Annotated in this window: 80 protein-coding genes and 1 tRNA gene; 56 read left to right on the top strand and 25 right to left on the bottom strand. The window is 44.1% G+C overall.

The annotated features are described in order from the left end of the window. The first annotated feature begins 534 nt into the window (after positions 1-534). Positions 535-1,836: an O-acetylhomoserine aminocarboxypropyltransferase/cysteine synthase family protein gene (locus FHS86_RS16120; protein WP_429416045.1), complete on the top strand. Its 1,302-nt coding sequence runs from the start codon at positions 535-537 to the stop codon at positions 1,834-1,836. A gap of 86 nt (positions 1,837-1,922) precedes the next feature. Beyond that, positions 1,923-2,840: a homoserine O-acetyltransferase MetA gene (metA, locus tag FHS86_RS16125; protein WP_429416048.1), complete on the top strand. Its 918-nt coding sequence runs from the start codon at positions 1,923-1,925 to the stop codon at positions 2,838-2,840. A gap of 73 nt (positions 2,841-2,913) precedes the next feature. Here metA and FHS86_RS16130 read toward each other — a convergent pair whose 3' ends face one another. Further along, entirely contained in the window at positions 2,914-3,762 is an 849-nt protein-coding gene (locus FHS86_RS16130) for a DUF2202 domain-containing protein (protein ID WP_429416051.1), read from the bottom strand. A gap of 102 nt (positions 3,763-3,864) precedes the next feature. Between FHS86_RS16130 and FHS86_RS16135 the strand changes: the two genes are divergently transcribed. The 3 genes from FHS86_RS16135 (at position 3,865) to arsC (ending at position 5,923) form a co-directional block, all read left to right on the top strand. Further along, positions 3,865-4,326: a regulatory protein RecX gene (locus tag FHS86_RS16135; RefSeq protein ID WP_429416054.1), complete on the top strand. Its 462-nt coding sequence runs from the start codon at positions 3,865-3,867 to the stop codon at positions 4,324-4,326. Between the two features lie 136 nt (positions 4,327-4,462). After that, positions 4,463-5,555, top strand: a protein-coding gene (prfB, locus tag FHS86_RS16140) for a peptide chain release factor 2 (RefSeq protein WP_429416057.1) whose coding sequence is annotated in 2 segments (ribosomal slippage) — positions 4,463-4,519 and positions 4,521-5,555 — 1,092 coding nt in all. Because the reading frame shifts where the segments join, the coding sequence is not laid out codon by codon here. Positions 5,556-5,581: 26 nt separating this feature from the next. Continuing rightward, on the top strand, positions 5,582-5,923 hold the full coding sequence (gene arsC, locus FHS86_RS16145) for an arsenate reductase (glutaredoxin) (RefSeq protein ID WP_429416060.1): 342 nt from the start codon (positions 5,582-5,584) through the stop codon (positions 5,921-5,923). 10 nt (positions 5,924-5,933) lie between these two features. Here the strand turns inward: arsC and FHS86_RS16150 are convergent, their stop codons facing one another. Beyond that, entirely contained in the window at positions 5,934-6,740 is an 807-nt protein-coding gene (locus tag FHS86_RS16150; RefSeq protein WP_429416063.1) for a hypothetical protein, read from the bottom strand. A gap of 139 nt (positions 6,741-6,879) precedes the next feature. Here FHS86_RS16150 and FHS86_RS16155 point away from each other — a divergent pair, with 139 nt between their 5' ends. From FHS86_RS16155 to upp, 13 genes are all read left to right on the top strand, one after another. Further along, entirely contained in the window at positions 6,880-7,395 is a 516-nt protein-coding gene (locus FHS86_RS16155; RefSeq protein ID WP_429416065.1) for a TrmH family RNA methyltransferase, read from the top strand. Positions 7,396-7,594: 199 nt separating this feature from the next. After that, positions 7,595-7,666: transfer RNA gene (locus tag FHS86_RS16160), tRNA-Glu, on the top strand. Positions 7,667-7,688: 22 nt separating this feature from the next. Continuing rightward, positions 7,689-7,940, top strand: coding sequence for a 30S ribosomal protein S20 (gene rpsT, locus FHS86_RS16165; protein ID WP_429416066.1), 252 nt, complete (start codon positions 7,689-7,691; stop codon positions 7,938-7,940). 126 nt (positions 7,941-8,066) lie between these two features. Next, positions 8,067-8,762 (top strand): RadC family protein, encoded by a 696-nt coding sequence (gene radC, locus FHS86_RS16170; protein ID WP_429416069.1) that lies wholly within the window; start codon positions 8,067-8,069, stop codon positions 8,760-8,762. Between the two features lie 34 nt (positions 8,763-8,796). Further along, positions 8,797-10,131 carry a polysaccharide deacetylase family protein gene (locus FHS86_RS16175; protein WP_429416072.1) on the top strand — a complete coding sequence of 445 codons (1,335 nt, stop codon included), beginning with the start codon at positions 8,797-8,799 and terminating at the stop codon, positions 10,129-10,131. Between the two features lie 27 nt (positions 10,132-10,158). Then, complete coding sequence (locus FHS86_RS16180) at positions 10,159-11,076, top strand: hypothetical protein (protein WP_429416075.1); 918 nt, start codon at positions 10,159-10,161, stop codon at positions 11,074-11,076. A gap of 13 nt (positions 11,077-11,089) precedes the next feature. Then, positions 11,090-12,022 (top strand): polysaccharide deacetylase family protein, encoded by a 933-nt coding sequence (locus tag FHS86_RS16185; RefSeq protein WP_429416078.1) that lies wholly within the window; start codon positions 11,090-11,092, stop codon positions 12,020-12,022. A 40-nt stretch (positions 12,023-12,062) separates the two neighbouring features. After that, positions 12,063-13,541, top strand: a complete 1,479-nt coding sequence (locus FHS86_RS16190; protein ID WP_429416081.1) for an amino acid adenylation domain-containing protein — start codon at positions 12,063-12,065, stop codon at positions 13,539-13,541. Next, positions 13,534-14,283 (top strand): GNAT family N-acetyltransferase, encoded by a 750-nt coding sequence (locus tag FHS86_RS16195; protein WP_429416084.1) that lies wholly within the window; start codon positions 13,534-13,536, stop codon positions 14,281-14,283. The genes FHS86_RS16190 and FHS86_RS16195 overlap by 8 nt, the downstream gene beginning before the upstream one ends. Before the next feature lie 57 nt (positions 14,284-14,340). Next, positions 14,341-14,586 carry an acyl carrier protein gene (locus tag FHS86_RS16200; RefSeq protein ID WP_429416086.1) on the top strand — a complete coding sequence of 82 codons (246 nt, stop codon included), beginning with the start codon at positions 14,341-14,343 and terminating at the stop codon, positions 14,584-14,586. Between the two features lies 1 nt (position 14,587). Then, positions 14,588-15,676: a hypothetical protein gene (locus FHS86_RS16205; protein ID WP_429416089.1), complete on the top strand. Its 1,089-nt coding sequence runs from the start codon at positions 14,588-14,590 to the stop codon at positions 15,674-15,676. 506 nt (positions 15,677-16,182) lie between these two features. Next, the gene (locus tag FHS86_RS16210; RefSeq protein ID WP_429416092.1) at positions 16,183-16,635 is read left to right on the top strand and encodes a methyltransferase domain-containing protein; all 453 of its coding nucleotides are present in this window, start codon (positions 16,183-16,185) and stop codon (positions 16,633-16,635) included. A 13-nt stretch (positions 16,636-16,648) separates the two neighbouring features. Further along, entirely contained in the window at positions 16,649-17,311 is a 663-nt protein-coding gene (upp, locus tag FHS86_RS16215; protein ID WP_429416095.1) for a uracil phosphoribosyltransferase, read from the top strand. A 3-nt stretch (positions 17,312-17,314) separates the two neighbouring features. Here upp and FHS86_RS16220 read toward each other — a convergent pair whose 3' ends face one another. The 4 genes from FHS86_RS16220 to FHS86_RS16235 all read right to left on the bottom strand — a co-directional run bounded on the left by FHS86_RS16220 (position 17,315) and on the right by FHS86_RS16235 (position 19,743). Beyond that, entirely contained in the window at positions 17,315-18,085 is a 771-nt protein-coding gene (locus FHS86_RS16220; protein ID WP_429416098.1) for a carboxypeptidase-like regulatory domain-containing protein, read from the bottom strand. 125 nt (positions 18,086-18,210) lie between these two features. Next, the gene (locus tag FHS86_RS16225; RefSeq protein WP_429416101.1) at positions 18,211-18,603 is read right to left on the bottom strand and encodes an HIT family protein; all 393 of its coding nucleotides are present in this window, start codon (positions 18,601-18,603) and stop codon (positions 18,211-18,213) included. A gap of 11 nt (positions 18,604-18,614) precedes the next feature. Further along, positions 18,615-19,088 (bottom strand): transcription elongation factor GreA, encoded by a 474-nt coding sequence (greA, locus tag FHS86_RS16230; protein ID WP_429416104.1) that lies wholly within the window; start codon positions 19,086-19,088, stop codon positions 18,615-18,617. A gap of 154 nt (positions 19,089-19,242) precedes the next feature. After that, positions 19,243-19,743 carry a hypothetical protein gene (locus FHS86_RS16235; protein WP_429416106.1) on the bottom strand — a complete coding sequence of 167 codons (501 nt, stop codon included), beginning with the start codon at positions 19,741-19,743 and terminating at the stop codon, positions 19,243-19,245. A gap of 53 nt (positions 19,744-19,796) precedes the next feature. Here FHS86_RS16235 and FHS86_RS16240 point away from each other — a divergent pair, with 53 nt between their 5' ends. Beyond that, positions 19,797-20,249: a hypothetical protein gene (locus tag FHS86_RS16240; protein ID WP_429416108.1), complete on the top strand. Its 453-nt coding sequence runs from the start codon at positions 19,797-19,799 to the stop codon at positions 20,247-20,249. Between the two features lie 9 nt (positions 20,250-20,258). Here FHS86_RS16240 and FHS86_RS16245 read toward each other — a convergent pair whose 3' ends face one another. From FHS86_RS16245 to FHS86_RS16255, 3 genes are all read right to left on the bottom strand, one after another. Continuing rightward, positions 20,259-20,792 carry a lipocalin family protein gene (locus tag FHS86_RS16245; protein ID WP_429416111.1) on the bottom strand — a complete coding sequence of 178 codons (534 nt, stop codon included), beginning with the start codon at positions 20,790-20,792 and terminating at the stop codon, positions 20,259-20,261. Positions 20,793-20,884: 92 nt separating this feature from the next. Then, entirely contained in the window at positions 20,885-22,279 is a 1,395-nt protein-coding gene (gene ahcY / locus FHS86_RS16250) for an adenosylhomocysteinase (protein WP_429416318.1), read from the bottom strand. 109 nt (positions 22,280-22,388) lie between these two features. Continuing rightward, positions 22,389-23,330, bottom strand: coding sequence for a bifunctional riboflavin kinase/FAD synthetase (locus FHS86_RS16255; RefSeq protein ID WP_429416114.1), 942 nt, complete (start codon positions 23,328-23,330; stop codon positions 22,389-22,391). A 200-nt stretch (positions 23,331-23,530) separates the two neighbouring features. Here FHS86_RS16255 and FHS86_RS16260 point away from each other — a divergent pair, with 200 nt between their 5' ends. The 3 genes from FHS86_RS16260 to FHS86_RS16270 all read left to right on the top strand — a co-directional run bounded on the left by FHS86_RS16260 (position 23,531) and on the right by FHS86_RS16270 (position 26,645). Further along, entirely contained in the window at positions 23,531-24,673 is a 1,143-nt protein-coding gene (locus FHS86_RS16260; protein WP_429416117.1) for a thioredoxin-like domain-containing protein, read from the top strand. A gap of 117 nt (positions 24,674-24,790) precedes the next feature. Then, a complete protein-coding gene (locus FHS86_RS16265; protein WP_429416119.1) occupies positions 24,791-25,549 on the top strand; it encodes a UDP-2,3-diacylglucosamine diphosphatase in 759 nt (252 codons plus the stop codon). Between the two features lie 10 nt (positions 25,550-25,559). After that, positions 25,560-26,645 (top strand): 3-oxoacyl-ACP synthase III family protein, encoded by a 1,086-nt coding sequence (locus tag FHS86_RS16270; RefSeq protein ID WP_429416122.1) that lies wholly within the window; start codon positions 25,560-25,562, stop codon positions 26,643-26,645. 68 nt (positions 26,646-26,713) lie between these two features. On the opposite strand, the gene FHS86_RS16275 is transcribed toward FHS86_RS16270, so the two are convergent. Further along, entirely contained in the window at positions 26,714-27,988 is a 1,275-nt protein-coding gene (locus tag FHS86_RS16275; RefSeq protein WP_429416125.1) for an aspartate kinase, read from the bottom strand. Between the two features lie 235 nt (positions 27,989-28,223). Here FHS86_RS16275 and FHS86_RS16280 point away from each other — a divergent pair, with 235 nt between their 5' ends. The 32 genes from FHS86_RS16280 (at position 28,224) to FHS86_RS16435 (ending at position 79,286) form a co-directional block, all read left to right on the top strand. Then, the gene (locus FHS86_RS16280) at positions 28,224-28,763 is read left to right on the top strand and encodes a ribosome maturation factor RimM (protein ID WP_429416127.1); all 540 of its coding nucleotides are present in this window, start codon (positions 28,224-28,226) and stop codon (positions 28,761-28,763) included. Positions 28,764-28,831: 68 nt separating this feature from the next. Continuing rightward, positions 28,832-29,536, top strand: coding sequence for a head GIN domain-containing protein (locus FHS86_RS16285; protein WP_429416130.1), 705 nt, complete (start codon positions 28,832-28,834; stop codon positions 29,534-29,536). Positions 29,537-29,567: 31 nt separating this feature from the next. Beyond that, positions 29,568-30,365 (top strand): head GIN domain-containing protein, encoded by a 798-nt coding sequence (locus tag FHS86_RS16290; protein ID WP_429416132.1) that lies wholly within the window; start codon positions 29,568-29,570, stop codon positions 30,363-30,365. Positions 30,366-30,739: 374 nt separating this feature from the next. Next, the gene (locus FHS86_RS16295; protein ID WP_429416135.1) at positions 30,740-33,106 is read left to right on the top strand and encodes a glycoside hydrolase family 127 protein; all 2,367 of its coding nucleotides are present in this window, start codon (positions 30,740-30,742) and stop codon (positions 33,104-33,106) included. 60 nt (positions 33,107-33,166) lie between these two features. After that, a complete protein-coding gene (locus FHS86_RS16300; RefSeq protein WP_429416138.1) occupies positions 33,167-35,293 on the top strand; it encodes a family 43 glycosylhydrolase in 2,127 nt (708 codons plus the stop codon). Positions 35,294-35,309: 16 nt separating this feature from the next. Then, a complete protein-coding gene (locus FHS86_RS16305; RefSeq protein WP_429416140.1) occupies positions 35,310-37,769 on the top strand; it encodes a glycoside hydrolase family 127 protein in 2,460 nt (819 codons plus the stop codon). A gap of 404 nt (positions 37,770-38,173) precedes the next feature. Next, entirely contained in the window at positions 38,174-39,310 is a 1,137-nt protein-coding gene (locus FHS86_RS16310) for an ATP-binding protein (RefSeq protein ID WP_429416143.1), read from the top strand. 212 nt (positions 39,311-39,522) lie between these two features. Continuing rightward, positions 39,523-40,914 carry a DUF6055 domain-containing protein gene (locus FHS86_RS16315; RefSeq protein WP_429416145.1) on the top strand — a complete coding sequence of 464 codons (1,392 nt, stop codon included), beginning with the start codon at positions 39,523-39,525 and terminating at the stop codon, positions 40,912-40,914. A 192-nt stretch (positions 40,915-41,106) separates the two neighbouring features. Further along, positions 41,107-43,848, top strand: coding sequence for a DUF5695 domain-containing protein (locus FHS86_RS16320; protein ID WP_429416148.1), 2,742 nt, complete (start codon positions 41,107-41,109; stop codon positions 43,846-43,848). 12 nt (positions 43,849-43,860) lie between these two features. Further along, complete coding sequence (locus tag FHS86_RS16325) at positions 43,861-46,269, top strand: glycoside hydrolase family 127 protein (RefSeq protein ID WP_429416151.1); 2,409 nt, start codon at positions 43,861-43,863, stop codon at positions 46,267-46,269. A gap of 40 nt (positions 46,270-46,309) precedes the next feature. Then, positions 46,310-46,540, top strand: coding sequence for a hypothetical protein (locus FHS86_RS16330; RefSeq protein ID WP_429416154.1), 231 nt, complete (start codon positions 46,310-46,312; stop codon positions 46,538-46,540). Positions 46,541-46,544: 4 nt separating this feature from the next. After that, complete coding sequence (locus FHS86_RS16335) at positions 46,545-48,794, top strand: S9 family peptidase (protein ID WP_429416157.1); 2,250 nt, start codon at positions 46,545-46,547, stop codon at positions 48,792-48,794. A 177-nt stretch (positions 48,795-48,971) separates the two neighbouring features. After that, positions 48,972-49,781, top strand: coding sequence for a hypothetical protein (locus FHS86_RS16340; protein WP_429416159.1), 810 nt, complete (start codon positions 48,972-48,974; stop codon positions 49,779-49,781). Positions 49,782-49,909: 128 nt separating this feature from the next. Continuing rightward, complete coding sequence (locus FHS86_RS16345; RefSeq protein ID WP_429416161.1) at positions 49,910-53,938, top strand: hybrid sensor histidine kinase/response regulator transcription factor; 4,029 nt, start codon at positions 49,910-49,912, stop codon at positions 53,936-53,938. A 276-nt stretch (positions 53,939-54,214) separates the two neighbouring features. Further along, positions 54,215-57,238 carry a SusC/RagA family TonB-linked outer membrane protein gene (locus FHS86_RS16350; protein WP_429416164.1) on the top strand — a complete coding sequence of 1,008 codons (3,024 nt, stop codon included), beginning with the start codon at positions 54,215-54,217 and terminating at the stop codon, positions 57,236-57,238. An 11-nt stretch (positions 57,239-57,249) separates the two neighbouring features. Continuing rightward, positions 57,250-58,941, top strand: coding sequence for a RagB/SusD family nutrient uptake outer membrane protein (locus FHS86_RS16355; protein WP_429416167.1), 1,692 nt, complete (start codon positions 57,250-57,252; stop codon positions 58,939-58,941). 67 nt (positions 58,942-59,008) lie between these two features. Next, entirely contained in the window at positions 59,009-60,511 is a 1,503-nt protein-coding gene (locus FHS86_RS16360) for a DUF4859 domain-containing protein (protein WP_429416170.1), read from the top strand. Between the two features lie 111 nt (positions 60,512-60,622). Continuing rightward, positions 60,623-62,635, top strand: a complete 2,013-nt coding sequence (locus FHS86_RS16365; RefSeq protein WP_429416173.1) for a DUF4859 domain-containing protein — start codon at positions 60,623-60,625, stop codon at positions 62,633-62,635. Positions 62,636-62,715: 80 nt separating this feature from the next. Further along, entirely contained in the window at positions 62,716-65,592 is a 2,877-nt protein-coding gene (locus FHS86_RS16370) for a CotH kinase family protein (protein WP_429416175.1), read from the top strand. 32 nt (positions 65,593-65,624) lie between these two features. Continuing rightward, a complete protein-coding gene (locus FHS86_RS16375) occupies positions 65,625-65,834 on the top strand; it encodes a hypothetical protein (RefSeq protein WP_429416178.1) in 210 nt (69 codons plus the stop codon). Positions 65,835-66,028: 194 nt separating this feature from the next. After that, positions 66,029-66,820, top strand: coding sequence for a glycyl-radical enzyme activating protein (locus tag FHS86_RS16380; RefSeq protein WP_429416180.1), 792 nt, complete (start codon positions 66,029-66,031; stop codon positions 66,818-66,820). Between the two features lie 22 nt (positions 66,821-66,842). Next, positions 66,843-69,206, top strand: a complete 2,364-nt coding sequence (hypD, locus tag FHS86_RS16385; RefSeq protein ID WP_429416183.1) for a trans-4-hydroxy-L-proline dehydratase — start codon at positions 66,843-66,845, stop codon at positions 69,204-69,206. 101 nt (positions 69,207-69,307) lie between these two features. Further along, positions 69,308-69,535, top strand: coding sequence for a UPF0175 family protein (locus tag FHS86_RS16390; protein ID WP_429416186.1), 228 nt, complete (start codon positions 69,308-69,310; stop codon positions 69,533-69,535). A gap of 130 nt (positions 69,536-69,665) precedes the next feature. After that, positions 69,666-70,511, top strand: coding sequence for a sialate O-acetylesterase (locus tag FHS86_RS16395; RefSeq protein ID WP_429416188.1), 846 nt, complete (start codon positions 69,666-69,668; stop codon positions 70,509-70,511). Positions 70,512-71,240: 729 nt separating this feature from the next. Further along, positions 71,241-71,444 carry a hypothetical protein gene (locus FHS86_RS16400; RefSeq protein WP_429416191.1) on the top strand — a complete coding sequence of 68 codons (204 nt, stop codon included), beginning with the start codon at positions 71,241-71,243 and terminating at the stop codon, positions 71,442-71,444. Positions 71,445-71,561: 117 nt separating this feature from the next. Continuing rightward, the gene (locus FHS86_RS16405; protein WP_429416194.1) at positions 71,562-72,065 is read left to right on the top strand and encodes a hypothetical protein; all 504 of its coding nucleotides are present in this window, start codon (positions 71,562-71,564) and stop codon (positions 72,063-72,065) included. 7 nt (positions 72,066-72,072) lie between these two features. Next, positions 72,073-72,966 carry a DUF4249 domain-containing protein gene (locus FHS86_RS16410; RefSeq protein WP_429416197.1) on the top strand — a complete coding sequence of 298 codons (894 nt, stop codon included), beginning with the start codon at positions 72,073-72,075 and terminating at the stop codon, positions 72,964-72,966. A gap of 70 nt (positions 72,967-73,036) precedes the next feature. Further along, the gene (locus FHS86_RS16415; RefSeq protein ID WP_429416199.1) at positions 73,037-73,810 is read left to right on the top strand and encodes a TonB-dependent receptor; all 774 of its coding nucleotides are present in this window, start codon (positions 73,037-73,039) and stop codon (positions 73,808-73,810) included. Positions 73,811-73,814: 4 nt separating this feature from the next. Further along, the gene (locus FHS86_RS16420; RefSeq protein ID WP_429416201.1) at positions 73,815-75,329 is read left to right on the top strand and encodes a TonB-dependent receptor plug domain-containing protein; all 1,515 of its coding nucleotides are present in this window, start codon (positions 73,815-73,817) and stop codon (positions 75,327-75,329) included. A 213-nt stretch (positions 75,330-75,542) separates the two neighbouring features. Beyond that, a complete protein-coding gene (locus FHS86_RS16425) occupies positions 75,543-77,852 on the top strand; it encodes a TonB-dependent receptor (protein ID WP_429416204.1) in 2,310 nt (769 codons plus the stop codon). 5 nt (positions 77,853-77,857) lie between these two features. Continuing rightward, entirely contained in the window at positions 77,858-78,652 is a 795-nt protein-coding gene (locus FHS86_RS16430) for a DUF4249 family protein (RefSeq protein ID WP_429416207.1), read from the top strand. A gap of 1 nt (position 78,653) precedes the next feature. Continuing rightward, positions 78,654-79,286, top strand: coding sequence for a hypothetical protein (locus FHS86_RS16435; RefSeq protein ID WP_429416210.1), 633 nt, complete (start codon positions 78,654-78,656; stop codon positions 79,284-79,286). A 108-nt stretch (positions 79,287-79,394) separates the two neighbouring features. On the opposite strand, the gene FHS86_RS16440 is transcribed toward FHS86_RS16435, so the two are convergent. After that, positions 79,395-79,967, bottom strand: a complete 573-nt coding sequence (locus tag FHS86_RS16440) for an L-threonylcarbamoyladenylate synthase (protein ID WP_429416213.1) — start codon at positions 79,965-79,967, stop codon at positions 79,395-79,397. Positions 79,968-79,969: 2 nt separating this feature from the next. Further along, complete coding sequence (locus tag FHS86_RS16445; RefSeq protein ID WP_429416216.1) at positions 79,970-81,232, bottom strand: diaminopimelate decarboxylase family protein; 1,263 nt, start codon at positions 81,230-81,232, stop codon at positions 79,970-79,972. Positions 81,233-81,492: 260 nt separating this feature from the next. Here FHS86_RS16445 and FHS86_RS16450 point away from each other — a divergent pair, with 260 nt between their 5' ends. Continuing rightward, positions 81,493-82,719 (top strand): LL-diaminopimelate aminotransferase, encoded by a 1,227-nt coding sequence (locus tag FHS86_RS16450; protein ID WP_429416219.1) that lies wholly within the window; start codon positions 81,493-81,495, stop codon positions 82,717-82,719. A 180-nt stretch (positions 82,720-82,899) separates the two neighbouring features. On the opposite strand, the gene ruvC is transcribed toward FHS86_RS16450, so the two are convergent. The 8 genes from ruvC to FHS86_RS16490 all read right to left on the bottom strand — a co-directional run bounded on the left by ruvC (position 82,900) and on the right by FHS86_RS16490 (position 91,954). Beyond that, a complete protein-coding gene (gene ruvC, locus FHS86_RS16455; protein WP_429416222.1) occupies positions 82,900-83,457 on the bottom strand; it encodes a crossover junction endodeoxyribonuclease RuvC in 558 nt (185 codons plus the stop codon). Then, positions 83,451-84,749, bottom strand: coding sequence for a S41 family peptidase (locus FHS86_RS16460; protein ID WP_429416225.1), 1,299 nt, complete (start codon positions 84,747-84,749; stop codon positions 83,451-83,453). The genes ruvC and FHS86_RS16460 overlap by 7 nt, the downstream gene beginning before the upstream one ends. Before the next feature lie 58 nt (positions 84,750-84,807). After that, positions 84,808-85,749 carry a DMT family transporter gene (locus tag FHS86_RS16465; RefSeq protein WP_429416227.1) on the bottom strand — a complete coding sequence of 314 codons (942 nt, stop codon included), beginning with the start codon at positions 85,747-85,749 and terminating at the stop codon, positions 84,808-84,810. Then, positions 85,724-87,595: a tetratricopeptide repeat protein gene (locus FHS86_RS16470; protein ID WP_429416230.1), complete on the bottom strand. Its 1,872-nt coding sequence runs from the start codon at positions 87,593-87,595 to the stop codon at positions 85,724-85,726. Before FHS86_RS16470 ends, FHS86_RS16465 begins: the two co-directional genes overlap by 26 nt. 229 nt (positions 87,596-87,824) lie before the next feature. Continuing rightward, positions 87,825-88,442, bottom strand: coding sequence for a hypothetical protein (locus FHS86_RS16475; protein WP_429416233.1), 618 nt, complete (start codon positions 88,440-88,442; stop codon positions 87,825-87,827). Between the two features lie 79 nt (positions 88,443-88,521). Continuing rightward, positions 88,522-90,162, bottom strand: a complete 1,641-nt coding sequence (locus FHS86_RS16480; protein ID WP_429416236.1) for an AMP-binding protein — start codon at positions 90,160-90,162, stop codon at positions 88,522-88,524. Between the two features lie 165 nt (positions 90,163-90,327). Next, positions 90,328-91,260, bottom strand: a complete 933-nt coding sequence (locus tag FHS86_RS16485; protein ID WP_429416239.1) for a mechanosensitive ion channel family protein — start codon at positions 91,258-91,260, stop codon at positions 90,328-90,330. A 109-nt stretch (positions 91,261-91,369) separates the two neighbouring features. After that, positions 91,370-91,954, bottom strand: coding sequence for a hypothetical protein (locus tag FHS86_RS16490; RefSeq protein ID WP_429416242.1), 585 nt, complete (start codon positions 91,952-91,954; stop codon positions 91,370-91,372). Positions 91,955-92,110: 156 nt separating this feature from the next. Here FHS86_RS16490 and FHS86_RS16495 point away from each other — a divergent pair, with 156 nt between their 5' ends. Further along, a complete protein-coding gene (locus tag FHS86_RS16495; RefSeq protein WP_429416245.1) occupies positions 92,111-93,406 on the top strand; it encodes an LVIVD repeat-containing protein in 1,296 nt (431 codons plus the stop codon). Between the two features lie 97 nt (positions 93,407-93,503). Here the strand turns inward: FHS86_RS16495 and FHS86_RS16500 are convergent, their stop codons facing one another. The 5 genes from FHS86_RS16500 to FHS86_RS16520 form a co-directional block, all read right to left on the bottom strand. Further along, positions 93,504-93,815 carry a metal-sulfur cluster assembly factor gene (locus tag FHS86_RS16500; protein ID WP_429416248.1) on the bottom strand — a complete coding sequence of 104 codons (312 nt, stop codon included), beginning with the start codon at positions 93,813-93,815 and terminating at the stop codon, positions 93,504-93,506. 117 nt (positions 93,816-93,932) lie between these two features. Further along, entirely contained in the window at positions 93,933-94,364 is a 432-nt protein-coding gene (locus FHS86_RS16505) for a SufE family protein (RefSeq protein ID WP_429416251.1), read from the bottom strand. A gap of 138 nt (positions 94,365-94,502) precedes the next feature. Further along, positions 94,503-95,099: a DUF502 domain-containing protein gene (locus tag FHS86_RS16510; protein ID WP_429416254.1), complete on the bottom strand. Its 597-nt coding sequence runs from the start codon at positions 95,097-95,099 to the stop codon at positions 94,503-94,505. Between the two features lie 2 nt (positions 95,100-95,101). Continuing rightward, positions 95,102-96,301: an ATP-binding protein gene (locus FHS86_RS16515; protein WP_429416256.1), complete on the bottom strand. Its 1,200-nt coding sequence runs from the start codon at positions 96,299-96,301 to the stop codon at positions 95,102-95,104. Positions 96,302-96,342: 41 nt separating this feature from the next. Next, positions 96,343-97,668, bottom strand: a complete 1,326-nt coding sequence (locus FHS86_RS16520) for a sensor histidine kinase (RefSeq protein ID WP_429416259.1) — start codon at positions 97,666-97,668, stop codon at positions 96,343-96,345. Positions 97,669-97,826: the final 158 nt, after the last annotated feature.

Below are 97,826 nucleotides of genomic sequence, written 5' to 3' on the forward strand. Positions count from 1 at the left end.
CTTGTTGCTGGATGCTCGTTGCTGGTTGCTTGTTGGTGTGCGGAAAGTGGAATCGTAATTTGCTTCGCAATGGCTTCCTTATGAACTTATGCACTTATGCACTCAGGAACTTATTCATTTCTGCACTTGTTATCGCTGCCCCTTGCTGCTTATTTCACTGGTTATTCAGAATAAAATACAAACTAGTCTGTATTTTAATTAATTGTTAAACGATGAAAAATGTCATGTTTTTCGCACCATGATTCCGAAAGTATTCCTATGTTTGTTCCACCTGAAAAATGGAAATAATTCAACAATGAGCAAACGCATCGAAAATAGTACCACTTCTTACATCAACTGCTGCGGCATGATGATGATGCGAATGCTTATGCGCATGAGCAAATAGCTTGTTGTGTTTGTGTACATGCGCTTTCCCGCTTTATTCTGAAATTTATTCAACAAACAATTCATGTAAACGTTTCATCTTCTGAGCAGATTGAAACGTGATGCATTGATTGATTCAATCAAAGTCAAATCAAATAAAATAAAAGAGTTATGTCATCAAACTACCGTTATGAAACACTGCAGTTGCATGCAGGACACACCCCCGACGAAACCACCCTTTCGCGTGCCGTACCACTTTATCAAACCACTTCGTATGTATTTAAAAATTCGGAGCATGGAGCCAACTTGTTTGGACTGAAGGAATTTGGTAATATCTATACCCGCCTGATGAACCCAACCACCGACGTTTTTGAGCAGCGTTTGGCAGCACTCGAAGGCGGAGTTGCAGCAGTAGCCACGGCTTCGGGACATTCAGCCCAGTTTCTGGCATTGACCAATATATTGCAGGCCGGCGATAACTTTGTCACTTCGCCGTTTTTGTATGGCGGAACATTCAACCAGTTCAAGGTTTCGTTCAAACGCCTTGGAATTGAAGCCCGCTTTGCCAAAGATGATACAGCCGAAGAAATTGAGAAACTGATCGACGAGGGCACCAAAGCCATTTATGTTGAAAACCTTGGAAATCCGAATTTCAATATTCCCGATTGGGACAAGGTGGCCGCTTTGGCTAAGCAATACGACCTGCCGCTTGTGGTCGATAACACCTTTGGCGCAGGAGGATACCTGTTCCGGCCCATTGAGCACGGCGCCAATGTGGTGGTAGAATCGGCCACCAAATGGATTGGCGGACATGGTACCAGCATTGGCGGTATCGTAATCGATGCTGGAAACTACAATTGGGGAAATGGTAAGTACCCACAATTTTCTGAACCTTCGGAAGGCTATCATGGTTTGGTTTTTTGGGATATCTTTGGCGAGGGAGGTCCTTTTGGAAACATTGCCTTTGCCATTCGCTTAAGGGTTGAGGGCCTGCGTGATTTTGGTCCGGCCATTAGCCCGTTTAACTCGTGGCAGCTGCTTCAGGGTATCGAAACCCTGTCGTTGCGTGTGCAACGTACAGTCGATAACGCACTCGAAATAGCACGCTGGCTTGAGCAGCATCCTCAGGTTGAGGCAGTCAACTATGCCGGACTCGAAAGCAGCAAATACCACGAGCTGGCAAAAAAATACCTGCGCAATGGTTTCGGTGGAGTGCTTTCGTTCAGATTAAAAGCCGGAAAAGAAGCCGCTTCGAAATTGGTCGACGCTGTGAAGTTGATCAGCCATTTGGCCAATGTTGGTGATGCCAAAACACTCATTATTCATCCGGCATCAACCACCCATAGTCAGTTAAATGCCGAAGAGCAACTGGCTGCCGGTGTATTGCCCGACCAGTTGCGTTTGTCGGTAGGAATTGAACACATTGAAGATATCAAAGCCGATTTACAACAGGCTTTCGATCAGCTGGGCTAAGGTAGCCGGGGCTGAATATACAAATAACAAGTTATACCTGACAGGCAGTTTGCCTGTCGGGTTTTACGCATTGAAACACATAGCTTATGCCAGTAAATATTCCCGATCAATTGCCAGCCATTGAAGCGCTGAAGAAGGAAAATATATTCGTGATTGACAATACCAGGGCTCAGCATCAGGACATCCGGCCCCTGCGCATTGCGGTATTGAACCTGATGCCGGTGAAGGTGACCACCGAAACCGATTTGATCAGGGTCTTGTCGAATACTCCCTTGCAGCTGGAGCTCGATCTGGTAAAAATTATGGCCCACACGCCACGCAATACCCCGGTCGAACACATGCAGGCCTTTTATGCCGATTTCGATTTGATCAAACACCGTAAATACGACGGACTGATCGTTACCGGAGCTCCGGTTGAACAGCTCGAATATGAAGATGTATCGTACTGGGATGAAATGAAGACCATACTCGACTGGGCCGAACACAATGTACAGTCGTCGCTTTTTATTTGCTGGGCTTCGATGGCAGCTATGTTTCATTATTATGGTGTGCCCAAATATCCGCTTGAGAAGAAAATGTTCGGGGTATTTCACCATACATCGGTCGATTTGAAAGTTCCTTTATTGCGGGGGTTCGACGATGAGTTTCATATGCCTCATTCACGACATACCGAAATCAGGGTTGAAGACATTGAAAAAGTGCCTGAACTTGAATTGGTGTCGATGTCGGACGAGGCAGGAACCGCCATTGTTCAGGAGCGAAGTGGCAGGAAAATATTTGTTACCGGGCATTTCGAATATTCCAATTATAATCTGGATGAGGAATATCGGCGCGATATTGAAAAGGGACTTGACATGGATGTGCCCAGACATTATTATAAAAAGAACGATCCCTCGCGCGGGCCGGTTGTTCGCTGGCGCAGTCATGCGAATTTGTTCTTCCAGAACTGGCTCAATTATTACGTATATCAACAAACTCCGTTTGATATCAATGCTATTCGGTAGTATTTACTGAAGAAGAAATAAAAAAAGAGGAAACATCGGGTTCCTCTTTTTTTATTATGGGTGAAAATATTTTTTAGCCATTGGTACAGGTTCCGCTTCCGTCACCATTGCCATTTCCTCCCTGTCCATTAGCTCCGTTAGTCCCGCCATTCGAACCCTGGTTGCCAGAGTTGCCATTTCTGTAGCCATTTCCTCCCTGTCCATTTTTTTCTCCCTGGCCTTTATTACCCTGTGCATTTCCGTTTCCCTGTTTGTTAGCGCTGGCTGTTGCCAGTATTGCCTCAAGGTCCTCGGCACTTAATACCTGCGCTTCATATTCGAGTTCGTAGCGCTTTAGTGTGTTTACAAAGGCCCTTAGGTGATTGTACGAACCGTTGAGCAGATTGGTGTACACTTTGAGCAGATCGGCATTCGAGGTCGCTTCAATTAACTGGCGCAGATCGGCAATGTCGGTTTCTTCGATAAGTGCCCCTGCTTTCAGCGCTTCAACGGCCGACTCGCTTCCTGCAGCAGTGAGTTCGTTGTAAAGGGCCTGTAGCGTTTCATTGCTGAAGGAGCCGGCTTCGTCGAGTGTAGGGTCGACCAGTTCGAAATGATTGATCAGCTGAAGCATTTTCAGGGCATGCTGGCTTTCGCTTTGAGCAATGCGGGTGAAGATGCTCAGTTCGTGTTGTTCAAAAAACAGCATGTACACATCATGAGCAAGCTTTTCCTCTTCACGCATTAAAAGAATGCCAGCAATGTCTTCGTCGTTCAGGTCGTCAATGGTGGTGCTGAAAGTGCTGTCACATTCTTCGGTTCCGTCAATGGCGGCACTTTTAATGCTTCCAGGTTCAATGTCCGAAATGGCTGATCCTTCGTTACAGGCTGTAAAGGCAAACAAGGTGCTTATGAGCATTGAGACTAAAATAAGTGTTTTCATGATTTTGAATTTTTAAGTTTTTAAATACATTAGCTATCCGGTTGAAACAGCTTCGACCCTACCTCGAAACAAAAAAAAATATCAATATTTCAATTTTTTATGATGAAGGAAGAAACAAAAAGAGCTTTGGCCAAATGTATGTCCTTGTGCAGCAAGGCGGAAAAATGTGTTTCCGACATCAGAAAGAAACTCGATCAGATGCAAGTTCCCCGTGATGAAGCAAGCTTGATAATTAATGAACTGATCGATCAGCGCTTTATTGATGAAGAAAGATATGCTGCCTTTTATGTTCGCGATAAATTCCGTTTTAACCAGTGGGGCAGGGTGAAGATTTCTTATATGCTGAAGGGAAAAGGAATCGCATCTGATTTAATTGAACGTGCCTTTGAACAGCTTTCCGAAGAGGAGTACCTGAATACGGTAACTGAGCTGCTGAGTCAAAAGAACAGGTCGGTAAAGGCAGCTTCGGAATTTGAACGCCGGGCAAAACTGATGCGCTTCGGACAGGCCCGTGGTTTTGAGATGGATCTGTTGGCGAAAGTTGTCGACCGTTTGCTTGTTTAGTCCGATACCCGTATTGTCTTCTCGTTTTTACTGAAGCGATACTGCCAGCATGCCATTTCTCTTTTAAAGCGGGAAGGGCTTGCTCCCTTGCCTGAACAGTGTTACTTTTGTGCTTGATCAATTAAAAAAGAAAACAATGAGTATACAAAGTGACCAGATAAAAGATTTGGTTGAGCGCCGGGATGCGCTGAGGGGGTATCTTTGACATCGATGACAAAAGGATACGCATACAGGAAGAAGAACTGAAAACCCAGGATCCCACATTCTGGGATCAACCCAAAGAGGCCGAAGCCCAGATGAGGCTCATCAGGGAAATCAAACAATGGACCGATGCATACGACGAAGCAGATCAGGCCCTCGAAGACCTGCTCGTAATCTACGAATTTATGCAGGCAGGCGAGGCCGACGATGCCGAAGTAGAAACGCATTTTGCCCGTACACTTGAGCTGATTGAGAACCTCGAAGCCAAAAACATGCTCCGCAAGGAAGAAGACAAGCTGGGAGCTGTTTTGCGGATCAATGCAGGTGCAGGCGGAACTGAGAGTAACGACTGGGCCAACATGCTTTTCAGGATGTACAATCGCTGGGCCGAGGCGCATGGTTACAGCTTCAAAGTAATGGAATTCCTTCAGGGCGAAGATGTCGGTCTTAAAAATTGCACCGTGCAAATTGAAGGTGACTTTGCCTATGGTAACCTGAAAAGTGAAAACGGGGTGCATCGTCTGGTCAGGCTTTCGCCCTTTAACGCACAAAATAAGCGGCAAACATCGTTTACTTCGGTCTTTGTTGCCCCGCTGGTCGACGATACCATTGAAATCGAAATCAATCCTGCCGATTTTAGCTTCGAAACCATGCGCTCGAGTGGTGCGGGCGGGCAAAACGTGAACAAGGTTGAAACGGCAGTTCGTCTCCGACATTTTCCTACCGGCATTGTCATCGAAAACTCCGAAAGCCGTTCACAATTACAAAACAAGGAAAATGCCATGCGCCTGCTGAAGTCGCAACTTTACGAAATTGAGCTGAATAAGCGACGGGAAGAATCGATGAAAGTTGAAGCGGGCAAGAAAAAAATAGAGTGGGGTTCGCAAATCCGCTCCTATGTAATGCAGCCCTATAAACTGGTAAAAGATGTCAGAACCGCTTATGAAACCAGCAATGTACAGGCGGTAATGGATGGCGACATCGATGGTTTTATTAAAGCCTACCTCATGGAATTTGGCGGAGATTAACCCAGATTTTAAAAAACGTGACCGTGATGATTACAATTTACCATAATACAAGATGTAGTAAAAGTCGTGCCGGCCTTGCTTATCTCGATGAAAAAGGCGTTGATTACAAGGTACGCGAGTATTTAAAGGAACCTTTTTCGTTTGATGAACTAAAAAGGCTGATTCGAAAAACCGGACTCAAGGCAAGTGATGTGATCCGCAAGGAAGAAGCCTTTTATAAGGAACAGATTAAAGGGAAAACGCTGAGTGAAGACGAGCTGATTGAAGCCATGGTAAAAGAACCACGTCTAATACAGCGACCCCTTGTTGAAAAGGAAGAAAAGGCTGTTTTGGCCCGGCCTGCAGAAAATATCGACCTCCTGTTTTAATGGACTTGTTTTAGTTGTCCGCCCGGTATTTTTTTCGCTGTTGCGTGTAGCTGTTGATTTCGTCGTGAAGTTGTTTTCTGGTTTTGATGGCCTCTGACAGTTGAAGCGCCTCCGAAACGGCCGCGATGTCGAAGTCTTCAAGCAGAATGTAGTAATACCTTTTGCCCAGAAAAACACACTTCAGATCGAGTTTCGGATGCGTGGCGATGAATTGTATGACTGAATCGGCCTTGCCATTCATGTACGATACCTTTTCCCATTTGTAGTCGAGAAAATCGCTGCGATGGTTGAGGGGATCTTCAATGGGTATTTTTTCCGATTTGGCCTGTAGTTCACCATCGTAAACCCTGATGCCGGTATGCTCGAGCCATTCGTCGCCCATGTAGTTGCTCGAAAGGTATATTTCGCCCCGTTCATCGAGGTGAACCTGCAAAAACGAACGATCCCACGAGCGGCTTAAACTCTGGCGTTTGTGTCGGTATTGTGTGTACTTGTCAAATTCAGTTTTTTCTTTGATGAAATCACTTTCGAGTTCAATGATCAAACTGTCCTTTCTTATAAGCTGAAGTTGTCGCTTATCGATCATTTGCTGATATAAGTCGGCAATCAGCTTACGCGAAACGCTGTGCTGCACTTCGGCTTTTGGGTACATTTGCCTCACTGAATCGAGTAAGCCGATGGCGCCCAGTGTGTCGCCCTGTTCAAGCATCATTTGCGACTGGCTGATTTGCCTTACGGCCATTTCGCGTTGCGATGGTCCGCACGAGAACAGGAGTAGTAATGATAGTAAAACAGGTACAAATGCTGTATTTTTCATGGTCGATTTGCTTGTTGGTCCGTACTGCTTATGGCTTCAAATGTAATAATTGTTGAACAGCATTAATAATTTTCAGGCAAACAAGTAAGCAAATGTCGCCTGTGAAAGCGGCAATTAATGGTAAAAAAAACAAAGATATATGGAAACCAGTTCGGTAATGCATTTTAAAAATCGGGTGTATGAACTACCAGCTCAACTTGAAAAGCCCATTTTGCTCGCCTGGAAATTAAACAGCCCCGGGAATTATGGAAATCTGATCAGATTGGCAGCAAGCATCGGCTGCCGTAAACTTTATTTTGTGAAGGGAGAAACAGTGCCATCGGAGCGAAAAATCAGAAAGACGGCAGGTGATAACTACAATAAAACCGATCATGAATTAATTGATGAAGAAAGTATTTTCGATATGATTCCCAAAGATTATACCTGGGTGGCTCTCGAAACGGTAAGCGGGTCTGAAAATATCTATGAAAGCAAACTACCCGCCAATATGGTATTGGTGGTGGGCAATGAAAAACACGGTATTGAAGCATCGGCTCTGGCTCGTTGCGAAATGCTGGTTCATATCCCCTTAACAGGCTCCTGTACTTCGTTGAATGTTTCTCATGCAGCAGCCATTGGGCTCTTTGAGTGGTTACGGCAAAGAATGCAGTTTTGAAAAATACTGATTGTCAGAATCGACTGATTTTTTTGCTATTTTTTTTTGCAATTGTTTGGTCATGTAAAAAAGTTCAGCTTTATTTGCACCGCCTTTAAGGAAATGAGGCGAAGGTTCTAAGGAGAAAAAAAGTTGCAAATTTTTTTGGAAGTTTTTAAAAGCTTTTTACCTTTGCAAACCGATTTTGAAAAAATTGAACGGCCCGTTCGTCTAGGGGTTAGGACGCCAGGTTTTCATCCTGGTAGCAGGGGTTCGAATCCCCTACGGGCTACATTTAAAATTTACTGAAAAAAATGGCAAATCATAAATCAGCAAAAAAAAGGATTAAGCAAAACGCGCAGCGGAAGCTTAGCAATAAGTACTATGCAAAGACCATGCGTAACGCAGTTAAAAATTTGCGTTCGATAACTGAAAAGGCCGATGCAGAAACTTTGTATCCTAAAGTAACTTCTTTGATTGATCGTTTGGCTAATAAGAACGTGATTCACAAGAACAAAGCAGCGAACCTGAAATCGAAGTTGGCTGTTCATGTAGCGAAGCTATAAATTGATCTTAAGATAGGAAGAGCCTCTCCTGAAAAGGAGCGGCTTTTTTGTGCTCAAAATCAGGGGGCTGGTCAAACAGATTGGCTGCTTTTTGCACCTTGTGGTGTAAAGCCGTAATTTAGCCCGATGGCTGATTATGAGAAACTTTCAATACGCAATTGGGCAGTCGAAGACCGGCCGCGCGAAAAAATGCTGAAGCATGGCTTTGCTGCACTCAGTAACGCCGAGTTACTTGCCATACTCATTGGTTCGGGTAATCGTCAGGAGTCGGCAGTAGAACTTTGCCGGCGCATCCTTTCCGATTTCAACAACGACATCAATCAGTTGGCCCGCGTTTCAGCCGACAAGCTGAAGACTTACAAGGGCATGGGTGAGGCCAAAAGTGTCAATGTACTGGCTGCGCTTGAACTGGGTCGCAGACGACAACTTGCTTCAAAAAACAATTTCCAGCGTATAACTACCAGTACCGATGTTTATGAAGTAATGGCCATCGACCTGGTTGATCTGACTCACGAAGAATTCTGGGTGCTCTACCTCGACAGGGCCAATCATGTAATCGATAAAAGCAGAATCAGTCAGGGCGGTGTTTCAGGTACCATCATCGATGTACGGATCATTCTCAAACAGGCAATCGACAAGCTGGCATCGGGACTCATACTGGTTCATAATCATCCCAGCGGAAATCATACCCCAAGCCGGGCCGATATCGAAATAACCCGTAAAACAAGCGACGCAGCCCGTCTGCTTGATATGAACGTGCTCGATCATCTGATTATTTGCGGCACTCAATTTACCAGTTTTGCCGATGAGGGCCTATTGTAATATTTCTTACATTTGATTTCTGAAAATACTGCTTATGATTCAGGTTTATTGTTCCGCGCTTACTTCGCGAACCAAATATGCTTTTCAGCTTATTTTTGAAACCCTACTGAAAAGCAGGGTTACTTTTTATTCGCAGCTCCGGCTTTTTGAACAAAGCAGGGGAGTGAAGATCAATTACTCGGACGAGCACATTTCGGGAGCACTGAATCTGAGGCCTGAGGGCTTGCTTAATGAGGATTTTCTGCGCAAAGAAAAACCTGAAGTAACAAGCTGGGACAATGAGTTTGCACTTTTTCCGGTGACTGATTCTTTCCTGCCATTCGACCTTTTTGCAGCCTCGTTTTACCTTGTGACCCGTTATGAAGAATACAGGAGTGCTAATCTTGATCATCACCAGCGTTACAGGGCCGGTAATTCGATATTAAGCAAAAACGGGGTGCTCGAAATTCCTGTTGTAAACCGCTGGGCGTTGAAGCTGGCCCTGCTGCTTGAACAACAGTTTCCCGAATATCACCATGTGCCTGCTTCGTTCAACTATCTTCCGAGCATCGATATTGATAATGCCTGGGCATTCAAACACAAGCATTGGGGGCGTTTGTTGCTTTCGTCGGGCCGTGATTTGTTGAAAAACCATCGTCGTGTACTGGTGAAGCGCTTGCGTGTTGTGACCGGAATCGATGCCGATCCTTACGACAATTATGAGTATTTGCAAAAGCTGCTTCAGCAACATGAGCTGCCGGCTCTGTTTTTTATTCTGTTGAATAACAAGGGAAAATACGACAGGGCGCTTTCTCCCCGCAACCGGCACCTTCAAAAATTGATTCAACAGTTGAATTCCTGGGCTACGGTGGCGATTCACCCTTCGTACATGTCAAATACGAAGAAAGGACAGCTTGAGCGTGAAATAAAACTGCTTGAGGGTATTACCGGAAAGCCGGTGCAGCAAAGCCGTCAACATTTTCTGAAACTTCGCTGGCCCGATACTTATCGTTCACTCATTCAGTCGGGTATTCGAAGCGAGTATTCAATGGGTTATGCTTCACATCCTGGCTTCAGAGCCGGAATAGCAAGTCCTTATCCATTTTACGATTTGGAGGATGAGTCAGAAAAACCACTGATGATTTATCCCTTTGCAGTAATGGATGTAACCTTGCGCCAGTATCGAAAGATGAGTCCCCGTGAAGCCGGGCTGAAAATTGAAAAGCTGATGCAGGAAACTGCTGCAGTTGGCGGAACTTTTATTAGCTTGTGGCACAACGAATCGTTGGGAGATGAAGGCTATTGGGACGGCTGGCGTGTTGTGTATGAAAGGATGACGCAATTAGCCATCAGTCTGCTTAAAGCACCAGCTTCCAAATTGATGTCATAATGCAGCTCGAATTAAAATTTAGATTGAATGAGCAGGGAAATTAAAATTCGCTTATTGCATAACCATGAGGTCGATCTCGATCAATGGGATCAGGCTGTAACTGCAGCACCCAATTGCCGGGTGTATGCCGAAAGCTGGTACCTCGATATTGTTGAACCCGACTGGCTGGGGCTTGTTGTTGGCAACTACGATTATGTGATGCCGGTACTGAGTAAGCAGAAGCTGGGAATAAAATATGCCTATCAGGCTCCTTTTGCACAGCAGTTGGGGATTTATCCGCCGGCAACCCCGGAGGTGAGCCGGCAGATTATTCACTTTTTAAAAGCCAATTTTTTGCTGATCGAAATGTCGCTGAACGCTTTAAATGTTTCGGTTGAAAAACAGATTGATGTTGAAGTGAGAAAGAATCATTTGTTAGGGCTGAAAAACAGCTATGATGAATTGTTTCAGAACTACGACCGGCATACCCGACGATATGTTCGCAAAGCCAGGTCATACTGTGAGCTGAGTGATGGTTTGGGCTTTGAAGAGTTCATGGCTTTTAAGAAGCAACATGCGCAAAAAAGTTTTAAAGCACTGCACCAAAGAATACTGCAGTTGATTGTTTTTAAAACGATGGATAAGCACAAAGCGCTTATTTATGGTGCTTATACTCCTCAAAATGAGTTGTGTGCTGCTGCCTTTTTTCTGAAGGAGAAAAAACGTTATACCTACCTCAATGCAGTTTCATCGCCCGAAGGGAAAGAAAAAAGGGCAATGTTTGCCATCATCGACCGTTTTATACACGATCATGCAGGGAAGTCGATGATGCTCGATTTTGAAGGATCGCAGATAGAGGGCATTGCCCGTTTTTTTGAAGGTTTCGGTGCACGTCCCGAAAACTATCAGTTTATCAGATACAATCACCTGCCCTGGTATATCAAATGGCTGAAGAAAGCACGATAGAAAATGTAAACGAATGAAAGCATTGTTTCGGACTACAATGGCTGCGACAGCCCGTTTGCTTCCCCTGTCATGGCTGATGAAAGGGAAGCGTTTTCCTCATGTTCTGCCATTCTACCATGTGGTGAGCAATACCGATTTGCCTTACATCGACAGCTATCGGGTCAGGACGCCGGAGCAGTTTGAAAAGGAACTCGATTTTTTTTGCCGTTATTTTCAAGCTGTAAGTCTTGAAGAGCTCATTGAACGTCCCGGCAACAACAAGATGCATCTTTCATTCGACGATGGTTTGAAAGAGTGTCATTCGCTGATCGCTCCCATTCTGAAACGGAGGGGGATACCGGCTACCTTTTTTGTGTCGCCTTATTTTGTTGATAACAGGGAATTGTTTCATGGATTTAAACGGGCCATTCTGGAGTCGAAAGGGGTGGTACTCCCCGTCAAGCCTGTTTTCAGTGATTCATTGAAACTTGATCAGCTGGCCGCAGCCAACAATATTCGTTTTGCCGATTACCAGCCTTATATGACTTTTGATCAGATTAATGATCTTCATCGTCAGGGTTTTCTGATTGGAGCCCATAGCCTGAATCATCCCGAAATGTGGTTACTTGATGAAGATGAACAATACCGGCAGGTTGTCGAAAGCATGCAGTGGGTGAATAAAAATTTTCATCCTGAACGTAGCGCTTTTTCCTTTCCTTATACCGATGACGGTTTGAGCCGGACATTATTTGATCGCATCGCACAAAGTGGAGAAGTGGATTATACCCTGGGAACCGCCGGATTGAAATATGATGAATTAAATGGACATTTCCAACGCATTCCGGTAGAAAACAGGTTTAATTACACTGCCCGCAATGTCGTCCGCTTTGAATATTTGTATTATTTTGTACGTTCGTTTTTCGGTCAGAATGTGGTGAGGCATGCTGAGACTGACATTAATAAGTGAAGGCTTCCTGCAAACTATTAAGGTTTAAACAGATAGCAAAATGAAATTTTTCCTCGAGCAGTTGTGCGATAATTTTGAGACCTATGCCGGGCATGCAGCCTTTCATATCGAAGGTTCTTTTTATACCTATGCTGAGCTTGGAGCCAGAGTTAGCGCAGTACAGCAGCTTCTGTTTGGCTTTCCCGACGAACAATATTTTGGGGTGGTAACACGCAATCGTATCGATACCTATGCCACCATTTTCGCTCTTTGGTTAACGGGAAAAACATCGGTTCCAATAAGTCCGAAAAATCCGGTTTCACGCAACGCAGGAATCCTGAAGGAAATGGAGATTGCTACCCTTTTCGACAGTAGTCACGACGAAGTACTGCAATTCGATGGTATCAAAAGTATAGCTACTTCTCACTTAAAGTCGGAACGAAATGAGCCGGTTGTGATCGATGTTCCTCTAAGTAGCGATTTGTATGTGCTTTTTACCAGCGGGAGTACAGGACAGCCCAAGGGGGTGTGTATCAGCAGGGCTAATCTCGACGCTTTTCTGAAGGGCTTTTTTGCCTGTGGTTATGAGTTTACTCCGGCCGATCGGTGCATACAGGTGTACGAACTTACCTTTGATGCATCGGTGCAGTGTTATACCTTTCCCCTGTTGGTCGGGGCTACGGTTTATACCATTCCCGATCAGGGCGTCAGGTTCCTGTCCATCATGAAAGTACTTCAGTCGTACCAGATTACCTTTGTGAAAATGACTCCCTCGGTAATTTATTATCTTGAACCTTATTTTAGGCAGATTAGTTTGCCGCACCTTCGCTACTGTCTTTTTGGTGCAGAAGCTTTTCCGGCCGATTTGGTAACAAAATGGGAAAAGTGCATTCCCAATGCCGAAATTCATAATGTTTACGGACCAACCGAAGCAAGCATCAATTGCTCGTGGTACAAATGGCAGAGGGGAAGAACGAACAAAGTAATGAACGGAATTGCTTCCATTGGTAGTGCTTTCCAAAACCTGAAGCTCATGGTGATTGATGATAAGCTGAAGCCTGTACCTGCCGGAACCAAAGGAGAATTGTGTGTGGCAGGTCCTCAGGTAACACGGGGATACTGGAAGCGGCCGGAGATCGATGCTCAGGCTTTCTTTGAATACAATCATCTTCGTTTTTACCGAACCGGTGACCTGGTTATGGAAGATGAAGACGGGGATTTGCTCTTTATCGGTCGGATCGACGATCAGGTGCAAATCGACGGCCATCGTATCGAACCGGGTGAAATTGCCTGGCATGCCATTCAGCAAACGGGTGTAAAATGTGTGGCCATGGTTACTCAACGTGGAGCCTTAAAGGGTAGCATCGTGTTGTTTGTTGAAGATGAAAAAGTTGAAACTGACAAGTTACAGCAGTCACTTGCTAAGGTACTTCCACCCTACATGGTGCCTGGAAAAATAATTGTGATGGAGCAGCTTCCTTTGCTTTCCAGCGGGAAAACCGACAGGGTTCAATTGGAAAAAATGATGGAAGATGCATAAGGATATACTTGGCAACCTGACAGATTTTTATCGTGATGCAGCCAGTTTTCAGGAACTGGAGCTGCAGCAACTGTTTGAAATGCATTTTGTTTATAACATAAATGCACATTGGCCCAATGCCCTCATAGGGAACTGCAATGCAGAACAGGCAGCTGAGGTACTTGAACGAATGAGCAAAAGACTTGTTCCGCCCTTTTGGATCATGGATACTACTCATTCTGAAGTCGATCAGGAATGGCTGGCTAAAAAAGGCTGTCGTGAAGTGCAACGCTGGGAAGGAATGTGGTGCGATAAGGCGCATTTTACAAAAGTACCACTGTTGACGGGTGAAGCGGTAAGCATGAGGCCCGTCAATGCAAAGAATGCGTTGCAGCAATGGGGTAGCCTTGTTCGGAAGGTGATGATGCCCAATAAGGTACTTAACCTTAGCTTGCTTGAGGGTTGGCTGAATAGCAGTCAGCATCGTTTAATGCTGATTTTTGAAAATGACAGGCCTGTTGCTGGCGGTTTGATGTACCTGAAAGAACAAACGGCCGGCATTTACTTTATCGCGACACTTCCTGAATACCAGCGCAAAGGCTACGGTTCGGCCATGGTTTCCTCACTGGTGGATGAGGCATTCACTGCTGGTGCCGACCGCGTAGTTTTACATGCATCGGCTGCCGGACTGAAAATGTACCTTAAATTGGGCTTTGTTCCCGAAGGCCCAATCAGTACTTACTGGAAAATTGGTATTTTTTAAAGTACCCGCTTATCTTTGCAAGGCTAAGTCACTTAACAGGATTACTTAATTTTACACATGAACGATCGAGAAATATTTGATGGTGTTTGCCAAACAATACAAACAGTTTTAAAACTCAACACCAAAAAACTGGATGCAGATTCAGGAGCTGGTGATATTGAAGGTTGGGACTCTCTTCATCACATGATGATCATTACCGGGGTAGAAGAACATTTTTCAGTTCGTTTTGACTTCATGGAAGTACTTGAGATGAAAACAATCGGCGATATCTGTACCGGAGTTAAAAAGCAAAAAACAGCCTGAAGTGGATTTCAAAAACTATACCCTTGAGGCACTTGATCAGTTATGCCGCCACAAAGGATTTCTGGCAGGCAATGTGGCTGTGATTAGTCCTGCAAGACTCGCCTCTCAATTAAAGAACCCGTCAGTGCTTCCCGATGATGTGGTACTCACGGTTGCTTACGATGAGCACCAGCGGGTGGCAGGGTTCATTGGTGCCCTGCCCGCTGTAATTCATGGAGAACGTTGTGCATGGAATTCCTGCTGGTGGGTTAGAGAAGAAACTGCTGCCAATGTTTCGATGCAACTTTTGGCCCTGTTTATACAGAACTGGAAACAAAAAGTACTGTTTTCGGAAATGACCCCTCTCACCATGCGAATTATCAAACAACTGGGATTTTGTAATCACACCGAACTGGTTGGTTTCAGAGGCTATTACCGTATGGCACTTGCCAAGGTGTTGCCATCGAAATACCGGTTTTTTAGCAACTTTTCAGGGCTGTTACGTTTTACTGATTCCTTGTTGAATAACCTGCTGGAAATCAGAAGTGTGTGGATTAATGCCGGAAAGGTGGAACCCCTGCACTGCAAGGTGATCAACGCCCTTGATGATACTGACCGTGAGGTGCTTGAACGCTTCAGACAGCAGAACCCTGCACAACGTTCGGTGGATGATTTTAACTGGATTATTAAAAATCCATGGCTCGCCGAACACGATAAGGCCGATTCAATCATCGACCGTTCCTATCCCTTTTCGTATGCGGTAAAACGGTTTAAAAGCCGCTGGTTGCGCTTTTATGATGAGCACACAGTGCTTGCCCTGGTCAACTTCACTGTAAGAGACAATGAATTAAAACTTCCCTATGTTTTTTGTCAACCCGGTACGGAGCATGCCATTGCAGCCTATTTTACCAATTATTTGATTAGTGATGTAAAACTGGCTACGATTACTACTTTCCATCAGGGCTTAATTGAAGCCTTCAATCAAAAGAAGTGCTTTCTTTTTCGTGCCAGGCCGCTGAAGTATTCAGCCATCGCCAAGGCAGTTCCCGGCCTGATTGAAAATGCCCAACCTGAACTTCAAATGGGCGATGGTGATGCCGTTTTTACCTGATTTGAGCCCTGCCAATTTTTCTTTCTTTTTTAAGTGTGCATGAATTAACTGTTTAAAAGGAATATTTTTTACCTTTCACAAGGCAAATCAGGTTTTGCAATTGTCGGAAGTGCATCAGCCTAAAGCAGCACAGACATGTATGTGCCATATTTTAGGTGATGGCCGGGTAAATCAGAGCATAAAAACTTGCAGTTTTCCTGATCATATTATTAAAAAGAATGACGGCAACCTTTCATTATCAATATCAAAGCAAGCATTTACTGCGCCCTGTTCGCGGATTAATGAAGCATTGGTACCGGGGAAGCCAGTTTCGATGTAATATTTGTGGCAATCATTTTCGGCGATTTATCATTCTGGGGGAAAAGCATGGAAGGTCCTTGTGTCCTGCTTGTGGATCGGTTGAATCGAGTCGTTTGATTTGGCTGTATCTTACCAATGAAGTGTTGGGGAAAAAGAATAAAAAGAAGTTTCTGCTCTGTTCACCCGAGCCGGTTTTGCTTAAAAAAATGAAAAAACATGACATTGATCTTGCGATAGTTCAGCGCGATGATCTTATTTCGCCCCAGCCAAAAAACAGCCGCCAATTAACAGGCGGAGTTTTCGATGTTATACTATTTTTGCACCAGTTGGAATACCTCGATGAAAGTGAAGAAGTTTTACCTGTGTTAAAACGTTTGCTTCGTCCCGGTGGCTTTGTGCTGATACAAACCCTTGTTAACCAGGCAATGGATCGAAAATATGACAAAATTGTATCGGACGAGGACCGCGATCGACTGAAAGAGTTTATGAAGCCCGGCGTAAAACGTGTATTCGGTTCCGATTTACAAAAAACATTGAGTAAAGCCGGTTTTATGGTCGAAACGATCGATTACGGAAGCAGGCTGGGAAGCGCCGCTGTTCAGTATTATCAACTGGGTAAGGGGCAGCATGAGTTGATTTATAAGTGTAAGAAACCATAAAACAGATTTAGTGATGCAAGTGATCAATCTTGGTAGTCAGAATTCAATATTTAACCAGTTCATTGCCGAAATCAGAGATGTAAATGTACAGACCGATCCGCTGCGTTTTCGGAAAAACATTGAGCGCATAGGAGAGATATTCGCCTATGAAATTAGTAAGCAACTCGATTATGAACCCCGCGAGGTGCAGACTCCGCTGGGAGTAGCCAATATGGAAACGCCCGATGCCTTCCCGATTCTTGCAACCATTCTAAGGGCCGGCTTACCGCTTCATCAGGGCTTGCTCAACTATTTCGATTTAAGCGGGAATGCTTTTATCTCGGCTTTTCGCAAATACATCGATAAGAAAGAATTTGTAATTGAATTTGAGTACCTGGCTTCTCCTTCGCTCGAAGACAAGGTGGTGGTGCTTTCGGATCCGATGCTGGCCACCGGTTCATCGCTCGAAATCAGTTATCATGCACTGCATCAGCGCGGACGCCCCCGTCATGTACACCTGGTGGCCATTATCGCCAGTCAGGCCGGAGTCGACTATGTGGTGAAGAATCTGCCTTCCGATCATTGTACCCTGTGGGTGGGAGCCATCGATCCTGAATTGAATGAAAAGGCATACATTGTTCCCGGTCTGGGCGATGCAGGCGATTTGGCCTACGGTGAAAAGCTCGACAGTGAATAGCCATCAGGGCGCACTTTGAAGCGAATCGGCCCGGGCCTGCTTTTCCCTTCGGAACTTAAAATACAGATCCATGATCTGAAATTCTATTTCCATTTGGCTGGCAAACCAGGGCAAGCGGTTGTTAAGGTTACAGTAAAACATGAAACGGTCGGCCTCAGCGCCCGTGAGGCCGGTAAGCCGTTTGATGTTTTCAAGATTATGGTATTTTGAAAACTGCAGCCATTCTTCGTTGTTGTTGATTATCTGAAGTGTTTCGCGCTTCTGTTTTTCCTTTTTGCTGGTGTAGTATTGCAAAAACGAGATGGGCGTTAAAAGTGCAGCGAACCAGGGCGGCTTTTCATTGAAGGCATCTCCCCGCAACTGAATGGGAATGTCGAGTGGATCGGGATCGGGCAAACCCAGCCGCCCCCGCATATCAAGGTCTTCGGTAACCGTTACTTCGCCAATTAAAAAACGAACAGGTTTCATTACAATCTCGTACAGGTTCTCGGGAGGAAAACTTTCGATGGTAAGCTGCTGGTCAACAAATCCTACTGCTCTTATGATCAGCGTGTCTTCGGTTAGCATGCTCATGCTGAACATGCCATCGGCATTGCTGGTGGTGCCTCCGTGCGAACGGGGATTAATAATGTGCGCATAGGGAATGGGTTCACCGCTTTCAATATCACTCACCTTTCCTCTGATGGTAACCAGATAAAGATCGGATGTTTGTGCAAACAAGCTCCAGGCCTGCATCATCACTAAAAATAATATGCCCCATTTTACTGCTTTCATAGCATGCACCAAATGTAAAATATTTGTTCTGTTAAATAGGGTGTCTAACAAATATTAACGCTTGCTTTAACACTGTTTTAGAAATTCGATTGGCTAATGGAAAAAAAAAGCGGCAAAAGCCGCTTTTATAATTTGTTGGCAATTGATTGCCTGACTGTTTCAAGTTCTTCGGATGAAGGCTGTAGTTTTGGTCGCGAGAAATTGATATCCTGCTCACTGTTAAGTGGTACAAGATGAATGTGGGCATGGGGTACTTCAAGTCCCAGCACCGCTACGCCTACTTTTTTACAGGGTATTGCTTTTTTGAGTGCAAGTGCCACCTTGCGTGCAAAAGCCTGCAATCCGAGATAATTCATCTCATCAAGGTCGAAAAGATAGTCCACTTCCTTTTTCGGTATTACCAGCGTATGCCCCTTGGCCAGCGGATTAATATCGAGGAAAGCCAGATAATGATCATCTTCGGCCACCTTGTATGCAGGAATTTCTCCGTTGACAATTTTGGTGAAAATGGATGTCATGAGCTTTACTTTTAAAGTGAAATATCGATGATTTCAAAAGGAATAATTCCCGAGGGAACCTGAATGTCGACCGTGTCGCCTACTTTTTTACCTAAAAGGCCTTTGGCAATCGGAGTTTTGATCGATATTTTACCCGCTTTCAGGTCGGCTTCGGTTTCCGATACGATGGTGTATTTCATCACGGCGTTGGTTTTTTTATTCTTAATGGTTACCACGTTCATGATTTGAACTGCCGAGGTATCGATTTTCGATTCGTCGATGATGCGTGCATTGGCAATCTGCCCCTGTATTTGTGCAATACGCGCTTCGAGCATGCCCTGGGCATCCTTGGCTGCATCGTATTCTGCATTTTCTGAGATGTCGCCTTTTTCGATGGCTTCACCAATTTGTTTTGAAATTAATGGTCTCTCAACTTTTACAAGTTTCTCAAGCTCCTGTTTAAGCTTGTTCAGACCTGCTTCGGTCATATAATTTATTCCAGACATAGCTCAAATTCTTTGGGTTATGGATAAAAAAAATTAGAATCCCGGTTACCAGAACCGAAACTCCAATAGTGATACAAAAATAATGAATTTTTTTAATTATTGGCTCGGGTGGTAATTTGTAGTCCTGTTTGCTTCGTGTTGCTCAACATCTTTCCTAAACGTATTTTCGGTTTAATATTTCAGAATAGATCACTGCTTTTCTTGCGTCAAAAAGTTCGTCTTCACGCAGTACTTCATCGTTGTAAGCCGACTTTTCGGCAGTTAAGTCACCGGCAAATGCCGTTCGCTTGATGCTGCTGATTCCTTCCTGATTAACCAGTTTTTCTTTTTCCTCAGGAGTTATAAAACCTGTGTGCTTGGCATAGGCATTCTTAATCTGTTCGGTCATGGTTTCGACTGGTACTGCCACTGGCTTTTCAGCCTTTGCGGCCACTTCCTCTTCAACCTCGGCATATGCTTTCTGGTTGCTGTATGGAATTGACTGTTCATCTTCATCGACGGCCAGCCGTTCGAGCCAGCCAAACAAGTTGTCATCTTGTTTTTGATGTGGCGAAGAAACACTTTCTCCATCGAAAATGCGTTTTTTCTTTTTACGCCCCAGTGATCCGATGATCGAGATGGCAATAATTATTAAAATTGGAATCAGGTCTTCCATAACTATGGGATTAAAATCTCTATTTTTACAACAAGTTTCTAAAATTAATAAAAATGAAGGTCAAACCACATCTTTCCCGAATTATTTCGATGACAGCATTGCTGACACTGCTTTTCCTTCATGGATGTAACGATGACCAGGATTATATTCCTTATGTCCCCGTTAATTTTACGGTTGACCTCACCATTATGAATGAACTTACCACCACGGGTTATTCCCGTTTGTTTGCAAACGAGGGCTATGGAGGAGTGATTGTTTTTTGCGAGTTTTACGATGTTGTTACTCCATCGGCCTCGATCTATCACGCCTACGATGCCACTTGTACCAACGAAATCAGCAAGGACTGCACCCTGAGCAGCGAAAGCAACAATGTGACGGCCATTTGTTCCTGTTGTTCTTCGGAATATTCATTGTTCGATGGTTATCCTTACAAGGGCGATGCCAGCATGGCACTTAAAACCTACAATGTATCGATTGTGAGCAACAAGCTGCAAATTTATAACTAAAATACCTGCTTAATTGTTGTGTTCAACCCATAACAAATCAGCGGTGTTGTAGCCGGCGTCTTCTGCAATTTTCAGGTATTTATTTTTGATTTCGTCAGGGACACTTTTTTCGCGTGCCAAAATCCATAAATACTTGAAGCTTTCTCCTGCAACCAGCGCAAAGTTGTATTCTTCGTCGATAGCTATTACGTTGTATCCCGAATAAAAGGGGCCAAAGAAGGAGACTTTTAGCTTTGCAACATTCTTTTCTCCAACGAATTTTGCTTTTCCAATGGCGCTTCGCCATTCTTTGTTGATGGTATGGTAGCCCTGGTTTTTTACTTTAATGCTTCCATCATCATTTAACGAATACTCAGCGGTGGTATTATTTAAGTTCCGCTCAAACCTGAAATCAATTCTGGCAATTTCGTACCATTTTCCCAGATATTTGTTTGCATCGAAAGGTTGAACTGCAGTAGTTCCGGCGGGTATGGTGGCGCAGGAATAAAATGCTGGCAGCACAACACTGATGAGCAAAAGATAAACTAACTTTTTTGTTTTCATCTCATTTTTATTAGTGATTAAGTTGATTTTTTTCAACATAAAAAATGCCGGTAAAAATTTACCGGCATTTTGAATAGCGTATATTCAGTTTTTTAGTACCGGTAATGATCTGGTTTGTATGGACCGTCGACTTTTACGCCAAGGTATTTGGCCTGCTCTTCGGTCAATTTGGTCAGCTTAACACCTATTTGCTCAAGATGCAGCCGTGCTACTTCTTCGTCGAGGTGTTTAGGCAAACGGTAAACACCGAGCTCGAAGTTGTTTTTAAATAACTCGATTTGGGCCAGTGTTTGGTTGGTGAATGAATTGCTCATGACAAACGAAGGATGACCCGTGGCACATCCAAGGTTTACCAGTCTTCCTTCGGCCAGCAGGTAGATGGCATGTCCGTCGGGGTATTCAAATTTATCAACCTGTGGTTTGATGTTTATTTTTTTGATACCCGGCCATTTTTCGAGTTGGCTTACCTGGATCTCGTTGTCGAAGTGTCCGATGTTACAAACAATGGCCTGATCCTTCATTTTGGCCATGTGCTGGGCGGTAATAATGTCTTTGTTTCCCGTGGTGGTAACAAAAATATTGCCTTCCTCCAATGCTTCTTCCATGGTTTTTACCTCGAAGCCTTCCATGGCGGCCTGCAGGGCGCAAATGGGATCGATTTCGGTAACAATTACACGGGCTCCATATCCGCGCATCGATTTGGCCGAACCTTTGCCTACGTCGCCATAGCCTGCTACAACCACAACCTTGCCGGCAATCATTACGTCGGTTGCGCGTTTGATGCCATCGGCCAGACTCTCGCGACATCCATACAGGTTATCGAATTTCGATTTGGTGACCGAATCGTTGACATTAATGGCAGGGAAAAGGAGCGTTCTTTCTTCCTTCATCTGATAGAGGCGGTGAACACCGGTGGTGGTTTCTTCCGAAACTCCCTTGATATCTTTTGCAATGCGGTGCCAGCGATCTTTGTCAGCTTCCATCACACTTTTCAGGGCCTTTAAGAGTTCTTTTTCATCAAGGGCTTCAACTTCCTGATCGAGAATCGACGGATCGTTTTCGGCCTGAAATCCGAGATGGATCATCATGGTGGCATCTCCTCCATCGTCAACAATGAGTTGAGGACCCAGTCCATTGCCAAAATCAAGTGCACGTTCGGTACACCACCAGTATTCCTCGAGGGTTTCACCTTTCCAGGCAAAAACAGGAACACCTGATGCAGCAATGGCTGCGGCTGCGTGATCCTGGGTTGAAAAAATATTGCAACTGGCCCAGCGCACCTGTGCACCCAATTCAACCAGGGTTTCTATAAGAACGGCTGTTTGAATGGTCATATGAAGCGAACCCATAATACGGGCTCCCTGAAGCGGTTTCGATGTACCGTATTTCTGGCGCAGTGACATCAGTCCGGGCATTTCCTTCTCGGCAATTTCTATCTCCTTTCGTCCAAAACCGGCCAGTTGCATGTCGGCAACTTTGAAATCCATTTTTTGATCTGTTAAAACTGTCATATTTTCAATATTTTAAAGTGCAAAGATAATACAAGTGAGGAGCTAAAAAAAACAATAATGAACAGGAAAGGTTTGCAGTGTATACTTATAGTTTTCTGGCTGCCAATTGTTGTTTGACGATCTTTTGGTCGTTAATCAGTTGTTTTTTTAACGCTTCGATCGAAGCAAAGCGTTTTTCATCGCGTACCCTGAAGTGAAAAAATATACTGACTTCCTTTTTGTAAATATCCTGATTGAAATCAAAAATGTGGGCCTCGATGGTACGGTTGTCGGCATTGGTGTTCACCGTCGGACGAGAGCCGATATTCAGCATCGCCTTGTGTTCTTTGCCGTCAAGCAGTAGGGTAATGCCATAGACTCCCTGTGCCGGAATGAGTTTATGTTGATCGGTAGCTTCGATATTGGCCGTTGGAAATCCGATACTGCGACCCAGCTGGTTTCCTTCAGCCACCGTGCCGTGAATCGAAAAAGTATAGCCCAGAAATTTGCGGGCTCTTTCTACATCGCCCTCCTGCAGTGCTTTTCTTATTTTTGATGAGCTGATTCCGATTTCATCAATCAAAAAAGTGTCAATCTTTTCAACACCAAAGTGATGCTTCTCCGAAAGTTTTACAATGTTTTCATAACTGCCTTCGCGGTTTTTTCCAAGCCGGTGGTCGTGCCCGACAACCAGGGTGTTTAAATTCATTTTGCCAATGAGCAAATCGATGATGAACTCCTTATATGTGAGCGATGCAAATTCTTTTGTAAATGGATAGACTACCAGATGATCGACACCTGCCCGTTTCAACTGCTCAATTTTTTCATCGAGTGTTGTAATCAGGCGGAGGTTTTTTTCATTCTCGAACAGAATGAGCCGGGGATGAGGATAAAAAGTGAACAGCACACTTTCTCCCTGAACTGCTGCGGCAATCTGATTCAGCTGGTCGATTACTTTACGGTGTCCCAGGTGCACCCCATCAAAGGTTCCAATGGTAACAACCGGATTTATACCCTGAAAATTTTCAATGTTATGATGAATGATCAAATCTTCCAGTTTATTATTGACCGGCAAAATTAAATAATTTGAATTACTTTTTGATGATTTATCAATAATGATAAAAATGATCAGGCATTTAGGATGAAGGAAGCGTGCAATACATGGCTCCGAAATCTTAAAAATTGTTAGAGCGGTGCACGCTTGTGCTTAATTTGTTATTTTAGCCTCAAATTGTAAATCGAACAACTGTGAATAAACTCATTTGGATTTTTCTGGCAGCAACTGTGCTGCTTTCATGTTCCGACGACAACTTCACCATAGAAGGTAAAATTACAAACAGCCAGGCTTCAATGATTTACCTTGAGAAGCTTGAGATCAACGGGTCAACACCTGTCGATTCGGCAAAAATTGACAGTAAGGGAATGTTCAGGCTCAACGGAGCGGTTGGCTATCCAACTTTCTTTTTATTGAAGCTGAGCGATCAAAAAATCATTACACTCCTGGTCGATTCGCTTGAGGAAGTTTCGATTGCTGCAGATTATCTTAATTTTTCAAAGGATTATAAAGTGGAAGGATCATTGGGTTCACAAAAGGTGAAACAACTCAACGATCATCTTACGCAAACCAATACTTCGATCGATTCGTTGAAATCGCTCATTACCCTGTCGGTAAACGAGCGGGATTATGCCCAAAAAAGAGAGCAGTGGATCAGGGAGATCGAAACAGTGTATGAAAAGCAGGAAGAATTTTCGAAAAACTTTATTGCAGAAAATCCTTTTTCGATGGCCTCGGTACTTGCCATTTACCAGAAATTCAATGATAATAACTATGTTGTGCAGGATTTACAGTCACTTAAAATGGCTGCATCGGCCCTGCATTCAATGTATCCCAAATCAGTTCATGCCCAAACACTATACAAAAATGTGGAAGGCCTGATGAAAGACATCAAGGCGCAGGAAATGAGGGAATTTATCAATCAGTATGGTCAAAACTCACCCGAAGTGGTTTTGCCCGATCCAAAAGGAAATGATGTGGCACTTTCTTCCCTGCAGGGTAAGTACGTGCTGGTTCATTTTTGGGCTTCGTTCGACCGCAGCAGCAGAGTGATGAACGGTGTTCTGGCCGAAAATTATCGGGAGTTCAAAAACAAAGGCTTTGAAATTTACCAGATTTCGGTTGACAGCTCCAGAACTGAATGGACAAAGGCCATCGCCGACGACCAGTTGCGCTGGATTAATGTAGGCGATATGCGGGGTAGCAACGATGCAGTGAATAATTATAACATTACACAAATTCCGGCCAACTACCTCCTTGACAAGGAAGGCGCAATTGTGGCGAAAGACCTTAAGGGGCCTGCTCTGAATCGCACACTCAACGAACTTTTAAACTAATTGTTAGTAATATTCGATACTTTGCCGACTCTTTCCCTGCTATGTATGTTTTTTTTGTGTGCCTTATTCCTTTTTTTCTAAATTGCACCCGTTTTTAAAAAAATGTAAGCTTTTACATTGCCTGACAAGAAAACATATTTTGTTTCAGATGTCCACCTGGGAGCTCCGGCATTAAACAATAATCGCCAACGCGAGAAACTGTTTGTAAAATGGCTCGATGAAGCTGCTTCCGATGCCGAAGCGTTTTACTTACTGGGGGACATTTTTGATTTTTGGTACGAATACCGAAAAGTGGCTCCGCGCGGCTTTGTTCGTACCCTGGGGAAAATTGCCGAGATCACCGATAGTGGGATTCCTGTACATTATTTCACCGGAAATCATGACGTGTGGATTTACGATTACTTGCCTGACGAAATAGGGATCAAGCTGCATCGTGAGCCAGTTGTGAAAGATATTGGAGGAAAGACCTTTTTTCTTGGACATGGAGACGGACTCGATCCCAACGAAACGGGTTACCTCTTGCTGAAGAAACTGTTTACCAGTAAAACTGCCCAGTTTCTTTTTTCAAGACTGCATCCCAATCTGGCTTTTCATGCAGGTCATCTTTGGGCCAGGCAAAGCAGGTTGTCGAAAGGTACAGGACCCGAAATAAGCAAGGGGCCCGAATTTGAATCAACAGTAGCTTTTGCTAAGAAATATGTCAGGGATCATGAAGTAGATTTTTTTGTTTTCGGGCATCGCCATATTTTAATGGACGAAAGTATTCAACCCGGCACCAGGTTATTGATCCTTGGTGAATGGATCAATCATTTTTCGTATGCCGAATTTGACGGAGAAGAATTAACATTAAAGAAGTTCAATCATAACAGTTTGTGATTTACATATTATGAGTAAGAAAATTTATACGACCATCGTAGGATCGGGAAGCTATATACCCGAAGTGTTGGTAAAGAATGAAGATTTCAGGAATCACGATTTTTACGATCCCAAAAACAATAAAAAGTTTGATAAATCGAACGATGAGATCATTGAAAAATTTAAGGAAATCACCAATATTGATGAACGCCGCTGGGCCAGACCCGATCAGGTGACTTCCGATTTGGGTGCACTGGCTGCGCTCGATGCACTGAAAACAGCAGGTATTGAAGCCGATTCGCTTGACTTCATTATTGTAGGGCATAACTTTGGTGACATGGAGTCGGATACCAACCGCTCGATGCTGATTCCCAACATCGCAGCACGCGTGAAACAAAGAATGAATTTCAAGAAATCATCGGTGGTGGCTTTCGATGTGCTGGCTGGTTGTCCGGGATGGGTACAGGCCATGATTGTTGCCGATTCAATGATCAAATCGGGGAATTACAAACGGGGCCTTGTTGTGGGTGCCGATGTCAATTCACGAGTAGGCGATCCCTACGATCGCGATTGTATGATTTTTGCCGATGGAGCAGGTGCTGTAATTGTTGAGGGGCTTGAAAGTGAAACTCCCATCGGAATACTATCATTTGCCGAACGCACCGATGCGGTCGACTGGGCTGAACTTTTGGTTCAGGGGCCCTCGCTGAACAAAGATTTCGATCAGTCGCAACGCTTTATCAGAATGCAGGGACAGAAAGTATATGTTTATGCTTTGCAAAATGTACCTGGTGTGGCCCGTGAAGCACTAGAAAAAGCAGGACTTGTACTGTCAGATATTAAAAAAGTTCTGATTCATCAGGCCAACGAAAAAATGGACGAAGCCATTTGTCAGCGACTGATGAAACTTTATAAAATGAAAGGTTCTACCAAAGACATTATGCCGATGACAATTAATGAACTGGGAAATACCTCGGCAGCTACCATCCCAACCATGTACGACCTGATCAAAAAAGGCAAGATGAACGGCCACCAAATAGCAAGTGGCGATAACATTATTTTTACTTCAGTGGGAGCAGGCATGAATATCAATGCCATTATTTACCGCGAACCTTAATTGATCTTTATAAATAAAGAAAAGAGCCTGTTAGCTGGTAATAACCATGCTGACAGGCTCTTTTGGTATTATCCTTTTTTGCTATTTACAACAAGGAAGCGGGCTATGCGACGTGTTTTCTGTTCAACATACACGGTGCGATGAGCTATTTCCTGTTCGATTGCTTCTGCTGTGTAATGCCTTATGGTAATCAGCTCCAGCCCGTCGTTATAACGCACTTCGAACTGTTCGGCCAGGCGCTCAATAAGTTCCATCACACCATGCTCGGGCTGATCGATCGAAACCGATAACTTGAGCGCCGAATGCTGAAGCAGGTTGATTTTCATATCGAGATCGGAAAAAATACCAATGACCCACGACATGCTCTCTTCATCCATGAACGAAAAGTCGGGCTGCGATACGGTAATCAGTACCTGTTTGGTTTTCATGATATAAACAGGAAGCTTCTTCTTTTTTTGATCTTCTTCCCGATCGGGGCCAATAATGGTTCCTTCGGCTGCAGGCTTGATGAAGGAGCGCACATGCATTGGAATTTGATTGTTCTCGAGCGGTTTGATGGTTTTTGGGTGAATTACTTTCGCTCCGAAGAAGGTTAGTTCAACGGCTTCGCGATAGCTCATGTAGTCGATCTTCTTTGGATTTTTGAAATACTGCGGGTCGGCATTCAGTATGCCAGGCACATCTTTCCATATTTCTACTTTTTCGGCACCCAACACACTGGCAATAATGGCAGCTGTGTAGTCTGATCCTTCACGCCCAAGGGTGGTGGTAAGATCGGCAACTGTGGCACCTAAAAATCCCTGGGTTACATAAATGTTTTCATTTTTAAAATGAAATGCTTCGTTCATCAGTTGGCCGGTAAGTTCCCATTCGACTGCTGCATCGCGCCATTTGTTGTTGGTTTTCAGCAGAAAGCGAATGTCTTTCCAGGTATTTTGAATGCCCTGTTTATTGAGGTAGGCACTAATAATTAAGGTTGAAAGGAGCTCACCATAGCCAATGAGCTGGTCGTATTCAAAATCGTAGTCGATCGAGGGGGTGCGATCAAGTCGGTCTTCTATTTTAAACAGAAGCGCATCGATCTGTGAAAAAATTTCATCCTCTTTGCCAAACAACTCTTCAACAATCTGCATGTGATAGTTGCGGATAGTGGCAAGGTGTTCCCACTTTTGCTCCTCTTTTTTGTAGTAAGCACGTACCAGCTCTTCGAGCGCATTGGTCATTTTCCCCATCGCCGAAACAACAACAACCAGCCTGCCTTCCGATTGAGCTACAATCGAAGCAAGGTTTTTAACTCCTTTGGCATCTTTTACCGATGCTCCACCAAATTTGAAAACGCGCATAAGTATTATTTTTAAATAACACTGCAATATAGCGACTTCATTTCGAAAAAAATTGACAAAGATCATACATTGAAGATTATTCTCAGGGTGAGAAGAATGCAAAACTACATTCGTATCTTTGTCAACCGAAGACAGTAGGCGGGCACTTAAAAGTTGTGTTTAAGCCAAAAGCAGCTAATAATTAAAGCTACTCAATAAGGACGTCCTATGGGTTAAGTGTATAAATGACAATGTTATGACAGCAAGGAAAAGGATCAAAAGAGAGGAATGTGTTAAAATAGGTTTTACCAAGAAAAGTCACGGAGTTGAAGGAAAATTGCTCGCCATGATCGATAAGGGTTATGAAGAGACCATTGAGGCAGTTGATTATCTTTTTCTCGAGATCGAGGGCTTGCTGGTTCCTTATTTCATCGAAGCATTGGAATGGCGGGGCGACGATTCAGTGGCACTTCAGCTGGCTTTTATTCAATCGAAAGAAGAAGCCCGGCAATTCAGTGCCTTAAGCATTTTTGTTCATCAAAGCGATGTACAGATGCAGGATGATGATTTCGGGGTGCATCAGTTGAAAGGATACACCATTATCGACAGGCAGCTGGGTGAAATTGGTGTGATAGCAGCCATCGACGACTATGGCGGTAACCTGGTAATGACGGTTAACTATCAGGGAAAGGAACAGCTTGTTCCTTTTAACGAAGCGCTCGTAGTAGCTGTGCAGCCCGAAAATTCAACACTGATCATGAATTTCCCCGAAGGCTTGCTGAATTTAAACAGTTAATTTTTTTTCGCTTGCAACGCTTGTTGTTTTTGTTTGTCTTTTTTAACAGAAATAGAAAACACAAACACATGAAATCAATTCGAACCCTCCTTATTGTCGTCTTCATTCTGCTTCTTAACTGGCAGGCTCAAGCCGAACGTGGCCGTTCGATCGCCCGTTTCGACGAAATATCACTTCGTGTGGCAGCCAACCTCTATCTGGAGCAAGGCAACGAACGTTCACTGGAAATCACTGCCAACGACGCAACACTCGATAAGTTAATTGTCGAAGTACTTGGTGGAAAGCTAATTATCAGACTCAGTGTTGAAGACTGGCTTTTTGGAAGCTTTAAACCAGGTAAGATCGATATCAGACTGGTTGCCGATGAACCCATAAGCGCATTGAACATTCAGGGCTCGGGGAATATTATTGCCACCTCGGCCATTACTACTCCTTTTATTAAGCTGAATATTGCAGGCAGTGGCGATATTAAAATGAGTCAGCTCGAAACCAAACAGCTCGATGTGAATATCACCGGCAGTGGTGATGTAGTAGTTTCGGGGACTGAAATGCTCGACGAGATGCATGTTAATATAGCTGGCAGTGGCGATGTGATGGCTTATCAGCTGCAGGCACGTGAGGCTTTTGTCCGCATTGCCGGCAGTGGCGACTGCGATTTGTATGTAAGTGAACTGCTCGATGCAAAAATACTCGGATCGGGCGATGTAAATTACCGCGGTGAGCCTGCCCTTAGAACCAGCATCTCGGGCTCCGGAAGAGTGAAAAGTAAATAAAATAGTAAGTAATGATATTAAAATTATAGCCATGAAGTACAAAAACAAACTAATCATATTCAGCTTTTTGATGGCAGGAATGCTATCGTCGTGCGTCGACTTCTATCTGGGAAACGAAGGCTGCATTAAAGGAAGCGGTTCGATCGTTTCTGAAGAATTCTTTCTGTCTGACTTTAGCAAAGTAAGCAGTGAAACGGTAGTTGATGTGGAAATAGTCCAGGGCGATGAACAGAAAGTGATCGTGGAAGGACACGAAAACATGATCGATCAGATTGAACTGACAGTATTAAATGGTGAGCTGCAAATCGATTTGCGCAATCACTGTTATTCCACTTTTCAGTTAAAGGTTTTTATCACCCTACCACAGCTCGATGCAGTAAGTATTGAAAGTACGGGAAACATTACTTTGGGCGATTTTGCAAATGTTGCTTCATTCGATGTAAGTGTAAAAAGTACAGGCAATTTGAAAGGAAACGGTTTGTTGCAGGTTGCCGGATTGGTGGTGATCGAAAGTGAGTCGACCGGAAAAGTTGATCTTGAACTGTTGTGCGACGAACTGGAAGTTTTCATGAGCAGTACCGGAAATGTAAGTTTGTCGGGAAGCTGTGCATCCCAGTGGGTCGAGATGGATGGCACCGGGCATTATCGCAGTTATGAGCTCGATTCCGACTACTGCGAAGTGCTTTCCGATGGGGTGGGTGATGCCCAGCTTCAGGTCAACGAACAACTCGATGTTTATATCAACAGTGTCGGAAGTGTATACTATAAAGGAGACCCCGTTGTTAGTGTTAACGACAAAGGCACTGGCAGCCTTGTTAAGGTAGACTGAAAATGTAGCCAAAATAGGTCAAAATCCGTCCCGGAACCAACAGGTGTTCCGGGACGGATTTTTTGTGCCATACGGTTACCTCCGAGATGTTATGATTTAGTTTCTATCAAGATAAGCTTCAGTTTTCTTTGAATGAATTAGAGGTTTTGTTTAACGCTGTTTTCTTGTGTTTTTGTGTAAATACTTCATTTTAAGAAAGTAATTTTGGAAAGTAGGATGAAGGATGCTTCAGAAGCAAACACAATAGTGCAAACTTTTTGAACATTTGGTACTGCCTTGTTATTGAAAAAATGGCTATTTCACAGGGGTCGAAATGAACGACAACATGGTGTTTGAGATGAGCCTTGATAAACCGATAAACAAAAATACTTACTATGCTATTACAAAAATCAATAATTGCCTGCCTTTCAATGTTCGTATTGACAGGTTTTTTTTCATGTTCTCAGCACAGCGAGACTTCAATACATAAAGATGGAAGGGAAACGGTTGAATTCAAAGTAATTCCTTTTGAATTGAAAGATGTAAGTCTGCTTGAGGGGCCCTTTCATCATGCCACTGAATTGAACGAAGCCATCTTGCTGGCTTATGAGCCCGATCGTTTCCTTGCCAAATTCAGGATGGAAGCAGGCCTAGAACCCAAAGCCGGGCATTATCATGGATGGGAAGACAACACCATTGCCGGTCATAGCCTGGGACACTACCTGTCGGCCATTTCGATGATGTACGAAAGTACCGGCAACGAGGAATTGGCCAGGCGGGCAAATTATATAAGCGATGAATTGTACGAGTGCCAGCAGGCCGACGGTGAAGGATACCTGGGTGCCTTTCCCGACGGGAAAAGAATATTGGAGGATGAAGTGGCCAAAGGAGACATCAGGGCGCAGGGTTTTAACCTGAACGGGATATGGGTTCCTTATTATACCCAGCATAAAATCATGGACGGGCTGTTTCATGTATACCAGACTTTTGGTAATAAAAAGGCCCTGGAAATCAATCAGAAATTTGCCGACTGGCTGACTACCATTGTCGATGACCTTACTGACGACCAGCTTGAAACCATGCTTCATTGTGAGTATGGTGGAATTAACGAAACATTGGCTGAGTTGTACAATTTTACCGGCGATGAAAAATACCTACAGCTTTCACGGACTTTTCAGGATACTTTTGTGGTAGAGCAAATTATCAAGGGAATTGATGTAATGCCCGGAAAACATGCCAATACCAACATCCCAAAATTTGTTGGCCTGGCCCGTCGCTATGAACTTACCGGTGATGAAGCCGACAAACAGGGAGCCATGAATTTCTGGGATTTTATTGTCCATGATCATTCTTATGTGACCGGAGGAAACGGAAACCATGAGTACCTTGGTGAACCTGGGAAACTTAACGACCGCTTAAGCCATAATACCACCGAAACCTGCAATGTTTACAACATGCTTAAGTTATCGCGCCATTTGTTCGAATGGAGTGGCTCGGCCGAAGTGATGGACTTTTACGAAAGGGCTTTGTTTAACCACATCCTGTCGTCGCAACACAACGAAACAGGCCATGTTATTTACAACCTGTCCATCGACATGGGGGGACACAAGGTGTATCAGGATCCGTACTGGTTTACCTGCTGTGTGGGAAGTGGTATGGAAAACCATTCGAAATACGGAAAGAATATTTTCTATCATAATAACGAAGCACTGTATGTGGCTCAGTTTATTGCAGCTGAGCTCAATTGGGCAGAAAAGGGCTTGAAAGTCAGGCAGACTACTCAATTTCCCGAAGAGGAGGCAAGCAGGCTCGAGTTTGAATGTGAGCAGCCCGTCGATCTGTTGTTAAAGGTGCGTTATCCGCATTGGGCACAGAATGGAATGCAGATCAAGGTAAACGGAAAAACACGAAAGGTAAAGGGCGAACCCGGCAGCTTTGTGGAACTGGGCGATCGCTGGGAAAACGGCGATGTGGTGGAAATCACCTTTCCCTTCAGTTTGCGCATTGAAACGATGCCCGACAATCCGAACAGAATCGCTGTATTTAATGGACCTGTTGTACTGGCTGGTGAGTTGGGGCCCGTTCCCGATTCAAATGCCAACGACCCCATGTATGTTCCTGTGCTAATGACTAAAGACGTCAATCCGGCCAACTGGCTCGAAGCGGTAGAGGGCCAAACGAATACCTTCATTACCCGTGAAGTTGGCTTTCCGCGCGATGTGATGTTAAAGCCTTTCTACCGCACCCACGACCGTCATTACACGATTTTCTGGGATACCTATAACGATGAGGAATGGGATCAGTTTCAGGAAGAATACCAGTCAGAAATGAAAAGAAAAAAAGAACTGGAACAGAATACCATCGATCACTTCCGCATTGGTGAAATGCAGCCCGAGCGCGACCATCATTTTAAAGATTCCCTGTCATGGGTTGGAGAGTACAAATCGAAAAAATTCAGGGAGGCCGATCGCGATGGCTGGTTCTCATTCGAAATGAAGGTGAACGATGAGCATCAGCTTGCACTGGTTTGCGAATACTGGGGCGGTTATTCGGGATCCAAAACGTTCGATATTTATGTCGGGGATGAATTATTGGCAAGTGAGAATATTTCCAATAAGGCTCCCGGAAAATTTATCGATGTGGCCTATGATCTTCCTTCAGAGTTAATTGAAGGCAGGGATAAAATCACAGTCAAATTTGTACCTCATAAAGGACATCGTGCAGGGCCTGTATTTACTGTTAGAACGATCAAAATTAATTAGGTTAATATTTCCTGTACCAGGTTTTCTTTTACCCGGTACAGGATTTTTTTTACAAGTGCTATGAGAAACAGTATACTGTATGCATCCTTTTTTGTTTTCTGCCTGATGTTAACTCACCATGCCAGGGCTGCTAATGATTATAGTGAAGAAGGAAATCAAAATCCTTTACTACCGGGTTATTTTGCCGATCCAACCATTAAAAAGTTTGGTGATACCTATTATCTATATGTCACTACCGATGGCGTAAAACTGGCATCGGGAGAACCAACCGTTTGGTTGAGCAAGGACTTTAAAAACTGGTATTGTCAGGAAATGGACATCGATTTGCCCGAAGGTTTGACCAATTGCTGGGCACCCGATGTCGTTGAGCAAAATGGGAAATATTACTACTACATGGGCAATTGTCAGTTCGGCTGTAACATTTACGCTTACGTGTCCGACAATCCGGTGGGGCCATGGAAAGCCATCAAAAAAGGAGAGCCGGTAATTCCCGTTGGTACCGGGAAAGAACACCTCCCCGCCTTGGATGCACAGTTTTTTACCGATGACGACGGCACATTGTATTCTCATTTTGGAACATGGTGTACCTCGTTTGGCGGTGTAGGCTGGGCCGAAATTGATGCAAACGATATGACCACCATTGTTGAAAGTGGCTTAATTCCTATTGAGCAGCTTCCGCATGCTTTCGAAGCCAGTTATATGATCAAGCGCAATGGTAAATACATTTTGATGTACTCATCGGGCGATTGCAAAATTGAAAGCTATGCAGTGCATTACGCCTGGGCCGACTCGCCCACAGGGCCATTCCACTATGGGGCAAACAACCCCATATTGTCAACCAATGCCGATGCATCTATCGATGGCCCCGGGCACCACAGCATATTGAAAGAGGACGACGACTATTACATGCTTTATCACCGGCACGATAATCCGCACAGCACCGGTGGCATGTTTCGCCAAACCTGTGCCGATAAAATGGAATTTCTGAACGATACCACTATTGCGACAATGAACCCAACACACAACGGGGTAGGGGCCTTGGTCGATTTACCGCACTTTGAAAATCTGGCACTTGGTGCCAAAGCCGGAGCTACTTCTGAATACCATTTGCAGGCGCCGGTCAGTCGTTATAACAAGAAGGGGGTCGATCATTTGTACAAAGCGGCTTATGCCTCCGATGATAACAACGGCACACTTTGGAAAGCTGCCAGTGCCCAAATGCCGCAGTCGCTGGTAATCGACCTGGGACAGGTTCACGATGTACAGCGGGTGATGATTCAGTTTGAATATGCAAGCTATTATTATCAATACAAAATTGAAAGCGCTACCGATGAAAGCAACTGGGTACTTTTTGCCGATCAAACGGCCAACCGGACCAGCGCATCACCAACCATTGACGACCATGCACAAGCTGCGCGTTATTTGAAAATTACAATCACAGGAACAGAGAAAACCGGGATGTACCCTGCTATTTGGAATGTTAAAGTATACGATGAACTGTTTCCTGTAATTGAGGTTGAAAACAAAGCCGTAGCAACAGCCCCAGCCATTATTGGTAAAGGAGCATTGTTGGTCGATTTTGATACCGAAAAACTCAAAACCGGTAAGTTAGAAAAGCCGATTATAAACAAGGGAAAGCTCAAAGGCAGCTTCAATGCCATTGGTTCTCCTGAAATTACCCAAAAAGAAGGGCAAAGCGCCATGCGTTTAGATGGGAAAAGCTATCTTGAACTTGACAGACAAGCCCCTGAAACACTGAACTGGAATGCCCCCTTTACTGTGGCTGCAACATTTTTTGCCGAAGAGATACCCGATGGAAAGTGCATCGTGGCGTGGAATGCACGTGCCAACATGTTGCAGGCTTCGTATGCCGCATTAATGTATGGCAAAGCGAATTATGGTGCCATGGCACACGGTGATGGCGCTGTTGACCTGCCTTTTAAAAGCATCCCCGAAGCAGGCAAGTGGCATACCATGGTCGTTTCTTTCGACGGAATGAATGAGAAAGTATATGTTGATGGTCAGCTAAATACACAAATGCCATTGATGCTCTTTGTTGAAGCCGGTAAAATTCGCATCGGCGCATCGGGAATGCCCACAGAAAATTTTGAAGGCTACATCGGAAAAGTAAAAATATACGATGGGGCTTTGAGCGAGGATAAAATTGTCAATTTGTTTACTAAATAAAATGAAACCAATCGTAATGAATAGAATTAAAATAAAAGTTATTATATCAGCTGTTGCATCTTTTATGCTTCTTTCAGCAGCGCTGTCTCTGCCCTTTGTTTCGTGCAGGAATTCTGCATCAGAAGGCAAAAATTCGGAAGTTAAGACCATCGAGTCGGTTTCGTTCACTTCGGTTGAATTAAGCGACAATTTCTGGGCTCCCAGAATTAAAACCAATCATGAGGTAACCATCCCCATTGCCATTGAGCAGTCTGAAATTTCAGGACGCATTAAAAATTTCGATATTGCCGCTGGTTTGGAATCAGGGCAATTTTGTTCTGAACTACCCTTCGACGATTCAGATATTTATAAAATTATTGAAGCCGCCAGCTATTCAATGCAAACCCGCCCCGATGAACAGATGGATGCGGTGATTGATTCACTGATTTCTAAAATTCAACTGGCACAGGAAGCAGATGGATACCTTTATACCAATTTGACCATTGCCCAAAAAAATAATGACGAAGCACACCCCTGGGTTGGAGAAGGCAGGTGGGACAAAGTACATGAACTTAGCCACGAACTTTATAATCTGGGACATCTGTTCGAAGCCGCTGTAGCGCACTATCAGTCAGCCGGAAAGAGAAATTTTCTCGATGTTGCAATTAAAGCCGCCGACATGATCGACCGTGAATTTGGATGGGGTAAACGCGAGAATTTTCCCGGGCACCAGGAAGTGGAACTGGGACTCATCAAGTTGTATCATGTTACAGGAGAAAAACGCTACCTCGATCTGGCCAAATTTTTCCTCGACGTGCGTGGTAAAGTACCGGGCGGGAATGAATACAACCAGTCGCACCTGCCCGTAGTAGATCAAAGCGAAGCAGTTGGTCATGCCGTCAGGGCTACCTACATGTACTCAGCCATGGCCGACATCGCTGCTATTTTGAAGGATGAATCATACAACCATGCCAATCGTGCCATCTGGAACGACATTGTGGGGACCAAAATTTATGTAACCGGTGGAATTGGTGCTTCAGGCGGAAACGAAGGTTTTAACGGGCCTTACAACCTGCCCAACATGTCGGCCTATTGCGAAACCTGTGCCTCGGTAGGTATGATCATGTGGAACCACCGCTTGTTTCTGGCTGATGGCGATGCCAAATATTACGACGTGCTTGAACGAACGCTTTATAATGCCTTCCTTTCGGGCGTATCGCTTAGTGGCGACCGCTTTTTTTATCCCAATGTGTTGGAATCGATGGGGCAGCACAAACGCGGTAAGTGGTTTGGTTGCGCCTGTTGTCCGCCCAACGTGGCACGGCTCTTACCTTCGTTGCCCGGGTACCTGTATGCCAAATCGGAAAATTCGGTTTACGTAAACCTGTTTGCCGATAACCATGCAAAGTTTGATTTCAAGGGTCAGCAGGTCGAATTGATCCAGAAAACGCAATATCCCTGGAAGGGCGAAGTTGAAATTCAGGTAAGTCCTGAAAAGAAGGACCAATTCAGCCTGAGGGTGCGTATACCCGGATGGGCCGAAGAAAGTGCAATTCCTGAAAACCTCTATACATTCAGCAATACCGCATCAGAGAAAGTGAAGATCAAAGTAAATGGAAGGAAAATCAGGGCAAAGCGCGATAAAGGATATGCAGTAATCACCAGGAAGTGGAGTAAAGGCGATGTGGTAAAAATTGCTTTTCCAATGGAAGTGCGTTATGTTAAAGCCGATAAAAGGGTGGAAGCCGATATCGAGCGCATGGCCTTGCAGCGTGGCCCCATTGTTTTCTGCGCCGAATGGCCCGACAATAATGATGGAAACGTGCTTAGCCTGATGTTCGACAAAGTACCTGAAACAACAACTTCGTTTAATCCTGAATTGCTTAACGGGGTTGAGGTCATTCAAACTTCGGCCAGAGAAGTAGCGCGGAACATCGATTCTACCTTTAATTATTCAGAAGCTGTTCCGGTAACCCTTATTCCTTATTACTCATGGAACAACCGAGGGCCGGGCGAAATGATGGTGTGGTTGCCCGTCAGCGAGAAAAGCGTTTATCCGCAACCTGCACCAACCATAGCCAACAAAAGTACGGTTTCGGCCAGTGTGCCGTCGCCTGCGCTCAAAGTAGCCCTCACCGACCAGTACGAGCCGTTGCACGCCAACGACCATACGCGCCCATATTATCACTGGTGGCCTAAAAACAACTCGTGGGAATGGGTTCAGTACAATTTTGAAAAAGAAGAGACCATTTCTTCATCAAAGGTTTATTGGTTCGACGATGGCCCATGGGGCGGTTGCCGCATTCCGGCTGCCTGGGAGCTTGAATACCTTTCGGGGGGAGAATGGCTTCCTGTAAAAGCTGGTTCGGCATATAAAGTCAGGAAAAATGCCTGGGATGAAATTCATTTTGAGCCGGTGGTGACCAGTGCCATTCGTATGAAGGTGAAATTGCCCGAATCGCATTCAACCGGCATTCATGAATGGATTGTTCAGTAATATTGTTGATGGATAAAGAGAAGGAAAGCTTTGGTCATATTTTTGGCTGAAGCTTTTTTGTTTATTTACATTGTTGAAAATACAAGCTCATTTTACCATTATTGCCTGGTGTTTAGGGAACAATATTTTCTTTTTTTGCTGTTCATTTCATAAATGTTGAATATTATCAAGAATAATAGTGTAAATGATGAAAATAAACAACATTGGGTATGTTCTTACCTTTTTTGAAGTTGCCGGGCAAAATACTTCCGAAAACTTTATCAATCCTTGAATTTGACTCAATTTATAGATTTGACTCCCTGAATTTATTAAAATACAAGGAGCACTCTCCCTGAATTTCAGTTAATTTGAGGAATTACAATGTTTTTTGTTAACTTTGATCCTGGTTTTAAAAATATTAGTCTATGAATATCAGGAATCTACCCCGATCGATGGAGAGAAGTGTTTTGGAAGCACTAAAGCCGGGGCATGTTGTAGGTCTTTTGGGGGCCAGACGGGTTGGAAAAACGTTTTTAATGGAACAGGTTAAGACTTACCTGTCCGATAGGAAAATTCTCACCGTACAAGGTGATAATCTTGATGTGGCCGAAATATTATCAAGTAGCCGCCTAAGCTTGCTTGAGCGTTTTGTAAAGGGTTATGATACATTGTTTATTGACGAAGCGCAAATGATTCCTGATATTGGTGCAAACCTGAAGCTTTTAGTGGATGTGCATCCCGAAATTGTTGTTTTTGTTACAGGATCATCGGCATTTGACCTTAAAACCAAAACCGGAGAACCATTAACCGGACGGAGCACTTTTTTCAATCTGTATCCATTTGCACAAATGGAACTAAGCGAAGATTTTTTGAAAGTTAAGGGTACACTTGAACAAAAATTGATTTTCGGCATGTATCCACAAGTATATCTGTCAAATAATGTTGATGAGAAAATAGATTACCTGGAGAGTATTCGCGAAGGATATTTACTAAAAGATTTGCTTCTGATAGATAATATGAAGAGTGCCCTTTTTGTACTGAACTTGTTGAGGTTAATTGCTTTTCAGATTGGCAATGAAGTTTCTTTTAGTGAATTAGGGAGGGCATTAAATGCTGATAATAAAACTGTTCAACGTTATCTCGAACTACTGGAAAAAATGTACGTCATTTTTTCTCTTAACGGTTTTAGTCGTAACCTAAGAAAAGAATATACCAAGTCGCCACGATATTATTTTTGGGATAACGGGATAAGGAATGCATTGATATCAAATTATAACCAATTTGCTCAACGCGATGATGTAGGAAAATTGTGGGAAAATTATTGCATTTCAGAACGGATGAAACGCAACCATTATTCACGTAACCGTGTGAATAGCTATTTCTGGAGAACGTACGATCAAAAGGAAATTGATTATGTAGAAGAAAGTGGTGGCAAGTTGTTTGGATACGAAATGAAATGGGGAAAGTCGCGTTCGTCTGGTGAAAAATTATTTTCGGCTACATATGCAAATGCAACAGTTGCGACCATTAACCCCGAAAATCATCTTGATTTTATACTTTGAGCTGAAATACTACTGCTACCCTTTCTGTGTTGCTCACAAAAAAGCGTAACCAATTATGTGGGGGCAATGATTATGTTTGCTTGAAAGCAAAATGCCTCGTTTGAACATTTGTGCAGCAAACAAAAACATACCTCCGATTAATACCTCAGGGAATATATGCTGTTCATCCTGATAAATGAATAGCTTGCAGGCATCTTTTTAATATAATGCTTATGTATTTCAACAACAGTTTCAATCGCTTAAAAGCTTTGGTGCCGGCTTTAATGGCACTTTTTTGTGTCAGTTGTGGCCCTAAGGGGCATCAGTCTGCGGAAGATGTAACTGCTCTCAAAGTGTTATATATTCCCGATACAGTTTACATGGTTCCGGCGGATAACAATTATAGTGCTGATACATCGGAATATAGCTATGCCCGCATGAAAGAGAGCCCGAGTTTTGCTTTGTTCTGGGCAAAGGAGTATGGCGATGATCCAATGGCCAACCCTGACACCATTAAAAGGTTCAATCCCGATGAATTGCTGGAGGAGAGCGAACGTATCTATAATTATTATGTTGACGAACTGAAATTTGTTGAGAAAGGAAATTCAATAACCGACAAGTATAAAATGCTGATTTATATTTTTGGCGGTGATGGGGGAACTGCGTTTGGCGGGGGAGAGGACGATAAAGTTGGCGTATTTTGGGCTCCGGCCATTCGAATGAACAAGCCCCCCTATGGTGCATTGGCGCACGAAATGGGACATTTGTTTCAGTATTTGTCTGATATCGATAAAGCAATGAACGACACCCTGGCAAGCGGAAGGGGCGCCGGCAGTTATTCGTTTGTCGAAATGACATCGCAATACATGTTGTGGCAGGTTTATCCCGAATGGATGACCTTCGAAAATTACCATCTGGAGGGTTTTATGAAACAAACCCATCTGGCGTTTCTGCATGAAAAGAATATGTACCACTCACCTTATGTCCTTGAATACTGGTCGAACAAGCACGGAAAAGATTTCATTGGCCGTATTTGGCGTGAAAACCGAAAAGGGGAAGATCCGGTGATGACGTATAAAAGGATTACCGGAATCGATCAGCAGGCTTTTAACGACGAAATATTTGATGCTGCCAGTCGGTTCATTACCTGGGACATGGAGCGTGTTGAAAAATTAGCAGGCCGCTATGCGAATCAGCACAGCTGTAAAATGATTGATCAGGGCAACGGATGGTACCAGATTGATGAAAGCCGGTGCCCGCAGAATTATGGATACAATGGCATTCGATTGGATGTTCCGTTAGCCGGAACCCAAATCATGTTTGTATTTAAAGGAATTGCCGGGGCCGAAGGTTACAGGGCTGTAGATGTTGAATCAGCCGGTTGGCGTTATGGCTTTTTAGCTGTTAGTAACGATGGGGAACGGTTTTATAGCGAAGCGCTTTCTGAGCCACATGGCGCAGCATCATTTGTTGTGCCCGACGAAACCGCTTATTTGTGGTTTGTTGTAACAGGTGCCCCAGAGGAACACACCATTCATTTAATTGACGGGAAAGATGAAAACGACGAACAATGGCCATACCGGATCAGGATGGCAGGAACAGCGGTGCATTATTCAGCATTGTAATGTAGATTGATCTGCCTAGGCTTTGTTCAATTGTCACTTTTTGTGGTATTTAAGTCTCTATTGCTTCGTGCCGTATTTAAACTGAAACCAGGATAGCTATACATACGTGCAGGTTAATTGAACATTCTTTATTATTATTTTGCAGCTTTTTAGGCTTCTTTGCCACATCAAACCTTCGATAAACATAGAATGATGAAACAAATGAACGGTCAGATGCTTAAAGCAGCCATTGCTTCTCTTATCTTTTTAATTTTTACAGGAAGTGTGTGTAAGCCATCGCAAGCACAAGGACGTGTTAATGATGCACCGGCTACCCTGGGAATCGATGGCGGGTTTACCGACCATCATACACCTACAATCAATTTGAAGCTGGTAAAAGCTTCAGGTACGGTTGCCGGTTTAGAAACCACTGAAAGTAATTTTGATTATACTCCTTCAGATCGTCTTGAAAACCGTGCAGCCAATGGCTACTATCATTTGGGCGATGTGAACCTGCGACTGAAAAAAGATGGTGAAAATGAATGGAAGGATTATTCTACTGCAAGAGAACGACAGCCGGTTGAGGTACTCAATACCGATAATGAAAACGTACTTTCTGCTGCCAATCTGGCCAATACACTTCCTGATGATTTTCCGTTGGAATTAGAACGTTTTTGGCAAAAAGAAGGCGACCACCTGGCCTTAAAATTCGCTTTGACCAACAATACAGATACACCAATTGAAATAGGCGCTCTGGGCATTCCTCTGATATTCAACAACAACATCGACCGTAAGTCGCTCGACGAGGCACATACCGAAAACGTGTTTTTCGACCCCTACATCGGGGGCGATGCCGGTTACCTGCAAGTGGCGCGGCTCAATGGCGAAGACGAAGTGCTGCTGGTTCTGCCGTGGAAAAAATCGCCCTTTGAAGCTTACCGACCACTGCTCGACGATCCAACACGCCGGGGTATAACCTTCGAAGGCTTCCACGAGTGGATGATTCATTCAAAAGCTTATGCCGATAATGAGTGGAAAGAATCGGAACAATGGAACGAGCCTACATCGAAAATTCTGGCACCGGGCGAAAGCTATGAAGTAGGACTGGAGTTTGTGCTGGCGCCCGGAATCAGGAGTATTGAAGAAACCCTGCTGCAACATCAGCGTCCGGTTGCTGTGGGCGTACCGGGCTACATTCTTCCGATGGATGTTGATGGCAAGCTTTTTATAAAACACCACAGCGAAGTGAAAAGCATAAGCGTTGAGCCATCAGGAGCATTAAAAGTGAGGGCTGTAAATACTACGCCAAATGCGTGGACCGAATATGCTGTGAGCGCAAAAAAGTGGGGTCGGGCACGGGTCGATATTGAGTATACCGACGGCAAAAAGCAAAGCATAAACTATAAAGTTATTAAACCCGAAAGTGAAGTGGTGGCCGACAATGGCAACTTCCTCACCACCGAACAATGGTACGAGAACGACGATGACTTATTTGGCCGCAGCCCGTCGGTTATTACTTACGATTACGATGTAAAACGAAAAGTGTTGGAAGACTCACGCGCATGGATTTGCGGGCTGAGCGATGAAGGGGGTGCCGGTGCATGGCTTAATGCCGTTATGAAACAGTTTGTACAGCCCAATCCTGATCAGGTAGAACAGCTTGAGCGTTTTGTTAACAATACTCTGTGGGGCGGCATTCAGTACAGCGAAGGCGAAAACAAGTATGGCGTGCGCAAAAGCATGTTTTACTACGAACCCGATTCAGTGCCGGCCGGAACATACAGCGACTCGATCAACTACAACACCTGGGCTGCCTGGTCGAAAAAAGATGCCGAATCGGTTGTGCGTTCGTACAACTATCCGCACGTAGCTGCGGCACACTGGGTAATGTACCGACTGGGGCGCAACTACAATGGGCTCGTTAAACAACGTAGCTGGCAGTGGTACCTCGAACATGCCTGCCATACCGCCATGGCCATGGTGGAGCAGGCACCGCATTATGCACAGTTCGGACAAATGGAAGGAAGCATCTTTTTGTTGGTGTTAAACGATTTGAAAGCCGAAGGAATGGACGAGATGGCCAAGCAACTCGAAACAGCCATGAAAGTTCGTGCAAGTCATTGGGCTTCGCTCAACTATCCCTTTGGCAGCGAAATGCCCTGGGATTCAACCGGGCAGGAAGAGGTTTACATGTGGTCGCGCTACTTTGGATTCGACCAAAAAGCGCTGGTTACGCTCAATGCCATACTGGCCTATATGCCAACCGTACCGCACTGGGCTTACAACGGTAATGCCCGCCGTTACTGGGATTTTCTGTATGGTGGTAAATATTCGCGCATTGAGCGGATGATTCATCATTATGGTTCGGCCTTAAATGCCATTCCGGTTTTGCACGAATACAAGCTACAACCCGACGATTTCTATCTGCTGCGTGTAGGCTACGGCGGTATGATGGGCGCTTTGTCGAACATCACTCAGGATGGTTTTGCACCCTGTGCTTCGCATTCCTTCCCCTCGTCGTTATGGAACGATGGCATTTCGGGCGATTATGGCCCCGGCTATTTTGGCTATGCGGTTAATTCATCGTCGTATTTAATCAAACACGATGAGTTTGGCTGGCTGTCGTTTGGTGCAAATAGCAGCGAAAAGAAAGGCCTCGTAAGAATGGAAATCACCAGTGCCTCCAAATCGCGCGTGTTTATTGCTCCCGAAAAACTTTGGCTTACCCTCGATGCCGGCTCAATTCGTTCACTTAGCTACAATCCCCAAAATGGCGAGGTGCAGGTAACGCTTGAAAAAGGCAACTCGTTTACGCCGAAAGCCTTTGTTCATGTTGAAAATTTTGGCAGTGATGCTACGAACTTTGAGGTGAAGAACTTAACCATAAACGAACGTGGTGCTTACGAGGCCGAACTGGATGATAAGCCGGTAACATTCACAATTACAAGAAAATAAATCAGAAAAGAGATGTTGAATCGTATTAAGAAATATTTTGCCATAAGTCTGTTGGGGGGCGCTATGCTTGCCTGCTCCACAGGCGAGACCGACGAGCCGTTGACCCAGGTGCCGTTTACTCAGGTTCACCTGAATGATGTGTTTTGGGCGCCCAAAATTGAAGTGAACCGAACGGTTTCCATTCCTTCGGCTTTTCAAAAGTCGGAAGAAACAGGCCGCATGGATAACTTTGCACTGGCAGGCCATATTATCGAGGGAGAGCATCAGGGTGATTTCCCCTTCGACGATACTGATGTGTATAAAATTCTGGAGGGGGCCTCCTACACCCTGGCCGTACAATACAATGCCGAACTGGACAATTATCTCGATAGTTTGATTTACCTGATTGGCATTGCACAGGAAGACGATGGCTATCTCTACACCAGCATCACCAACCAATGCGAGCGTTTGAGCGGCTGGTACGGCAAAGGCCGCTGGGACAGGCTGAACAGTCATGAGTTGTACAACTGCGGACACTTATACGAAGCTGCTGTGGCACATTATCAGGCCACCGGCAAACGTTCGCTGCTCGATATTGCATTGAAAAATGCCGATTTGGTAAATGAAGAATTTGGTCCCGAACCCGGCAAGAAAAAAGTACCTTCGGGGCACCCGATTATCGAAATGGCACTGGTGAAACTGTATCATGTTACCAACGATGAAAAATACCTGAACCTGGCGCGTTTCTTTATCGACGAAACAGGTAAAGCGACCGACGGGCATGAGTTGAGCGAGTACAGTCAGGATCACCAACCCATTGTTGAGCAGGACGAAGCCGCGGGTCATGCCGTGCGACTGGGCTATCTGTACTCGGGTGTAACCGATGTGGCAGCCATTCAGCACAACAAAGCCTTAATGGATGCCAGCAAACGGGTTTGGAAAAATGTGGTATCGAAAAAACTGTACATTACCGGAGGTATTGGGCAACGTGCCCAGGGCGAAGGTTTTGGCGAAAATTACGAACTACCCAACATGACCAGCTATTGCGAAACCTGTGCTTCTATTTCAAATGTTTACTGGAATTACCGGCTGTTTTTGAATGAAAAAGACGCCAAATATTTTGATGTACTTGAGCGAACACTTTATAACGGACTGATTTCGGGGGTATCGTTAAGTGGCGACCTTTTCTTTTACGACAATCCGCTCGAATCGGTTCATAATCACGACCGTGCCCCGTGGTTCGGCTGTGCCTGCTGCCCGGGCAATGTAACCCGCTTTATGGCTTCCGTACCTGGTTATGCTTATTCTGTAAGCAACAAGTATATATATGTTAATCTTTTTGCCCAGGGCATTGCTGAAATTCCCTTTATGAACGATACAATTGAAATTAGTCAGCAAACTCGTTATCCCTGGGAGGGAAATATAAAAATGACGTTGAACCAGAGAACGCTTAGCGAAGCTGTGGGCCTGAAAATTCGGATTCCCGGCTGGGTTCAGAACGAAGCCGTGCCGTCCGATTTGTATCATTTTGTCGATGATTATCCAAGCGCTTATTCTTTCTCGATTAATGGCGAAATGGTTGATGTTGAGGTAGAGAAAGGCTATGCCCTGATTGAATATCAATGGCAGCCCGACGATGTGTTGGAAATCAATTTTCCGATGCCGGTTAAAAAAATTGTTGCCCATAACCAAATAAGCAACAACCACAACAAACTGGCTTATCAGCGCGGCCCGGTGGTGTATTGTTTCGAAGATAAAGACAACGACAATGCGTGGTTGTTCGACCATTTTGTGCCGGCCAATACCGAAGTTTCGGCACAGTACGAGTCGGCCTTACTGGGCGGCGTTACAACGCTAAGTATGGCCGGTCGTATGGTTAAAACCATTAATGGCGAGCAGGTAACGAAACCGGTTCAGTTGAAGGCGATTCCCTATTACACGTGGAATAACCGGGGTACAGCCAACATGTTGCTGTGGATGCCCGAAAATGCGGAGGCATGTGTCGAAAAGCCTTCAGGATCTCCTGCTTTGTCTGCTCAATGCGAAGGCTCAACCGGATGGGTGTCGGGCTTCAACGATGGTTTTACCCCTTCATCATCGGCCGATTACGACAAATCATACTTTTACTGGTGGCTGAAAGAAGGCACCGAAGAATGGGTGCAGTACAGTTTTGAGCAGGAACAAACTCTTAGTAGCTCGTCGGTTTACTGGCTCGACATGACCCATTACGACGGCGACTTTCGTGCTCCTGAATGGTGGAATCTCGAATACAAAAATGCTGATGGCGAATGGTTACCGGTGAAAACAACCGACGATTACAGCCTGGAATACGATAAATACAATGTGGTAAATTTTGAACCCGTAAATACTCAGTCGTTGCGGCTTAACGTGAAACTGGGCGAAGGCGTTTCGGGCGGCATTCACGAATGGAAAGTTGATTGATATAACCTCTATCTATTATTAACTTAATTGAGTCCGTGTTGTGCAGCATCGTTTTTATAAAGCCATTGAAAGCGATGGAAAACAGTTGAAAACAATTGCTTTCTATAGTCTTCAATTGCATTCAATTGTTTTCAAATGGCATCGCCGATTTGTGTATAAAGTTTACGATCTTTGGCAGCATCAGGTAATAGGAAAAACCAATGAGCAGTTACGAGTTGAAATACCCGCGCATGGTGTGTTTATGGTTCGCTTGTCTGAAATAGAAAAATAAAATGATGATGAAGTTTCTTACCTTTTTTTCGTGTTTGATTATCCTTGCCACATCTGGCAGGGCGCAAGTTACCGCCGACGATTACCGTCGTGCCGATTCGGTTTCAACCTTCAGTAATCTGGTTTATAACGCCAATGTCGATGTCAACTGGATGGATGAAACTTCTACATTTTGGTACAAAGTGAAAACACGCCGGGGCACAGAATACAAACTGGCCGATGCCGAAAATTCAAGCCTAAAACCGGCTTTCGACCACGAAAAACTGTGTGAGAAACTCAATGAATTATCAAAAAAGAAAGACTACAAACCCTACGAACTAAATTTACGCAAGCTTGAATATTCCGAAAACGGCAAGGTGCTTACCTTCGAAATGGCAAAGTACAAGTGGGAGTACAACCTTTCGAAAAACAAACTCGAAGAGAAAGGGAAAGTAAAAGAAAGACCTTCGCGCGATGGCTATTGGGGCAGTACCGAAGGCCGTTATGAACGTGGTCCGGTAACTTCGCCCGACAGCAGCAGCGAGGCCTTTGTTAAGGAATACAATCTTTGGGTGAAAAACATCGAAAGCGGTGAAGAGACCCAGTTGAGTTTCGATGGTTCCGAAGGTGAATTCTATTCGGGACACATACAGTGGTCGCCCGATTCAAAAAAAATTGCTGTAAACAAAGTACGTCGGCATACGCCAAAACACATACAGTTTGTTGAGTCGTCGCCCGAGGGGCAGCTACAGCCTAAACTGCACCAACGAGAATACCTCAAACCCGGCGATGCCCTGCCTATTGAAAAACCAAGCCTTTTCGATGTTGAAAATAGAGAAAAAATTGAAATCGACACCCGGCCTTTCGAACATCAGTATTCGCTCAGCAACCTAAAGTGGTGGCCCGATGGCGAGGCTTTTACCTTTGAGTTTAACCAGCGTGGGCATCAGCTTTACCAGCTAGCTGAGGTGGATGGCAATACCGGCGAAGTACGCATCCTGATTGACGAAAGCAGCGAAACCTTTATCGACTACAGTGGTAAGCGGTTTCGGCACGACATCGATTCTACGAAAGAAATAATCTGGGCTTCGGAGCGCGATGGCTGGAATCATCTTTACCTGTACGATGCCCGTGACGGGAAGGTGAAAAACCAAATCACCAAAGGTGAATGGGTGGTGCGCGGTGTGGAACATGTAGACGAAGAGAATCGCCGTATTATTTTTAAGGCGAGCGGAATGAATGCCGGCGAAGATCCGTATTTCATTCATTATTATTCGGTGGATTTCGATGGTTCAAACCTGAAGGAGCTTACTCCTGAGGCAATGAATCATCAGGCTGTTTTTTCCCACGACCATCGCTATTTTGTCGATACTTATTCAGCAGTTACCCATGCTCCGGTAAGTGTGTTGCGCCGTAGCTCCGACGGAAAGGTGCTGATGGAACTCGAGAAAGCCGATATCTCAGAACTCCTGGAAGCGGGATGGAAGTATCCCGAAGTATTTGTGGCCAAGGCCCGCGATGATCAAACCGATATTTGGGGTAACATTTACTACCCAACCAATTTCGACAGTACCAGAAGTTATCCTGTCATCGAATACATTTATGCCGGTCCGCATAGTTCGTTTGCTCAAAAAAGTTTCAGCGCCTATCACTATGCCTATTCAGGGCTGGCCGAACTGGGTTTCATCGTGGTACAAATGGATGGCATGGGCACCTCGAACCGATCGAAAGCCTTTCACGATGTGTGTTACAAAAACCTGAAAGATGCCGGTTTCCCCGATCGCATCAAATGGATCAAAGCAGCTGCCGAAACGCGGCCATTTATGGACACCACACGGGTGGGCATTTTTGGAGGCTCGGCAGGCGGACAAAGCTCCATGGGAGCACTTTTATTTCATCCTGAATTCTACTATGTAGCCGTTTCGGCATGTGGATGCCACGATAACCGCATGGACAAAATATGGTGGAACGAACAGTGGATGGGCTTTCCCATTGGTAAACATTACGAAGAAAGTTCGAATGTATGTAATGCCCACAGGCTGCAAGGAAACTTAATGCTGATTGTTGGCGAAATGGACGACAATGTTGATCCGGCTTCGACCATGCAGGTAGCCGATGCTTTAATCAAGGCCCAAAAAGATTTCGAACTGGTCGTATTACCCGGGGTAAACCACACACTTGGCGGCGAATATGGCGAACGCAAACGTCGCGACTTTTTTGTAAAACACCTGCTGGGAGCGCAAACACCTCGATGGAATCGGATTGAGGTGGATTGATGGGAGATTGAAAAGATTGATTTATTGCAACTATTTATCCTTTGTGCTCTTGGTGGGCTTTGTGGGATATAGGTTGAGAAAGATTGAATGCAGTGATGGGAGATTGAAAAAGATTGATAAGATACCTCAGCGAACGCTGTGAAAACTCAGTGTTCGCTGCAGTGAAAAAATTAAGATATGAGAACGTTAAAATTCATTGTTACTGCAACATTCATCATGTTTGCTGTTGCGGCTTTTTCGCAAGAAAGTGAAGAGCCAAAGGTAACGCCACCGCCGGCAAAGCTGGAACTCGATTCGTTTTACAAAAAATACCTCAATGCCAATGGAATACCAATTATCAGCTCGTGGCGGGTACCCGATTCGGCCCTGGTGCAGGCCTGGCGCATTGTAACTTTTATGACAAACGATTTGCCTCAACCCGTTCTGAAACAAATGCAGGATGTTGGTCTGCGGGTAGGAGTAATGGCTCGTTATGAAGGTACAACCGATGTACCCGAACATGCTCACCTGGTAAACGATACTACCATTAACTGGGACCTTCGTGCCCGCGGACTGGGGGGCGATCTGGAACTGCCCTTGACGACCTGTGCCGAAGAGAATTTGCTCTGTTACCAGATTGATAAGTACCATGCCGAAGATATTTTGATTCACGAGTTTGCTCATTCGATTCATCTGACAGGCATTGCACCTATCTACCCATCATTTAACGATACCTTGCAGACGCTGCTCGATAAGGCCATTGCCAACGGGCTGTATAATAACACTTACGCACAAACCAACTTGTATGAATACTGGGCCGAAGGGGTACAAAACTGGTTCAATGTGAATGCCGAAGTAGAAATGCCCGACGGAAAACACAACCAGCTAAACACTCGCGAAGAGTTGAAAGCATACGACAAGCCTTTGTACAAGCTCTTAAGCAACTATTTTTCCGAATTTGACGAAAGTCCCTCGTGCCATTCAGCTGAAAACAGGTATCACCCATAAGTAAGCAGTGACTCGATAAAAAACGGGATAATTCAATATTTGACCTGACAGAAAAGATGGACCCGAATTTCAACATATACCGTAAGTTTTCGCGTAAAGCGCTGAACCGATATAAAAAATCGCTTTGGGTGCTTCTTTTTTTATGCTTACTGCCCGGTGTTAATTCGGCCCGTGAGAATGTGTTCAATTTTCACCATTATACCAACGAAGACGGATTGCCATCGTCGTATGTTAAAAGTATGGTTCAGGACAACCTGGGTTTTATGTGGATGGCAACGCGTGTGTCGGTGGTACGTTTCGATGGAAGCCGCTTTGTAGAATTTCCTGCCTACAACGAGTTTGGCGAAGCAAGCGACCTGTTTTGTAACAAGGTTTTTATGTTCAACGATACGCTTTTGGTTGCCCGTACCAACCGCGGGCGTTATTATTATTTCGATCAGGACAACGAAACCTTTCATTCCTGCATAAAGCTGAATAATCTGGGTCAAACGCAATCGTTAATGCCTGCTGGCAATGGATACTGGATGTGCCGTAACAATGACCTTTTATATTTTGATTTTGCCACAGGACGAATTTCGGGAATCAATGAGAAACTGGAATTTTGTAAGCTGCCCGACAAGCATCTGTTCCTTCAGCATTACAACACCAACGATAAAATAGTAGCCCTTACCGATAACGGAATTCTGTTCTGGATCGACATTGAAAACAGCGAAGTAAAAAGTTTCAATGTCCGCGAACAAATGAATCCTTTGATTGCTCGTTTATATTTTATCGATTACGATTCGAATGTCTGGCTGGGAGAAGAAAGCAACGGGCTGTTCAGACTCAATACCCAGACGGGTAATATTACACGGTATTCAAAAGATGAAACCGGGAACAAGTACCTGGCCCACAATATGGTACATTGCTTTACCGAAGACGCCAACCAACGCATATGGATTGGAACAGAAGCCGGTTTGTCAATAATCGACGACAAGGAAAACAGCATCGAATACTGCCGCTACGATCCGGCCAATCCTAACGGCCTGAATACCGATCCGATTTATGATGCTTTTTGCGATAAAGACGGGAATGTTTGGCTGGGCACTTATTTTGGCGGTATTAACTTCTGGAATGGGAAAAAAAGTTTCTTTCATACCTGGCAGTCGGGGGTTGGAAACTGGAGTTTGGGAGGGAATGTAGTAAGTTGCCTTTCTGAAGATATCGATGGAAATATTTGGGTAGGCCTCGAAGACATGGGGCTGAACATGATTAACCTGGAAAACGGAAAGCTTAGCAGATATACAAGCGAGAACAGCGGCCTATCATACAATAATATTCACGACCTGCATTTCATCGATGATCAAACATTATGGATTGCCACCTATACCGGTGGTATCAATATTCTTGACATTAAAAGCCAAACATTCTCGTACCTGAATATGAAAAATGCTCCCAACCTGCATTCCGATAATATTTATTCCTTTATGCAGCTTGGCGATTCATTGTTTGTAAGTACTTCGGCCGGCATTAATTTGTATCATCTGAAAGAAAAAACTTTTCAGGCATTTTTTCCCGAGATTCTGAATGGTTACCAATTCGAATCGATGGCCCGTAATGGAAATACCTTGTGGTTTTCGTCGGCTTTAACAGTTTACTATTACGACATCAGCAGCGGCAAGTTACACGAGTTTGATAAAGCCCCCGAAATGGCCGATATCAATTTTGTGCGCACCGATTCGAAACAGCGGGTATGGATTGGCGATTGTTACGACGGCCTGTGTTGTTACAATCCTGCCGACGAAAGTGTGAAGTTCTTCAACCCCCAAACAGGTTTTCCCGGATCGTGGATGTTCAGTTTGCAGGAGGCCGACAATGGCTGGTTTTGGGCAAGCTGCAACAGTGGTTTAATTAAGTTTCATCCCGAAAGTGATATCTTCACCCTCTTCGATACCAACTCCGGCATACCTTTTAACCAGTTTAACTACCGGGCATCATTTACCGACAGCAAAGAAAATATCTATTTTGGGGGCAACAATGGCATGGTTTCCTTTAATAACAATGATTTGCAGCAGGCTGAAAACCATAAGGATATCCGCTTTACAGGTTTTCAGTTATTTAACAAATATGTACAGCCGGGGGGTAAAGGATCGCCGCTCGACAAGTCGTTAAACCGCTCTGACAAAATTGTGCTTAACCACAATCAAACCATCTTTACCCTCGAATTTACCTCGTTTAGCTATGCCTCGCTGGGGCGTTGCCTGTATGCCTATTATCTCGAAGGTTTTGAAGAAGACTGGAACCATGTAGGCAACCGTAATTATGCCACCTATACCAACTTAAGTCCCGGAAAATATATTTTTCATGTGAAGGGTTATCAAAACGATATGGATGCCACTAGTAATGGGCGTACCTTGCAAATAATAGTGAAACCGCCTTTCTGGCTTTCTCCCTGGGCTTTTCTTGTTTACTTTATTCTGGCATGGGTGTTCTCCATTGTGATTTACATGGTAGGGCGAAACCTTGAGAAATCGAAGGCACTGGTTGAAATCGAACGCCGTGATAAAGAGCATTCCGAAGAAATAAATAAAGTGAAACTTGAATTCTTCACCAATATATCGCATGAGCTGAAAACCCCGCTAACATTGATCATGGGACCGCTTGAGAAAGTATTGGGAGAAGAAAGGCTCAGCCCGATATCACGCAAACGACTCACCGGTATTGAACGGAATGCCCAAAGGTTGTTCAATCTCATTAACCAGTTACTTGAATTTCGAAAAGTAGAAACCGGTCGTGAGGTACTCAAAATTGAAAAAATTGATATTGCAGAATACATAGGGGAGATTGCCCGCTCGTTCGAATCGCTGGTCGAGGCAAGCGACATTCAATTTAAAGTAAGCACTCCAAAAGCAGGAACTGAAGTATGGATTGACCCCGGAAAGGTGGAACGTATAATTTTTAACCTCCTGATTAATGCTTTCAAATACACCAGTGTGAGTGGAGAAGTTGATTTAAGGGTAACACTGGCAGGTAAAGAAACTAAAAAGAAAGGCGGATACGAACTCCTTATTTCTGTTAGCGACAGTGGAAAAGGAATCGCTCCCGAGATGCAGGAGAAAGTCTTCGATCGCTTTTTTCATTCCGATGATGGAAACAAGCAAATTAAAAGCTCCGGAATTGGCCTGGCTTATGTGAAAAGTCTGGTACAGCTACACAAAGGAAAAATTAGTGTGGAAAGCAGGCATGAAGGTTCATCGGGCAGTACCGGAACCATTTTCATCGTCAAGCTTCCCATAAGCAAAGATGCTTACGCCACGGACGAAATTGTACATGACGCTCCTCAATATATTCACGAATTGCCGGCGATGGCAGTGCTTTACGACGATGATTGCCGACAGCTCTCATCAGCAAGTAATGCAGGTCTCCGATATAAAACGATTTTACTGGTTGAAGACAACCACGAACTGATCGATTTTATGCGCGAAACACTCGAAGAAAATTACAAGGTTTATGTGGCCTTCGATGGGATAGAGGCGCTTGAGCTGGTAAAAACGATAAAGCCCGATCTGATTGTAAGTGATGTCATGATGCCCCGGATGGATGGCCTCGAACTAACCCGTATACTGAAAAGTGATTTGACAACATCGCATATTCCCATCATTCTGCTTACTGCCAAAAGTGGTGCCGAAAACCGACTGGCGGGACTGGGAACCGGTGCCGATTTTTACATCGAAAAACCTTTTTACCCTCAAGAGCTGGAGCAAAATATTCTGAATATCCTCAATACCCGCAAGGCACTGATTGATATGTTTAAGAATGATGCTTTTGTGCCCGTGGCAAATATTGCTCAATCGGAATCGGATAAGCTTTTTATCGAAAAGGTGACCGAAGTAATCAAGAAAAATATGAACAATACTTCGTTCGATGTTTCGGAACTGGTAAAGGAATTAGGATTGAGCCGTTCGTTGCTACACATGAAGCTCAAAAGTATTGCCAATTGCTCTACCACCGAATACATCCGCACGATAAAATTAAAGGAAGCCGTCAAATTGATCTCCAGCGGAAAATGCAACATTTCGGAAGCCGCTTACGAAGCAGGCTTCTCAAGCCCTACCTATTTTACCCGACGCTTTAAGGAACACTACGGAAAGTCTCCCCGCGAATATTTTAACTTATAAGTCGCTTACGAAGTACAAGCATCTCAACAGGCTTTCATCAAAAGTGGGTGTAATTGCTTAATTTTTTTGGTGTATTTGCGTAGTGGACAGCAGATCAGTATTGTAGCTTGTGTGTGTTTGTACATTTATACAAGTATTTTAAACATTTTTGACGGTTTTAAGCAGCAATTAATCCTTCCTTTATCTTATCACAGATGGATTTGTACAATCCGTCAAATTAGTCAATGTTCAAATCTAACTCTTTATTGTTAAACTAATCATTAATAAATGAGATCTATGCTTAAACTACAAAAACCTTTATTATTGGTATTTTTTCTCTTTGTATTAATTCCGGCAGGATTAATGGCACAGGGCAGAAATATAACTGGTGTGGTTTCTGATCAAAACGGGAACATCCTGCCAGGTGTATCTGTAATTGTAAAAGGAACGATACAGGGAACCATAAGCGATGCCGATGGGAAATATCAGGTAACGCTGCCCGAAAATGCAAATACCCTTGTGTTTTCCTTTATTGGGATGCAAAATCACGAAGTTGAAGTGGGTAACAGTTCTGTTATTAATGTCGTACTTCAGGAAGATATGATTGGCCTCGATGAAGTAGTGGCCATCGGATACGGAACGCAACGAAAAGGCGATGTAACCAGTGCTGTTTCGAGTGTTAAAGCCGAAGATTTCTCGGTAGGAAAAATTGGCGATGCTGCCGAGCTCATAAAAGGGAAAGTAGCTGGTTTGAGTATCACAAAATCATCGGGCGACCCCAATGCTGCATCAAGCATCATGCTTCGAGGGATAACAACCATCAAGGGCAGTGTACAACCGCTGGTTCTGGTCGATGGGATCGAGGGCTCGCTAACCACGGTTGCTCCCGAAAACATTGCAGCCATCGATGTGCTAAAAGATGCTTCAGCTGCTGCAATTTACGGTACCAGAGGGGCCAACGGGGTAATCATTATCACAACAAAATCAGGACGACGAAACACCGGGGCAAAAGCCAGTTATGCCGGATATGTTTCGCTTTCGGAATGGTACAAAACAGCCGACTTTATGGATGTGAATGACATTATTTATGCCCGGACTAACTTCGAATACGAAGGATATGACACCGACTGGCTTAAAGTTGTAACACGAAAAGCCGGCTACACCCAAAATCATTCGCTGAATCTTGAAGGAGGAACGGAACAATCGACCTATGCAGCCAATATTACTTTCTCCGATGAAGAAGGAATGATGCGCAACAGCGATCGAAACGACATCAAAGCACAGCTTGATTTTAGTCAGTATGCCATGAACGACATGCTTAAATTTAATGTGAACATGCTCTATTCGACACATAAGCATACTAATAACAATAATGCTTATGTATACAGGCAGGCACTGATTCGTAATCCTTCTTCCCCCGTTTACAACGAAGACGGTACTTATTACGAGGAATTTAGTCGCTTCCAGTATTATAATCCTGTAGCCATTCAAAATGAATTAATTGGCGATACCCGATCGAAATTTGCCCGAATTACAGGTAACGTAACATTTGAACCAATACGCGGATGGCAAACCAACCTGATGTTGTCGCGCAAGGAAAATAGCGGAACCTCGCAAAATTATTATACCAGCAGTTATTACAGTCAGGCTACCGGCCAGGTACGTGGATCGGCGTCAAAATCATCATCCAATGGCCAAAGCGATAATCTTGAACTGACTTCAAAATACGACTTTGAAATTGGGGACAGCCGGATAAGTGCACTGGCTGGATACAGCTATTTGTATAATGTTTACGATGGCTTCAATGCCGGTAACTCCGAGTTTCCTTCTGAGTCGTATCTCTACAATAATCTGGGACAGGGACTCTATCTCACCGACGAAGATCATACTGCTAGTATGGGCTCATACAAAAACGACAACAAGTTAATTGGCTTCTTTGGTCGGGTGAGTTATGGCTATGAAAATCGTTACAATGCCATGTTAAGCGTTCGTCGTGAAGGCTCATCCAAGTTTGGTCAGAACAATAAATGGGGTACTTTCCCTTCTGCCTCACTGGGTTGGACCATCAGCAATGAAAGCTTTATGGAGAATGTTACCTTAGTTAACAACCTGAAGCTTCGTGCCGGATATGGTGTGACAGGAGTAATTCCCGGCAGCTCATACATGTCGCTTACTACTTTCGATTATGATACATGGGGCAAACACCTGAGCATGAATGGAGAGTGGACCCCTTCGCTAATTGTAGCTCAAAATCCCAATCCAAACTTAAAATGGGAAACAACCAGCGAAGTGAACATTGGCCTTGATTGGGCCTTGCTCAATTCAAGATTAAGTGGTGCTGTCGATGTTTATTCGAAGAAAACCGTTGATTTATTGTATGATTATGCTGTTCCTGTACCACCGAATATGTATGGTTGGACCACAGCCAATGTGGGCGAGATGCAAAACCGGGGAATTGAACTCATGGTTTCAGCCATCCCGGTCAAAGCAGGCGATTTCGAATGGAACACAACACTCACTTTATCTCATAATCAGAATAAACTGCTTAGCCTTTCCAACGAGTTGTACGAAACGGATAATTTCATGGAAGTAGGTGGTGTTAGCGACCCCATATCTGTCCCAACGCATGCAATGGAAATTGGTCATCGTTTAGGCGATTTCTGGGGGCTCCGATCAGTTGGTGTAAGTAAAGACGGTTTTGTACTGGTTGAAGTAGCCGATGGCGAAGGAGGATGGACCGTCAAAGAATTCGATACCAAGTATAACATCGAAAGCAATCGCCAGCGCCTGGGCAACGGTCTTCCACAGGTTTATGCCGGATGGAACAATTCCTTCCAATATAAAGGTTTCGACCTTAACCTGCAATTCACAGGTCAATTTGGCTACGAAATACTGAATGTACAACGTAGCTTCTATGAAAATAACTCGATCGCCTACAATCGTTTAAAAACAGCAGCCAACCTTCATCCCGCCATCGATGCTTCAGGCGCAGCAGTGATCGACCCCGTAAGTGGCGAACAGCTCAAAGTAATGCTTTCTCCAGCAATGTCGCAGGGGGTGTGGAGCGATCAGATTGAAAAAGGTGACTTTGTGAAATTAACGCATGCAGCACTGGGCTACACTTTCCCTCTTTCAGGTACTGTACGCCAATACATGCAAAATCTGAGGGTGTATGTATCGGGCCAGAACCTGTTCTGTATTACTGCCTATTCAGGCCTCGATCCGGAAGTTTCAAATTACTTCCTGGCACCTGGAATCGACGATCGGGACAAATATCCCACCATTCGTTCCTATACTTTTGGTCTTACTGTAAACTTTTAAATCTCTGAACTATGAAATATTTCAAATACCTGATAAAAAGCTTCATCGTAAGTCTTCTGTTTTTTGCAGGCTCCTGCACTAACCTCGACGAGACCGTGTATGACCAGCTTACCGATGAAAGCATCGATGTGACCGATCCTGAAATTGTAGGTTATATGATGGGTGAAGTGTATGCCCAGTTTCGTTTTCTCTATTGGGGGTGGAATGGCTATTTCGACCTCAATGAAGAGTGCAGCGATACGTATATGACTCCCAAACGCATTGGAGTTGGCTGGGGCGACCTTTACATCAACATGCACAAACATACCTGGAATGAAACGCAGGGACATATCGATCCCTTATGGCATTATGCTTATGTTGGTATTGGATATGCAAACAAAACGCTCGATGTATTACCCGACAGTGGCCAGGCTCAGGCACAAATGCGTTTTATGAGAGCTTTGAACTATTATGTACTGCTTGATGCTTTCCGTAATGTTCCATTGGAAACTACTCAGGAACTCGAAGCTGGCTACCTTCCGCAGCAAGCCTCTGCACAAACCATCTTCGACTTTTGTGTAAGTGAACTCGATGCCATTAAGAATGAGCTGGGTAGTGAAAAGGTTTTTGGCTATCCCAATCGCTATGCCGCCAATATGGTGTTGGCAAAACTCTACCTTAATTACAATGCTTATTTTAACACCAATGATAATAGTTATTACGAAAAAGCACTTGCCGAGGTAGATGAAATAATTACTGAAGGAGGCTATGAGTTGGCCCCTCATTACCTCGATAATTTTAAAGCCAGCATAGCAGCTTCACCTGAAGTGATTTTTGCCTTGCCGCTCGATAAAAAGAATGCAAGTCATAATTACCTGGTAAATAAATGTCTGGTGGGTGCCGGAGCAGCAGCCTATGGTTATACCGGTTCGCCCTGGAACGGCAGTTGTGCTGTACCACAGTTTATTGAAAGTTACCGTGATGGCGACCTTCGCCTGGCTTATACCTGGACCGGCGGCGAACAACGACTGGCAACAACCGATGCACAGGGGAATACCGTGCCTCAGTCGGGCGAGTTAATTGCATTTACAACCGACGACTGGGCTGGAAACGGCGTGCTGAATTATTCGGTAAGGGTGCACTCAATTGATAATCCCGGAGCCTACCAGCAGGAAGGTTATCGCTATGTGAAAAGTGAAATTGTTGCCGGCGATGGCGGAACTTATGGAAACGATGTTGCTTTCTTCCGCCTGGCCGATGCCATGTTTATAAAAGCTGAATGTTTGCTTAGGCTCCAACGCGATGAGCAGGTGGCTGCCGACCTGATTACTGAAGTACGCCGTCGTTCATTCGATTCGGCTGATAAAGCAGTCCGTACTGTCGAGGATTTGAAAGGCGGAAGCGTATACGATTACGGACACCGCGAATATACCAGCGAAGGCTTTACCAATTTCAATCCTGCATCGTTTATTGCTACCTACGAAGGGGGCGATGACATTGAGCTGGGTGGCTTGCTCGACGACCTGGCCTGGGAATTTGTTGGAGAACATCATCGCCGACAGGATCTGATCCGTTTTAAAATGGCCGATGGCCGCAACGTATTTAACGGAAAATCGTGGTTCTGTAAAGATGCAAGCGACGAAAGTCACTGGGATTACTTCCCGATTCCGAAAGCTGCACTCGATGCCAATATTTCTTTAAATCAGAATGAGGGTTATAATTAACATTTTATCCTGTTATTCCTTTTAAACAGAATAATGTTGATCCAATTCACTTAAAATTGAAATGAAAATGAAAAGTATTTTATCATACATTTTTATGGCCATGCTGATCATGGGAATGATTGCATGCGGGGAAAATGAAGATTTCAGCAACCCCCACCAGCTAACAGCCGAACAACAGGCAGAGCTGGATCGCCAGGATTCGATAGAGGAAGCACAGCGCAACAGAATTGATGCCGACCTTGTGCTACGCTATGAAGCCCAGATCACAATTAGTCAAACCGTCTACGATGGTACTTCGGTGACGATCGAAACAGACAAGATTGCTGAACTTTTTGGTATTTCAGAAGCAGATTTACTTTTGGGTATAGCCGGCGAAAGTGGTGCGCCCGAAGTGAAAGGTTTTGCCATCGAAGGCTCAACACGTGCCGACGTGGGCAGTGCAACCAACACCAACTCCCCTTGGGGACACTGGTGGGATATCAATGGTGATATCACAGTCTGGGGCGACGATGCCATGGTGTTTGCCGAATTCAATACGGAAACCGGTGTGTTTGCTGTTGGTCAGTATCCCGGGCACCTTGTTGAAAACGATACAATTACCTTTATCGAAGCACTAAAGTACAATGACTTGCGTGCGGCCGTGGTAATTAGTGTGATTACTCAGGCCCCCGGTGCCTTTGTCGATCCTGAAACTCCCCCGGCAGGCGATCCCGAAGATGTAACCATCGACGTTCAGCTTAGTAAGGAGTTAACTAGCGATTATGCATCAGTTACTTTCGATGTCAGGGAGCACCTTCGCAATGCGTTTAAAATGACCACCTATCAAATTCATAATGCAATACTTGATGGTACTTTGAAACTGTATGTGGGTGAAGTGAGTGCCGACGATCCGGCTTATTCGGCCGATGTTCCCGGATACTGGCTCAATAGCGACGGCTCAGCCGGACAATGGGCCGAAGGCTGGGTTTGGATCAGTATCGGGCATAGCGAAGATGAACTCTATCTTTTCGGAGGCAACCATCCTGATAATGCTCAGGCCGGTAACACCATCAATACAACTTATATAGCTACCTGTAACGGTGGTTCGCTTACGCTCAATATCAGCTTTGAATTGAAAGCCGATGAATATGTCGACCCGGAAACTGCACCAGCAGGCGATCCTGAAGCGCTTACCCTTGATGTTACACTGAGCAAGGCTTACAGCAATGATTATGCCTCGGTAACAGCCGATGTTAAGGAAACCTTGCGCAATGCATTCAAAATGACTACCTATCAGATTGATCAGGCCATTGCAGCAGGCGATCTTAAATTGTATCAGGGTGAAGTCACTGATTCCGACCCGGTATACACTGCCGATGCACCTGGTTTCTGGTTAAAAGCTGACGGAACAGCAGGGGAATGGGCCGAAGGCGTTGTTTGGTGCAGCCTCGGACATAATAAAGAAGAACTGTTCCTGTATGGAGGTAATCATCCCGATAATGCTACTGCAGGCATGTCGCTTGTTTCTGTATTAACTGCAACATGCAACGGTGGATCTGTGACAATTAATCTTACTTTTAATGTAGAATAAATCACACAGCCGAAGAACTGACCATCTTTATTACTTTTCCTGATGGTTGGTTCTTCGGGTTGTTGTAAACAAGTTCCAGATGGTTTAAATATATTGATTAAGACAACAAACATGATTTTAGTAACTATCAGCAAGCAGAAGGTAAAGCAGGGAATGGTGAGTTTTTCGAGCATTCATCGCTTTATGCTTTTGTTCTTTTTTCTGCTCACATTGACTTTTTTGACGGCTTGTGGCGACGATGTGATAGATCCGCCTGATCCTAAACCGAACCCCGTTGATACCACATCGACCTCAGAACCTGATACCATTCCCGAAGTAATTGTACTTGAAGCCTCGGAAGTTCAGGATTTCAATAAATTTTATAAACCGGCCGAACACCGCAATGTCGATTTTCTGAGAGGCGACAGCAAATGGACTTTCGTACGAAGCAGGCAGTCGGAGCATTTCGTTGTGTTTTGGGAAGAAGGCTTTGGCGAAGACCCCAATGCAGCAACTGTTCCTCAGGCCTTGCGGGTCGATATCGATGACATGCTTGAAAAAGCAGAGCTGTTTTATGATTTGAATGTCAACGAATTGAAATTTGCAGAAGAGGGCAAGTCAAATCTCGATTTGTACAAAATGCAAATCTACCTTTTCTATACCGAAGAATGGATGGCTTACGGTTCGGGCTACGATGATGTAATTGGTGCATTGTGGGTGAATCCGGGAACTTGTAAACCGGTGGGATCGACCATTGCGCACGAAATTGGACACAGTTTCCAATATCAGGTATTTTGCGATTTGGGAGAGGGAGCCGGGTTTCGCTATGGCTTTGGAGGCAACGGAGGAAATACCTACTGGGAACAATGTGCCCAGTGGCAGGCCTATCAAAGCTATCCGATGCAGGCCTTCGACTCGCATCACTTTACAGTGTATTCCGAAAATTACTTTCGGCATGTTTGCCACGAGTGGCATCGCTATGCCAGCTATTGGATGAACTATTACTGGGCCGATAAACACGGCATCGACATCATCGGAAAAATATGGCGTGAAGCTAAAGAACCCGAAGATCCTTTTGAAGCCTACATGCGAATCAACAATTTGTCGGTCGAAGATTTCAATGCCGAGATGTACGATGCTGCAACGAAATTGACAACATGGGATTTAGATGCCATTCGCGATCGTGGCAGCAACTACATCGGGAAATATGCCTATAAGCTGTATAAAACAGAAGACGGATCGTACCAGGTTGCTTACAGCCATTGCCCCGGCACTACCGGTTACAACGTAATTCCGCTCAATGTTCCCGATGCCGGAACGATTGTTACAACACATTTCGAGGCTTTGTCGCCTGGCTCGGCACTGGCACCCGACGACCCCGGTAAATACACCGACGACGGAAGCGTAGGTTCAACCCGTCAATACAACAAATCGTCGATGACCCGCGCGGGATGGCGCTATGGCTATGTAGCTTTGCTCGACAATGGACAGCGTGTTTATGGTGAGATGAACCGAAAAACCAACAACGATGTTTCGTTTACCATTCCCGATGGCTGCAACCGTCTTTGGTTGGTAATTACAGGTGCTCCTACAAGTTACAAGGCACATGCCTGGGACGAACTCGAAAGCAACGACGATCAGTGGCCATACAAGGTGAAATTCGAAAATACTGATTTGCTGGGTAGTATCTCATTCGATGGTTCTGAAGAAGAGTCGGACCTGACTTTAAGCTACGATGTGAGCTTTCCTTTTAGTGCGGAGACCTATCCGGGAGCTGCTGTTTCTATTGAGAGTGATTTGGATAAATTGTCGAAAGCCTTTGTATTACAACCAGGCGAAATCAACAGTCTGATGGACAGCAAAATCAAATTTTATGCTGTTGAAAGTAATGGCAATTTGAATGAAACTACCACCGCCAACGGATACGGACACTGGTTCGATGCTGCAGGGAACGTGATTAACTGGGGCGACAATGCCATGGTCTACTCCGAATACGATGCAGCCAACTTTACCTTTGCCATTGGTCAATATCCAGGCCATTGTGCCCCGGGCGACCAATTCACTATTAAGCAGGCCCTGGTTTACGAATATGAAAGTGGTAAAACCGTTCAGGCAACCTTTGTTTTTAATATTTCAATAAAATAAACATCGAAGATGATGGATACCAACCTGTTGTTTGGCTGAAAAAAGTTGGCTAAGCAGCAGGTTTTTTTAATCTTAACTTTATGCACTTTGTTCCGTTTTTTATCAGCTTCATTCTATTTCAGCTAACATGTGCCGGGAGTTTCAATCCTGAAAATCAGCCCGGCAATGTGCAAGAGAACATGGTGTTTAGCCACGAATCAGGATTCTATACTACTCCGTTCGCCCTCCAAATTACCACTTCGCTTACTGATGGCGCTATCTTTTATACCATCGATGGAAGCGATCCTTCTTCTTCGGATAGTGCAAAAAAAGGTGGAAAGAAGGTTTCAATCGAAATCAACCCTGATATTACTGCCGGACGGGGTCGCACCCCGGCATTCATTGTCCGGGCAGTGCTCAAAGCGGGCAATACTATAATTGCACCATCTTTAACCAAAAGCTACATTTTTGCCAATAAGGTGAAGCAACAAAAGAGCCCGGGGTACAACTGGCCGTCAAAAAAAGTGAATGCGCAGCTGATCGACTATGAAATGGCCGATGATGTATTGGACAACAGTCAATATTCAATTCAATTACCACACGCACTCAGTCAAATCCCAACCATATCGCTTGTTACCGATATGGCGCATTTGTTCGATCCTGAAACTGGTATTTATGTCAATGCCGAAAAAAAGGGAAAAGAATGGGAACGGCCTTGTTCTGTCGAACTGATCAACCCCAATGACGGTGCAGGTTTTCAGGTGAATGCCGGCTTGCGCATCAGGGGCGGAAACAGTGCAAAAAACAAGAACAATCCCAAACATGCTTTCAGGCTTTTCTTCAGGGAGGAGTACGGAGCAAAAAAACTGAACTTCCCTTTGTTTGATAACGAAGGTGCCGAAGCGTTCGATTGTATTGATCTGCGTTGCGAACAAAACTATTCGTGGAGCATGGATGGCAGTTCACACAATACCATGGTGAAGGATATCTTTTGCCGCGATTTGCAGCGCGAGATGGGGCAGCCGTATAAGCGCGGACGTTATTATCACCTGTACCTGAATGGAATGTACTGGGGAATTTATCAGAGCGACGAACGGGCCGAGGCAAGCTTTGCGGAATCGTATTTTGAAGGTGACAAGGAGGATTTTGATGTGGTAAAGGTGAATACGCAGCCCTGGCCTTATTATGTCGAAGCCACCGATGGCAACCTCGACGCGTGGGAAGCGCTTTGGAATTTGTGTAAAAGCGGTTTCAAAGCAAATGAAAACTATTTTGCACTTGAAGGGAAGGACGAAAACGGCAAAAAAGTTCCGAACGGAAAGGTTCTGGTCGAACTCGATAACCTGATCGATTATATGCTGGTCATCTTTTATTCAGGCAACTTCGATGCCCCCGTTTCGGGCTGGTACAGCAACGACATGCCCAATAATTTTTATGCCATCTACAACCGGGAAGATCAAAGTAAAGGCTTCAGATTTCTGGTTCACGATTCGGAACACAGCATGTTTGTCGACCGGGTTTACGGTTTTTCCGGCATCAACGAAAACAGGGTGAATCTGGGATCTTCCTGTGCTATGAATATAACAAATGCAGGTGATTTTAATCCGCAATGGCTGCACCACAAACTGACAGCCAACGCTGAATATCGTTTGCGTTTTGCCGATCGTGCCTGGCATTGTTTTTCAAAGGGAGGAGTACTTAGCCCCGAAAAAACGGAAGCCTTGTTTCGCAGCAGGGTCCAGGAAATCGACAGGGCAATTGTTGCAGAATCGGCCCGCTGGGGCGATGCGCAAAGTACGTCATCGCTGACCATGAATGATCATTGGCTTCCTGAGATCAATAAAATGTACAGCGATTTCTTCCCCAAACGTTCTTCAATTGTTATTCTGCAACTAAAAAATGAAAAGCTGTGGATAAATGGCGAGTGTCCTCTTATTTTAGTCGATGGAGCTGAAATCAGCCAGTCACTTGTTACCTTTGATGAACCTGTTGAAGTTGATATTTCAAATAACGGCTCAGGTGGCACAATTTATTACACACTCAACAATACCGATCCCCGGCAGCCGGGTGGGGCACTTTCGGCAGGGGCGAAAGCGGGGGGGACTCAGGTACAACTCAGTTTTAGCGACACCGAAGTTTTATGGACCAGGATTAAATACAGCGATGGCTGGGGGCCTTCATTAAAAACGGTTTTCCGAAACAGTAAGCGTAATTTTGATGGATTTAAAGTGACGGAGTTGCATTATCATCCGTCGGATGTGATTGAAGGAAGTGATACGATCGCGGGAAAAGATTTTGAGTTTATTGAATTCCGTAACATTGGTGCTTCCAACATCGATTTATCAGGTGCAGTATTTGAAAGTGGTATAGAATATATCTTTCCAAACGGGACCATCCTTGAACCCCGACAGTTTTATGTGCTGGCCTCAAAACCAAACAGGTTTTTTGAGCGCTATGGGATCCATCCCTCAGGTAACTATAAAAAGAATCTTAGTAATAGCGGTGAGTTGATCCAACTGCTTGATGGTAGCGCTAATGAAATTCTTTCGTTTGAATACAGTGACAAAGCGCCATGGCCCGAAGAAGCCGATGGGGATGGTTACTCACTCACGTCGCTTGATTCTTTACCACAGGGTAACCCGGGCCTGGCATCCTACTGGAAAGCATCCGCCAAAACAGACGGCTCTCCTTTTGCCAACGACGACTATAAGATGTTACTCGATCCTATCGATGAACCGCTATTTAGGATGTACCCAAATCCGACATCACAATTGGTGCGGGTACTGGCAGGAGAAGGACGTCAGTCGATACACTTAAGCTGTTTCGATTTAACAGGATCACTGGTGTTTAAAGTTGAAGTGAGTGATGGAGCAATCATTGATCTGGCAAGCTATCAGCTAAAGCCTGGAATGTATTTAATGAAAGCAGAAAATGACAGACAGGTGCACTGCCAGCGATTAATGTTTCGTGCAGATTAGTTTTTTTGAATAACATAAACATGAATGTGCAAATGAATTTAAGAGAGCAAAAGTATCAGCCCTTATATCTGGTAAAATTTTGTCCGGCATGTGGTTTAGAGGTGAGTCGTGGGGAATGGGGCGATTATGGAATGCATCTGCGATGTACCGAATACTATCAGGCAAAGAAGCAACGCAGTGAACAATATCATCTATTTGAAGAAACAGAAAGTCATAATTTCTTTTTAGATAGGGTGGGGTAAAGACATTTTCTTAACTGGAACGGTATTTTAAATAGCTTCTTTTTGTAATTTAGAGCCATGATCTGTTCAAAAGGCCATATCAACTTTTATCATCCATCGGGCAAAGGCCTGTATGAATGCTGGATTTGTTAATACCGACCCCATCTTCCATGCTTATCAATTCCTTTTTCTGTTAAAATCCAAAATTAATCAACATGAATGGTATCGTTTTCGATATCAAGCGTTTTGCGGTACACGACGGCCCCGGCATTCGCAGCACGGTGCATCTTAAAGGTTGTCCTTTGAGCTGTTGCTGGTGTCATAACCCCGAAGGAATCGACCCCTTACTGCAGGAAATGGACAGGGAAGTTCGCATAGGCGACAGAATAAGCCTGAAAAACGAAACAGTTGGAAGCTCCTTTTCTGCTTCTGAACTGATCGATGAGTTAATGAAAGATCGTTTGTTCTGGGAAGAATCGGGCGGGGGAGTTACCGTCTCGGGTGGCGAACCGCTGATGCAGTTTGCATTTTTGAAAGAGCTGCTGCTTGGACTGAAACATTTACACATCCATACAGCCATCGACACTTCCTGTTTTACATCTTTAACCCGGCTGCAGGAGTTGGCACCGTTATGCAGCCTGTTTCTGGTCGATCTGAAAGGCATCGACGATCACGATCATCAGCAGTTTACTGGTGTGTCGAACCAACTTATTTTGGCGAACATCGAATGGCTCAGCCAAAACAAGCATCCCATGAGAATAAGGATACCGGTGATTCCGGGAAAGAATTTTAGCGAACGGGAACTTAGTGCCCTGCTGCACTTTTTAAGTGATAAGCATTTTCAGGGGGTCGATCTGCTTCCTTTTCATGCCATCGCCTCGGCAAAGTACCGGCGCTTTGGAATGAAGAACGAAATGGAAGGAAGTCCTTCACTTCGGCCCGAAGCCCTGAAAGAATGGAAAAAGCAGTTTGAACAACAAGGAATCAATGTTACTATTGGAGGTTAAACACTTCCCTAAAAAGACAAAGATGAACGAAAGAATACAAAAATTACGCGAGCAGAGCCTTCAGGCCGTGAATCGTATATCGGCCGAGCGGGGGCTTTTGGTGACCCGTTTTTATCAGGATAAGTCGGTTAATGCATTGTCGGTTCCCATGCAGCGGGCCCAATGTTTCAGGTACATCCTGATGAACAAGGAGCTTTGCATCAACGCAGGAGAACTGATTGTGGGAGAGCGCGGGCCTGCGCCCAAGGCAACGCCTACTTATCCCGAAATTACGGTTCACAGCCTGCAGGATCTCGACATCCTGAATGCCCGTGAAAAGGTGTCGTTCAAAGTCGATGAGGCAACACGCAAAGCTTACGAAGAAAGCATTATTCCCTTCTGGGAAGGCCGCTCAAACCGCGACCGTCTGATGAAGCAGATGAAACCCGAATGGTTGGCGGCCTATAGTGCCGGTATTTTTACCGAGTTCCAGGAGCAAAGAGCTCCCGGTCATACGGTGGCGGGCAGGCAGGTGTTCGAAAAGGGCATGAACGATTTTATTGCCGAGGTGGACGAAGCGCTTTCCCGGCTTGATTTTTTCAACGACCGGCAGGCATTGGCCAAGCAGGAAGAACTTGAAGCCATGAAGCTGAGTGCCGAAGCCCTGATTGCCTGGGCCGGGCGTCATGCCGAAAAATTGGAAGTGCTGGCTGCCAATGAAAAGAATAAGCTTCGCCGTGACGAATTGCTTAAACAGGCTGCTATTTGTCGCCGCGTACCGGCTCATGCGCCGCAAACCTTTCACGAAGCCCTGCAACACTACTGGTTCATTCATTTGGGCGTGGTAACCGAACTCAATCCCTGGGACTCGTTCAACCCGGGCCGGCTCGACCGGCATCTTTTCCCGTTCTATCAAAGGGAGCTGGCAGCCGGAACGCTTTCACCCGAAAGGGCCAAAGAGCTGTTGCAGTCTTTCTGGATTAAATTCAACAACCATCCTTCGCCACCCAAGATTGGCGTTACCGCGCAGGAAAGCAATACTTACACCGACTTTGCACTCATCAATCTGGGCGGCCTGCATGCCGATGGCAGTGATGCGGTAAACGAACTGACCTTCGTGATACTCGATGTGATTGAAGAAATGCGTCTGCTGCAGCCCAGTTCAATGATTCAGGTCAGTAAAAAGAATCCCGACCGTTTCATTCACCGTACCCTCGAAATACTGAAAACCGGTTTTGGACAGCCTTCCATTTTTAATACCGATGCCATTATCCAGGAACTGACCCGCCAGGGCAAGTCGATTGTTGACGCGAGAAATGGCGGCGCCAGCGGTTGTGTCGAAAGTGGCGCCTTTGGTACCGAAGCCTATTTTCTTACTGGTTATTTCAATATTCCCAAGGTGCTCGAACTGACCCTGAACAATGGCCTTGATCCCCGAAGCGGCCAACAACTGGGCCCACAAACGGGAAAGGCCGAAACACTCGACCGCTATGAAAAGCTGCTTGAAGCCTTTAAGCAACAGCTGAATTATTTCATCGATATCAAAATTGAAGGGAATAACCGCATTGAACAGCTATTTACCCAATTCATGCCGGTGCCTTTCCTGTCACTTATTACCGACGACTGCATTAAAACCGGTACCGATTATGTGGCCGGTGGGGCCCGGTACAACAGTTCGTACATTCAGGGAGTGGGTGTGGGCACTGTTAGCGACTGCCTGGCTGCACTAAAGTGGAAAGTTTATGACCGGAAGGACATTTCTCTGCCTGCTTTTCTTGCGCATTTGAACAGCAATTTCAAGGAGGAGGACTTCCGTTTTGACTTACTTTACAATGCACCGAAATACGGCAACGACGACGATGAAGCCGATGATCGTTTAAAAGAAGTTTTTGATCTCTATTTTGAAGCCATCGACGGGCGGCCCAATTCGCGGGGTGGTGTGCACAGGGTGAACCTGTTGCCAACTACCTGTCATGTTTACTTTGGAAGCGTGACCGGTGCCACACCCGACGGACGGCTTGCAGGAAAACCGGTTTCGGAAGGCGTATCGCCTGTGCAGGGCGCCGACCGCAAAGGTCCAACGGCGGTGATTAAGTCGGTGGCTAAAATCGATCATCTGAAAACGGGCGGAACCTTGCTGAATCAGAAATTTGCCCCGGCCTTCTTTGAAGATCAGGCGGCCATTGTAAAGCTCACTGCTTTGATACGAAGTTATTTCCGCCTCGACGGTCATCATATTCAATTCAATGTGGTGAATGCCGAAACCTTACGAAAGGCACAGAAAAATCCGGAGAATTACCGCGATCTGATAGTAAGGGTGGCAGGCTATAGCGATTATTTTAACGATTTGGGGATCGATCTACAGAACGAGATCATTGAACGAACAGCCCACGAAGAGATGGGATAAAGCGATTTAATTCATATGTTCAAAAGTAGTGGCAAGCAAAAAAACATCGTAACATTACGGATTGATATTTTGATTTCTTATTTTTGAATAAATAAATGATTATGAGAACGATTCAGCTAAAAATACCAGATAGTGTTGATTTGAAAGATTACGATTTTTCAATGATAGTTGCTGCAAAATTATATGAAGATGCTAAACTTTCGGCTGGACAAGCAGCTGAGATTGTTGGATTATCAAAAAGAGCATTTATTGAGATGTTAGGAAAATATGGAGTTTCTGTTTTTAGTTCATCGATTTCAGATTTACATTCTGATATAGCAAATGCCTAAGATTGTTATTTCAGATACTAGCACTTTGATCGTTTTTCACAAGATTGGAGAGTTTAATCTTTTGCAAAAAGTGTATGGAGAATGTTTTATTTAATTCACAACTACCTTTTATTGACACAAAATTGAGTAGGTGAAAATAGTTTCTCTTGAATTTATGAAAGCAAGCCTTTTACTTATTTTCTTATTGATGGCAGGAAGCAGTTTATCCGCTCAGGACAGCAATTTCCACATCTACCTGTGTTTTGGTCAGTCGAACATGGAAGGACAGGGTGTGATCGAGGAACAGGACCGACAGGAAAACGAACGGTTTCAGGTATTTCAGGCACTCGATTGCCCGAATCTTGGAAGGGAAAAGGGGCAATGGTATACCGCCACACCCCCTGTTTGTCAGTGTCACTCCAATTTATCGCCGGCAGATTATTTTGGCCGTACCATGATAGAGTACCTTCCTGACAGCATCCGTATCGGGATCATCAATGTGGCCATCGGAGGCTGCGACATTCGCATCTTCGACAAGGATATTTATCAGGAACATACTTCGACCTATACCGAAGACTGGTTTACTTCGAAGGTAGAAGCCTATGAAGGAAATCCCTACCGCTATTTAACGGATCTGGCTCTTGCGGCGCAAAAAGATGGTGTGATTCATGGCATTCTTTTGCATCAGGGCGAAACCAATACCGGCGACGAGCAATGGCCCCGGTATGTAAAAAAGGTATATAACGACCTGCTCAACGAGCTTTCGTTGAATGCTGCTTCGGTGCCTTTGCTGGCAGGCGAAGTACTCGATGTTGAAGGCAGTTGTTGTGCGGAAATGAACGAAATTATCAACACACTTCCCGAGCATGTGCCTACGGCCCGCATTGTTTCGTCTGAAGGGTGCAAGGGCATGGACAATGCGCATTTCGATTCGGAAGGCTACCGCATTCTCGGGCGCCGTTATGCTGAAAAAATGCTTTCGTTGCAGCGCCGTTAATTTGCTTCAGTACAGCAGAATGTCACTGCTAAATTTACTCTCTGATGATTTTAACTAAGCCGGAGCGTCCAGGTGTGATAATGGAAGCAGGAAGAGCTGGCGTGTCATCATTTTACCGGTACCTTAGCATATAGTCAGCTTGTTTTTAATATGGGAAGTTATACGGTTAGATGAAGGATGTGCCTCAAGTTATTGCATTCCTGCAGGTACCTTTCTCGTATTCTGTGCAGTCGTTTAGTTGTGCCGTCGTTAGGTCTTCAACTTTTCCTCAACCTTAGCCTTCTGCGACGAAGGAGCAGTCCGGTAAAGCGGGAAACCTTCGCTCCCCCGATAGCTTCGTGGCTTAGCCATCTGCTTCCTTGTTGAAAAATATTTTTCATTTTTTTCATCTTTGAGGGTAACCTTTTTGCCTTTTTCGGAATATACAGGTAGAAGGCTTCCTCGTGCTTGTCTCATTAAAACCATAGCATTGTATACATAGAATAAAAATAAATAACAATTAAATGGAGACATCAATTGCTTCGTATTGTTTTTTTTTAGTTTTGGGCAAGCTGAATTGTATCTAAATGTAAGTCTATGGTGCTATGTGATTGCAAATTGCAAATGGTTTTTTTACGGAGATAATTCCGGAAAGAATAATTGCTTTGTGATAGTGTAAATGCTAAAATTTATATAGCTCAATAAAATAACAAAGGAGGGTTAGCGCCCTCCTTTTAATGAATTTCAACTATGAATAAAAAATACAGTATTATAATTCTATCTATTTGTATTTTAATGGCTTGCATAGATGAAAAGCCTTATGTCAGATTTAATGTTTCTGATATCTATTATGTTACTCCAACTTCGGCACTTGTAATCGTTAATGTTGATGAAATTGAAGGCGGGGCTAATATTTGGGAAGCCGGGGTTGATTGCAGACTCTTCAATGCTTAACTACAGCGACCAGAGTTATTATCAGGTAACGTTAAGTGACAGGCCTGAAACAAAAGATACCTACTGGATTGTCACTTGAGGAATTTTCCTCAGGTTTTTAAATCAATTTTATTAAATATGAAAAAAATATTCTTTAGTATTCTATGCTTTCTATTTATTATCTCGCTATATGGTAAAGATTCAAAGCTATTTATTAATACATCCGCAGGTTATATTTCCGGACATGAAACTTTTCAAGGAGTAGCAACAAATTTTGGTATTGGTTATAATGCCAATAAATATTTAAGTATTGAATTAGTTTTAGATAATTGGTACCGATATGATGACTATTCTGCCAGTGATACAAATACCGGTATTTCTATGCTATTACATGGATATCCAATAAATTTTAAAGGTAACACCCTTGACATTTTTGCCGGTTATGGTTACAATATGAATTACTGGAGATATGTAGGCGGCAATATTGGAAGGCACCTTTTCCCTGCGCCACTGTTTGGTGCCGGTTATTATCGCTCCTTCAAATATTTCGATTTAGGTTTTGTATATAAAAAGGATTTTTTCACTGGACGAATAAATAAACAAAACGAACAATATCTTATCAGTGTTAAAAAACGGTTTTAATCAAACTATGAAAGACCTTTTATTAATTACCATTCTATCTGCTTTCATTTTTTCCTGTACAAAGCCGGTAGAATTTGAACTCCCTTTGTACGATGATAAGCCTGTTGTGAATTGCCTTTTTACACCTGAAGAAGTATTTATGGTGCATGTGGGTAAAACTGCCAGTCAATTTGATACCATGCTTGTAAATGTTAACAATGCCTTGGTCGAAATTTATCAAGGTGAAGAGTTCCTGGCAGAAATTTCGTCAATTGGAGACGGTTTTTATTCCGATTCAACCTTGTTTCCTGAAATAGGGAAATCCTATACCTTAAAAGTAAATGTACCGGGTTACGATGAAGTAAGCGCCACCGATTCAGTACCTTCAACTTTTTCAGAATTTACCTACAAAGGCTTTAAAGAAGATGTATGGTTCGATGAAGATGGAGAAGGCTACAACGCGTTAACCTTTGAAATTGATGATCAGGAAGCCGACAATTTTTTTGAGGTATTATTTCGGGCAAATTATTCAAGATACGACTCTTGGAACGACTCCATCAGACATTATTTTTTGATGACTCACTTCAGACTTTTCAATCCGATGGCTGAAGCAGGACAAGGCCTTGCCGTTTTTACCGATCAACAGTTTAATGGAAGTAAATACACCCTGCAATTGATGAGTGGATCTGATAATGGACACTGGCACGCCGATAGTTTAAATTTGAATGTTCAGGTGCTACAAGGTTCACGAAATTTTTATACCTACAGAACGACCCTGTTCAAACATCAATATGCCCAATATTCAGATTTTTTTGAACCCACTGAGCCTGTAATTATGTATTCGAATATTGAAAATGGCTACGGTATTTTCGCCGCGTATCGTTCAAAATTTTACCCACTCATTTTTACCGATTCCGAATAAAGTTATGAGGATAATATACTTAGTGCTTTTATTCTTGTCAATTTCAATATTTTCTTTTTCACAAAACAAGGTGATTTCAGGTTTTGTACGCGATAGCCTGACAAACGAGCCACTAATTGGTGCCACCGTTTGGGAAGAGCATTTGCAGCTTGGCACAGCAACCGATAATTTTGGACACTTTTCAATTGTGGTTCCTAAGGATCAAAAAATCATTTTAACCTGTTCGTTCATTGGCTATCAATCGAAAACAATAGAATACAACGAAAAGATGCCTGCTAGGTTAGATTTTAATTTATCAGAAGGAATTGAACTGGGAGAAATACAAATTAAGGGACAAAAGAAAATTGAAAACCGTATCGAAATGGGGGTAATTACATTGCCAATAAGCCAAATGAAAACCCTGCCCGTAATTGGCGAGCCCGATGTACTAAAAGTGATGCAATTGATGCCAGGCATACAAGGTGGTTCAGAAGGAAGAAGTGGATTATACGTGCGCGGTGGCAGCCCCGATCAAAACCTGATGTTGTTGGATGGAGCTTCGGTTTACTATGTAAATCACTACGGTAATTTTCTTTCTCTCTTTCATCCCGAAATTATCAGCAACATGAAATTATACAAAGCGGCTTTCCCTGCAAAATACGGTGGCCGTCTTTCTTCTGTTGTCGATTTGCGCATGCGCGAAGGGAACAAAAAAGAACATCATGGAAGCTTTGGCATTGGTTTACTTTCAGCAGATATTCTTTTGGAGGGCTCGATTAAAAGAGATACAACGTCGTACATTTTCTCTGCTAGGCGGTTTTACTTAGATGCCCTAATGCGACCAAGCCGTCCTGTTGATTTCTGATTTTGTGTCAGTTGGATATCAGTTTTACGATATTTATGGGAAAATTGCCCACACCTTTAACAAAGACAATCGCTTGTACCTTAGTTTTTATAACGGTAACGATGCCTATGGCTTTGATATATTGCCCTGGGAGGATGAAAATTTTAAAGGAAAAAGCAGAACACGCTGGGGAAATACATTGGCTACTGCAAGGCTCAACTCAAAACTAAATCACCGTTTAATGTCCGATTTTATTGCAGGTTACACCCGATACCATACCGGTCAGTCGCAAGAATTCCATGTAGACTCCAGTTATTTTGAATCGGGCAACCAGGCAACAGTTCAGGATTTATCTTTTAAAAGTGAATTTAACTACACACTGAATAATAACTATAAAATTGCTTTTGGCGGCGGATTAATTGCCCACCAGTTTCAACCCGGCAGAACAACAAATTTTCAGTCGATGAACGACAGTATCATTGTAGATACAAGTATTGGAAGTAAAATACAAAAAGGCATAGAGCCATACTTGTATTTAGAGAACATCTTTGAACCAACTTCCTATTTAAAGTTTAATATAGGAGCCCGATATTCCGGTTATTGGGTAGATGGGGTGAACTACCAAAAATTTGAACCTCGTTTGCTGGCTGTTGTAGGAAAAGATAGAACTGGGGTAATCAAACTATCATATACACAAAACATGCAGGCACTGCATCTGCTAAGCTATCAAAACATTGGCACACCCAACGATTTATGGATGCCGGCAACAAAAAATATTGCACCGTCACTGGCCACGCAATACAGTGTTTCATATGCAAAAACACTATTTAACGATTATGAATTTTCAATTGAGGCCTATCAAAAGAATTTAAGTAATTTGATTGATTATAAAGATGGGGTTAGCTATCAATCGACCGACGTTGATTGGCAGCAAAAGGTAGAAACAGGTGGCGAAGGTGTATCGAAAGGAATAGAAGTATTACTGAAAAAGAACAGTGGAAAAACAAACGGATGGATTGGGTATACTTTGGCCAAAACCGACCGCTATTTTGCCAATAAGAACAATGGAAAACGCTATCCATACATTTACGATCGTAAACATGATATTTCAGTAGTGGTCAATCACAAATTCAATAATAAGTATAACCTTTCTGCCTCATGGGTATTTGGAACCGGGTATCCTTTGACAATGGAGCTTGGTTATTACCAAAACTATGAAATGCCGGGATGGAACGATCCGATACCTCAGGGAATAAATCCTTTTGTATTAAAAGATAACACGGTACTGTACTCTGGAAAAAATGGAGTGCGAATGGGCAGTTCGCATCGCTTGGATTTGGGATTTCAGATTAACGGGAAGACAAAAAAGGGAAGAGATAAAACATGGTCATTCAACCTTTACAACGTCTACAATCATCAGAATCCTGCTTTCTATTATTATGATTGGCTGGATCATAATGATCATTCCAAAGGCAAATCCCTTTGGCAACAAAGTGGCTTACCTATTGTTCCAAGTTTCACGTATAGAGTTAAATGGTGAAAATAAATAACCAAATATATAACTATGAATTGTCATCCATTTTTCCCTATTCTTATTTTTATGTTCAGACCCAATATGGTATCCGGTCTGTTCATGCACAATTTTGGACCAATGGTACAGGCACAGATCATAAAGCCACTCTTGATTATAATTAAATTGATCAGTAACTATAATAGAAGGGGTCGTTTTACTATCCCTTTTTAATGTTAAATAATGAAATACCCATTATTACTATTTTTGATAACCATCACCGTTTATGGCACAGCACAAGTTACCATAAGTGGACGTATAAAAGATGCTAACACAGGCGAAACGCTAATTGCTGCACATTGCACCGATCGTATTTCGAAAAGATCGGTAGTTAGCAATAACCAGGGCTTTTATAGTTTAACATTAAATGGTAATAAGGCGGCATTAAGGGTGCACTATGTGGGATATGAGTTGGTAAAACTTGATTTATGTCTACAGGCAGATACCGTGATTGATTTCAACCTTGTACCTAAAAACGAACTGATTGATGAGGTTAAGGTAGTCGCTGATATTCCCATCCACGAACAAACGTTGTTAGGAAAGAATGTAGTTTCGGTTGACGCCATTGAAAACGGACCATCGAGTTTTGGCATGTCAGACCTGATGAAAGCAGTTACTGTACTTCCTGGTATAAGTATGGGAAGGGAGGGACGCTCTAATTTTTATGTACGGGGTGGCGACCGGGGGCAAAACCTGATTTTATTGGATGGGGCAAAACTTTATAATACGAATCATTTGGGCGGTTTTGTTTCATTGTTTAATACCGATGTAATAAAACAGGTCGATGTATATAAAGGTGGCTTTCCTGCCCGCTATGGCGGTCGTGTATCTTCAGTTATCGATATTTATTCGCGCGATGGAAGCCGCAATAAGATAAAAGGAAAGTTTAATCTTGGATTATTAACTTCGGGTATCCTGGCAGAAGGGCCAATTGGTCATAAGGTTTCATTTTTAGTTGCTGCCCGTACCTCCTATTACGATTTGTTTAGCTTGCCCCAACGACGAAAAATGAAACGATTTGCGAAGGCCTATTTGTTCACTTTCCGTTTTTATGATATCAATGCAAAATTGAGCTATTTCATCAATCCCCGAAACAAAATATTCCTGAATTACTTTAATGGTGCCGATCGTTATATCTCTAAGGATCGCTACGGAAGTTCTTCGAATAGCAGCACTGTATATGGTCTCAATAATCATTGTGTAACTCTAGGCCATGATGTTTCGATCGGTCCTAGATCATTCCTGAAAAATAGTGCAACTTATTCTACTTATAATAATGAATTGGATCAGTCAATCATAGAAAAGGATGATGGCATTGAAAATGTTTATCGGGATAATTCATCCAGTAAAATAATGGAGTACAACCTGAAGTCGCATCTGGAATATTATCCTGATAGTTACCATGCAATAAAAACAGGTATTGAATTCAGTAATTATCATTTCAACCCGGGGAGAGCTTATACTTTTCAAAGTAAATCGAATACGGGATTTGAAATAGATTCTACAATTGGATACACGGCGCTGATAAGGGCAAACGAATTAAGTTTTTTTGTTGAGGATGAAATCAGTTTAAGCAGTAAAATTAATGTCAACCTGGGATTGCGTGAGGTGGTGTTTATGTCAGAAGGGAAAAATTATTACCGGACCGAACCACGTATTTCGTTAAGAATGATGCTTAGCAATAATTTGTCATTAAAAGCAAGCTACACGATCATGAACCAGTTTAATCATGTGTTAGTGAGTAATTATGGCCTTTTCGAAAAAGAGATTTGGATGGCTTCAACAAAAGATATTCCTCCACAACATGCCAGTCAGTATTCAGCGGGCCTATTTGCCACCATCCCCGCTTTCAAAGTGCAGCTTTCTGCCGAAGGATATTACAAAAAGATGACGAACTTATTGGAGTATGTGATGCCTGTTGATGGTGATTTGGTAGTGACTGACATTAACGAAAATATTGTAACGGGTGGAACAGGAGAGGCATATGGACTTGAATTTCAGTCAAAGTATAAAAACCAATTCTTTTCTATTGATTTAGCTTATGTGCTGAGTTGGAATTACCGTCAGTTCGATGAAGTGAATAATGGAAAGCGGTATCCGTTTATTTATGACCGGCGCCATGACTTTTCGCTCTTGTTTTCTTCAATGTTGAGCAAACATTATACGGTGAATGCCAACTTTGTATTTTCTACTGGAATCCCCTGTACTATGCCTGTTGGTTATGTGAAGAGGGATGATTTTGTTTCGTACAATTACTATGCCTATCAGGGGATCAATAACAGCCGTATGCCGAATTACCATCGTTTGGACCTTGCGCTGATTAAAAAGGGTATTACGAGGAATGGTCGTGAAAAAACTTTCAAAATCAATGTTTTTAATGCATATGCCCGCAAAAACCCTGTACTGATTTATTACGATCAAAAAACAAATAATGTTTTCGGAAAATCAATGTTTTCTATTGTACCCACTGTTAGTTATTCACTTCAATTTTAATCGTTATGTATAGAATTTTTATTTCTTTGATTATACTGTTAATATGTAACGCCTGTGAACTGGTAAGTGAAATAGATTACAAAGAAGCCGGAAATGCTGAATATATTGTGGTATATGGATTTTTTAATTCAGAGGAAGGGGTGAATGTGTTGGTGAAAAAAACAGTACCGGTTAACATGCATGAAGCCAACGATGTGATCGGGAACCCAAATGTTTGGCTATTTGAAAACGAAAAACCTTTAAAACAATTAATGCAAAAGGATGAATACACCTATTGCTTATCCGCCGATTCGCTTGCTTTGAATAGGGATGCTTCGTATCGTGTGAAAGTTGAAGCTGATGGATTTGAAACGGTCCAGTCAACACAGCAACAAATGGTGCATAAAACTATCATCGATACGGCATATATCGATGCTGATTCAAACTTTGTTTATTGTGAATTTGCTGATGACCCTGCTGTTAAAAATTATTATGCATGGAAAGTACATTCTTTTTATGATGGAAAAATAAAAGGTACAGATACCATCCTGATTGTTCCCAATTATACTTTTAACGATGAGGGTTTTAATGGTAAAATTGTAAAATATGCAGATCTTTCGAGAGGCGAATTTGATTCAATTCAGATAAAACTATATTCAGTTTCAAAAAGTTATGCCGATTTTATTGAAAGTTACTTAGATTATGAATTGAGTTATGGGGATTATAATTATGAGAATGTTTATCCCGTACACTCGTACATTGAAAATGGTCTTGGTTTCTTTGTTAGTTATGAGGTAAGTGAATATGTTATAAGAAAATAAAATGAACGACAAGTTTAAAATTATCCTCCTTTTTGTGTCTCTTTTTTGGGGCGTTTGGGCTAATGCCCAGGTAATATTCAGTGCGGCACTGAAAAGTGGTATAAGTAATATACATGGCGTAAATCGTGACTATATATATGACGACGAGGGTTTAATTATTGCAACAAGCGGGGTGATTGATGGGAATAAATACACCTATGGGGCGATGTTCGCGATTGAAGCTGGCGTTATTGAAACCATAAAAAACTCAAAAATATCTTTTGAACAAGCAGTTGCTCTTGAATCAAGATCATATTATTCGCATCCCAATCCAAAATACTTTCCTGAACGCGATCCGGAAAAAACTAGATATACTTTTAATGCCATTACTGTACCTTTTAAAGTGAGATATCAATTGTACAATGCTTTTACTGTTCATGCTGGTGTTGTGAATGTTTTTAAATTAGGTGAGATTAGTTCTTATAATTATCGGTACAACCTTAGGGCAACACTAGGTGCCGATGCAGTATTGTCGTCGAAATACATCATTGGTTGTGAATATGGATATGACATTACTCCCTTTTCAACAATGTATTTCTACGATTATTTTTACCGGTTTGATGTTATTGCTGTGAAGCTTGGAATTGTATTCTAGTAAAGAATAGAACGCTACGAGCGGAGGTGTAGGGTTCAAATAGCAAGCAGCGGCCATTTAAAAGTGCAGCTTGCAGAAATCAGACAATATCCTTAAACAATTGCTTTGTTACTTCCTGACAATCTTTATCAGGCCCGAACTGCCCAGTTGAATGATGCTTGAGGGCGCGGCCTTGCTCATGTCGTTTTGCCGGTACTTTACGATATAATCAGCCTTCAATTTAATTTCGTCGGGTATTTCACTGAAAGTGGCCGGAGCTTTCCGGGCACTGATCTTGGGCGAGGTAGCGACAAGCGGTTTGCGGAAGCGCCGCAGCAGTTCCTGTGTGAAAGGCTCGCGGCTAATACGAATGCCAATGCTTCCATCGGGGCCGGTAAGCCCTGCTGCCACATTCTTGGCTTTATCGAAAATAATGCTGGTCGGTTTTTCGGCCAGTTCAACAAGGTCCCAGGCAACTTCGGGTACTTCGTCGACATACGAGACGATGAAGTTGGGGTTTTCGAGCAGCACAATAAAACCGCTGTTTACGGGCTTTTGTTTTATCTTGAGCAGGCGCTGAACAGCCTCAGGATTGGCGGCATCACAGCCAAGGGCCCATCCGGTATCGGCAGGATAAAGGAGAATCCCACCAGTCCTGAGAACTTCCAGTGCATGTTTTATGTCGTCGTAATATTCGCTCATGCTTATTCAAACGAAGCAAGGCCGCTAAAGTCAACCGTTGCAAAGTAGTCATCGAGGGTTTCCTTGCGACGGATCTGCACCACTTCACCATTTTCGCGCAGCAGCAATTCAGCCGAACGCAGTTTTCCATTGTAGTTGAAACCCATTGAATGGCCGTGAGCTCCGGCATCGTGTATCACCACCAGGTCGCCAACGTCCACTTTTGGCAGCAGGCGGTTAATGGCAAACTTGTCGTTGTTTTCGCACAACGAGCCGGTTACGTCGTAAATGTGGTTGTGCGGCTGTGTTTCCTTGCCCAGTACCGAAATGTGGTGGTAGGCATTGTACATGGCGGGGCGCATCAGGTTGTGCATGCTGGCATCGAGGCCAACGTATTTCTTGTAGGTTTCCTTCATGTGAAGCACTTTTGCCACCAAAAAGCCAAAAGGACCGGTAATGGCGCGACCCGATTCAAAGAATATTTTCAGCGGTGCCAGGTCATTGGCTACAATGAAACGATCGTAGGCGTCCTTGATTCCCTCGCTTACCTTTTGCAGGTCGACTGCTTTGTGTTCGTTTTTGTAGGGAATACCAATTCCACCGCCCAGGTTGGCAAATTCGAATTTGATGCCCAGTTCGTTGTGAATGTCAACAATGGTGTCGAAAACAATTTCGGCGGTTTCAACAAAGTAATCGGCATCGAGTTCGTTCGAGGCCACCATGGTGTGAATGCCAAAACGCTTCACTCCTTTGTCCATCAGTTTTTTGTAACCTTCGAATAGTTGTTCGCGGGTAAAACCGTATTTTGAGTCTTCGGGATTGCCAATAATGGTGTTGCCTCCCTTGAGTGCACCCGGGTTGTAACGGAAACAAACCAGCTCGGGAATGCCCACGTGCTTTTCAATGTAATCGATGTGACTGATGTCGTCGAGGTTGATGATGGCACCCAGTTCGATGGCTTTCTGGTATTCTTCGGCAGGGGTGTCATTTGAAGTAAACATGATTTCGTCGCCACGCATACCCACTTTTTCGGCCAGCACCAGTTCGGCCAGCGAGCTGCAGTCGATGCCACAGCCTTGTTTGTGGAGCAGCTTCATCAGGTAGGGATTGGGCGCTGCCTTGATGGCATAATATTCCTTAAAACCTTCATTCCACGAAAAACTGTCGATAAAATAACGGGCATATTCTACCATGCCTTTTTCATCGTATATGTGAAAAGGGGTTGGATGCGTTTGAACGATTTCTTCGATTTTTTCTTTGGTAAATGGTAATGTTTTACTTCTCATAAACTTTTTTGCCTTTTGTATTTATGTACAAAGATATCACTTTCGCTGTATTATTTAGAAATGTTCTTAAGAGATAGAGGAAATGGAAGGAGAATTAAGAATCAGGAAAGATTGCCGAACTCCTTCTTGTTGAAGCTGCTCTTATGATTGTGTTTACATTGCCTGGTTTCATGACCGACAAAATAGCAGGCAATTTAATTTTTTTATCTTTGCAAAACCCGAATTGAAAAATCAGAGACAAAAATCATAAAAATTTTATTATGGCATTTATCAATGAGCATTACCTGAAGCTACAAGCAGGTTATTTATTTCCCGAAATAGGGCGACGAGTGAAGGAATTCAGCGACGCCAATCCCGATAAAAAGATCATCAAAATGGGGATTGGTGATGTAACGCGCCCCTTGTCGCCGGCCATCATCAAAGCCTTTCACGAAGGAGTGGAAGAAATGGCCAGTGGTGCCAGTTTCAGGGGTTATGGTCCGGAGCAGGGCTACGAATTTCTGCGTGAAGCCATTGCAAAAAACGACTATCAGCAGTTGGGCGTAAACATTAAAGCCGACGATATCTTCATCTCCGACGGATCGAAGTGCGATACCGGAAACATCCAGGAGATTTTTGGGAACGACAATGTGATTGCCGTTGGCGATCCGGTGTATCCCGTTTATGTCGATACCACCGTCATGTCGGGTAAAACCGGGAAAAACAAAGACGGCTACTTCGAAGGCATTGTGTACATGCCCTGTACCGAGGAAAACAGCTTTGTCCCCGAATTGCCCAAAGAACAGGTCGACCTGATTTTTCTTTGTTATCCCAACAATCCAACCGGTACGGTGGCAACCAAAGAAGAGCTGAAAAAATGGGTCGATTATGCGATAGAGAAGAAGAGCATCATTTTGTTTGATGCTGCTTATCAGGCCTTCATTACCGATCCTTTCATTCCCCGTTCGATTTACGAAATTGAAGGAGCAGAAAAATGTGCCATTGAATTCCGCAGTTTTTCGAAAACAGCCGGCTTCACCGGTACCCGTTGTGCCTTTACCGTCATTCCCGACAGTGTTATGGCGTACGATAAGGCAGGCAAGGCTTATCCGGTAAAACCATTGTGGAACCGTCGTCAGTCGACCAAGTTCAACGGGGTTTCCTATCCGGTGCAAAAAGCAGCCGCGGCCGTTTATTCTTCCGAAGGAAAAAAGGAAGTGGAAGAAACCATTGCCTACTATCTCGAAAACGCCCGCATTATGCGTGAGAGCCTCGAAGCAGCAGGCTATACGGTATATGGTGGTGTGAATGCACCTTACGTTTGGGTGAAGACCAAAAACGGACTGAGCTCATGGGATTTCTTCGACAAGGTACTCAACGAAGCCAATGTGGTGGGAACCCCCGGTTCGGGTTTTGGGCCATCGGGCGAAGGTTATTTCAGGTTCTCGGCTTTTGCCGACCGCGAAAACGTATTGGAAGCCATGAAACGTATTCGCCAACTTTCGTAAGAGCTGTTTCAAACAACATAGATAGCCTCGCCTTGTGCGGGGCTTTTTTTTAAGTGCTGGTCATTTGGAAAAAGTCAGAAAGTCAATTAGTCAGAAAGCCATTTAGTCAGAAAGTCAATAAGTCATTGGTCATTATCTTAATGACTTTTTTCCCAATGACTTTCTGACTTTTTTCTTTCTTTATTTGACCCTTCCCGGGTTTTTACGTATGAAATCGCCCCAGCCGCTGTAGGCTTTTTGAGCAACAGGATTCGATTTCTGGATCACATGACATACGGCAACTGCAATGGCATCGGTTGCATCGAGTTCTGTAGGAATTTCGGTCAGGCCGTACATTTTTTGAAGAAAATAGGCTACTTGTTCTTTCGATGCCCGCCCCATGCCGGTGATCGATTGTTTTACCTTCAGGGGAGCATATTCAAAAATGGGTAAATTATGATACAGGGCTGCCGACATGGCGACTCCCTGTGCCCGCCCAAGTTTCAGCATCGACTGAACATTTTTGCCAAAGAAGGGGGCTTCGAGTGCGACCTCGTCGGGTTGATATTGTTCAATCACCTGCATTACCCGGTCGAAAAGGTATTTCAGTTTTTCGTAGTGGGTTTTAAATTTCCCGGGAGCCAGTACGCCCATACTCACGATCGAAGTGTTTTTTCCTTCCACCCGTATGACGCCATAGCCCATGAAATTTGAACCGGGGTCGATGCCCAATATAATTTGTGGCTTTTCTGCTACCATGCGTTAATGAACTGATTGATTCCGCTGTATTCCCATGCCTTTTGCCTGCTGATTTGTGTACTCTTTAAAGCACTTTCGCTTTCGATGCTGATGGCCGACTGTAGTATCAAGCCAAGGGTGGTGCTTAACATACTTTCGTCGGGGTCGCCCCAGTTGTGCGATAAATCGTCGGCTTCGGTATAGTTGGGAACTAAGCCGTTGTAGTAATCGCCGTAATCTTCGCTGTTGGCATTCTTAAAAGTAACCGGCAGGATGGCCAGGTCGATGGCCTTCACCGAAAGGATGCTCATGCCCACGGGTTTGCCATGGGTGGTGCTTCCCACCTGAATTACTTCCATGTAGGGGCTCAGGGCGTTAATCACCATTTCACTGGCCGAGGCAGTCTGGCTGGTGGTGATGAAAAAAGCACGATCGATTTCAAGCGCCGGACCGTTGTAGTTCGAAGTGACCGATTCGTTGAGCGATGATTTTTGATCGTTAAAAAGCGTTTTCGAAATGACCTGCTGGTCGACCTTGGCTCCACCAATCATTCCAATGAGCATCTCTGCTGTTGTGTTAAGTCCGCCACCGTTGTAACGCAGGTCAACAATCAACTCATCCACCCCGTTGAGGACAAAGTGTTCAAAAACGGTTTTTAGTTCGCTTTGTGAAGTTTCGGTGAAACTGTCGAAAACAAGGTAGCCAATTTGTTTCTCCTCGCTTTGGATGATTTGCGAATGCAAAACGGTATTCATGGTGAAAGCTTCACGGGCAATCGAAAACTGATGATTGCTGCCATGGTGGTCGGTCATGTCGAAATTGACGGCTTCGTCGGACGACAGGGCCTCATTGATTTTGTCAAGCTGACTGGTGGTATAGCCATTTACGCTGTTCACGATCCATCCGCGCTCTACCTGTTTGCGTCCCATGGGTGAATTGGTGTACACATGGGTGATCTTGATCTGTCCGTCATAGTCGATCATAAAACCGCTTCCAAAGCCTTTGTATTCGCCACTTTGGAAAAGCTTCATTACTTCGGTGTACGAGCCGGCAAAACTCCAGCGGTCCTGTTCTGTCGTGATGGCTTCAATCAACGACTCAAATGAAGTATAGTCAAGGGGGTCGACCTCAGGAATCTGGTCGTACCACAGGTACCATTCCTCAAAGGTTTCATAGATGTATTCGTTGGCTGTTTTCGTTTTTTGCGGCTGTTCATCTTCGTCTTCTGAGCAGCTCCACAGCGCAAGGGCCAGTGCCATCAGTACAAGCGCTGTTGCAATCAATTTGATACGTTGAATAATTGTATGGTTCATCGATGGTTTCATTTTATTTTTATTTAACGTGTAATGCCTTTGCTTGTTGCCCGGCCGGCTAAATTGACCGTGCGGCCTTTCGTTTCTTCCGGTGCTGGTATTGCTGGTACAAAATACCGGCCACAATGAGTGCAATACCAATAACTGTGGTCAGGTAAATTTCTTCGCCAAGGATGAAATGTACAAAAATTAAGGATAAAAAGGGAGCGATATAAATCAGGTTGGCAATGCGTGCATTGTTACTGGTCAGCGAAAGTGCTTTCATCCAAAGAACAAAGGAAAAACCTATTTCGAAGAAGCCAATATAAATGGCGGCCTTCATGCTCTTATTCCATTCAAAACTGAAATCGGAAAAAAGCAGAAGATAGATGCCGAGATAAAGGGTTCCAAAGGCAAAATTAAGCAGCAGCTTGATGAGCTCATCGTTTTTGTTTTTTACGCTGAAAATCCAGTATAACGACCACACCAGCGAACTAATGAGCGCCAGTATCACTCCCTCGGGGTTGGCTTCAAACTGAAAAAAGCGTCCCTGCCCCGAAATGAGTAAAACCCCGGTAAAGCTGATGAAGAGGGAAATAAGCACTTTCGCGGTAAGGGGCTGCTTGAGCAGCGGCGCCGACAAAAGTACCAGTACAATGGGCCATACCATGTTAATGGGCTGTGCTACCTGGGCTGGTAAAAGGCTGTAGGCTTTAAAAAGCAAAATGTAATAAAGAAAAGGATTCAGAAAGCCCAGCAGGGCAGAATAAAGCAATGACCGGATACCAATACTTTTGAGCAATTTAATTTTTCCGCTTTGGATCACAAGAAAAAGCAAAATAAAAAATGATACCCCCGAAGCAATGAAAATCAGCTGTTCAGGCAATAAGGTGTTGAGCCCGATTTTAAATGCAGTGGGCACGGTCGACCAGAATAAAACAGCCGTAAGTGCTAGCAAAACGGCTTTTTCTTCCTTGTGAAGCACCTTGAAGGCGCTATGGAATAAAATTGGAATCTTCATAAGGACTGATGTCTTCGGGCAGTGGGTCGTCGCCACGCAATGCTCTGAACCGACTGCGGGCATCGGCTACATAAATACTTCCGGGGAAAGCGGTAAGAATTTGACGGTACAGATCCTGTGCCTTTTCTTTTTCATTCATTTTGTTTTCGTAAAGCAAGGCCAGTTTGTAGGCAGCATCATCGGCCGAGGTGCTGTAGGCATAGCTTTCAAGCACCTCGTTGTATAATGCTGCTGCTTTTTCAAAGTTGAAGTTGTTCACATTTATCAGTGCCTTGCGCATTAAGATCTCGTCGGCCAGTGCATGGCCCGGATAGCTGGTTGTAATGGAGTCGAAGGTGAGCAGGGCCAGCGAATCGTTTTGCTGGAACAGATGCAGATCGGCCCGGGCAAACTGCTGAATGGGTTCGGCAATGGTGTCGAGATCGTAATTGGCAGCGATGAGCATCGATAATTCCATGGCATCGTTGGCAATGAGTTTTGAGGTGCTGGCTTTCAGCACATCGAGCTGGGCGCGTGCCCAGTTAATATCGCCAATGTAGTACGATAGCCTGGCCTTTTTAAGTTGTACCTCGTCGCCCAGCGGGTTCCCCTGGTTGGCCTCAATCAGGCGGGAATACAAAAGAGCTGCTTCCCAAAGCCGGTTGTCGTTTACATAAGCATCGGCCAGTTCAATACGCAGTATCGAACGTTCGCTGTTGCTGAGCCCCTGTATAGCCAGTCCCTTTTCGAGCACTTCGTAGGCCCTATCGCTCCGGTCGAGATAAAACGACAAGAGGTGGGCGTAATGCCTGATCAGGTTGACGGTTTCGCGCGCATAGCCCAGATCGTTCAGGCTTTGTTCGAAGGCCGCCAGCAGCGCTTCGCCCTTGCCCCGTTTCGACGGCGGAAGATTTACAAATTGGCTGTATTTTACTTTAACAATTTCCTCTTTTACCTGATTGATGTTGCTTGGAACCGGCTTACGGGCCAGCAGGTAGTTCAATCCTTCGAGTGCTACATCGTACAGCTCGTTCTGAGCAGCCCCTTTGGCAAAATTTACAATGTTCACTTCCTCTGTTTTCGTACGCCGGTCGAGTGCAAGGGCATTGGCCAGGGCCTGGCTGTAGTTTTTCTCGATGGTGAACATCCAAATGAGGAGGCGGTTGTAGGCAATGATTTCGGGTTGATCCTGAATGGCTTTAACAATTTCGCGTTTCACTGTTTTTCGCAGGCTGTTGTCAAAATCGTAACGCAGCAGCGCATTGATGCGTGCCTGTACTCTTGGCACTTCGGCTTCGTCTTCGCTCACCAGCGCCATGTATTCGTTCATCATGCGGTCGTAGTCGCGCATGTAGCCGTACACCGAGGCCAGATTGCTGTGAAACATCTCTTCGGGTAATACTTCACGCCCTTTCAGATAGGTTTTTTCGGCAAACTCAAATTCGCGCCGGTTGAAGAAGGAATTTCCGATGTTGATGATGATTCCCTTGCTGCCGCTCAGCTGATCGATGATTTCCTGATAAGTAGCCCTTGACTGTTCTTCATCGCCCATTTCCTTGTACAGATAGCCCAGGGTAATTTTCAGCGTAGGGTTATTGGTTTTTCTGATTTGCTTCTTTAGCGCCTTCTCAGCTTCTTCATAATCTTTGAGTGAAACCAGGCAGGTAATGTAATAATCGAAATAATGCGACATGTTGGTGCTGTTAAACAGCTCGAGGTAGAGGTCGCGGGCCTGCTCATATTGCTGGTCGCGATAGTACATGGCCGCCAGCTGTACCTTGCTCTGGTTCTGGTTAAGCGGCTGTTGTGACAGTACCGGAACCCAGATTGTAAGATTAATTAATATATAGAATATAAGTTGTTTCACTTCCAGTGTTCTTTTCAACAAAAATAACGGAAATCAATGGAAATAGAGCATGTTGGCCTGCTTTTCCACCAAAGAAATAATAAACAGGATCAACGCCCCAAAAGTTGAGAGGGGTAGAAAAGTAAAAGTCAGAAAGTCGATAAGTCAATGTGTCAAAAAATCATTGAGTCAGAAAGTGGTTTAGTCAATAACTTTTTCCTAATGACTCAATGACTTTCTTCTGACTTATTCAGTTAAGAATGAAAACCCCGCTTTCCTTTTTGCCTGCTTTTTCGGCAATTTGGCGGGACTGCTTATCACTAAGGTTTTTCAGTAGTTCAAGGCATTGGTCGAAACGGCCCAGTTGCCGGTTCATTTCGGCCTTCAGCCGAAGGGCTTCATTGCTTTCGGTACCAGTCATTGCTTCGAGTTGCTCCAGACTGTTGAGCCAGAATTGTTCGAATTTCTTGTTACGCGACATCAGTAAGCGGCCAGTTTCGCTGTGTACACCGGCATACCAAAATTCACGACGCAGGGCAAGCGCTTCGTCGGTATTCATGTTTCGCCGGGCGCGCAGTTCAAGGGCCAATGCCCCCGCTGTGGGCGCCTCGGCCTTGCGTATTTCCGACCATTTTTCATTGAATTCATCCCATTCGGGTTCAGCAATCAGTTTTCCTTTTTCGGGAAAGAATCCCAGTTCGCAGGTAACACAGCCAATGATCAGCGGCGTGCGCCAGTTGACCTGGTCGATGTAAAAGCCGTCGGAATATAGGGTGGCTTTTTCCGAAGGCATGGCCTGGTTGCGCGAGATGAGGTAACGTTCGCCGCATTCGGGGCACTCAAGTACTAAGGGTGGTAGTTGGTTCATGGTTTTGCTATTCACTTTTATATTGAAAAAACGGTCCCGGTGGTCAGCCGGAACCGTTTAGTATTTCAGTTAAAATTGATCAGGTGTACAAAAAGCGCTTGATGTTGCGTTTAGGTGTTTTCTCAAACTCCTCTTCAACCAGTTCGATTTTGCTCAGCTGTTCGTACGAAGCCACCTGCTGGTTAAAGGTTCTGCGATTTTCTTCCATAATGGCAGGCAGCGCATCGTTGACAATTACTTCGGCCTTCATTGCTTCCTTATCGGGATAAACCAGTGCGGTGAGTTTTGAATTGCGCTGTATGACGACACATTCCTGAATGTAAGGCAGGTTGTTGAGTCGTGCTTCCAGTTCTTCGGGATAGATGTTTTGTCCGCTGGGCCCCAACAGCATGTTCTTCGAGCGACCTTTGATATAAACAAAATTGTCGTGGTCAATCACGCCCAGGTCGCCGGTTTTAAGCCAGCCGTCTTCAGAGAAGGTATTGCGGTTGGCTTCTTCGTTTTTGTAGTAGCCCAGCATCACATTGGTACCTTTTACCTGTATTTCGCCCACCGTATTGTAGGGGTCGTTGCTTTCGATGCGTATTTCCATTCTGTCGACCAGTTTGCCGGCCGAATGAAGTCTGATAGTATCCCAGCTCGCATAACTGATTAAGGGACCACATTCGGTCATTCCGTAACCAATGGTAAAGGGAAACTTAATTTTGCGCAACAGGGTTTCTACTTCGGCACTGAGCGCAGCTCCTCCAATGATCACTTCGAAGAAATTACCTCCAAAGCTTTCAACCAGCGACGATCTGATTTTTTTGTGGATGAGCTTGTTAATCCCGGGAAGCGCAAGCAGCACTTTCATGACCGGCTTTTGCAGGGTAGGCAGCAATTTTTTCTTGTATATTTTTTCAATAATCAGCGGAACAAAGAAGATCAGGTTGGGACGTATTTCCTTGAAAGCATCAAGCAGCACTTTGGGACTTGGTGTTTTGGTAAGGAAGGTGGTGTAACAACCCATGGTAATGGGGAACAGGAATTCGAAGGCCAGGCCGAAAACATGCGCCATGGGCAGCAGTGATACAATGCGGTCTTCCGATCGCAGTGGCATGTGATCCTGAGCAAATACGATGTTCGAAAAAAGGCTGCGCACCGGAATCATCACTCCCTTTGAAAAGCCCGATGAACCGGAGGTGTACGAAAGTACCTGCATTTCGTCGTCGTCACGTTCAACAAAGAAGAAATCTTCTTTTTTCACCCTTTCTCCTTTCATCTGTCTCAAGCCTTCGGCTGAAAGTGCTTTCAGTTTTTCATTTTTGCATTCGAGGATAGAAAAATCGTCGATGGCAATGCAGCCTTCAATGCCTTTCAGTTGGTTGTGGTCAATGCTGTTGTAGAGCGATTTGGCTGCAAACAGAAACTTCGACTCCGAATGTTCGACAATGTGATATACGTTATCGGGAACAAAGTCGGGAAGAATGGGAACGGCAATGGCACCGTAGGCCATGGTGGCCAGAAAAATCTTGGCCCAGTTGGAGGAGTTACGTCCGTATATGGCTACTTTTTCTCCGGGTTTTAAGCCTGCTTTTTCAAATATTCCCTTTAGCGTATGGATCGAGTGAGCCACCTCGCTGTAGGTAAATACTTCGCCTCCGTAATCGGAAAATAATTTTTGATCCCAGTATTCCCTGAAAACATGTGTATACATGCTTCCCAAATTTTTTCTTTCCATAATATCACATTTTGAATTGCGTACGAATTTATCGAAAATAAGGTAACTTTTTTAATTATCATAGTTATTCAGTTACATATTTTCATTAAAAAGCTGATAATTCGAGCTGTAAGGGTGTTTTGTTGTAGTAACAATAATAAAGCCCGGATGGACCCGGGCTGAATTTTATTCGCTGAGTTGATTGTTTCGTTCTATTTCCATCTTTAAAGGTTCAATTTTTTCACCCCAATAAATGGTGGTGTGCGGGAATGGGATTTCGATGCCTTGTTCGTCGAAGGCTTTTTTAAGTCGTTTGCGGTATTCGCGTCCAACGTTCCATTGCTCGATGGGTTTGGTTTTAAGGCGCGCTCTAATTACCACAGCGCTATTGCCAAACTCGTTGACTCCAACTACTTCGATGGGCTCGATGATTTTAGGACCGAATTCGGGATCCTGACGCAGTTGCTCACCTACGTGGGCCATGATACCAATCACCTGTTCAGGATCTTCCTTGTAGGCAACGCCCATGTCGATGACCATGGCCGACCATTCTTTGGTCATATTCGACAGGGTATTGATTTTTCCATTCTGAAAAACATGAACAACACCAGAGAAATCACGCAGCGTAATGGTGCGCAATTCAATTTTTTCAACCGATCCGCCGGTACCGTTGATGATGGCTACATCGCCTGTCCTTATTTGGTTTTCAAGGATCATGAAGAAGCCCGAAATAAAATCGCGAACCAGTTCCTGGGCTCCAAAGCCCACGGCTAAACCAAGAATACCGGCACCTGCCAGTATGGGACGGATGTCGATGTTGAATTTGCTTAAGATGGCCACGATGGCTGTTGCCCAAATGAGGATCTTTCCCAAACTCTGCAGGATGCCTACAATGGTGTTGATGCGTTTTTCACTTTCGCGAATGTCTGCCGGACTGTGCCTTTCGGCACGACGTATAATAAAACGACTGAGCCGCTTTATAAAAAAATGCAGGAGCCGAAGCGTAACAAAGAGCAATACCACAATGATGAGCAGGCCAGGAAATTCGGCTTTGAACCATTCAATAATCTTTGCAAGTAAGTCGAGCCAGTAGGCAGCAGTAAAAATTCCTTCTTCCATATTTCTGTTTTAAAAGTTATCGTTTAATAATAGCAATTATCGGAAGAAATTGTTGATTTTTCAAGCTGCAGCCATTTTATGATCGGGCTGTATGTTTTGATTGGCAGTGTTAAAACCAGAAACCAATTTTAATGACCAGTCGGTTGAAGTGGTTCTCATAGGTTTTTATGGTACCGTAGGTGAGCTCATCCCTGGTTTGCTGGTAGCTGTAGCCAATGCTGTAAGTGCTTTTCCATTGTCCGCGATCGAGCAGAACACCCAAGCCGCATTCGTTCATTATCCCGCCACTTGTATTTACATTTTCATACAAAGGGTGGGGCTGGTTGATGGTAGAAGGTTGGTAGCCGTCTTCATCGCTCAGGTTTTTATTGACACAAAGCGTTCCGCCAAACCGATTGTAAACAAACAGGGGCTTGCTTTTAAAAGGGATCGCCCGTAATTCGAGAAACAGGGGAATAAAGGTCTTGCCTATTACTTGGGCACCCGATCCGGCACCGGCCCATACCCGGTCATTCAGGTTGTAAAGGAAAGAAATATTCGAAACAAAGGGCGCAGGATAATCAGCGTCGGGATGCCCAATGAGCAGTCCTGCATCAAAAGTGATGTTCCATTTGTTTTCGTCAGCTGCGATTTCCGATTGTGCTTTGCTTATCAATGGTAAAAGAAGTACGAGAAGAAGGATAAGGTTTTTCATGTTCTATCGAATTAGTTACTCCTTTGGATGAAAGCATTTCGACTTTGGTTGCGTGACTGCGCAACCCAAAAGGGCTTTGTTTCATCTAAAACGTGTTTAAACGAAAAACAGTGGGCGGTATGACGGTCTGCCCTTACATAAAACAAGCATAAAGCCATGAAGCATCCCAAGGTTACGCTATTTTTTATCCTGCTTGTATTTCCAGCCTTGTTCTGGTCGTGTCAGGATGAAACCTATGTTGAATACACGGCCAATTCACCGGTTTACATGAGCTATTCCGATTTGAGAAAAAGTGTTTCGATCGAAACAACACGCGAACTGGTCAATCCAGGTAAAATCTACTTCAAGGGAGATGTACTTTTTATTAATGAATACATGAAAGGCATTCATGTAGTCGATAACAGCGACCCGTCCAACCCGGTCAGGCGTTCGTTTATCAACATTCCCGGCAATGTAGATATCGCCATACGGGGAAATTTCTTGTATGCCGACAGTTACATCGATCTGGTGGTGATCGACATTACTGACCTGGATACCCCGGTGGAAATCGACCGCAAGGAAGCGATCTTTCAATATACGCTTCCCGAATACGATGAAACGTATGCCCTTGGAACGATCGATGAAGCGAAGGGCGTGGTGGTCGATTGGGAAATTACCGAAATGAGAGAAAGGTTGAAACATGAACCTCAATATTATCCCATTTTCTGGTACAGCTCGATGGCCGAGAGAAGCATGAATGGTGCGGCCGATATGGGGGGCGGAGCTGCCGGAGGAGATTTTGGCACCGGGGGCTCGATGGCGCGTTTTGGTCAGTATGATGATTATTTGCTGGTGTTGAAGGATGGTTCTTCGCTGACCACCTTTCAGGTTGAAAATGATGGAAGTGTAAAAGAACAGAACACCTGGTATGCTGGCTGGAACATCGAAACCATGTTTATCAGGAATGAGACCATGTTTTTGGGTGCTCAGCAGGGAATGTACATTTATGATATCTCAGCACTTCCGTCCTATACTTTTCTGTCGCAGTACACCCATGTTACGGCCTGCGATCCGGTGGTGGCCGACGAGCATTTTGCCTACATCACCCTGCGCGAGGGTAACAACTGCGGCGCCACCCGCAACGTGCTCGAAGTGGTTGATATTTCGAATCTGCAACATCCTGTACTCGAAAAGACTTATGAAATGACCCGTCCCCACGGATTGGGGATTGACGGTGATGTGCTTTTTATCTGCGATGGTGAAGACGGCCTGAAAGTTTATGATGCTGCTGCACCCGATCAGTCGATCACGCTGCTGGCACATTTCGAAGACATCGATGCCTTCGATGTGATTCCCCTGGGGAGCGTGCTTTTTATGATTGGCGAAGACGGTTTTTATCAGTATGATTATTCCGACCTGCAGAATATTGAGTTGCTTAGTAAAATTGAGGTCAATGTAAATAATGAAGACTAAGGGGTTAACTACCTGATTTCAATCAAATCAACAGCAAAAGAGACCGGCAATTGTCCGGTCTCTTTCTCATTATGAATTTAAAATACTATCTGGTGGTTTAAAAGAATCCAAGTTCGAGTTTGGCTTCTTCGCTCATCATCGATTTATCCCATGGCGGGTCGAAGGTGAGATCGACAAAGCAGTCGTCAACGCCTTCAACCGAAATGGCCTTGTCGTATACCTGTTGCACGATCATATCGGCCACCGGACAACCGGGAGCGGTAAGTGTCATTACCACGGTTGCCTTGTTTTCTTCATCCACATCGATGCTGTATATCAGCCCCAGATCGTAAATGTTTACCGGAATCTCGGGGTCGAACACGTCGTGCAATTCTGCCTTTATTCTTTCAATTCTTATATCGTCTGCCATCGTTAAAGTATTAATTCATTGGGAAAAAGTCATCAGGAAAAAGTCAATAAGTCATTAGTCATTAGGAAAAAGTCAATGTGCCAATTTCGCAAAAGGTTTTACTCAATGACTTCATGACTAATGACTTTTTTCTATCTTGTTATAAGCAACAGCGTAGAGCTTAATTTGTTTGATCATGGCCAGCAAACCGTTCGACCGGGTGGGTGAGAGGTGTTCTTTCAGACCAATTTCGTCGATGAAATGAAAATCAGCATTCATCACGGCTTCGGGCTTTTGTTTGTTGACCACGCGAAGTACCAGTGCCACCAGCCCTTTCACAATCAGTGCATCGCTTTCGCCCTGGTATTCGAGCAGTCCGTTATTCAGCTCGGCATTGATCCACACCTGCGACTGGCAGCCACGAATGATATTTTGTTCTACTTTGTATTGCTCGTCGATTGGAGGCAGTTCATTGCCCATTTCAATCAGATGGGCGTATTTGTCCATCCAGTCGTCGAAAAGGGAAAACTCATTAATAATATCCTGTTGTATTGTCTCTATGCTCATCATTCAAAAAATTAATTTAGGATGCAAAGGTCTAATTTTTTGGGAAATTTTTAAAATTATTGGACATCAATGTTTGGAAGCCATTTGGATTGAAAGCATATACGGCCGAATTCCAAGTGGTTTAAGCCGAACGGATATTGTTCATAAAGGGGTACTGGCCACTTTGTCATCAACAATGCTGGTGACCCCGCCCGAAACAATGAACTTCATGGTTTGTGCAGCCGTGAGCCCGATGGTGTATACCCTTTCGGAAGGTACGAGATAAAGTTCGCCCGAGAAGTTGTACGAGTGAGGAAAGTAAACGGCGGTAAGACCGGGTTCTTCAATTTCTTCAAGACTTTTCTTGGTTATAAACCCCAGCTTCCACAGGTTATTTTCGGTATTAAAATGCACCTTAACCGGTGTATTGAATTTTCGCGTTTTGCCTACAAAGGCCGAAAACATGTCGTTGAGTGAGCTGTACAACAGGTTCAGTAAAGGAATGCGTTCGAGCAGCTTTTTCAGTAAGTGCTTGACCGGGCGGGTGATGGCCAACTGACCGATAAAGCCCAGCAGGGTGAGCAATACAAACAGGATGACGATTCCCATTCCAGGAATTGAAAAGCCAAACAGTACTTCTATATTATGACTCAGCCAGCTGTCGATGGTGGTAAAAACATAGTAAATAATGTAGCCGGTAATGAACAGGGGAGCTACCAGCAGCACCCCCTGCAGAAAGTACGATATAAGTTTTTTCATCTTTAAATGTTTAGTGTAAAGTGAAAGGTGCTGCCTTTGCCCACCTCGCTCTCAACCCAGATTTCTCCACCGTGGGCCGCAATTATTTTTTTCACAATGGCTAAACCCAGCCCGATCGATTTTTCGTTGCCGGTTGGTTTTACCGAGGTGGTTTGAAAGGGTACAAACAATGAATCTATTTCGTTGGCAGGAATTCCTTGTCCCTGATCGCTTACTGCGGTATGAATCGCACTGCCTTTTTTTGAAATATCGACCGTGATGCATGTATTAGGCATCGAATACTTAATGGCATTGCTTAGCAAATTGTTGATGACCTGCTGCATTTTATTCTGGTCGATTTGGACAATTATCTCGTTGGCCGAACAGGTAAAAACTATTTTTTGTTCTTTATTGCCCGCAAAAAATTGTTCCTGCTTAATCGCCTCTTTTACAAACGAAATATAATCAACTTCCTGTAGGTCAACATCGAAAACGCTGGCTTCAATTTTTGAAACATTCAGGAAGTTGTGAATCAGGTCGAGCGAGAAATTGCAACTTTTGTTAATGTGCCCAAGGTATTCTCGTTCAGTATGCTTGTCAACCAGGTCCAAATCTTCTATCAGAAGTGCCGAGAACGATTCAGCCACACCAATGGGGTTTCGCAGGTCGTGAGCCACCATGCCAATGTAGCGGTTTTTCTCACTATTTAATTCGATCAGTTTTTGGTTGGCCATTGCAAGTTCTTTGGTTCGCTCTTGCACCTTATGTTCCAATGTTTCGTTGGCATCTTGCAGTTGTTGCATCAATTTGCGGTTGTTGGTAATCAGCTCGTGTTTTTCAAAAGCTTCTTTAACAATTACATTAAGTTCTTCGGGGTTCCATGGCTTGGTAACATAGCGAAAAATCTGGCCTTCGTTGATGGCACCTATTACGGCTTCGATATCGGAGTAGCCCGTAAGAATAAGTTTAAGCGCATCGGGGTATTTTGTTTTTATGCGACTGAAGAACTCCACTCCGCTCATGCCGGGCATGCGCTGATCGGACACCACCACCTGAATGTGTTCCCGTTCAAGAATGTCGAAAGCTTCTCTGGCATTGCTTGTTGAGAAAACCTTGTATTTACGACGAAACTGACGTGTTAGTGCTTTCACTATTTCAGGTTCGTCGTCGATGATGAGTAGATTACGGTAGTCCTCGTTATATAAGTCTTGTTCTTCTAACATTATTCTTTTTTTGGAAACAATCAAATGTAGTGAAAAGCATTTTAAGCCATTCGCTTTTCCACTTGTTTTTGTGGAATTGTGATGCAGAACGATGTGTTCTGGGCGGACTCTGATTGAACAGCAATTGAACCTTTGTGCAAGTCAACAATAATTTTGTAGGTAATGCTTAAGCCAAGCCCGGTTCCGCTGCCCACGGGCTTTGTGGTGAAAAATGGTTCGAAAATCCGGTTTTGTATTTCGGGTGGTATGCCCGGGCCGTTGTCTTCAATAATAATTTGCACTTCCTTATTGTCGGAAGCCACTTTCATGCTCACTTCGCCTTCGTCGGGAACTGCTTGTATGGCATTGATCAGTATATTTAGAATGGCTTGGTTGAGCTGGCCGGGAAAACAGCTTATTACTAGTTTTTCAGGTGCATCAAAGCTAAATTTTATCCTCTTCGGATCCATCTGAACGCGGGTAATGGCGATGGTGGATCGCAGGTTTTCAATCAGGTCGATGGTTTTGCTTTCGGCTTCATCGAGGCGAGAAAAGCGGCGCAGGTCTTCAACTATCGTTTTCACCCGATCGACACCGGTTTTTGTTTCGGAAAGCATGTCGTCAACATCGTCACGCAAAAAGTCGAGGTCGGCATTTTTGCGCAATTGTTGTGCTTCTTCCGAAAGCTTTTCGTTGCAACTTTTTGCAATCAATAGTTCCAGGTGCTGATAGGTAGTAAAAATGTCGTCGAAATAGTTGCCCATCGAATGCAGGTTGCTGTAAACAAAGGCGATGGGGTTGTTGATTTCGTGTGCTACTCCTGCCACCAGTTTGCCCAGGGCGTTCATTTTTTCGGAATGGATGAGCATTTGTTGCGTTTCTTTCAACTTAGACAAAGTAAGCTCAAGGTTTTTCTTTTCTTTTATTAGCTGGCGTTGCAGGTTGTTTACCTGTTGGTTCAGTTCGCTCAATTTCAGGTTGTTTTCGAAGAGTTCGGGCACATTGGGTTCGGCAAAAACAAAAATCTGATCGGCCTGCTTATAAACCTTGGCCAAAAGTACAAAACTGCTGTCGGCATAATTGCCAATGGTGGTATAGCCCTCAAAAACCAAACCTTCGCCTTGCACAAACGAGTCGAATTGCGGGTTTACAAAGAAGTTTCGGGCTTGCAGTTCGCTTTCGGTGGTGTTTAAATAATAGCACATTGGACCATTGGCATACAGTAGTTTACCTCCGGTATTGAACAAGCCGAGCGCAACCGCGTGTCCCTTTGACGACAGCTCACAAATTAGGTTCGACCAATGTGCTAAATGCTTATTCAAATCGTTCATTTCATTAATTTTCATCGACAATTTTGCTTCGTTGTAAGGTCTCGAAACAAAGTTCATTAAAACTTATTATTCGTGAATTCGTGGCAGAAAAATATTGCCACGAATTCACGAATATAACTCAATATTATCGGGTTATGATTGAATAGTTTTATGATTATTTCACAATTCGTTTAACATTAAGACTTAACTCTCCAAAATTGACTATCAGGGCCAGT

Origin of the sequence: Roseimarinus sediminis (assembly GCF_050433125.1) — a bacterium.
In the GTDB taxonomy this organism is placed as follows: domain Bacteria; phylum Bacteroidota; class Bacteroidia; order Bacteroidales; family Prolixibacteraceae; genus Roseimarinus; species Roseimarinus sediminis.

Bases quoted from the DNA above. Each gene is read 5' to 3' on its own strand.
- FHS86_RS16135 (WP_429416054.1), top strand. From the start codon at position 3,865: ATGAAGGAAGAAACAAAAAGAGCTTTGGCCAAATGTATGTCCTTGTGC.
- FHS86_RS16440 (WP_429416213.1), bottom strand. From the start codon at position 79,967: ATGAGCGAATATTACGACGACATAAAACATGCACTGGAAGTTCTCAGG.
- arsC (WP_429416060.1), top strand. From the start codon at position 5,582: ATGATTACAATTTACCATAATACAAGATGTAGTAAAAGTCGTGCCGGC.
- FHS86_RS16400 (WP_429416191.1), top strand. From the start codon at position 71,241: ATGAATAAAAAATACAGTATTATAATTCTATCTATTTGTATTTTAATG.
- FHS86_RS16515 (WP_429416256.1), bottom strand. From the start codon at position 96,301: ATGTTAGAAGAACAAGACTTATATAACGAGGACTACCGTAATCTACTC.
- FHS86_RS16360 (WP_429416170.1), top strand. From the start codon at position 59,009: ATGAAAAGTATTTTATCATACATTTTTATGGCCATGCTGATCATGGGA.
- FHS86_RS16120 (WP_429416045.1), top strand. From the start codon at position 535: ATGTCATCAAACTACCGTTATGAAACACTGCAGTTGCATGCAGGACAC.
- FHS86_RS16175 (WP_429416072.1), top strand. From the start codon at position 8,797: ATGATTCAGGTTTATTGTTCCGCGCTTACTTCGCGAACCAAATATGCT.
- FHS86_RS16405 (WP_429416194.1), top strand. From the start codon at position 71,562: ATGAAAAAAATATTCTTTAGTATTCTATGCTTTCTATTTATTATCTCG.
- FHS86_RS16130 (WP_429416051.1), bottom strand. From the start codon at position 3,762: ATGAAAACACTTATTTTAGTCTCAATGCTCATAAGCACCTTGTTTGCC.
- FHS86_RS16320 (WP_429416148.1), top strand. From the start codon at position 41,107: ATGAAACAAATGAACGGTCAGATGCTTAAAGCAGCCATTGCTTCTCTT.
- FHS86_RS16310 (WP_429416143.1), top strand. From the start codon at position 38,174: ATGAATATCAGGAATCTACCCCGATCGATGGAGAGAAGTGTTTTGGAA.
- greA (WP_429416104.1), bottom strand. From the start codon at position 19,088: ATGTCTGGAATAAATTATATGACCGAAGCAGGTCTGAACAAGCTTAAA.
- FHS86_RS16495 (WP_429416245.1), top strand. From the start codon at position 92,111: ATGAAGCATCCCAAGGTTACGCTATTTTTTATCCTGCTTGTATTTCCA.
- FHS86_RS16295 (WP_429416135.1), top strand. From the start codon at position 30,740: ATGCTATTACAAAAATCAATAATTGCCTGCCTTTCAATGTTCGTATTG.
- FHS86_RS16450 (WP_429416219.1), top strand. From the start codon at position 81,493: ATGGCATTTATCAATGAGCATTACCTGAAGCTACAAGCAGGTTATTTA.
- FHS86_RS16490 (WP_429416242.1), bottom strand. From the start codon at position 91,954: ATGAAAAACCTTATCCTTCTTCTCGTACTTCTTTTACCATTGATAAGC.
- FHS86_RS16520 (WP_429416259.1), bottom strand. From the start codon at position 97,668: ATGAACTTTGTTTCGAGACCTTACAACGAAGCAAAATTGTCGATGAAA.
- FHS86_RS16220 (WP_429416098.1), bottom strand. From the start codon at position 18,085: ATGAAAGCAGTAAAATGGGGCATATTATTTTTAGTGATGATGCAGGCC.
- FHS86_RS16270 (WP_429416122.1), top strand. From the start codon at position 25,560: ATGAGTAAGAAAATTTATACGACCATCGTAGGATCGGGAAGCTATATA.
- FHS86_RS16480 (WP_429416236.1), bottom strand. From the start codon at position 90,162: ATGGAAAGAAAAAATTTGGGAAGCATGTATACACATGTTTTCAGGGAA.
- FHS86_RS16435 (WP_429416210.1), top strand. From the start codon at position 78,654: ATGAACGACAAGTTTAAAATTATCCTCCTTTTTGTGTCTCTTTTTTGG.
- FHS86_RS16190 (WP_429416081.1), top strand. From the start codon at position 12,063: ATGAAATTTTTCCTCGAGCAGTTGTGCGATAATTTTGAGACCTATGCC.
- FHS86_RS16185 (WP_429416078.1), top strand. From the start codon at position 11,090: ATGAAAGCATTGTTTCGGACTACAATGGCTGCGACAGCCCGTTTGCTT.
- FHS86_RS16475 (WP_429416233.1), bottom strand. From the start codon at position 88,442: ATGAACCAACTACCACCCTTAGTACTTGAGTGCCCCGAATGCGGCGAA.
- FHS86_RS16155 (WP_429416065.1), top strand. From the start codon at position 6,880: ATGGAAACCAGTTCGGTAATGCATTTTAAAAATCGGGTGTATGAACTA.
- FHS86_RS16240 (WP_429416108.1), top strand. From the start codon at position 19,797: ATGAAGGTCAAACCACATCTTTCCCGAATTATTTCGATGACAGCATTG.
- hypD (WP_429416183.1), top strand. From the start codon at position 66,843: ATGAACGAAAGAATACAAAAATTACGCGAGCAGAGCCTTCAGGCCGTG.
- FHS86_RS16245 (WP_429416111.1), bottom strand. From the start codon at position 20,792: ATGAAAACAAAAAAGTTAGTTTATCTTTTGCTCATCAGTGTTGTGCTG.
- FHS86_RS16275 (WP_429416125.1), bottom strand. From the start codon at position 27,988: ATGCGCGTTTTCAAATTTGGTGGAGCATCGGTAAAAGATGCCAAAGGA.
- FHS86_RS16210 (WP_429416092.1), top strand. From the start codon at position 16,183: ATGAAAAAACATGACATTGATCTTGCGATAGTTCAGCGCGATGATCTT.
- FHS86_RS16325 (WP_429416151.1), top strand. From the start codon at position 43,861: ATGTTGAATCGTATTAAGAAATATTTTGCCATAAGTCTGTTGGGGGGC.
- FHS86_RS16355 (WP_429416167.1), top strand. From the start codon at position 57,250: ATGAAATATTTCAAATACCTGATAAAAAGCTTCATCGTAAGTCTTCTG.
- FHS86_RS16150 (WP_429416063.1), bottom strand. From the start codon at position 6,740: ATGAAAAATACAGCATTTGTACCTGTTTTACTATCATTACTACTCCTG.
- ruvC (WP_429416222.1), bottom strand. From the start codon at position 83,457: ATGGTAGCAGAAAAGCCACAAATTATATTGGGCATCGACCCCGGTTCA.
- FHS86_RS16500 (WP_429416248.1), bottom strand. From the start codon at position 93,815: ATGGCAGACGATATAAGAATTGAAAGAATAAAGGCAGAATTGCACGAC.
- metA (WP_429416048.1), top strand. From the start codon at position 1,923: ATGCCAGTAAATATTCCCGATCAATTGCCAGCCATTGAAGCGCTGAAG.
- FHS86_RS16200 (WP_429416086.1), top strand. From the start codon at position 14,341: ATGAACGATCGAGAAATATTTGATGGTGTTTGCCAAACAATACAAACA.
- FHS86_RS16505 (WP_429416251.1), bottom strand. From the start codon at position 94,364: ATGATGAGCATAGAGACAATACAACAGGATATTATTAATGAGTTTTCC.
- FHS86_RS16280 (WP_429416127.1), top strand. From the start codon at position 28,224: ATGACAGCAAGGAAAAGGATCAAAAGAGAGGAATGTGTTAAAATAGGT.
- FHS86_RS16285 (WP_429416130.1), top strand. From the start codon at position 28,832: ATGAAATCAATTCGAACCCTCCTTATTGTCGTCTTCATTCTGCTTCTT.
- FHS86_RS16340 (WP_429416159.1), top strand. From the start codon at position 48,972: ATGAGAACGTTAAAATTCATTGTTACTGCAACATTCATCATGTTTGCT.
- ahcY (WP_429416318.1), bottom strand. From the start codon at position 22,279: ATGGATTTCAAAGTTGCCGACATGCAACTGGCCGGTTTTGGACGAAAG.
- FHS86_RS16335 (WP_429416157.1), top strand. From the start codon at position 46,545: ATGATGAAGTTTCTTACCTTTTTTTCGTGTTTGATTATCCTTGCCACA.
- FHS86_RS16375 (WP_429416178.1), top strand. From the start codon at position 65,625: ATGAATTTAAGAGAGCAAAAGTATCAGCCCTTATATCTGGTAAAATTT.
- FHS86_RS16305 (WP_429416140.1), top strand. From the start codon at position 35,310: ATGAATAGAATTAAAATAAAAGTTATTATATCAGCTGTTGCATCTTTT.
- FHS86_RS16350 (WP_429416164.1), top strand. From the start codon at position 54,215: ATGCTTAAACTACAAAAACCTTTATTATTGGTATTTTTTCTCTTTGTA.
- radC (WP_429416069.1), top strand. From the start codon at position 8,067: ATGGCTGATTATGAGAAACTTTCAATACGCAATTGGGCAGTCGAAGAC.
- FHS86_RS16235 (WP_429416106.1), bottom strand. From the start codon at position 19,743: ATGGAAGACCTGATTCCAATTTTAATAATTATTGCCATCTCGATCATC.
- FHS86_RS16485 (WP_429416239.1), bottom strand. From the start codon at position 91,260: ATGGAAGAAGGAATTTTTACTGCTGCCTACTGGCTCGACTTACTTGCA.
- FHS86_RS16410 (WP_429416197.1), top strand. From the start codon at position 72,073: ATGAAAGACCTTTTATTAATTACCATTCTATCTGCTTTCATTTTTTCC.
- FHS86_RS16300 (WP_429416138.1), top strand. From the start codon at position 33,167: ATGAGAAACAGTATACTGTATGCATCCTTTTTTGTTTTCTGCCTGATG.
- FHS86_RS16425 (WP_429416204.1), top strand. From the start codon at position 75,543: ATGAAATACCCATTATTACTATTTTTGATAACCATCACCGTTTATGGC.
- FHS86_RS16290 (WP_429416132.1), top strand. From the start codon at position 29,568: ATGAAGTACAAAAACAAACTAATCATATTCAGCTTTTTGATGGCAGGA.
- FHS86_RS16195 (WP_429416084.1), top strand. From the start codon at position 13,534: ATGCATAAGGATATACTTGGCAACCTGACAGATTTTTATCGTGATGCA.
- FHS86_RS16465 (WP_429416227.1), bottom strand. From the start codon at position 85,749: ATGAAGATTCCAATTTTATTCCATAGCGCCTTCAAGGTGCTTCACAAG.
- FHS86_RS16390 (WP_429416186.1), top strand. From the start codon at position 69,308: ATGAGAACGATTCAGCTAAAAATACCAGATAGTGTTGATTTGAAAGAT.
- FHS86_RS16315 (WP_429416145.1), top strand. From the start codon at position 39,523: ATGTATTTCAACAACAGTTTCAATCGCTTAAAAGCTTTGGTGCCGGCT.
- FHS86_RS16180 (WP_429416075.1), top strand. From the start codon at position 10,159: ATGAGCAGGGAAATTAAAATTCGCTTATTGCATAACCATGAGGTCGAT.
- FHS86_RS16430 (WP_429416207.1), top strand. From the start codon at position 77,858: ATGTATAGAATTTTTATTTCTTTGATTATACTGTTAATATGTAACGCC.
- FHS86_RS16445 (WP_429416216.1), bottom strand. From the start codon at position 81,232: ATGAGAAGTAAAACATTACCATTTACCAAAGAAAAAATCGAAGAAATC.
- FHS86_RS16365 (WP_429416173.1), top strand. From the start codon at position 60,623: ATGATTTTAGTAACTATCAGCAAGCAGAAGGTAAAGCAGGGAATGGTG.
- FHS86_RS16225 (WP_429416101.1), bottom strand. From the start codon at position 18,603: ATGACATCCATTTTCACCAAAATTGTCAACGGAGAAATTCCTGCATAC.
- rpsT (WP_429416066.1), top strand. From the start codon at position 7,689: ATGGCAAATCATAAATCAGCAAAAAAAAGGATTAAGCAAAACGCGCAG.
- FHS86_RS16380 (WP_429416180.1), top strand. From the start codon at position 66,029: ATGAATGGTATCGTTTTCGATATCAAGCGTTTTGCGGTACACGACGGC.
- upp (WP_429416095.1), top strand. From the start codon at position 16,649: ATGCAAGTGATCAATCTTGGTAGTCAGAATTCAATATTTAACCAGTTC.
- FHS86_RS16370 (WP_429416175.1), top strand. From the start codon at position 62,716: ATGCACTTTGTTCCGTTTTTTATCAGCTTCATTCTATTTCAGCTAACA.
- FHS86_RS16510 (WP_429416254.1), bottom strand. From the start codon at position 95,099: ATGAAAAAACTTATATCGTACTTTCTGCAGGGGGTGCTGCTGGTAGCT.
- FHS86_RS16460 (WP_429416225.1), bottom strand. From the start codon at position 84,749: ATGAACCATACAATTATTCAACGTATCAAATTGATTGCAACAGCGCTT.